Source organism: Ruegeria sp. BHSB064, from assembly GCF_059613205.1.
Genome location: NZ_JBXWSB010000002.1, coordinates 1 through 91,968, shown reverse-complemented (window position 1 = coordinate 91,968; position 91,968 = coordinate 1). Strand labels below are relative to the sequence as shown.

The window sequence follows — 91,968 nt, the reverse complement described above, 5'->3', positions numbered from 1 at the left end:
AAACCCTGATCGAAGCAGCCCTGAGCGCGCCGTTTGATCACGTTCTGGACTTGGGGGTCGGGTCGGGTTGCATCCTGATTACGTTGCTGGCCGAACGTTCCAGCGCGTCAGGCGTCGGGGCCGATCTGAGTGAAGCAGCCTGTCTTCAAGCCAGCGCCAACGCGGTCGAACATCACGTTCAGGGGCGGGTTGATATTGTGCGCTCGGATTGGTTTGAAAACATTGATGGTCAATTTGACCTTATTGTTTCAAATCCGCCCTATATCTCGCTGGACGAGATGGTCGAATTGTCGCCTGAGGTCAAAGAGCACGAGCCTCGTATGGCCCTGACCGACGAAGGGGACGGGTTGGGAGCATATCGTCGGATCGCCGCGTCAGCCCCGGATTTTCTGTTGCCGGGGGGGCGGATCCTTGTGGAAATAGGCCCAACGCAAGCAAAAAAAGTTGCTGCTTTGTTTGATGCGGCAGGGCTTGTAGATGTTTGTGTGATCCCTGATCTGGATGGGCGCGACCGTGTGGTTGGCGCAAAAATGCCGGGTTGATCGGCGGGATTGCGACCAAAAAGCGCTGCCCGAACCAAAAAAGCTGGTGAAAACCCGAGATTCCTCTTGTCTGCGCGGTCAGGACATGTTTACTCAGGATTAGTCGGCGAGGTTGACGCTGTTGCAGCGCGCCCCTGACGCCAAGCCCAAAAAAGTCGAGATCCCGTCACGGCAAACGCCTTAGAGCAGTGCAAAACACGGGTGGTTCGGCAGCGAATTGATAAGGCTGACGTAGAGAAAGATGAGATCTTCCAAATCCCGCTCGCGGGCCAAGAATAACCGCAATCGTCCCTCCGGCGGCAACGTCGTAAACCGTGTTTTTGACAGCTCGGGCCCCGAGGGCAAGGTGCGTGGCACGCCGCAGCAGATCATTGACAAATACAACCAACTGGCACGTGACGCGCAACTGTCAAACGACCGTATAGCGGCCGAAAACTTTCAGCAGCATGCCGAGCATTACTTGCGAATGCTGAGCGAGGCGCAGCGCGAAATGGAAGCCCGCCGGGAAGAGCAGGAGCGCCAGAACCGCGAACGTCAGGCCGAACGGGATCGCGAACGCGCCGAACGTCAGGAACGTGAAGCCGCCCGTCAGGCCGACCCGGCCGAAGCGCCGCAGCCGGATGTGATGGATTTCGCAGCCCCCGAGGCCGCACCGGAAAGCGGGCTGGTTGAAACTCCGGAAAGCAAAGAGGCTGAAGGCTCGGCGCCGGAGAAAAAGGAAAAACCTGCACGCAAGCCGCGGGCCCGTAAGCCCAAAGCTGCACCGGTGAGCGAAGAGGCCCCCAAAACCGATGGGGACGCACCGGAAGCGGCTGAATAAGCCAAAAAACAAATCGAACAAAAGCCCCGGTACATCCGGGGTTTTTTATTTTCAGGTCTTTTGAACTTCGCGGGCAAGTGCGCAGAACGCTTCCAGCGGGACTTGTTCCGCGCGTTCCGTGGGCTGAATACCTGCGGCCAGCAAACGATCTTCGATATCGGGGGCCACGCCCTTCAATGAAGCCCGCAGCATTTTACGGCGTTGATTGAAGGCCGCAGCCACAACACGGGACAGGGTGGCAGCATCGGCGGGATAGCGCGGTTCGGGCAGGGCGGTCAGGTGAACCACGGCGCTGGACACCTTGGGCGGTGGGGTGAACGCGCCCGGGGGCAGCGACATGGCGATGCGCGCCTCAGCCCGCCACTGGGCGAGGATTGCGAGACGTCCGTACGCCTTGCTGCCGGGTTGCGCGACGATACGTTCGGCCACTTCCCGTTGGAACATCAGTGTCAGGCTTTGCCAGAAGGGTGGCCATTGTGGTGGTGTCAGCCAACGAACCAGCAATTCGGTGCCCACGTTATAGGGCAGGTTGGCCGCAACGCGGATCGGCGGCGTCAGGTGTTCCAGCGGGTTGATTTCCAGCGCGTCTCCGTTGATGACCTGAAGCCGTCCGGGATACGCGGCAGCGATGTCGTTCAGGGCAGCGATACAGCGCGTGTCTTTTTCCAGCGCCACGACCTTGCGCGCGCCTTCGGATAAAAGCCCGCGGGTCAGGCCGCCAGGACCCGGGCCGATTTCCAGCACATCACATTCTGTCAGGTCCCCGGCCTGACGGGCGATCTTGGCGGTCAGGTTGAGGTCCAGCAGGAAGTTCTGACCCAGCGATTTGCGCGCCGAAAGTTGATGAGTTGCGATGACCTCGCGCAGCGGAGGGAGATTGTCGATAGCGCTCATGATCCGATTACCGTGACGCAAAGGGGCGCAGATGCGCCAGAAGAATTTTGCCTCCGGCGGAGGTATTTTCAGCCAGGTGAAGGATCAAGAGCTTTTTGCCATGCGTTGAGCAAGCTTCAGGGCCTCGATCAGGCTGGTGGGCGTGGCGACGCCTTTCCCGGCGATGTCCAGCGCGGTGCCGTGATCCGGCGACGTACGGATGAAGGGCAGGCCCAGTGTCACGTTCACGCCCCGATCGAAATCCAGGGTCTTGATCGGGATCAGGGCCTGATCGTGATACATCGCGATGGCGGCGTCATATCGGGCGCGGGCCGCGGCGTGAAATAGGGTATCTGCCGGATGGGGGCCGGTAAGGGTCGCACCATCCGGGCTCAGTTCAGCGATAAGCGAGGCAATCCAATCGCCTTCCTCGGTTCCCATTTTGCCGCCTTCGCCCGCATGAGGGTTGAGACCGGCGACGGCGATGCGCGGGTGAGGGATGCCGAACTGTTTGCGCAGGCCAGCCGCGGTGATGTGAATCGTGTCGCGCAAAAGGTCCGGTGTCAGGGCCGCGGGTACCTGAGACAGTGGGATATGGATTGTGGCAGGCACGACACGCAGTTGATCGCTGGCCAACATCATCACGACCCGTTGCGTCCCAGAGAGAGCGGCGAGAAATTCGGTATGACCAGGGTAACTAAACCCGGCCCCATCGATCAGAGCTTTTTTGTGGATGGGCGCTGTGCAAAGTGCCGCGGCGTGTCCTGCTTTCACCAATTCGACACCGGTTTCGATGGCATCGATCACAGAAGGTGCGTTGGTGGGGTCGGGCTGGCCCGGCACATTGGGGGCCGGGAAATCCAGTTGCAGGATGGGCAGCGCTTGATCGCAGACCGTCAGGGCTTGCGCTGGATCTTCGATTTCCGCGACCGGAGTGTCAGCAGGCAGGTGGCTTGCATCGCCAATATAGAAGAACGGGCAGGTGCCGCGCAGTTCGCGCCAGGCTTTGGCCGCTATTTCGGGGCCGATCCCTGTCGGTTCACCGCAGCTGAGCGCGATTGGGAGTGTCATTCCTGAATGATAACGGCGTCAGCCCGCAGCTGTTCCACCAGGCTTTCGGCAAAGGCCTGAAGGCGCTGCTGTGCCAGGGCATTGGCCACGTCCGCGCGAGAGGTGTTCTCTCCCAGATCGCGTGTGCGGTTGCACAGCATCAGGAACATCAGCGTCTGACCATTGTTGCGTGTCAGGTTAATAGACACCTCGTTGCGGTCAAGTTTAGCCAACTCTACAGCGACATCTCGGGGCACTTCGGAAGGGGCGGCGTCGATGCGTTCCAAGACCTCTGGGGGCTGATCTTTAGCGATGCCATACAGGTCATCGCAGGTATCGATCTCTTCCTTCAGGCGAGTGGCTTGCGACAGCGCGTCGGTACTGCGACCACCTGGAATATAGTAGATTGCATAATCCAGTTTTGAGATCGGGGCGGCTGAAGTTGCAACCTCACGCAAGCCGCGCATCTGGAACAAGGCGACAGCATTCGGCAGCGAAATGGGGTCTGTAACCTCACCGTTTTGAAGTCCCAGAAGAACAGGCTGCAGAGCTGGGGGAAGGTCGGTGATGTTCAGCCAGTCCAGCCGACCGCCCTGATCGCGGGTGGCGGCTGCGGAATATTGTGCCGCCGCCGCTGAAAACGCATCAACACCTTCCAGTCGCGAGATTTCCTGAGCCAGCAGTTCGGTCTGCGCAACGGTTTGCTGGTTCACCGGGATGATAATTTCTGACAAAAGGACCTGAAGACCACCGCCACCGGTCTGCCCCAGGGCCCGGTCGATCTCATCTTCGGTGGGACGCGCCTGCGACAGGTAGCGTGAGCTGATGTAGTCACGCCAGGCCAACTGATCCGCGACGTAATCCCGAACGGTTTCCGGGTCGACGCCTGAATCCCCTAGCAACTGCAGGAACTGTTCCGAGGATAGCTGGCCGCGCGACGCAAATTCGTCGATGCCAAGTTGGACGGCCTCGGGGGCAGCTTGCACGCCAGCTTCGCGCATGACCTGCTGGCGCAGTTTTGCATCGATCAGGGCATCTCGTACGTCTGCTTCGCTGCTGCCGGGCAGGCCCAGTACGTTCAGAAATTGCAGGCGCTGTTCGAGTTCGTACCAGGTCACAATGTCCTGGTTGACCCGGATCGCAGGAGAAAACAGGCTTTGCGCCATGGCCTGCGACCCTGCAACTGCAAAAACTGCGGCGGCCAACGCCGGCGCGACCGGTTTAAGCCAACCGGAACGTAGAAACCTGGAGAAACCTGATATCAACTGCATGTTCTCTTGTATGTCTTACCACCGCCTTCGACAGAGTAACCTGTCAATGACAGGGTAAAGCCGAATTCTGTCGAAGGCTCAATAGTGGATGTTGAAGTAAAGCGCCGGCTTACGGACATGTTAACCTGCACGCATTCGTTGCGGTAGGTCACGCCTAGACCCAGACGGATCGGTTCGGATTGGCCCAGATCATAACGCGCCTCGGCATTGGTCAGCCAGTTCTGGTCGACCTGATACCGGCCCAGAAGCCAGATTTCCGATATTTCGTTGACGATATTTTCCGCCGGATCCGGTTCCTGCCAGATATAGCTGCCAGAAACCCCCGCAAACTCGTTTGCCCAGGCACCACGAAGTTCCGCTTTGACAAAGCTGAAATCGTTGTCGATCAATCCGCGCCCGCCAAGTGACCAACCATTGTTGGTTCTGATCTGTCCTGCGATCAGCAGATCGGATGAGGTGCCCTGCAACCCCGATGACAGGGTGAAATTCGGATCGGCATCCGCCCGAAACACCTGACCCACGGTGGCCAGCGCCTGCCAGCCACCTGCGCCATAACGGGCCCAGTTCAGACCAACGACACCGGTGGCACCGTCTTCGCGTTGGTCTTCTGCCGGGAAGCGCGAGAGCGCCAGCAGGTTACCCTGATCGAATTCCTGAAAGGTACTCTCGTCATTTGGCACGTCTGTGTCCGACACATGCGTCCATCCGATCTGGGCGATGGGTTCAAGGAATTGAACTGCGCCCGATTGCTCGCGCCGCGTCATCGGATAGCGCAGCGTCAGAGCAGCCCTTGGAGTCGAGCGGGTGACTTGCGAGGGGAAGTTACTGTCATGGCGAATGTTGAACGTATCGACAGACGCCCCCAGCGTTGCATCGGCGCGCAGACCCGAAGCGAAGGTCCAGCTGCGCAGCCATTCTGCGTCAAACGTGGCACGCGCGATATCTCGGCCAACAACGTCCGCGTCGCTTGTGCGTTCATGAGCGTGGCTGATAAAGGCCAGTCGCACTTCGCCGCCCAATGCGGCGGGAAAAAAGCGTTTTTCGTAATTCAGATCGAAAACGCGAGACGGAATTTCGTCCTGATTTTCGCTTTCGCGCAGCGTTTTGTAATGGATCAGGCTTGTCTTGAATGCGGTATCCCGCTTGATCCGCTCCAGCGAAAGCTCACTGCGCAAACGATCCAGATCAGGCAGGCCGTAATCCACAAGATAGGCATCGTCCGAAGCTGTTTGCACGTTGAATGTCAGTCGGAAGTCATTCTTGAGGTTGAACCAGCCATTTGCGAACAGGTAGCCCCGATCCTGATCAGGCTGAATGTCATCGCGCGTATAGGCTCCTTCTAACTGAATACGTCCGTTCACAAAGGCCTGACGGTATCTATACCCCAGCGTCGTTGTTTTGGATGACACGTAAGGTGTCAGCGTCAGGTCCTTGTGGTCCCCCAGCTTAATGAAATACGGGACTTGCACACCGGTTCCCAATTGCGATGTGCTGCGGATCGACGGGACCAGAAAACCCGTCGCGCGGTCCAGCGTGGGATCGGGCAGGCGCAGATAGGGGAAATAGAACACCGGGTAGTCGAGCACCCGAAGCTGTGCGCCTTCGAAATACAGTTGTTGCTCTAACTGGTCATGTGTGACGCGGCGGGCCCGGATCTGCCAGAGCGGCGGCTTGCCGTTGGCGCAGACATGGCAGGACGTGGCCGAGACTTTGCTGAACTGAGTATAGCGGCCCGCTGCCCGCTTTGCCTGAACCGACGCAATCTGAACCTGCTGCTCAAAGACCATCCGTGCGCCGACCAGCAAACCGTTCTGAATGCCACTGTCAAGTTGCCCGGAATCGGCCAGCAGCGTTGTCTGGCCGCCCTGATCGATACGGATGGGGCCTTCCAATGTCAGCTCACCGGTTTCACGGTCATAGGTGATGCGCTGAGCGGACAGCTTGATGTCGCCTTGAAAAGCCTCGACATTGCCTTCTGCCACCAGTCTGCGTTCGGGCGTAATGAAAACCTTGTCGGCGACCAACAGGGCCGGCTCTTCCTGTGTCTCTGCGCCCTGAGGCTGCACTTGCGTCGACTGGGCCACAAGGGTTGCCGGGGTGGACAAGGCCAGCGCGCTGGTCAGCAACAGGGGAACGATGCGGCGCATCAGCCGTCCTCCGCATGAAGCAGCAGGCCAAGAGACAGCAAAATGGCAGCAAAGGGCGGTGCCCAGGCAGCGATGTAAGTGGGCAATTGTCCGTTTTCCCCGAGGATTTGCGCAAAGTTGCGGACGAAGTAGATGGCAAAGCCAAGCAGAACCGCTGTCAGTACTGCGATACCCGTTCCGCCAAAGCGGACGTGACGCATAGTGAAGGCTGCCCCGATCAGGACCATCGAGACCAGAAAGAAGGGGCGTGCCAGCTGCACTTGCAGCCAGACCTCATACTGTTTGGTCGAAAAGCCTGCTTCGCGCAGATCCGCGATCAGTTGCGGCAGGTCATAAACCGAAACGGAATCCTGTTGCCCCAGCGTGTCGAGAATGCGTTGGCGGGTCAGCGAGGTTGGCAAGTCCAGGCGGTCATGAACAACGGCGTTGGTTTCTGGGTTCTCACCGTCTTGCATGGACCAGATCTTGGCGTTGGTAAGAACCCACCGACCGTCCTCAAGATCGGCCCGGTCGGCAATGATCTGTTGGGTTGGCTTTCCATCGCGAGCGAAGGTGATCACAGTCACGTCGTCCAGCCCCAGGGTATCGCCGTTTGAGGTGCCGCGCGCGTGGATCACCGCTTGTCCGTTTTCCGCCGATTGACGCAGCCACAACCCTTCACTGCTGATCGACAGGGCGGAACTGCCGTTGTTGCGGTAGGAATCGGAAAGGCGCTGGAACTCTTCCGAGGTGGCGGCGGCAATCGGGTTCAGCAATGCCACGGCCAGCACTCCGATGGTCAGCGCCAGAAGAACAGGGGCCACCAAAGCGCGGATGCCCGAGCGGCCGGTGGCACGTGTCACCACCAGCTCTGAGGTGCGCGCCAGCCCAACGAACAGGGCGATGGTCGACAGAATGACCAGCAGCGGAAGCATTTCGCTGATCGCGGCCGGTGTGTTGAGCAGTGTAAGTTGCAACAACTGTCCGAAAGACAGGTCGTAATCGTCAAATCGGCGAATCTGTTCGATCAGATCTATAAGAATCATCAGGGTCAGGAAGATGCCGCCAATGACCAGAAAACTCTGCATGAACCGGCGGGCGAAATAGCGGTCGAGGATCACGGGCGTGCCCCCGCAAAGCTTGCAACACGGGCGTTCGGGCCGATTGCGCGCGCGCAGAATATTCTGCGCAACGGCTTATGCCTGCCCTCTCGTGCCACGTCTTTCTCCCCCGAGCCTGCCGGTTATTTTTCGGAGACCTTAATGCAATTGAAGGCCGGGGAAAACTGCTATCTGGTCAAGCGGTGCCGCGCGGGCTAGGTCTTGGGGAACAGATTTTGAGGAGTTTGCAATGAGCAGTCTGGTACCGATCCGCTTTCAGGAGTTCGACATGGATGCGATGGCGCTGGCAGAAGGCCGGGTGGTCATCATCATCCCGTCCGACGGCAAGATGAATCCTGCCGCCCGCAGGGCCAACCGTCTGACGAAGGGGGCTGTTGCGCGGCTGGTCGAAAGCGGGTCTTTCGAAAAATCCAAGACTGCGGACGTGATCTCGTTGGCGTGGCCTGCCGGGATGGCGGCCGAAGCCCTGGACGTTCTGGTACTGCCACGCCGCCCCGAGGCGGACGAGGCGCGCAAGGCGGGCGCTGCATTGGCCAAACTGGCAGGTGGCAAGGACGTACTTGTAATGGTCGGCAATCAGGCGCGCACGGAAGATCTGGCTTTGGGTATCGCGCTGCGCAGCTATGACTTTGACGCGCATAAGACCAAAGAAAGCGAAGACGCAGGCACGGTCACAATCAGCCATTCGAAACCTGATGAGGCCGAGGCGGAATTTGCGCCGCTTTATGCAATTGCAGATGGCGTGCGGATGACCCGCGATCTGACCAACGAGCCTGCAAACGTTCTGACAACCACCGAATTTGCAGATCGATTGGTCGAGATGAAGGAATTGGGGCTGGAAGTTGAAGTTCTGGACGAAGACAAGCTGGCCGAACTGGGAATGCGCACATTGCTGAGCGTAGGGCAGGGCTCGGACAGCCCGTCCAAAGTGGTTGTCATGAACTGGAAGGGCGGTGACAAGGGCGATGCGCCGCTGGCACTGGTCGGCAAGGGTGTGGTGTTTGACACCGGTGGTATCTCGCTCAAGCCTGCCGGTGGAATGGAAGAAATGACCATGGATATGGGCGGCGCTGGTGTTGTTGCGGGGACCATGCGCGCGCTGGCCAAGCGCAAGGCCAAGGCCAATGTCGTTGGTCTGGTTGGACTGGTTGAAAACATGCCATCCGGCAACGCAACGCGCCCTGGCGATGTGGTCAAATCGATGAAGGGCGACACGGTCGAGATCATCAACACCGATGCCGAAGGCCGTTTGGTTTTGTGTGACGTGATGTGGTACGCGCAGGAACGGTTCAAACCGGTGGGCATGATCGATCTGGCCACGCTGACGGGTGCGATCATCATCGGGCTGGGGCATGAGAATGCCGGTGTGTTCTCGAACAACGACACGTTCTGCGACGCCTTTCTGAAATCCGCCAAGGCCGAGGACGAAGGCGCGTGGCGGATGCCGTTGGGCGATGCCTATGACAAGATGTTGAAATCGCGCATCGCCGACATGAAAAACATAGGCGGTCGGCCCGCGGGTTCGATCACTGCCGCACAATTCCTTCAGCGTTTTGTGAAAGAAGAGACGCCTTGGATCCATCTGGATATCGCGGGTGTGGCCTCGGTATCGTCCGAAACATCTTACGCGCCCAAAGGCGCCACCGGTTGGGGTGTTCGCGCGCTCAGCCGGTTTGTGCAGGACAATTTCGAGTAAGCAGATGGGCGCTGTCTATTTCTACCACCTGACCCGTCAGCCGCTGGAGCGCAACTTGCCGGTGTTGCTGGACAAGGCGCGGCAGGCCGGGTGGAAGATTGCCGTGCGGGGCACTGACCCTGCGCGGATGGACTGGCTGGATGAAAAGCTGTGGCTGGGGCCCGAGGACGGGTTTCTGCCACATGGCCGCGAAGGTGGCCCGTATGATGCCGAACAGCCGATTTTGCTGACCACGGGTTCGGAAGCTGCCAATGGCGCGTCCTGTGTCATGGCCGTGGACGGCGCGGCGGTTGAGGCGGAAGAAGTCGCCGCGCTGGAGCGGGTGTGCATTCTGTTCGATGGTAATGACGACATGGCCGTTCAACACGCGCGCGGGCAGTGGAAAGCGCTGACCGCGGCGGGATGTTCGGCGCAATACTGGTCGGAAGAATCCGGACGGTGGGAAAAGAAGGCCGAAGCCTGACGGGCGACGCCGTTTTCAGGAGATTGAAAGATGCAAATGAAGCCCTTGGGCCGTACGGGAATTATGGTGAGCGACCTGTGTCTTGGAACCATGACGTTTGGCACACAGACCTCCGAAGCCGATGCGCACAGGCAGATGGACATGGCACTGGGTGCCGGCATCAACTTTGTGGATGCAGCCGAGATGTATCCGGTGAACCCGGTTTCAAAAGAAACGATCGGGCGCACCGAAGAGATTCTGGGCAATTGGAATGCGGCCAATGCGGCGCGGCGTGGGGAATACATTCTGGCGACCAAGCATTCCGGCGAGGGGTTGTCCTTTGTACGCGACGGCGCGCCGATCACAGGCAAGACGATCCCCGAAGCGATTGAAGGGTCACTGAAGCGGTTGCAGACAGAGTGCATCGATCTCTACCAGTTTCACTGGCCGAACCGCGGCAGCTACATGTTCCGTCAGAACTGGGATTTTGCACCAACCGGGCACAACACCGATGACGTTTTGGAGAACATGCAGGAGTGTCTGGAGGCATTGCAGGCTCAGGTTAACAAGGGCAACATCCGCGCCTTTGGTCTGTCCAACGAAAGCGCATGGGGCACGGCGCAGTGGGTGCGTCTGGCCGAAAAGATGGGCGCGCCGCGCGTGGCGTCGGTTCAGAACGAATATTCTCTGCTCTGCCGTCTGTTCGACACGGATATGGCCGAGCTGTGCGTGCATGAAGATGTCGGGCTGATGGCGTTCTCGCCTTTGGGCACCGGGTTGCTGACGGGTAAGTATCAGGGTGGTGCAGTCCCGGACGGCTCGCGCATGTCACTTTCGCCTGAACTTGGCGGGCGCAAATCGGATCGGGTGTTTGATGCGGTCGCGGCTTATCTGGACGTTGCTGCGCGTCACAGCTTGGATCCGACGCATATGGCGTTGGCCTGGTGCCGTACACGGCCATTCATGATGTCGGCTATTTTTGGCGCGACCACGGTTGAGCAGCTTGAACACGTATTGGCTGGCGCGGATCTGACCTTGTCAGATGAGGTGCTGGCAGAGTTGGATGCAGCCCATAAGGCGCACCCGATGCCGTACTGAGGGCAGGGGGCGCTGCCCCCGTCGCCTTCGGCGACTCCCCCGAGGTATTTTGGGCCAGATGAAGTAGGATCCGGTCAGTGATGGGTGGGGTGCGCGCGCTCTTGCCTGAGATCGCGGGCTGACAGGCCGTGTGCCGTGCGAAACGCGCGGGCGAAGCTGGATTGAGAAGCAAAGCCTGTGGCCAGCGCCACATCCATCAGCGGCATGTCGGTATCGGTCACAAGACGGCGAGCCTCGGCCAAGCGCAGTTGCAGGTAGTGATCCTGAGGAGTGGTGTTCAGGCGCAGGCGGAACTGCTGCTGCAAAGTGCGCGGACTGGTGCCCAGTCGGTCTGCGATGTAAGCCAGCGGCAAGGGTTCATCCAGGGATGCCTGCATCAGAGAGTTGGCCTTGGCGGTCAAAGCTGTGTGACGGTGTGGTGCGCCGGTTCTGCTTTGCGGTTTGGCAGGGTCTGGAGCACCTTCGTAAAGAAACAGGCCCGAAACACGTGCGGCGAAGCCTGCACCGTGGCGGGCAGCGATGATGTGCAGCATCATCTCGACCGCCGGGATCGCCCCCCCCGACGTCAGGCGGGTGTCCGAGACGGTGAAGCGGTCTGGGCGTACATCGACCTCGGGGAAGCGGGTGGCAAAGTTTTCCAAGTCTTCCCAATGGGTGGTCGCGGCGTGACCGTCGAGCAGCCCGGCCTCGGCCAGCAGCCATGGGCCGCCGTCGATGCCTGCCATCGTTGCGCCAGTACCTGCAATCCGGCGCAGACCCGCGAGCAGGCTGGGCGTGGCGTGGCGGGCCAGTTGGAACCCGGCCACCACGATCATCAGGTCACAGCCTTGCAAACGGGCCAGCGGGATGCCGGGCACTTTCAGGGCGCTGGTCAGCATTGCCGGTTCGGATGTGGCTGTCACATAGTCCCAGTCAAAAGCCGGTCGGTCGGCCAGACGGTTGGCCGCGCGCATCGGGTCGACGGCCGAGGCGAAGCTGAGCGTGTTGCAGTCATCAAGCACCAGCACCGCCGTTTTCAGGGCGCGATGTTCGGGTTGCAGTATGTTTTTTGCGGATTGCATCAAGTTCGATTCGCATTTTGGCAAGTTGTTTCCCCAAGGCTGCGCCAGAGTCGGGTCAGAACGCAAATCGGAATCCGGGGAGAAGCCTGGGGAAAACTCAGGTCAAAACCGGGTATAACTTGGGGAAAACGCCATGCCTCTGGAAATGAACCGTGATGTCTTTATCACCTGCGCCGTGACTGGCTCGGGTGGAACGCAGGATCGCAGCCCTCATGTGCCGCGCTCGCCACAGCAGATTGCCGACAGCGCGATTGCTGCCGCCAAGGCTGGGGCCGCGGTCGTGCATTGCCATGTACGCGACCCCGAGACCGGTGTGCCAAGCCGTCGGCTGGACCTGTATCGTGAGGTGACAGACCGGATTCGCGACGCCGATGTGGATGTTGTTCTGAACCTGACTGCGGGTATGGGTGGGGACATCGTGTTTGGAGGCGTTGAAAGCCCGTTTCCGGTGAATGAGGCCGGTACTGACATGATTGGTGCGTCGGAGCGCGTGGCGCATATTGCCGAGTGTCTGCCCGAAATCTGCACTTTGGACTGCGGCACGATGAACTTTGCCGAGGCCGATTACGTGATGACCAACACGCCCGGTGCGCTGCGCGCTATGGGGCAGATGATGACGGATATGGGTGTGAAGCCAGAGATCGAAGCCTTCGACACCGGCCACCTATGGTTTGCCAAGCAGTTGGTGAAAGAGGGGATTCTGGAGCCCAACGCGCTGGTTCAGCTGTGCATGGGTGTGCCGTGGGGGGCGCCGGACGATCTGAACACCTTTATGGCGATGGTGAACAACGTTCCCGACGATTGGACGTTCAGCGCATTCTCTTTGGGGCGGAACCAGATGGCTTATGTCGCGGCGACGGTGCTGGCGGGCGGTAATGTGCGCGTCGGGTTAGAAGACAACCTGTGGCTGGACAAGGGCGTGCTGGCCGAAAACTGGCAACTGGTCGAACGCGCCGGGACCATCATTGAGAATATGGGCGCGCGTGTCATCGGGCCGCAAGAGGTGCGGGAGAAGCTTGGGCTGGTGAAACGCGCGCCGAAAAGCTGATCTGTTCGCGTTCTGTGGCGCAATCCGAAAGCTCAGGGTGTCAGCAGAAGGATGATAACCATGCGAGCGGCTCTGGTGATATGCGCGGCGCTTCTGATGCTAAGCCTTCCCCGGGCGGGGGCAGCGCAAGCCACAAAAGACGACTTGGCCCGCCAGGAGTGCGAAGCCAAGGGTGGACGCTATGAGGTGGGCGGACGAATCCAACAGTTCATTTGCTTTGAACCTTTGCCAGATGCTGGAGCGTCCTGTGAAAAAGCCTCCGATTGTGCAGGGTTCTGCCTGTCGGACACCAAACAATGCAGTGCCGTCACGCCAAAATTCGGATGCATTTCGCATCTGGATGAGACGGGGCAGGTGCAAGTGATCTGTATCGATTAGAGGACGATATGACAAAAACGGCAGCAATCATCGGGGGTGGGGTCATTGGCGGCGGATGGGCCGCGCGGTTCCTGCTGAATGGCTGGAACGTGCAAGTGTATGACCCGGACCCGGAAGCGGAACGCAAGATTGGTGAGGTTCTGGACAATGCGCGGCGATCACTGCCGGGCCTGAGCGATGTGCCATTGCCGGCCGAAGGGACGCTGAGCTTTCACGATGACATGGCCGACGCCGTAGAAGGCGCGACTTGGATTCAGGAAAGCGTACCGGAGCGTTTGGACCTGAAACTGAAAGTCTACAAAGGTCTGCAAGAGGCCTGCGATCCGGGCGCAATCATCGGGTCCTCGACCAGCGGCTTTAAACCCTCGGAACTGCAAGACGGCGCGCTGCGCCCCGAGCAGATCGTCGTCACACATCCGTTCAACCCGGTCTACCTGCTGCCGCTGATCGAGCTGGTGCCCACCGACAAGAACCCGCCCGAGACGGTCGCGCGGGCGCAGGATTTGCTGAAATCAGTCGGGTTTTTCCCATTGCACATCAAGAAGGAAATCGATGCGCATATCGCGGACCGGTTCCTTGAAGCGGTGTGGCGCGAGGCTCTGTGGCTGGTCAAGGACGGTATCGCCACGACCGAGGAAGTCGATGAGGCGATCCGCATGGGGTTTGGCATTCGCTGGGCCCAGATGGGTCTGTTCGAAACCTATCGCGTTGCGGGTGGTGAAGCCGGAATGCGGCATTTCATGGCGCAGTTTGGCCCGGCCCTGAAATGGCCCTGGACCAAGCTGATGGATGTGCCCGAGTTTACCGATGAATTGGTCGACATGATTGCCGATCAGTCCGATGCGCAATCGGGCATGCATTCGATCCGCGAGTTAGAGCGCATTCGCGACAACAACCTTGTGGGGATGATGCGCGCGCTCAAGGCGCAGAATTACGGGGCAGGCGCCGTGCTGAACCAGCATGATGCGGCTTTGAAACCGGGCGCCTTGCCGACGTTGGATCAGGCGGATCTGAGCCAGCCGATCCTGACCGTTGCACGTGCGGTTCCGTTGGACTGGACCGACTACAACGGTCATATGAACGAGGCGAAATATCTGGACGCCTTCTCTGCCGCCACCGACCGGTTCATGGAGATTATCGGATGCGATGCCGAGTATATCTCGTCCGGTGGTAGCTATTTCACGACCGAAAACCATGTTCGGTATATCGACGAGGTACATGCGGGCACCAAGATTGAGGTGCGCACGCAGATGTTGCTGGGGCAGGGCAAGAAGTTGCATCTGTTCCATAGCATGTATGAAGGTGAAAAGTTGCTGGCCACAGGCGAAAGCTTCATGCTGCATGTCAGCCTCGAGACCCGCCGACCGAGCGCACCTTCTGCCGAGATTGAGGCTGCGATGGTACGGATTGCCGAAGCTCAGTCTGCCCTGCCTTACCCCGAAGGTGCGGGGGCCGCTATTCGGAAGCCCTCATGAACCGGAGGGTGCTGGTGACGGCTGGCGCGTCAGGTGTCGGTCGCGCCATGGCCGAAGCGTTTGATGCGGCTGGATATGATGTCTGGGTCACGGATATTGATCCGGCGGCATTAAGCACTGTTCCGGATCATTGGACGACACATCGCGCTGATGTTGTGGATGAGGCCGACATGCGCAGCGTTTTTGACGCTGTATCGCAAGCGGGTGGTTTGGATGCGTTATGTGCCAATGCCGGAATAGCAGGGCCAACGGATGCCATTGAAGATATCGATCTGAACGCCTGGCGGGCCTGCGTCGCGGTTAATCTGGATGGGGCATTTCTGGCCGCCAAATATGCAGCACCTCTGATGAAATCGGTAGGTACAGGCAGCATTATCCTGACTTCGTCGACGGCAGGTCAGTACGGCTATCCGTATCGCGCGCCGTATGCTTCGGCAAAATGGGCGGTCATTGGCTTGATGAAAACACTTGCGATGGAGCTGGGCCCGCATGGCATACGCGCAAACGCCATCTGTCCGGGCGCGGTGGAAGGCCCGCGCATGGAGGGTGTTCTGGCCCGTGAGGCAGAAGCCAAAGGCATGAGCCGCGACGCAGTCTACCAAGGCTATGCTTCGGGCACGTCCATGGGGCGCTTTGTCGAAGCGCAGGACATAGCCAATATGGCCGTCTTCCTTGCGTCAGATGCTGCGCGGCTGGTGTCGGGTCAGGTCATCGCGGTGGATGGTCACACGGTCAATCCTGACCCGAAACTGTGATCTAGCCCTGATTTGGCCCACGAATCTGGCGGATGGTCTGTCGGACCGCCTGCCAGTCCTGTGCTTCCTGCTGGTTTCCGGCAGCCTCGCATTCGCGCATTTTCTGCGCAGCTTCGGCCTCGGCCCGGTCCCCGTGAGCGGCATAAAGGGCACGTGCGTATTGAGCGGTTTGTAGTGCGTCCATTCCTGTGGTCCTCCGTCTGTGGTCGGAATGCCCGAAGGTTCGCGCCAACGGACCATAGCACAGGATTGGTCTGCCCGCATCATGTGGTTTCAGAAATCCTGGATCTGAGTTGCCGCAGGTGGTTGGGAAAGTTGCGGGCGGTCACATCAGCTTCGCGCACCAGCGTGTCGAAGTGGCGGGTAAAGGTTTCGATTCGGTCCCGGTCGCGGAACGCCATATAGTGACTGCCTGCGTAGAACACGCACAGTAGGGGGCCGAAAATCGTTACAGGGGCGGAATAAAGCCGTTTCGCATCAAACAGATAGATCCGCATTCTGGGGTAAAGTTGATCGCAAAGTGTCAGCAGGTGGTCGATCTGTTCCAGCCGCACCTGCGCGCTGAGCCCGCTGTAATACCCGGTGGCGCTTGCAAAGCTTTCGATTTCGAACAGGGGCATGGCGATTTCATAATCCGACTGGGCACTGCGCATCCAGGCCAACCTGTCCTCGGACGCACCTATGGCCTGATCTGCCGTTCGCCCCAGATGCGGGGCATATTCCCATTCCAGCACAGCACGGGTCTTGAGCATGTCGGGCAGGGTCGCCGGGACATAGCGAACCTTGTAGCCAGCGGCCTCTTTGTGCCACTCGAAGATTCGTTCATCGACCAGCGCGCGGGGGGCTTCGGTGAAACTCAGAGAACTGGCCAGAAGCTCGGCTGCGCTTTCGGGCCTGTCGGAGAGGCTCAGCAACCAATCGGCTGAAACGCCAAGTGCCGCCGCGCATCCTCCGACCACATGCGCATTGGGCAGACGCGCACCATGCCCGGTCAAAAGCTGCGATACGGTCGAACGATCAACGCTTATGTGCCGTGCCAGCGCGCTTTGACTGATGCTTCGCTGCTCCATCGCCTGAGCCAGACGTTGACGGAACTGAGCGGCGCGATCTCTTTTGTCGATTTTTTCCTGCATATTGTGATAAATATCATAGATGTTGAATTTTGTTAATCATATTCAGAATTCCCACCATGACTATCGGCCTGTAACCCTTTGAAAAAAGCAAAAAGACTGAGGGTCGGAATGGAAACGCGGCGAAGATCTGTCGTGAAAGCAATCGTTTGGAATGTCATGGGGCTTATCACCATGACTGTTGTGGGGCTGATTGCCACGGGCTCGGCCACTGTGGGCGGAGTTGTGGCGCTGGTGAACACCGCCATTGGCCTGACCATGTACGTGATTTACGAGCGGGTTTGGGCAGGTATCTCGTGGGGGCGCAATGGCTGAGCGACCCACATCCCAATCGCCTGAATGGGGCACATTTTTCCTGATCCTTGCTTGCTATGGTGCGTGGCTTGCCGGGCTGTTTTGGTTGGCAAGCGTGTCAGTTTGGTTAGCCGTGCCAGCCTTGGCTGTTGTCGCAGCACTTCATTCGTCGCTGACACATGAGGCCCTGCACGGGCATCCTTTCCGCACAAAATCGGTGAACGAAGCGCTGATGGCGCTGCCGCTTACTCTGTTCATCCCGTACAACCGCTTTCGGGATCTGCATCTGGCGCACCACCAAGATGCCACGCTGACGGACCCTTATGACGACCCGGAGTCAAATTATCTGGACCCCAAGGTTTGGTCATCGCTGCCCGAGTGGAAAAAGCGGCTTTTTGCGGTGAATAACACTTTGTTGGGCCGTATCATTCTGGGTCCGCTCATTTCGCAGGCAGCCTTTATGCGTGAAGAGCTCCAGGGTGCCTTGCGCGGGGATCGCGCCGTTTCGCTGGCTTGGGCCTTGCATGTGCCGGGCGTGGTGGTGGTCTTGTCGGTGGTTGCATTCTCTCCGATGCCGGTCTGGGCTTTCGTTCTTTCGGCCTATTTCGGGCTTGGATTGTTGAAGATACGAACCTTCCTCGAGCACCGTGCGCACGAGAAATCAAGGGCGCGCACGGTCATCATCGAAGATCGTGGGCCGCTGGCTTTTCTGTTTCTGAACAACAACCTGCACGTGGTTCATCACATGAACCCCAACGCCCCCTGGTACGAGTTGCCGCAACTGTATGAAGACGGCAAAGACAGGTATCTGGCTTGTAATGAGTCTTACGTGTACCGGTCTTACGCGCAGATTTTCAGGCAGTATCTGCTACGTGCGAAGGATCCCGTTCCGCATCCGCTCTGGCCAAAGTTCTGATTTGACGACACAACGGGTGGCATGAGTCTCTGGATCCCTGTCACCATCGCCGCCGCCAGTTTTCAGACGGTGCGTTTCATGCTGCAAAAGTCGCTGAGCAGCGTGAAACTGTCTGCGGCTGGCGCAACATTCGCGCGCTTTGCCTATTCCATGCCGTTGGCCGTTGCGGGGTTGCTGGTCGCTTTGCAGGTGACGGGGGCAAGTTTGCCGTCCCTCAGCCCGTTGTTCTGGATATATGCGGTGATCGGCGGGACAGCCCAGATACTGGCGACCATTTGTGTCGTGGCTCTGTTTAAACAGCGCAACTTTGCGGTTGGGATCACCTTCAAGAAAACCGAGGTGATTCAAACCGCGATTGTCGGCTTTCTTGTGCTAGGGGATCGCGTGTCAGCGGGTGCGCTAATGGCTATTCTGTTGGGGCTTGCCGCAGTATTGCTGCTGTCGAAAACACCCGGAGGTGATGGGGCTTGGTGGCGGCATTTGACCAACCGTGCCTCGCAGTTGGGGCTGGGTTCGGGAGTTCTGTTTGCGTTTTCCGCCGTCAGCTATCGCGGCGCCTCGTTGCAACTGGGTGAGGTCGATGCGTGGTTCAGGGCCTTGGTCACTCTGGCCGCCGTTGTGACGTTTCAGTTCCTCAGCATGGGACTATGGCTGTTGTGGCGGGACCGGTCCGAGTTGAGTGCGGTCTGGCAAACGCGGTCCACCGGTGTCTTTGTCGGATTGACCAGCCTCGGTGGGTCGTTCTGCTGGTTCTGGGCGTTCACTTTGCAAAACGCAGCGTATGTCAAAGCGCTGGGGCAGGTGGAACTGCTCCTCAGCTTGATGGCCTCGACATTGTTCTTCCGTGAAACGATCACCCGGCGAGAGATCGCCGGAATGACCTTATTGGGGCTTTCGATACTGGCGTTGGTGCTGGCAATTTAGCCAGCACGACGCTCATCAAAGCTGAGGGCGATGAAGCTGGGCAGGTGGTCACCCATCCCCACAACAACCGGACCGTTATCTGCCTTGCGGCCCCGACCACGTCCTTTGGGTTCGCGCTCTTTCCGGGTGTCCTTCGAGCCTTCCTGCTCCTTGGCCCTTTTTTCAGGCTTCGGCTTCTCAGATTTGGCCTTTTCGGGCTTGGGCTCTTCCTTGACCGGGTTGTCGATGCGCGGGATGTCTTTCTGGATCAGCTTTTCGATTGCATCCAGCGCCTTCTCATCACGACCCGAGCAGATGGTTATGGCCTTGCCTTCGCGCCCGGCACGACCGGTGCGGCCGATGCGGTGGACGTAATCCTCGGCATGACCGGGCACGTCGAAATTGAACACGTGACTGACCGAAGGAATATCCAGGCCGCGTGCAGCAACATCTGATGCCACCAGCAGGCGTAGCGATCCATCGCGGAACCCGTCCAGCGTCTTCATGCGCTGCGACTGGTCCAGATCGCCATGGATTGCGGCAGCGTTATAGCCGTATTTCTTGAGCGACTTCGCGCAGATATCCACATCCGTCTTGCGGTTGCAGAAGATGATCGCGTTGGTGCATTTCTCGCCTTCGGCATCGATCAGCGCACGCAGAACTTTGCGTTTGTTGCTGGCCTCACGATCCCGGCGACCGCCTTTGAACATGACGACGCCCTGTTCGATGGTCTCGGATGCGGTGGCCTGACGTGCAACTTCGATCCGGGCAGGGGCGGACAGGAATGTGTCGGTGATACGCTCGATCTCAGACGCCATGGTGGCCGAGAAGAACAGGGTCTGGCGCGTGAACGGCGTCAGCGAGAAGATGCGCTCGATATCGGGGATGAAACCCATATCCAGCATCCGGTCAGCTTCGTCCACCACCATAATCTGAACGCCGGTCAGCAACAGTTTGCCGCGTTCGAAATGGTCCAGCAGGCGACCCGGCGTGGCGATCAGAACGTCAACGCCTCGGTCGATCAGTGCCTCTTGCTCTTTGAAGCTGACGCCGCCGATCAACAGCGCTTTGGTCAGTTTCAGGTGCTTGGTGTAGGTGTCGAAATTCTCAGCCACCTGCGCGGCCAGTTCCCGTGTCGGGCACAACACCAGCGAACGCGGCATGCGCGCACGCGCGCGGCCACGGGCCAACAGTGTGATCATCGGCAGGGTGAAGCTGGCGGTTTTGCCGGTGCCGGTCTGCGCAATCCCCAGAACATCGCGCCCTTCCAGAGCGGGCGGAATCGCACCTTCCTGGATCGGAGTGGGGGTTTCGTATCCGGCTTCCTCAATGGCTTTGAGGACCTTTGGGTTCAGGTTCAGTTCGTTAAACTTTGTCATGTAAGTCCGGTTTTTGCGGACACTTGACCTGGCCCGCGCGTCAAAGATGTGCCGGGCCCGGATGGCCATGCGCGCAATGCGCCTGTTCGGCTTGGGGGCGGACATAACAAAAACGTGGATCAGGGTCAAATGAAGACCGCTTAATCCGTCTCGCGCTATGGTGATACAGGATTTTCCGCAACAATTCAGCAGCTTCCGGGGAAGTGTTTCGCCAGCTTTGCATCCAGATCCAAGGGGCGGTGACGTAACATGCCGTGTTGTTCCAATCGGGCACGAACCTCGGGGTCAGCGCCGCTCATTTCATTATAAAACGCGCGCAGCCCTTCCATGCCCTGTTCGTCCTCAATCCAGTTTAGAAGTTCGTTTTTGTTCAGCCCGCCTTGCTCGCGCGGCACGTTTGGTGCCATGCCTGCCTGATACGAGCCGCGATCCATGCGAAATTGGTAATGCCCGATCCAGTGATCCCAATCAGGGGCGTGACGGTGGCACAGCTCGACCTCGGGCAGCTCGTATTTGCAAGGCAGCAGCTTTTTGTTCTGAAACAGGTTGTGGATGCGGAAGTTCAGGTATTTCAGCCCAGTCCGTACGAACAGCTTGCCTTGCACATGGCTTAGAAAACCGCCCAGAACAAAGGCTCCGTAAGTCGGATAGATGGTTTCGACCAGAGCTTCGCGGTTGGGCCCCTGGGGGATGTGTGCCTTGTACAGATCGTCGCCAGCTGCCAGCGCCTCCATCGGGCGGACACGGGCGGCGTTGATGTTGGGCGGCACATTGCCCAGCACTTCGGCGATGGGGGTCGGGGAGCAAAGAAACTCGTCCACGTCAATATGCGCAAGCCAGTCCAGTGGCGTGTTGCGATAGGCAAAGGTTGCATGAACCGTTTGACGAACCTGATGCTTTTCCGGTCGAGCGCGACCTCGCTTTTCCCAGAAGGCATCATCGCAGACCCGCACGCGTACCTTTGGGTGCATCCGAAGAGTTCGAAAAGTGCGCCGGTTGGGTTCGTCCATGTAAATGTACATAAAGTCCGCGCCCAGATCGAGGTGATGGGCCACAAAACGTAGCACGTTCTCGGTCGGGCCGCGAACCATCGAGACGATGCCCCAAGTGGTCATGCGCGCGGTGCGCGGGCGTCGCGCATGTGCTTCAAGCGGCGAAAGACACCGCCGGGATCTTTGTTGAGTTCCGTCATCAAATGATCGACCAACGGCGCGATGGTTGGATCGTGCATCGCAAGGGTCCAGATTGGGGCGATAAGGTTGACGTCTAACCCACCTTTTTCAAAGGAAAACCCCTTCATCTGAAAGGGCAAATCCACATGGTTTTTGTCTTCGAAACGAAAGGGCGTGCCCGGGGCCAGTCCCGAGAACAGGCGTTCGAATTCATAAAGCTTCATCAGGCCAAACAGCATCCGCAACGCGTGACCCACCTCGCGTTGTGTCGCCGTCTGGCCGTGGTCAGCAAACGTCTGAACCGAAGACACCAGCCAGCGCAGGTCGAGCGCGGCCAGCAGGTGGTCGGACTGTTCTTCCCACAACCGGCAGAACAGGGCTGGCGCGTGGCGGGGAAAGGACCGTTTTCTAAGGTTCGAAATCAATTGCGCGTTCAGGAAGGCCAATTCCGACTGACCAACAAACTCGCGCGCGATTTGGGCGCGTTTGCGATCCCATGTGGTGCTGCGTCCGGGCGGCACTTCGGTGGCGCTGTCTGGAACCGTGCGTCTGGCCAGATCATCCAGATCGACGTCGGGATCGGGCAGGGTAAGGGTGCCGAACTGAAACGGGCTGCGCCGGTTTTCATAGCTGTCCAGCATGTCGGGCAGGCCACCGGGATAGGTCAGTTCGTCGTCACTCATGCGCGCAGGATTGCACAGCCGGGTTCGGCTGCGCAATCAGCCAGTTGGATCACACCATCATCTCTTTTGTCGCGGTCAGGTTCAGTGCGGGATAGTCGCGCACCACCCGGTCGATGTCCCATTGCAGGCGGGTCAAATAGACAATGTCACCGTCATGATCATGGGCGATGTGCTGCTTGTTGGCGTTGACGAACTTCTCGACTTCGGCCTTCTCGCCGCTGACCCATCGTGCCGAGGTGAATTGCGACGCCTCGAACCGAACGGGCAGGCCGTATTCCATCTCGATCCGGCTGGCGAGCACTTCGAATTGCAGCGCGCCGACAACGCCGACGATAAAGCCCGACCCGATCGAGGGTTTGAATACTTTGGCCGCGCCTTCTTCGGCAAACTGCATCAGGGCTTTTTCCAGATGCTTGGCTTTCATCGGATCGCCCGCACGAACACCTTGCAGAAGTTCCGGCGCAAACGAAGGAATGCCCGTCACGCGCAGCGCCTCGCCCTCGGTCAGCGTATCGCCGATGCGCAGTTGGCCGTGGTTCGGGATGCCGATGATGTCCCCGGCCCAGGCCTCTTCGGCCAGTTCCCGGTCAGAGGCCAAGAACAGCACGGGGTTCGAAATGGCCATCGGTTTTTTCGACCGCACATGTGTCAGCTTCATACCGCGTTTGAAGTGACCTGATGCCATGCGCACAAAGGCCACCCGGTCGCGGTGCTTGGGGTCCATATTGGCCTGAACCTTAAAAACAAACCCTGCGACTTTTTTCTCGTCTGGTGATATCTGACGCGGTTCCGCCGATTGAACCTGCGGCTGTGGGCCATAAGCACCGATACCTTCCATCAGCTCTTTGACGCCAAACGAGTTGATCGCCGAGCCGAACCAGATCGGGGTCATGTGGCCTTCCAAAACCGCCTGTGGGTCAAGCGCTGGCAACAGCTCGCGCGCCATCTCGACCTCCTCCAACAGCTTTTCCAGCAGATGCTCGGGCACGTGCTCGGCCAATTTGGGATCGTTCAAGCCGTTGATCTCAATGCTCTCGGCTACTTTGTTGCGGTCGGCGCGGTCCATCAGTTCCAGCCGGTCACGCAGCATGTCATAACAGCCGATAAAATCACGGCCCACGCCAATCGGCCACGCAGCGGGCGTGACGTCGATGGCCAGCATTTCCTGAATTTCGTCGATGATTTCGAACGTATCGCGGCTTTCACGGTCCATCTTGTTACAGAAGGTCAGGATCGGCAGATCGCGCAGGCGGCAGACTTCGAACAGTTTTTGCGTCTGGCTTTCCACACCTTTCGCACCGTCGATCACCATGACGGCCGCGTCCACGGCAGTCAGCGTGCGATAGGTATCCTCGGAAAAGTCCGAGTGACCGGGCGTGTCCACCAGATTGAAGCGGAAATTGTCATAGTCGAACGACATCGCCGATGCGGAAACCGAGATGCCCCGATCCTTCTCCATCTGCATAAAGTCCGACCGCGTCCGCCGTGCCTCGCCCTTGGCACGCACCTGACCGGCCATCTGGATCGCGCCCCCGTACAGCAGGAACTTTTCCGTCAACGTGGTCTTGCCGGCATCCGGGTGCGAGATGATGGCGAATGTCCGGCGACGGGCGATCTCGGGCGGCAGGGTGGGTTGGTTCGAGGTATCAAGCATGAGCGCGCGTATATGCGGGGAAACCCGCCGAAGCAAGACAAAGGGGGTGGTTCGAATCGTGCGCCTGTGGCAATAAGAACATATAGTGAACAAATAATGGAGAGGATCAATGAATTTGAAAGAGATTGCCGAGGAACTGGTCGCCGGATGCCGTGAGGATCGCGCCAAAGAAAACCTTGAAAAACTTTATGCCCCGGATGCCGTTTCAGTCGAAGGTCAGGACTTTCAGGGCATGGGGCGCGAAACCCACGGTGTGGACGCCATACGTGGCAAGCATGAGTGGTGGGAAAGCGCCCATGAAGTGTCGGGGGCTTCTGTCAGTGATCCATTTCCCCATGGTGACGATCGTTTTGCCGTGATTTTCGAAGTGCAGGGCACAGTGAAAGAAACCGGCGAAGCCTTTGATATGCGCGAAGTGGGTGTGTACCACGTGGCCGATGGCAAAATCGTGCGGGAAGAGTTCTTTTATTGATGAACGAACCGTTTCTGGTCTTCTTTGTCTGGCCAGTGCTAGACATGCGGACAAAGACAGGCAAAGGGGATCAGAATGGATTTGGGCATTCAGGGGAAACGTGCGCTGGTGTGTGCCAGTAGCAAAGGATTGGGATTGGGCTGTGCCGAGGCGTTGGCCGAAGCAGGCGTTGATCTGGTGATGAACGCGCGGGGTTCTGACGCTTTGGAGGCTGAGGCCGCGCGCCTGAGAAATGAGTATGGTGTCAAGGTGCACGCCGTTGCCTGTGATGTCACCACAGCCGAAGGGCAAGAGGCGGTGATTGATGCAGCGCAGGGCGTTGATATCCTTGTGACAAATGCAGGTGGCCCCCCTCCGGGCTTGTGGTCGGATTGGGATCGTGACGATTTCATTAATGCGTTGGATGCCAACATGCTGACGCCAATTGCGTTTATGAAAGCACTCTTGCCCGGAATGATCGACAAAGGATGGGGGCGCGTCGTCAACATCACTTCGCAATCGGTGCGTGCTCCGATCCCGGCCTTGGGGTTGTCGAATGCGGCGCGCACGGGCCTGACTGGTTATGTGGCCGGCACGTCGCGTCAGGTTGCGCCCTTTGGGGTCAATATCAACAACCTGTTGCCGGGAATTCATGCCACCGATCGGGCGGATTCACTGGACAGCGGTGTCGCATCGCAACAAGGCATTTCGATGGATGAGGCGCGCGCAAACCGAGCTGCCACGATCCCTGCACGCCGCTATGGCACGCGGCAGGAGTTCGGTGCCGCTTGTGCGTTTCTTTGTTCGCAACAGGCGGGTTTCATCGTCGGGCAGAACATTCTGCTGGACGGTGGCGCCGGAAACATGACGATGTAAACATGGCTCAGAATTTCTCTTTGAAAGACCAGTTGTTCAATGCGGAAAAAACTCGTTATCTCGCGGGTTTGTTTGACGCAGCTGATGCATCTTTTGATGCCGATGCGTTTCATGCCCAGGTCATGTCACGCCTGCTTGAACTGGAACTGAAAGAGAGAATGGCGTGGATTTCAGACTGTCTTCAACAGGCAGTGCCGGGCGATCTGCCAACGGTTGCCCCCGTCATCCTGCGCGCTTTGCCGCCGCCGTTGGACCCCACGAAGACAGATGACGATTTCGGGGATTTCATCTTTGCCCCCTTGGGTGAGTGGGTGGCGGCGATCGGGCAGGATCACGTGGAACTGGCGCTGGATGTGCTGGAAGAAATAACACAGCGGTTTTCTATGGAATGGGCCATTCGCCCGTTTCTGAATCAAGACCCAGATTCTGTGTTAAAGCGGATGCACCAGTGGTGCAGTCATGACAGTTATCACGTGCGCCGATTGGTGAGCGAGGGCACACGCCCTAGGTTGCCCTGGGGACAGGGCATTGATCTGGAATTGACCGATCCGCTATCGCTATTGGACCAGCTGCACGGTGACGGAACGCGGTATGTCACGCGATCCGTGGCCAATCATCTGAATGACATCACCAAGAAACATCCTGAATTGGTGCTGGATCGTCTGGAAAAGTGGCGCGTTGCTGGGCGTCAAAATGCGGCTGAGTTGGATTGGATGACGTCCCACACATTGCGCGGGCTGGTGAAAGCGGGACACCCTGAGGCAATGAAGGTTTTGGGGTACGACCCGGATGCTGAAATAGCTGCGTCAGTTGACGTGATTTCTGAAGCTCGGATTGGTGATGCGCTGGAATTTTCAGTGACACTGACCGGGGCAAAGGAACAACCGGTTCTGGTCGATTATATCGTTCACTTTCAACGTCCTGGTGGGAAAACCTCGGCCAAGGTTCACAAGCTTAAACAGGCGGCACTTAAGGGTGGACGCTTGCAACTGACCAAACGACACAAGCTTAAGGGCGACGCCACAACGTTCAAGCTGGTGCCCGGCGCGCATCGTCTTGAGGTTCAGGTGAACGGAAAGGTTCGCGCAGGTGTCGATTTCGAGCTGCTGGGCTAGGACCACGTAGAAAGTTAACGCTTTTGTAAAAAACGCGGGCTTTGGATTGCTTGACGCAGCGCGCTGCATTACCTGCGAAACAACCATATATGAAGGGAAGACTGCGATGAAGCATGAGTCGGTGCAGAATTACTATGGTGAAGTCCTGCAAAGCAGCGCGGATTTGCAGACAAATGCGTGCTGTACGCCCGATGACATGCCGGATCACGTCAAAAAAATCCTGTCGAGAATCCATGACGACGTGCTGACACGGTACTACGGCTGCGGTCTGATCGCGCCTCTGGATCTTGAGGGCATGTCGATCCTCGATCTGGGCTGCGGTGCGGGGCGTGACGTCTACGCCCTGTCAGCAATGGTTGGTGAAACGGGCCGGGTAGTTGGTGTCGACATGACGCCGGAACAGTTGGACGTTGCCCGTGCGCATCAGGACTATCACGCCCAAGCCTTTGGGCACGCCAAAAGCAACGTAGAATTCCATCACGGGTTTATCGAAAAGCTGGATGAGCTGGATTTGGAGCCCGGATCCTTCGATATCATCGTGTCGAACTGTGTGATCAACCTGGCCACTGACAAAGATGCAGTTCTGCGCGGCGCGCATCGGCTGCTAAAGGAAGGCGGCGAGATGTATTTCTCGGACGTCTACGCAGACCGCCGTATCCCACAGGCGATGGCCGAGGATGAAGTGCTGTATGGAGAATGTCTGTCGGGTGCCTTGTACTGGAATGACTTCCTGTCGATGGCCCGCAAGGCCGGTTTCGGTGATCCACGCCGCGAGACGCATCGTCCGCTGACCATCGAAAACCCCGTGCTTGAAGCACGCGTGGCACCGCTCAAGTTCCTGTCGGCCACCTATCGCCTGTTCAAACTGCCCGCGCTGGAACCGGCTTGCGAGGATTACGGTCAGGCGGTGGTCTACAAGGGCACTGTGCCCAACGCACCGCATGAGTTTGTATTGGACGATCATCACATCATCGAAACCGGCAAGGTCTTTCCGGTCTGTGGCAACACATGGATGATGCTGAAGGATACGCGGTTCGCGCGTCACTTTGACTTTATCGGCGACTTCTCAACCCATTACGGCATCTTCGAGGGCTGTGGTGGCGAAAGCCCGTTCGAGGCTGTGGGTGAAACCGCATCTTCGGGCGGTGGCTGTTGCTGATCCCTTGCACCTGAGGGGCGGGGTTGCTATCCCCGCCCAAGCCCGATGGATTTGATCGGGAAAGGCAATTGGGGTCCATCGGTGACAGGTAACGCAACTCCTCCACGTCTGGAAATTCGCAACATTATCCGCCGGTTCGAAGGGCGGGTTGTGGTGGATGACGTGTCACTGACCGTTCAGGCGGGCAAAGTGACATGTTTGCTGGGGCCTTCGGGCTGCGGTAAATCCACAACGCTGCGCATGATCGCCGGGGTCGAGATGCAGGACTCGGGCGAGATATACGTCGATGGCAAGCTGATCTGTGACACTGTCTTCCGGGTTCCCCCGGAACGGCGAGAGATTGGCCTGATGTTTCAGGATTTCGCGCTGTTTCCACATCTGAGCGTGGCCAATAACGTGGCGTTTGGCCTGAAGGGCAGCAAGGATGAGAAACGCACCCGGGTTGAGGAGCTGCTGCGCAAAGTAGACCTGATGCGCTTCATCGACGGATTTCCGCATCAGCTGTCGGGGGGTGAGCAGCAGCGTGTGGCGCTGGCCCGCGCCTTGGCACCGCGACCCCGGATCATGTTGATGGACGAGCCGTTTTCTGGTCTCGACAACCGTCTGCGTGACGGCATTCGGGACGAAACCCTGTCCATCCTCAAGGAAGAAGACGCCGCCGTTCTGCTGGTCACGCATGAACCGGAAGAGGCGATGCGCATGGCGGATGAGATCGCCCTGATGCGGCGCGGTAAGGTGGTGCAACAAGGCGCGCCCTATAACGTTTACACCCGGCCTGCGGACAAAGCAGCGGTGGCCTTTTTCAGTGATGTCAATGTGTTGCGGGCGCAAGTGAATGGGGCTTTGGCGGATACGCCATTTGGTCAGTTTCTTGCGCCGGGCATCCCGGATGGAACGGATGTCGAGATTGTGTTCCGACCACAGCACGTCAAGCTGGATTTCGACCGCAACGGTAAGGGACCTTCGCCCACACCTACGGATGGTGTCGCCGCGCGGGGCGTGGTGGAGCGTGCGCGCTTTCTTGGTAACGAAAGCCTTGTCGAGTTTCGGATGGATTATGACGGCTCGATCCTCAAGGCAACGGTTCCAAATGTCTTTGTGCCGGGGCCGGGTCGCGTCATGTGGCTGACCATTCGCCGTGACAAGTGTTTCGTTTTCCCTGACAGCAAAAGCTGATCTGACGATTTCCCCCTAAGTGGTGCGCGAAAGCCTCAGATTGCAGTCCTGCGTCGCTTGCCGCAACGCAGGCCGGGGTCTATCAAGGGCCAAACGCGGGGGTAAAACGGGCATATGCGTATTCTTCTGACCAATGATGACGGGATCAACGCTCCGGGCTTGATCACGCTTGAGGCGATTGCGGCCGAACTGGCTGGGCCGGATGGCGAAGTTTGGGTGGTTGCGCCTGCCTTTGAGCAATCCGGCGTCGGGCATTGCATCAGCTACACCCATCCCACAATGATCGCCAAGCTGAGCGAGCGGCGTTATGCAGCCGAAGGGTCGCCTGCGGATTGTGTATTGGCGGGGTTGCATGACGTGATGGCAGATTGCCCGCCGGATTTGGTCTTGTCCGGCGTAAACCGGGGCAACAACTCAGCTGAGAATACGCTTTATTCAGGAACAATTGGTGGTGCGATGGAAGCGGCGCTGCAAGGCGTACCGGCAATTGCACTGTCTCAGTATTTCGGCCCTCGTAACCTGGGGCTGGATGATCCGTTTGAGGCCGCTGCGCGCTTTGGGGCCGATCTGGTCCGACGTATTCTGGATGCCAATCCGGCAGAGCAGGGCGATTACCGTCTGTTCTACAACGTGAACTTCCCACCTGTTCCGGCAGATGAGGTATTGGGCACACGCGTCGCTGCGCAAGGCTTCCGCCGCGACACGCATTTTTCGGTCGAACCGCACAGCTCGCCCTCTGGGCGGCGATTCCTGTGGATCAAAGGCGGTTATCAGCACAACCCAACCGCCCCGGGCACCGATGCGGCGGTCAATCTGGAAGGCTATATCTCGGTCACGCCGATGCGTGCTGACCTGACCGCCTATGACATGCTGGAGGCATTGAAGGCAGTCGAATGAGCGGACTGGACCCTGAAACTGTAATGCAGTTCCTGTTTGCCTTGCGCAAGCGGGGCGTGACCGATGCGCGCGTGCTGGCAGCGATGGAGCAGGTGGACCGCGGGCGGTTTGTCACCGGCCTGTTTGCAGACCGGGCGTATGAGGATATGCCGCTGCCGATTGCCTGCGGCCAGACGATCAGCCAGCCCTCGGTTGTTGGGCTGATGACGCAAGCGCTGGATGTGCGGGCACGGGACACTGTGCTCGAGATTGGTACCGGTTCGGGCTATCAGGCGGCGATCCTGTCCAAGCTGGCGCGCCGGGTTTACACGGTCGAACGCCACAGGCGGCTGGTCAACGAAACGGGCAAGCTGTTTGCCGACCTGGGGCTGACCAATATCACTGCCATGTTGTCGGATGGATCCTTTGGTTTGCCGGAACAGGCCCCGTTTGATCGGATCATTGTGACCGCTGCGGCCGAAGACCCTCCGGGCCCGCTCTTGGCGCAGCTGAAAATCGGGGGTATTATGGTTTTACCCGTGGGTCAGTCGGACGCCGTGCAGCAGTTGATTAAAGTAACGCGCACCGAAACCGGTCTGGACTATGATGAATTGACGTCGGTTCGTTTTGTCCCTCTGCTAGAGGGGCTTGGGAAGGACGAGACGTAACAGGCTTTGTGAATTGGTCGCCGGAACCCCGGAAAACAGGGGCAGGCTTTGAGGACAGAATTATGACAGCAGTATCCAAATCAGCTATGCGCCGTTGCGCGACCGGACTGGTCGCTGTGGCCGTTCTGGCCGGATGTGAAGGGCCATTGGACTATGATCTGCGTGGGCAGGTCGGCGGGTTCTCGACCACCGATGCGGCACAATCCGCCACCACATCGCGGCCAACGCCGGACAGTCGGGGTGTGATCACTTATCCCAACTATCAGGTTGTCGTGGCCCGTCGGGGCGACACGGTGCGCGACGTTGCCGCGCGGGTTGGCTTGCCGGAAGGTGAGTTGTCGCGCTTCAACGGATTGCAGACCACCGACACTTTGCGAGAAGGCGAAGTCCTGGCCCTGCCGCGCTCGGTCGGCGCAGGTAGCGGCGTGGACATCGCTTCGGTGGCTGGCAGCGCTATCGATCAGGCCCCGGATACGGGCGCGGTCCAGACAACGACATTGGAACCAGCGAAACCCGCGCCTACTGCGGCCCCTGTGCCTGCGGGGCCGGAACCGGTTCGGCACAAGGTTAAACGGGGCGAGACGGCCTACACCATCTCGCGGCTTTATCAGGTGCCGGTTGACGCGCTTGCGGAATGGAACGGACTTGGGCCCGATTTTACTGTGCGTGAAGGTCAGTTCCTGTTGATTCCAGTCAAGAACCAGGCTGCGCCACGGCAAAGCGCTGCGGCGGCAGCGGCACCTGTTGCGGCCACCGAAGTGACCGAGCCGGGGCAGGGGTCGCCGACACCGACCCCACCCAGCGCCACACAGCCGTTGCCAGACGAAGAAGTCGCGCCATTGGCCGAGGCACCGGATGTCACCGCCGAAGCCCCGACCAACACGCGATCTTCGGCCCTCTCACTGCCAGTAAGCGGCACCATCATCCGCGGCTACAACAAGGGTAAGAATGAAGGCATTGATATTGCTGCAGCGCCTGGTACGGCTGTCACAGCAGCCGAGGCGGGTACTGTTGCGGCGATTACGGCGGATGCGGATCAGGTTCCGATCATTGTGGTCAAACACAAAAACGATCTGCTGACAGTTTATGCCAATGTAGAAGATATCACCGTCAAGAAGGGTGATCGCGTGCGCCGTGGTCAAAAGCTGGCGCAGCTGCGCGGCGGCGACAACGCCTATGTGCATTTTGAAGTGCGCAAAGGCTTTGAATCCGTCGATCCGGAGCCCTACCTGAAGTGAGGGTGAATGGCCCGTTCCGGGCCATGCCTCCGGCGGGAGTATTTTTGAAAAGATGAATTAGGTCAAACGTTTGGGTCATAGTCGATTAGGCGTTTGCCGGGTTCGTCCGTGAAGAGTTCCGGCAACGGCGAGACGGCTTCGATCAGATCGATGCGGAAGACGCGGAAACCCTGGCGAAGTTCGCACCATGCGGTGAGGGTCCAGACGCGGCCCCAGTATTCCATGTGAAGTGGGCGGACGGTGCGTTCGGTCAGAACGCCGTCGATCCTGCGATAGTTCAAGAGCAGTTTCTGACGCGTTTTGATAGCCGCGCGGATCGGGGCCATATGTGCCAGGCCACGGGCGGCGTCGGCAAACGGGTAGACTGCGAACTTCCAGGCGTCCGCCTCGGCCACGACCTGTGTTGGCAATACGGCGTCGATCTTGTCGGCCAGCGTGTTCGCGGCGGCCTTCAGGTCCGGATCTGCGGCCTCTGCTACGATGGCCATGCCCAGGTTCAGCGCCTCAAGCTCGGCCGGGGTCAGGTTCAGCGGAGGCAGGGTGATTTGTTCGCGCACCATGTATCCAACGCCGCGTTCGCCTTCGACCGGAACACCCGAAGTGGCCAGCGTATCCATGTCGCGATAGATGGTGCGGACCGATACTTCGAGCCGGTCCGCAATGTCCTGCGCGCGATGCAGTTTTCCGTCGCGCAGGATCTGGATGATGTCGAACAGGCGATCCGTGCGGCGCATATTACGCCGACCGGTCCGCGCTTAGGCAGTCATATTCCATAACACGTTCTCGTGGCGCATCTGGATGCTTTCTGGGTTGATGGCGGCCATCAGCCCGGCGCAGAAGTCCTGCTGCGGGAATTGTGCGGCCGCGTCCTTGGCCGCCTTCATGTCTGTCCATACAACATAGTCTGTCCAACGCCCGTCTTCTCCCTGGCTCAACTGGCGATGGGCAAAGCCCGGTGCGCTGCGCACAAAGGCCTCTGAGGCTTGGCTGAGTTTCACAAACTCTTCCGGCGTAGTGCCATTGGAAAGGGTGAAGGTGACGATTTCAGCAACATGGGTCATTTGGGTCTCCGTTGACCGGGTTTCGATATCGTCTTCTTATCCATACCCAACTGACATAAACCTGTCAGTAGGAAAAGGCGAGCCCTTAGATTCTGCCGGATCACATCATTTTTTACCTTCAAACTGCGCTTGATCCCTTTTGAGGCAACGCATCCGGGCGTAAACACGAACCCAGTTCATATTCCCGGTGCGAAAGGGCGCCGATGAAAGAGGAGAAGTGACATGCTCAACAATATCGGCCTTCCCGGTCTTCTGCTGATCGCCGTTGTAGTTCTGGTTCTGTTTGGCCGCGGCAAGATCAGCTCGCTGATGGGCGAAGTTGGCAAAGGTATCACCGCGTTCAAAAAGGGCGTGAAGGATGGCACAGAAGAGCTGGAGCAGGACGCGTCCGAGCTGGCCAAAGACGTCACTCCTGAAACCGAGAAAGACAAGGCGTAAGCGCAGATGTTTGATCTGGGCTGGACCGAGCTTCTGGTCATCGGCATCGTTGCCCTGATCGTCGTGGGGCCAAAGGACTTGCCGGTGTTGTTCCGAAATGTCGGGCGTTTTGTCGGAAAGGCTCGCGGCATGGCCCGCGAGTTCAGCAGTGCCATGAACGAAGCTGCGGATCAGGCTGGCGTGAACGAGATCAAAAAGGGTCTCAACGCGGCGGCGAATCCGGTCGGTTCCGCAATGGACGGCGTAAAACAAGCCGCGCAGGATATGGCGAAAAGCATCGATCCCACCAAGTTCGATCCTGACAGCGAAACGGGTAAACTGGCCGCTGAGCGCGCTGAGCAGGCCAAGAAAATTCAGGCCACCACAGCACGCGCCGCTGCCGAACGCAAAGCCAAGGAAGCCGCCGACGCACTGGCCAAGGCGGAAGAGGCCGAAGCCGCGCTGAACACTGAAAGCAAAACATGAGCAAGACCGACGAGATCGAAGATACCTCGGCCCCGCTGATCGAACATCTGGCCGAGTTGCGCACGCGGTTGATTCACTGCGTGGTGGCCTTTCTGGTCGGGATGATCATCTGCTTTACCGTGGCCACGCCGCTTTTTAACTTTCTGACCAATCCCCTTTGCGAGGTGTTGACCGAGCGTGGACAGGATTGCGGCCTTATTTTCATCTCGCCACAAGAAGGTTTCTTTGTGGCCATCAAGGTCTCGTTGCTGGGCGGGTTCATTCTGGCGTTTCCCTATATCGGGATGCAGATGTGGCGCTTTGTGGCACCGGGTCTCTATAAGTCGGAAAAGAACGCGTTTTTGCCCTTCATGCTGGCCTCGCCCTTCATGTTCCTGTTGGGGGCAAGCTTTGCGTTCTATGTCGTCACACCATTGGCCTATGACTTCTTCCTGGGGTTCCAGCAATTCGGTGCGGAAGGTGAAGCCGTGGCAGATGGTGCAACCGCGGCACCTCTGAGCGTGGTGTTTCAGGGTTCGGCGCAAGAGTATCTGAATCTGACGATCAAGTTCATCGTGGCTTTCGGACTTTGCTTTCAATTGCCCGTTCTCCTAACCCTAATGGGAAAAGCGGGGCTGGTCAGTGCCGAAGGATTGGGCGCTGTGCGCAAGTATGCGGTTGTAGGCATTCTGGTGCTGGCGGCTATCGTCACGCCCCCCGACGTGATCACGCAGATCATTCTCTTTGTTGTGGTCTACGGGCTATACGAGATTTCGATCTTCCTGGTCGCTCGGGTCGAACGGAAGCGCGAAGAACAACTGCGTGCTGACGGGTATTACGATGATGAAGAGGCCGAAGCGGATGCCGAACATATGCAGGACTACGAAGAAAAACCGTAATCTATAGAAAACACTGAACAAGGCGCGCCAATCTCTGGCGCGCCTTTTTCGTTTCCACCTCTTGTTGCGCCGGATGGAACATGGTTTGAACACCAAAACGCCCGGAGGCCCCTATGGATGATCAAGCCCTGAACCGTATCGCTGATGCGCTGGACCGCATGGCACCGGCCCCGTTGGCCGCTCCGGATTTCGACGAAGCCCCTGCATTTGTCTGGCATGTGGAACCCGACCGGTTAGAGCCGGTGACGCAGGTCAACCGCGTCGATTTGGATTTGTTGGTCGGGATCAACCGGTCGCGCGACACTTTGCTTGATAACACGCGCCGCTTTGCTGCCGGATACAAAGCGAACAACGCATTGTTGTGGGGCGCGCGGGGGATGGGCAAGTCCAGCCTTGTCAAGGCAGTGCACGGAACCCTGCAATCGGACCATCCGGATTTGAAGCTGGTGGAATTGCAACGCGAGGATATGTCGTCGGTTGCTCGCCTTCTGAACCATCTTCGGGCCTCGCCGCACCGGTTCATCCTGTTCTGTGATGATCTGTCGTTCAGCCACGATGATCAGCATTATAAATCGCTCAAGGCCGTTCTGGACGGTGGCATCGAAGGTCGCCCGGAAAATGTCGTGTTCTACGCCACCTCGAATCGTCGTCACCTGATGCCTAGGGACATGATCGAAAACGAACGCTCCAGCGCCATTAACCCGTCCGAGGCGGTTGAGGAAAAGGTTTCACTGTCCGACCGTTTCGGGCTTTGGCTGGGTTTCCACCCCTGCGATCAGGACGAATACCTGGCCATGATTGACCGCTATTGCGCGGCCTATAGCGTATCAGTCGATGCAGATACCCTGAGGGCCGAAGCCATTGAATGGCAGGCCACGCGCGGCTCGCGCTCAGGCCGTGTTGCCTGGCAATTCTTCGTCGATTTGGCCGGGCGCAACGGTGTTCACATCGCCTGATCCCAGCTTCATCTGGCTAAAAATACCTCCGCCGGAGGCACGGCCCGTAAGGGCCATTTTCTATAGCAGCGCAAGAATGCGCGCTGCTTCACTTGCCGTGCTGTTTAACGCATCCCGGTCTTCTCCGGGATGAAACCTTGCACGTACAGCGGTGGGCATCGGTGCAGGTTCGACAATTGAAACGCGTGGACCGGTGCGTTCGGTTTCGGCTGCCCAGCTGCGGGCCAGAGCCATCTGAGCCGCCTTGGTGGCCCCATAGATGCCATAGAATTTTTCACCGGCTTTCGGGTCGTCAAAGAAGACCGCGTGGCCGTTTTCACCCAGCAGGGGCGTGACGTAGGAGATCAGAACCGAGGTCGCATTGGCGTTGGTGTTGACGGCCTTTGCCCACTCTTTCGGATCGATGAAATGAGCCGGTGTCAGGGCCGAGGTATGGATCGCCGTGTGCAACCACAGATCCACCTTGCCCCAACGGTCATGTATGCCCCTGCACAAGGTCGCCATGGCATTTGGATCGGTGATGTCCATGGGGGCCAGCGTCGCCGAACCACCCTTGGCTTTGATCCGGTCGTCCAACTCTTCCAGGCCGCCAGTGGTGCGGGCGACTGCAACAATGTGATACTCGGGCGTCAACGCTTCGGCGAGGGCAGCGCCCAACCCGCGAGAGGCCCCGGTGATAAGGGCGATTTTTGTCTGATCGGTCATGGCTGCGGTTTGAACCCCTGCGGGCGGGGCGTCAAGTCGCGATTAGCTGCCGGGAATGGTGATCCGCTTGGTCTGGCCGCTTTGTCGCAGCATGATGCCGTGTTCATCAATCGCAACCACCGTGCCCGAGGCAACACGGCTTCCGGTTTTCACCTCTTTCAAGCGGCCCGACGAAAGCCGCATAAGGGCCCGCAGGTCGGCCTTCGGTCCAAAGATCCCAAGAACCGACACGGAATTCTTCTTCATCGCGCCCCGCTGTGTGGCCGCGCTTTTGACTTTTGCGTTCGACATGATCTGCGGCTTGGACCGTAGCCCAAACCCCTTTTTAAGTGAGTGGTGCGGGCCTCGTATCAAAACCGGAAGGCAAGCAAAAGCGCATGACACACAGATGTCATCGAGACAAGGTCGCCCCGCGATAAAGCCCTTGAGATCACGCGGCATTCACCGTTGAGTTGTGGCAAAATCCCACTCATCACAACGGCCCGAACCGAACGCAGCCGTCACGTTCCGATAGCGAATCGTTCGCCCTTACCGGCGTGTGGTAAAGGTGAGCCCGTTCAGCCAGACGCCAGCTTAGCTGCGTTCCACGACCCGCCCGGAACCTGCATATCTGCACGTTTCTGGCTGACGCGGGTGCTGTTTTCCAGACTGTCCAGATAATCTTCGCTGACGCTGCCGGTGATGTAGTTTCCGTCAAAGCACGAACAGTCAAACGCTTCGATCTCGGGGTTGCCTTCTTTGGCAGCCCAGATCAGGTCATCCAGATGCTGATAGAACAGTGCGTCTGCGCCCAGTTCTTCGCGGATCTCCTCAATCTCTTTGCCGTTTGCGACCAGTTCGGCTTTGGTCGGCATGTCGATGCCATAGACATTGGGGTACTTCACCGGGGGCGAGGCGCTGGCGACATAGACTTTTTTGGCGCCAGCGTCGCGGCACATCTGAACGATCTTTTTGATGGTGTTGCCACGCACGATGGAATCGTCGATCAGCAAAACGCTGTGGCCGTCAAATTCCAGCGGAACGGCGTTCAATTTGCGGCGGACGGATTTCTGTCGCTCTGCCTGACCAGGCATGATGAAGGTGCGCCCGACATAGCGGTTTTTAACCAGACCTTCGCGATAGGGGATGCCTGTGATCTTTGCAGCTTCCAGCGCCACGGGGCGGGCACTGTCCGGCACCGGGATGATCCGGTCGATTTCCAGACCCGAGTCCTGAATCTGTTTGGCCAGTGTCTGACCCATGCGCATCTGGGTCTTGTAGACCGAGACCCCGTCCAGCAATGAATCCGGACGGGCAAGGTAGACATACTCAAAGATACAGGGCGTCAGTTTACCTTCGACGGCCTGAAACTCGTGCATGTTGCCGTCCAGATCGATTAGGATCGCTTCGCCCGGGCGCAGATCGCGCAGCTTCTCAAAGCCATTGATGCCAAAAGCCACATCTTCCGAGGCAAACGCATAGTCATCGCCTGCGCCGTCCACCGCGCGTTTCGCAACCGACAAGGGGCGAATGCCAAACGGATCGCGGAAGGCCAGCATCCCAACGCCTGCGACCAGACAGATCACAGAGTAAGCGCCCTGAACCCGTTCCATCGTCATCTTCACACCAGCAAACAGGTTGCGGATGGGTTCCGCATTGCCGTTTACCTTGATCGCGTCGGCCACTTTGTCGGCCAGAACGTTCAGCAGGATTTCAGAATCTGACGTCGTGCGCAGGTGACGGCTGTATTTGCCTGTAACTTTCTCGCGTTGCTCAGCGGTGTTGGTGATGTTGCCGTTGTGAACCAGATAGATGCCATAAGGCGCGTTCACAAAGAACGGCTGCGCCTCGGCCGCGCTGAGCGACCCTGCGGTGGGATAACGGACATGACCCATGCCGACATGGCCCAGAAGGGTTTCGGCGTCTTGTGCATTGAACACATCCTTGACCAGACCGTTGGCCTTCTTTTCCCGGAAAAACTCGCCATTGAAAGTCACGATCCCCGAGGCATCCTGACCCCGGTGCTGCAACATCAGCAGCCCGTCATAGATCTCGGCAAACACATCATGTGTCCGGCTTGCGATTCCCAAAATCCCACACATTTACGGGGCTCCAACTTCTATGACGATTTGACCAGAGGATTGACCGCTTTACGGCTTCGGACAATCTGTGACGCGTGCGCGGGTGTATTTGAGGCAGAAAAAAATGACGCCAATAGGGCGATCATCATCACGACCAGCGCGCATTCATACAGAAAGAACAAGATCGGTGGCTCCGATTCCGTGGCGGGTTGGCCTCCACATAAAGCCTAATGGCGTGGCTGTCATCAAAGGATCACATTCACCTATTGCCGCAGGCTGAAATTGTGCACAACGCCACATGTTCGGGAAACGGATGACATGTGCAGTCATATATGCTGTCATGCCTATGAATATGTGAAGTTCTGGATCGGAGAAACACCCAGAGGACCCGAATGTGGCAACATAAGTCTCAGCAAAAGAAACCGGAACGGGTGAAGCAACGGTGCCATCGATGCCGCGGCATGGGGCGCGCGCCCTGTCAGATCTGCAACGGCGCGGGCGAAGTTGTCAAAAGCCGCGATATTCTGGGCAAGCCCATCTCCAGCCGGTGCGATGGGTGTTTCGGATTAAAAACGATCAAATGCACTGTTTGCGGTGGCGAAGGTTTCACCTGATCCACAAGAAAAAAGCCCGGTCAGAGCCGGGCTTTCGATGAATTATGGATTGCGAGGCGTTTAGCCGTCCGCCGGTGCAGTGGTCGCAGGTTGGGCGTTATCTGCGGTGCAGCTGGCCACCAGCTCTTCATATTGTGCTGTAACCCAGCCCAAAGCTGCCTCGGGGTTTTGCTCTTCGATCTGACCGCTGAATTGTTCAAACACCTTGGCCGAGCGGCTTTCGTCGACGATCGTGTAAGACTGACCCGTCATCACGGTGTCGTAGACAAAGAAGGCAATCGCAACCAGCAGAATGCCACGCGCGATGCCGAAGAACAGACCAAGCGCCTGATCCAGACCGCCCAGGGCCGAGCGTTGCACCAGTGATGAAAACAACGGTGTAAAGATGCTGACCACGATCAGAGCGATTGCGAATACGGCAGCAAAGCCGGTGATGACCGAAAGCTCGCAACTGTCGCGCAGGAAGTCGCCGACAACGGGGATTTCCTTGACCAGTGGGACGGCCTGCGGAGCAAAGATAAACGCCAGAACAGCCGCTGCGACCCAGCCTGCGATCGCCAGAACTTCGCGCATGAAACCACGTGAGTAGGCCAACAAGCCCGACACCACGATGACGAGGGCAACGACCCCGTCAATTATTGTAAAACCTTCCATGGCCCTCGCCTGTTCGTTTTCTGCCCCTCAAGGCGCGACTTTAACCTGCTCCGAAGGTTTCGCCAACAAACCCAACCAAATCAGAGGGTCGGGTGAGTGACAGACCTGCCACAGTGCCGGTTTTGCCACCTGCCGGAGCAATTGCCGCTGTGAAACCAAGTTTTTGAGCTTCTTTCAACCTGTTTTCTGTCTGTGGGGCAGGTCTAAGTGCCCCGGATAGCGAGATTTCTCCGAAAACAACGGTGTCGGCGGGCAGGGCGGTGTCTTCGCGCGCGCTGAGTAACGCAGCGGCAACCGCGAGGTCTGCGGCGGGTTCGCTGACCTTCAGCCCTCCGGCAACGTTCAGATAGACATCGAGCCCGGCAAAGGGGATTCCGCAGCGCGCCTCAAGCACGGCAAGGATCATGGCCAGCCGCCCGCTGTCCCATCCAACGACCGTGCGGCGGGGCTGGGAATGGGGCGACGGGGCAACCAGCGCCTGCAATTCGACCAGAACAGGGCGGGTGCCTTCAATGCCTGCAAAGACGGCCGAACCGGGGCTGGGCGTGCCGCGTTCCGACAGGAACAGGGCCGAAGGGTTCGTGACCTGCGCCAGCCCTTTACCCGTCATCTCGAACACACCGATCTCATCAGCTGGGCCAAAGCGGTTCTTGACCGCGCGCAGGATGCGGAACTGGTGGCCGCGCTCGCCTTCGAAATAGAGCACGGTATCGACCATATGTTCGACCACGCGGGGACCGGCAATCTGACCTTCCTTGGTGACATGGCCGACCATGACAATCGAAACGCCATGTCGTTTCGCAAATGTGGTCAATTCATGGGCTGCGGCCCGGACTTGTGACACCGATCCGGGCGCGCTGTCCACATTGTCGGCCCACATGGTCTGGATCGAGTCGATGATCGCCAGACCGGGCTTTTCAGCCTCAAGCGTTGTGAGGATGTCGCGCAGGTTGGTCTCTGCGGCCAGTTGGACAGGCGCGTCCTCAAGCCCCAGACGGCGTGCACGCATCCGGACCTGAGCGCTGGCTTCCTCGCCCGAGACATAGATGGTTTTGACACCAGCACGCGCGAACCGAGCAGCAGCCTGCAACAGCAGCGTGGATTTACCGATACCCGGATCCCCGCCCACCAGAAGGGCAGAGGCCGGGACCAGACCACCGCCCAACACCCGGTCAAGTTCTTCAACGCCGCAAAGGGTGCGGGGCGGCGGGGTTTCCTCGGTCGACAAATCCGTGAGTGCAATGGACTGGCCGCGTTTGCCGCCGAGGGATTTTTTGGTCGGGCCAGCCGAAAGGGGCACGTCCTGAACGATAGTGTTCCATTCGCCGCAGGCATCGCAGCGTCCGGACCACCGCGTATGTGTTGCTCCGCAGGCCGAGCAGGAGAAAGAAGTCGTTTTTGCCATGCGGCCTTTGGTGCCCGAGCTTGGGCGGTTCTTCAAGCCCTTGCGGGCTTTCCTCACCGCCGGTGGCGCGCTGCGGCCTCAGGCCCGGATGGGCCATCGCCCACAGCGGGCGCTGACGCGCCTATTCCGCCGCCCGAGGGGGGGACATCGCAACCACGCTGGACGCCTTTGAGGTGCTGTCTTTGCGCGGTGTCTGCAACTGAGTCGACAGTTCGGGCAGAAGCTCGAATAGTTCATCGCGCAGGCGTGCCAGTTGCGACTTGGCGATGGTCTCTTCCATTTCCACATCGCGCGTCCATTGGCGCAATTCGTTCTGGATGACCTGAGCCTCTTCCAAACGCTGCTGGAACAGCTCAATTTCCTCCTGCCGTTGTTGCAGGAACATCTGCGCCCGTTCGACCCGTGCGTCTCCATAGGTTTCGGCCAATTCCTGGCTGATCTGGCTCATCTGCGCGGCCAGTTCCAAAATCTCAGGTTCCAGCGATTGCAGGTCAGGGTGCTGGCGTAGAAACGCCATACGCTCTTTGACCGCGTCGAACTCTGAGGACATCATGAACAGCCCGCCTCGGTCGGCGGCGTGGGCCATCTGATACGCGTTCGCGATGTCATACATGTTGAGGGCAAATTTGCGATGGTTGTTTTCCAACGCCATCATTCGCGCATTTGCTGGCAGATAAAACGCCAACATGAGAATCAGTGCGGTCAGCCCGATCTGGATGAACATCCCGGCATCTGTCGCCGGTCTGTTGCCGAATCCGGCCTGCATCGAAAGCCAGGGCAACACGCCCAAAGCGGATAAAATCGTGGTTGCAACGGCCAGCAGGGCCGCCATGCAGATCAGTAAAAAAGTCAATCTTAAAAAGGCATTCTGACATTGCAATGTGATGTTTTGGAGGGCGGCCATGATCGTCGAACTCCTTTTTCAAACCGGAACACACCGGGCCGAAGCGGAGGAAGATCAAACAACTTAGGGCGATCCGCTGCGGACCCGAAAACTACAAATCTTAACTGCTCGAAATATAAAGATGATACTTAGATATGTGTTTTCAATCAATTAGGTCTGAGCTTTTCGTGAACCAGATGTCATCTCTGTAATATGACCCAGTGCGATCGAAGCCAGAATGCAGGCCGTGAACAGATAAAGGCCCCATGCGGTTTCGATGGTGGCGTAAGAGACGCCCTTGGCCAAAGTGATGTAAAGCGCGATCAGGAAAATGTCGGCCATGGCCAGTTTGCCAAGGATGTTGAGCGCAGGCTGGACGCGCGCGTCCAGCAGGTTCCATTGGATCAGTGCGGTGCCGATGGTTTTGATGTAGGGGGCAAAGAGCGCGAAGATGGTGACAATCAGCGCAAGGAAGATGTCGGATTTCCACAAGGACTGGAGCCCGGTGATGACGCTGATTTCGCTGAGGCCAAAGATCGGCAGGAACCCCGCGCGCATCAGCGGGGCGAACCACGCGATGGGGTAGAGGATCAGGAGCGAGAGGGTGGCGAGGCGGAGCATTAGCATACAATTCTGAAAGTAGACTAGGAAGCGTGAACCAACCAAACCGACAACAACCAAAGAAGAATGGCGGAAAGGCTCTTTCCTGGGTTTACTCCTAGCAAAAAGCAGCGACATAGCAGGAATAAAACTGCTGCTGAAAGAGAATATGTGGTAGCCCTGAAGAGTTCCAACCATTTAATGTCAAATGGTGGGGTGATACGAGCGAGCCAAGTATTTCCGGGCAATGAAATTGCGAACGCGAACCAAAGCACGCACCAAAAGAATGCCAACATGCACAAACGAAACAACCATCGGCCAAGGTCTTTTTGGTCTGTTTCGTTAACGATTTGTGCTGCTGTTGCGATTGAAAAACCTATTGCTAAAAGCGGCAACACAAAAAGGACTACAGCGGCCATAGCCATCACCGAACCGCCTCAATCGGCCCTTCCGCGCTTCCGCTGATGAACTGCTCCACATAAGGATCACCCGAGGCATCCATCTGCCCGACGGGACCGGTCCACTGGATGACACCTCCGTGCAGCATGGCGACGTTGTCGGCAATCGCGCGGACCGAGCTCATGTCGTGGGTGATGGTCATCGCGGTGGCGCCCATCTCGGTCACGATTTCGCGGATCAGGTCATTGATGACGCCGGACATGATCGGGTCAAGGCCGGTGGTGGGTTCGTCGAAAAAGATGATCTCGGGCTCGGCGGCGATGGCGCGGGCAAGACCCACACGTTTTTGCATCCCGCCCGACAGCTCGGCCGGAAAGCGGTCGGCCACGTCGGATTTCAGGCCCACGCGGCGCAGTTTTTCGATGGCGATTTCGCGCGCTTCTTCGGTCGGACGTTTCAGAGACCCACGCAGCAGGCGGAAGGCGACGTTTTGCCAGACGGTCAGTGAATCAAACAGCGCCGCGCCCTGAAACAGCATCCCGAAGCGGGCCAGAAACGCATCCCGGTCGCCCTTGCTGGCGTCTTTGCCGTCCACATAGATCATGCCGCTGTCGGGGTGGATCAGGCCAAGGATACATTTCAGCGCCACCGACTTCCCGGTCCCCGACCCACCGATGATGACCATCGAAGTGCCCTTGGGGATCTCAAGGTTAAGACCTTGCAATACGTGGTTGTCGCCAAAGGCTTTATGTACGTTCTCCATCCGGATCATAGCGAGAAGAATACCCCTGTGAGAACGAAGTTTGCGGCCAGGATCAGGACGGCTGCGGCCTCGACCGAGCCTTTTGTGGCGCGGCCCACGCCCTGTGCACCGCGACCAGAGTTCATGCCATAGTAACAGCCCATGATCGCCGCGATCAGGCCAAAGGCCGCGCCTTTGACCAGCGATGAGACGATGTCGCGGGTTTCAAGGAAATCCACGGTGTTCTTCAGATAAGCCGCCGGGTTGAAGCCCAGGTTTTGAGTGGCAACCGTGTAGCCTCCGGCAATGCCGATGATGTCACCCACCGCGACCAGGGCAGGCACGGTGATCAGCGCAGCCAAGACACGCGGGGCGGTCAGGTATTTCATCGGGTGGGTCGACAGCGTGACCAATGCGTCGATCTGCTCGGTCACTTTCATCGTGGCAATCTCGGCCGCGATGGACGAGGTCACGCGGGCGGCAATCATCAGGCCGACCAGCACCGGGCCCAGCTCCCGCACCATGCCAATGGCGACGATTTGGGGCACCACCGCTTCGGCGTTGAAACGCGCACCGCCGGCGTAGATCTGCAGCGCCAATGCACCACCGGTGAAGATCGCGGTCAGGCCAACCACGGGCAGGGACAACCAGCCGATGTTCAGCAGCGCCATGCCAAATTCGCGCGGATAAAAAGGTGGGCGCAGAATGTGCGAGATGGCATCAAGCGCAAACAATGCGACACGGCCAAAGGCCGCCATCAGGCTCAGCACAGCACGGCCCAGCCCCCCAAGCGCGGCGATCGGGTTCATTCCACATAGCCTCGCGAATAGCGATTGCCCAAGGATGTCAGGATCTCATACCCAATCGTTCCGGCAGCTTCTGCCAGATCGTCGACGGTCTGATGGCCGTTGAGAATACGCAGGCGTTCCGGGTCATGGGGCAGATCGGTGACGTCCACAGTGATCAGGTCCATCGAAATCCGACCAACCACCGGGCAGGGCTGGTTTCCGGCAAACGTGTCAATCCCACCACCGATGGCGCGATGCAGGCCATCCGCATACCCAGCCGCAACGGTGGCGATACGCGACGGGCGACGCGCCACCCAGCTGTTGCCGTAACCAACCGTTTCACCGACCTCCAGTTTACGCACCTGGATGACGGGCAGATCGACGGTGACAACCGGTTTGGCACCGGCAAAGGGCAGGCCACCATAGAGACCGATGCCCGGACGGCAGAAATCGAAATGGAATTCCGGCCCCAGAAAGGTGCCCCCGGTTGCGGCCAGCGAACGCGGTGCGGTGACGCCTTCGGTCATCTCGCGAAAGGTCTTGAGCTGCTGCTGGTTCATCGGGTGATCCGGCTCGTCGGAACAGGCCAGATGAGACATGACCACCGCCGGATTCATGGCCTCGGCCTTTGGACGCAGTTCCGCCCAGTCGGCGGGCTCCAGCCCCAGACGGTTCATGCCGCTGTCCAGCTGAATGCCAAATGCGTGATCGGGCAGGGCTTGTTCGTGGCGCTTAAACTGCTCAGCCGAGTTGATCAGCGGTGTCAGGTCATGCGCGCGCAGCAGATCTGTGTCACCTTCCATATGCCCGGAAAAGACACCGATCATAGGGCCAGGTCCCACGGCCTCTCGCACGGCGGCACCTTCTTCGGCGGCAGCGACAAAGAACTTGCGAACGCCTTCTTCTGCCAGCATATCGCTGACCGGCCCGGCCCCCAGTCCATAAGCATCGGCCTTGACCACGGCCCCGGTCTCAACCCCGGTCTTCGCATCAAGCGCCCGCCAGTTGCTGGCCAGCGCCTGAAGATTGATCGTCAAACGTGCAGTACTCATGGCACTGTTCATGACATTGCGCCGTCCAAGGTCAAGAGGGAATGGTGCATTTCCGTAGCGTATTGCGTTGCCACGTTGCCGCAATCGACGAAAAGCGCCGAAAACCAAGACATTTTGGCGGTTTGTCGCTGTGCAGGATCTGTTTTGTGATTGTCCTCACATTGGTGTTAAAACGATTTTGTGGGTGTGATCGTTCCATCGCAACTCATTCGAGACAGTGGCAATAGGAGTGCGGAAATCATGGAGTTTTCGACGGGGCTAACACTGGATACTTCTTCTGTGGTCCAGCTGTTTGCTGATGTTTTTTCAGCATCTGAAGGAGAGGGCGAAGGCGCGGTGATCGGTGCCTTTGTGCAAGACCTGATCGAAACCACCCCACCTGAGGATCTGGTGGTGTGCACAGCACATCGCGATAACATGCTGCTGGGGTGCGCTATCTTTTCTCGGGTCGTGTATCCACAGGATACGCGTTCTGTGTTCATTCTGTCGCCGATGGCCGTCAGGACCGACAGCCAGAAAACCGGTGTTGGCCAAGCGTTGATTTCCTACGGTCTGGACCAACTGCGGGCCTTGGATGTGGATGTGGCTCTGACCTACGGTGATCCGGGGTACTATTGTAAAACGGGGTTCAAGCAGATTGCTGAGGACACTGCTCAGCCGCCGCTTTCTCTGAGCCATCCGCACGGATGGTTGGGGCAGGCGTTGAATGCCCAGGAGCTGACCTCACTGACAGGCCCGTCGCGTTGCGTGGCTGCATTGAATAATCCAACACTTTGGTGACTTGCCATATGAAGAAGCGGCCCTTTGGGATTTCCCGTTAGATCAGAGGGTGATCGATCATCGCCTTGCTGTTGCGCAAGTGGCGGGCAACCAGTGTCTTTTGCCGCCGTCCGCTGGGGATGTGGCAGGCAGGCGTCATTTCTTGATTGCAGATCAGAGACGGGAATAGTTTGAGCAGCTCTTGTAGCGCATCTGGTGCAAGCAATTTCAACGTCTCAGGTCCGGTAAACAGGCTTTCACTTGGCGCGCCTTCGGCAAACAGAACAACGTGACGGTCAAAAACGAGGTGATGATAGGTCACTTTGGTCGCCAAAGCGTCGATGTAAATGCCGGGCAACTCCGTCAATCGGATGGCCGAGATCAAAACGTCCCGCGTTGCAAACATCCGCTGCGCAATGGCCGAGCGGACCAACATCCGATGTTGGCGCGATACAATTAGGTCACGGCGCGGTAAACCATGACCCAATGAACCAGCCATGATGCAGACCGGATAGAGATCTGATTTCTTCAAAAGATCCGCGTGTCGCAGGGTCCGTGACAGGCGCATTCGTACCGTTTCCAGGGTGCCATCGGTTGTCATGACGCGCATTCCGGGTTCGATATCCTGAACGTGGACCTCGCCGTGATCGGTCAGAATCAGCGTGCCCGAGGTGAAACAAGGGGCGCCGGGACTTGGATTTGGATCCTGAACAAAATTCACCCCATCGGTTGAGGACAGCGAAGACGTGTCATCTGTGCCATTACTGCCAATCTGGGTTGAGGTTTGACCGTTTGCCGGACCCTGGGTGGCCGTCACCTGCGCATCGAAAGACACGAAGCTCAGAACCGACCCGTTGTCGGACAATGAGACAGCGCCCAATCGGTTGATACGGGCGGTGACCACGTAGTAGTCGAAGCCGCCCACCGTCGTCATTGTCGCGGTGTCGACATCTGTGGAACTGCGCACCGTGCCATTTGGGTTATAGACATCAACCTGAAGCCCGGTGACATCCGTTCCGGTCGGCACACGGACTTCGATGAAATCCCCGTCAGGCGCAAAATTCGGACCGTTCCGATATCTGATTTCCGAGATGATCGCGGGCAAAACTCGGGGCCTCCGACCGCTATGAGCATGCTGTGCAAGGTACCTTTACTTACACTAACACAACCTAAAGGATAGACCATCAGTTCGACCAGCGGCGTTCCCATTGTCAGAAGCAGTGTGATCAGTATCCCTCGATCTCGCCGCCCTGCTGCCAGGGTTTGACCAGATTGCCAAAGCGGGTGAACTGGGCTTCGAACGAAAGCTCGACAGTTCCGATGGGGCCGTGGCGCTGCTTGCCGACGATGACCTCGGCCTTGCCATGCAGGCGTTCCATGGCCTGCTTCCACTCTTCCATCTTTTCCAGCTCGTGATCGCCGGGCTTTTCGCGCTCTTTGTAATATTCCTCGCGGAACACAAACATCACCACGTCGGCATCCTGTTCGATCGAGCCCGATTCACGCAGGTCAGACAGCTGAGGGCGCTTATCGTCACGATTTTCCACCTGACGGCTCAGCTGTGACAGCGCAATGACGGGAATGTTCAGCTCTTTGGCGATGGCTTTCATGCCCATCGAAATTTCGGCAATCTCGTTTACCCGGTTGTCGGACATGCCACGGCAGAGCTGCAGGTAGTCGATCACCAGCAGGTCCAGCCCGTGTGTTCGCTTCAACCGCCGTGCGCGGGCGGCAAGTTGTGAAATCGGCAGGGCGGGCGTGTCGTCGATGAACAGGGGGCAGGCTTCCAGTTCTTTGGCCGCGTCCACGAAGCGTCGGAACTCGGCCTCGGTCATGTCGCCCTGACGGATCTTGTGGCTGGAAATCTCGGACGCTTCGGCCAGAACACGACCCGCCAATTGCTCGGCGCTCATCTCGAGCGAGAAGAATCCGACCACACCGCCGTCAATCGCGCCCTCGCTGCCATCCGGCTTCTGTCCGCGTTTGTAGGCTTTGGCCACGTTAAACGCCACGTTGGTCGCCAGCGAGGTTTTCCCCATCGACGGACGCCCGGCCAGAATGATCAGGTCGGACGGGTGCAGGCCACCCAATTGCTTGTCCAAGTCGGCCAGACCGGTGGAAATCCCCGCCATGCCGCCACCACGCTGGTAGGCTTCGTTGGTGACATTGACGGCTTCTGTGACCGCCTTGAGGAAGGATTGAAACCCTTGTTCGGTCTGGCCCTGCTCGGAAAGCTGGTAAAGCTGCTGCTCGGCCTCGACGATTTGTTCCTTGGGCTCGCTGGACACATCAACCCGCGCGGCCTTGTCCGAGATGTCGCGGCCCAGACGGATCAACTCGCGCCGAATGGCGAGGTCATAGATCATCTGGGCATAATCATGCACTGCAAAGGCGCTGATCGAGGCCCCGGCCAGCTTGACCAGATAGGCCGGGCCGCCCAGTTCCTTCAGACCCTCATCTTCGCCCATGAACGACTTCAGTGTGACGGGTGAGGCCAGCGCGTTCTTGGCGATACGGGCGGCAGCGACTTCATAAATCCGGGCATGGACCGGATCATAGAAATGCTCGGCCCCGATGATCGAGGCGACCCGGTCATACAGATCGTTATTGGTCAGAATCGCGCCAAGCAGTTGCTGCTCGGCCTCGATAGAATGCGGCATGGTTTCCGCGTTTTGAATCTGTGCTGCTGCCTGCTCGATACTGCTGATCTCGTTCATCTTGTCCCCGCTGCCCGTTAGGGGGTTTTACACGCGAAACGCCACTGCAAGCTATCTGGAAATACCTGTGGCTAAGTTGGGGTAAAGCCTAGGGATAACTTTCCTGATCGTTTGGATGCCTGCGTATGCGTAGCTTATTATGTATGAACTGAGGGAAAAGTCACCAGATATCGTGGCCCATGCCCCGATTCTTATGCACTTATCCCCATTTTGCCCACAAGAGGATTACGTGGATTTATTGGCCTCTTGCCAGCCACGTGGGTCATTCAGGAACGCCTCGACACCGTCAAGTGTCTCTTGGTCAAAGGCTTTCTGCGCCTTGGCCTCGGCAAGAACGTCCCACCATGTGCACAGCGAATGCAGCTTTACGCCGTGGTCGCCCAGCGTCTTTTCGGTTTCGGGGAAAATGCCATAGTAGAAAATCACCGCTGTATGCCCGCAAGTGGCCCCGGTTTCGCGGATCGCGTCGACAAATGACAGCTTGCTGCCACCATCGGTGGTCAGGTCCTCGACAAGCAGCACGCGCTCGCCTTCGCTCATCGCGCCTTCGATGCGGGCGTTGCGGCCATAGCCCTTGGGTTTCTTGCGCACATAGGTCATCGGCAGCGCCATACGCTCGGCCACCATGGCGGCAAATGGGATGCCTGCCGTCTCACCACCGGCGATGTTGTCGAACGCCTCGAACCCGGCGTCACGCATCACGGTGACGGTCAGGAAGTCCATCAAGGTCGATCGGATACGCGGGTAAGAGATCAGCTTGCGGCAGTCGATATAGGTCGGACTGGGCAGGCCAGAGGCAAGCGTGAAGGGTTCACGCGCATTGAAATGAACAGCCTTGATCTCCAGCAGCATCCGCGCAGTCAGGCGGGCGATTTCGGTGCTGTCGGGAAAGGAACTGGGGATCATGGCGCAAACCTCGGGGCTGAAAACACGTTGCGGGCTGATAGCCCGAGCGCTGGCCCGGAGTCGAGAGGGTCGCAAAAGAAAAGCGGACCCCCAAGAGGTCCGCTTTTCGCCCTTTCGGGCAGAGCGCCAAGGTGGGCTTAGCTGCTCATATCGTAGGCGCGTTCCCCGTGTACCGACAGGTCCAGCCCGTTTGTTTCGGTCTCGGCGTCTACGCGAAGCGGGGTGATGAGTGCAACCACCTTCACCAACACAATGGTAACAACTGCCGTAAAGGCACCCACGATCACCAGCCCGCCCAATTGCGCGGTCCATGTCCCAAGGCCAAATGCAGCTATCATGATGGTACCGAAAATGCCGCCGACGCCATGCACCGCAAAGACATCCAGCGTATCGTCGATGTTCAGCTTGTTGCGGATGACATTGACGGCCTCCTGACACAGGACACCGGCGACCGCACCGATGATCAGCGCCTGTACCGGACCCACAAAGCCCGATGCCGGGGTGATCGAGGCCAGACCGGCAATCGTGCCCGTGACCAGACCAACCATCGAAGCCTTGCCAAAGCGGATACGTTCCCACAGGGCCCATGTCAGCGACGCGGTTGCGGCGGACAGATGCGTGACGGTCATGGCCATTGCGGCGCCACCATCTGCTGCAAGTTGCGAACCACCATTGAAACCGAACCAACCGACCCACAGCATTGCCGCTCCAACCATGACATAACCGGGGTTGTGCGGCGGTGTGGTGCGGTTGCGGCGCGGGCCGAGAATGACGGCGATGATCAAAGCAGCCAGACCGGCAGTTTCATGGACAACGATGCCGCCTGCAAAGTCGCGCACACCAATCTCACCCAGAATACCGCCATCAGCCAGCATTCCGCCGCCCCAGATCCAGTGGACCACCGGCGCGTAGCAGAGCAGCATCCACAGGGCCGAAAAGGTCAGGACGAACCCAAAGCCAACACGTTCGACATAAGCCCCCACAATCAGCGCCGGTGTGATGATCGCAAAGGTCATCTGAAAGGCGAAGAACAGGATCTCGGGCAGGGTGCCTGCAAGGCTGTCGGCATCCACACCGTTCAGAAACGCTTTGCCCAGACCACCCCAAATCCCGCTTTCGCCGGGGCCGAAGGCGATCGAGTAGCCCGCAACGAGCCACAGAATGCTCATCAAACAGGCGATTGAGAAGCAGTGCATGAACACGCTGAGCACATTTCGGGCACGTACAAGCCCACCATAGAACAGGGCAAGGCCCGGCAATGTCATGAAAAGGACCAGTGCGGTTGCAACGATGATCCAGGCTGTATCGGCTCCATTCATGGGCCGTTCTCCTTTCCCCTGCGTTTGGTCACGAGAGCTGATCGGCAGCTCTCCGGACCCGTGTGAGTGTGTGCGCAGCCTTGAAAGGGAGGAAAGGTGGGGAAAAAAGAGGCAGACTTATAAAAGGCGCTTAAATTGTCGCCTTTTGCACAAGTGATGACAGTTTTTGCAGCTTTTGGTGCGGTGCGCCTAAAGAATAGGCGTTTATGAAAGCCCGTCTTTGAGCAAATCCAACGCGTGATCCCGCGCAGCCAGACGCACAGCATTCCGCCCCAACGCGCCAAATTCGATGGTTTCGGTCTGCGTATTCCGGCCATCGCGGGCCAGTCCGAAACACACGCGCCCTTCCGGCTTGAACTCGGATCCGCCCGGTCCGGCAATGCCGGTGATCGACACGGCAAGCTGCGCCTGTGAGTGTCGAAGCGCCCCGTCGGCCATCTCGCGGGCAACTTCTTCGGATACAGCGCCATGCGTGGTCAGGGTCGCGGCCAGAACGCCCAGCATGTCTTGTTTGGCTTCGTTTGTGTAGGTGACAAAGCCCCGATCCACCACCGCAGAGCTGCCGGGAATATCCGTCAGGGCCGCAGCCACCATTCCGCCGGTACAGCTTTCAGCCGTGGCAATCATCACACCCTGCGCCTTGGCAAGATCCAGCAGTTCGGTAACGTTCATAGCCCCAGAACTCCGTGAGCAATTCCTGCAAGAACCATCACGCCGATGGCTGCAAAAACGCCAGCGATGACGTCGTCCAGCATAACGCCCATGGGATCGCCCCGTCTGTCGGCCCAGCCAACGGGGCCCGGCTTGGTGATGTCGAACAGGCGGAACAGGATGAGCCCAGCCACCCAACCGGGCCAAAGGGCGGTAATGTCGATCCCATGGGCCCAAGACGGGTAAGAAATCGCCCAAAGCGCGATGAATTGGCCTGCGACCTCATCAACGACGATTTCTGACGGGTCGTGATCATCCTGACCCTCGGTCATCACGCGGGTTGCCCAAAGGCCGCCAACAAAAACGGCCAGCGTTGCAAGTACCAGCAGGGGAAACCCACCCAGCGCATGCAACACCCAGGCCATCGGCAGCGCCGCCAGGGATCCCCAGGTGCCTGGGGCAGGGCGCAAATAGCCGACGCCGCCGACTGTGCCGATCACCTGTGCCGCAGTCATGCCTTCACCAGGCAGGCCGTGGCGAGCGAGGCAATCCCTTCGCTGCGACCAGTAAAGCCCAAACGTTCGGATGTGGTGGCCTTGACCGAGACTTGATCTGCGCTTAACCCCATGATTTCAGCCATTTCGGCGCGCATGGCAGCGGCATGAGGGCCGATCTTTGGATACTCGCAGACCAAAGTGCAATCGACATTCGAAATGCGGTATCCCATCTGCCCCGCCAGCTCGACGGCATGGCGCAGGAAAATCTCGCTGGCAGCCCCCTTCCATTGCGGATCTGAGGGCGGGAAGTGTTGACCAATGTCACCCTGCGCCAAAGCGCCATAGATCGCATCGGTCACGGCGTGCATCCCAACATCTGCGTCCGAGTGCCCTTGCAATCCGCGCCCATGTGGCACCTTCACGCCACACAGGATAACGTGATCCCCGTCGCCAAAACGGTGCACGTCGTACCCGTTGCCAAGTCTTACATCCATATCCGTTCCCATTATCCGTTCCGCCCGGGCAAAATCCTCGGGTCGGGTGATTTTCAGATTGTCTGCGTCGCCGGGGACAATGCAAACATCAAAGCCTGCCGCGCGGGCGACCTCCACATCATCCGCAGCGCCGCCCGAATGGGCCGCGTGGGCGGCAGTGATGGCATCATAGTGAAACCCCTGCGGTGTTTGCGCAGCGTAAAGGCCATTGCGGTCCTGCGTGCCTGTTACGGCGCCATCCCGCCCAACCCACAACGCATCCGTGACAGCAAGCCCCGGCGCAGCCGCCTGATGCGTTTCCAGCGCGGTCAACACGTCCTGTATGATGCGCGATGAGACACAAGGGCGGGCCACGTCGTGGATCAGAACGTGTTGCACACCCAGACCTTCCAAAGCCCTTAATCCGCTGCGGACCGAGCCTGAGCGATCTGATCCGCCCGAGGCGAGGATCAGGTCGGTGTTACGAAACTCTTCCCATGCTGGCGTGTCGTCATCCGAAAGTACCAGAACGGTGTGATCCACCTGTCCTCGAAACTGTTCGATCGTCCAGTCGGCCACGCGACGTCCCGCAAGGCTGCGCCATTGCTTGGGCACGCCGCCTCCGGCGCGCAATCCGCGCCCTGCGGCGACTATGATGGCGGCTGTCGTCATGTCTCGGACGCTCCTTTGTCTTGGCTGTGTTTAGGCGGCGGTGAAAGCAGAGGCAATCACCCAAGGTAAAACGATTAAAAAATAGGCAAGTGATGATTTTGCGGGCTTGTTCAGCGCCGTTTTGTTGTTCATATGCGTGGAATTCGATATCAAATCAGCAACTGCCCAAGGATTAAGCACGTTGACCCTTCACCTCGCTGACAAGGAAGTAAACCCACCAGTGTTGCTGGCCCCGATGGCCGGAATCACGGATCGCCCGTTTCGCGATCTGGTGATGCGGTTTGGTGCCGGTATGGTGGTGAGCGAAATGGTTGCCAGTCAAGAGATGGTGCAAGCCAAGCCCGGTGTGCGCGAACGTGCGGAACTGTCCGCGGATGTGGAAAACACCGCCGTGCAATTGGCCGGGCGCGAGGCACACTGGATGGCTGAAGCCGCCCGTCAGGTGGCGGACAGGGGCGCGCGTGTGATCGACATCAACATGGGCTGTCCCGCCAAGAAAGTGACCAATGGCTATTCTGGCTCGGCGCTGCTGAAAACGCCGGATCATGCGCTGACCCTGATCGAAGCTGTGGTCGATGCAGTTGATGTACCTGTGACCTTGAAAACCCGGTTGGGCTGGGACGATTCTCTGCTGAACGCACCTGACGTGGCGCGACGGGCGCAGGACGCCGGTATTCAGATGGTCACGATCCACGGGCGCACGCGGTGTCAGTTTTACAAAGGTCATGCCGATTGGCGGGCGATCCGGGCCGTGAAAGAATCTGTGTCAATTCCTGTGGTTGCAAATGGCGATATCGTGGATACCGCTGCCGCCAACACCGCATTGCAGCAGTCGGGCGCGGATGGGGTGATGGTTGGACGCGGCGCGCAGGGCAAACCCTGGCTATTGGCGCAGATCTGTCACGACATTTACGGGGCCGACGCCCCCGAAATCCCGGACGGAGCGGACCTGATCGACATGGTGCAGGCACATTATCAGGCGATGCTGTCCTTCTATGGGACGGATCTGGGCCTGCGCGTCGCCCGCAAACATCTTGGCTGGTACATGGATGAGGCCGCGACACCGGCGCCTTTGCGGCGGGCTGTTCTGACTTCGCGCGATCCAAAGGAAGTGCTTCGCCTGTTGGCCGACGCATTGAGTGAAACAGGCGAGGTGGCGGCATGAACTCGAACGCCAGCATCTGGAACTCATTGCCCGTTCCGGCCTTCATCATCGATGCGGACGATCGCATTTCTGATGTGAATGCGGCAGGTGAGGGGTTTCTGAACGCGTCCCGCAAGGCTGTGATCGGCCATCCTGTATGGGATCAGATCGCCGTCGATGCGCCGCTGGAAGAGGCTTTTGAACGTGCCCGGACCTATGGCACGCCTCTGTTTGTGAACGATGTAGACGCCGGATCGGGAAATCGTGCGCCATTGCAATGCGCGTTGCAGATTGCACCCTTGGTTGGGTACCCGGGATCGATGATCATGATCATCTCGCCGCGTGAATTATCGGGGCGGATGACACGGGGCAACACCGTCAAATCGGCGGCCCAATCGGCCATCGGAATGGCCGAGATGCTGGCCCACGAGATCAAGAACCCTTTGGCCGGGATCACGGGTGCCGCGCAGTTGCTGAGCATGAATATCCCGGCGCAAGATCTTGAACTTACGGACCTTATCGTGGCTGAAAGCCGCCGGATCGTGAAACTGCTGGAGCAGGTTGAACAATTTGGAAACTTGCAGAAACCCGACTTCAAGCCAGTCAATATCCACGACGTTCTGGATCGTGCACGGCGTTCCGCCCTTTTGGGGTTTGGCGCGGATATGACGATCATCGAAGACTACGACCCATCCTTGCCGCTGGCGTTCGGAGACCCGGATCAATTGTTGCAGGTGGTGCTGAACCTGCTCAAAAACGCGTCAGAGGCTGCCGAACCTCAGGGCGGCACTATTCGACTGCGGACCTATTTCGAGCATTCTTTCCGGTTGCGCCGCAGCGACGGGTCCGGCCATTCGCTGCCTTTACAGATCGAGATCATAGATGACGGCCCGGGCCTGCCCGAAGACATTCGTGGTGATATCTTTGATCCGTTTGTTTCGGGCAAAGAGAACGGCACCGGCCTTGGGCTGGCGCTGGTCAGCAAGATCATATCGGACCATGACGGCTGGATTTCGGCCGATTCCGTCCCTGGTCGAACCGTATTCAAACTGTCGCTGCGCCGCGCGCCGCGCGAAGACGCCGAGCACAAGAAGGAGACCACCTAATGGATGGCACAGTACTGGTTGCGGATGATGACCGCACGATCCGTACCGTTTTGACACAGGCCCTGACGCGCGCTGGGTGCAAGGTACATGCAACGTCGTCTCTGACCACGTTGATGCGCTGGGTCGGCGAGGGCAAGGGCGATGTGGTGATCTCGGACGTGGTCATGCCCGATGGCAACGGGTTGGAAATGCTGCCAAAGATTGCCCAGGATCGCCCGGGTCTGCCAGTCATTGTGATTTCAGCGCAGAACACGATCATGACCGCGATTCAGGCCGCAGAGGCAGATGCCTATGATTACCTGCCCAAACCGTTCGATTTGCCAGACCTGATGAAGCGAACCGCGCGTGCGCTGGATCAGAAACAACGTGCGCAGCCGGAGAGCACCGAAGCAGATAGCGAACGCCCGGACGAGTTGCCGTTGGTCGGGCGTACCCCGGTGATGCAAGCTTTGTACAGGCTGGTTGCTCGGGTCATGAATACCGATCTTTCAGTGATGATTTCTGGTGAAAGTGGTACGGGTAAGTCTTTGATTGCGCGCGCTATTCACGACTTTTCCGACCGTCGCACCTTGCCTTTTGTCACTGTTACCGCGGCAGAGTTGCGGGATCTGGAAGGCCCCGCGCGGGTATTGGCGCGGGTACGCGGCGGTACGCTTTTGATTGATGAGATTGCCGATATCGATGATGAGGTTCAGGCCCGGATCGTGCGCATGATGGACACGCCCGGCGATCACGTTCCGCGTTTCATGGCCACCAGCCAGTCGGATCTGACAGAAGGCATGGAAACCGGACGCATCCGTCAGGATCTGTATTACCGGTTGTGCGGTGCCACCATTCATGTGCCGTCTCTGCGCGAAAGAGTGGACGACATTCCGCTTCTGGCCGAGCATTTCTTGGCTCGCGAGGAACGTGAAAGCGGAGCGAAACGTTGGCTCAGTCCCGAAGCGGTGGAACTGGTTCGCCGCTATTCCTGGCCCGGTAACGTAAGGCAGTTGGAAAACGCGGTGCGCAGGTTGGGTTTGACCAGCCGCGCCGACGAAATCTCGAAAGCCGAGGTGGAAATGGTACTGGGCAGCCAGCCCGAGGCGGAACCGGTTCTCAGCGGGGGCGAGCGTGAAAAACTGTCGACCTCGGTCGAGCGCCATCTGCGTCGGTACTTTGATCTTCACGGCAATATTCTGCCGCCGCCGGGCCTGTATCAGCGCATTTTGCGCGAAGTTGAGGCCCCGTTGATCGAAATTGCGCTGGATGCAACCGGCGGAAATCAGGCGAAATGTGCCGATTTGCTGGGAATCAACCGAAATACGCTGCGAAAAAAAATCACTGACCTCGATATTCAGGTGACACGCCGCCGCAAACTGATGTAATATCGCCACACAAACCGTGGCATCCCGGCATCTGTTGGGAAAAGATCACGATATATGGCGGTAAGCCGCAAACGCGGCACATCAGGATGAGGGCAGACGGTGGCAACCCGAGCACAGAGCGGGATGATCCCATCGATAAGTCGATGGCGTAAATCACGAAAACTGCGCAATTTCGGCACCTTTGGGCTGGTCCTTTTAGGGCCAATTCTTGCGCTGGCCACTTATCTGGTCATCGGCCCTTTTGATCTCGGATCGACGGCACCGACCCTGCGACTCATTCTGCTGGCTGACCTTGTTTACGTTTTGGTTGTTGCAGCACTGGTGCTGGGGCAGGTGGGCAGCCTGATCGCGGCGCGGCGTGCCAAGTCGGCCGGCTCACGCTTGCACCTTAGGCTGATCGGCGCGTTTACGCTGCTGGCACTGGTGCCCACCGTTACCGTGGCGATTTTTGCAGGGCTCACTGTGAATATCGGCCTTGAAGGCTGGTTCTCGGATCGGGTTCGGCAAGTGGTGGGATCGTCGCTGACTGCAGCGGAGGCCTATGAGCAGGAACACCGCCGCGGTCTGGTTCAGGATGCGTCTGTTCTTGCGCGGTATCTGGACAACGCGCGCTCGCTGGACTTTTACATCTCGGACGCTGAATTGCGCGAGGTGCTGGCGCAGGGGCAGGGGCAGATCCAACGCGGATTGCGGGAAGCTTATGTCATCGACGGTAGCGGTGAAATCAAATCGCGCGGTGATCGGTCATACCTGTTCAACTACGAAGCGCCCTCGTCGGAACAAATGGCCGAGGCCACCGACACCGGGCTGTTGATCATAGCTGACTGGCCGAACAACGAATTCCGCGCGCTGGTGCCCCTGACGGCTTATCTGGACCGGTATCTTTATGTCAGCCGCGAAGTGGACGGGCAGTTGCTGACACTGCTGGATGACACCAAAGAAACGGCGCAGTTTTACCAACAATTGGAAAGCGAACGGGGCCGGGTGCTGTTCGAATTTGGCCTTTTGTATCTGGGCTTTGCGCTGATTCTGATCCTTGCTGCGATGTCATTGGGTATGTGGTTCGCCGAACGTTTGTCACGTCCGGTGGGGCGTTTGACAACAGCGGCACAGCGGGTTGGGGCCGGAGACCTCAGCGTTCAGGTCATCGAAGAGCGAAGCGATGACGAGATCGCCATGCTGGGTCGGTACTTCAACCAGATGACCCGACAGTTGAAAGGACAGCGGGACACCCTGCTCGAAAACACGCGGCAGATTGAAAGCCGCCGCCGCCTTTTCGACTCGGTTCTCAGTTCGGTGACATCAGGTGTTGTCGGCGTTGACCCCGAAGGCTGCGTGACCTTCGTGAACCGCTCGGCTGAACGTTTGCTGGACTGGTCGCGGGGCGAAGAACATTTGGCTATCGGCATTGCAGTACCCGAGTTTCTGCCTTTGTTCGAAAGCCTGAAAGACAGCGGGCAGGAGGCTGTTCAAGGGGAGGTCAAAGTCACCCGCAAAGGTCGGTTGGAAAACCTGCTGGTACGCATGGCCATCCGCCGTGGCGAAGACGGAGGGCTGGAAGGCTATGTGGTCGCCTTTGATGACGTGACCGATCTGGTCAGTGCTCAGCGGATGGCGGCGTGGGGCGACGTTGCCCGCCGGATCGCCCATGAAATCAAGAACCCGCTGACCCCGATTCAGTTGAGCGCAGAGCGCATCAAACGCAAGTTCGCGCGCAAGCTGGACGAGGAGGATTGCGATAGCCTCGAGTCGATGACGGGTGTCATTGTGCGCCAGACCAACGACCTGCGACGTATCGTGGACGAGTTCTCGAAATTCGCCCGAATGCCCGAGCCTGAGCGCCGCGAAGAAAACGTGGTCGAACTCGTGCGTGAAGCGGTTGTATTGCAACAGGCGGGGCAACCGGACGTGCAGATAGACGCGGATTTGCCACAGCAACCCATCATGGCTGACTTGGATGCGACGATGTTGCATCAGGCTCTGACGAACTTGATTAAAAACGCCGGAGAAGCGATTGGTACCCTTAAGGAAAAAGGGGCACCAGAAAATCTCAAACCACAGATAATAGTGGCAGTTTCCAGTGATGATGCAGGTACGGTCATCACCATTGCAGATAACGGGATCGGTCTGCCCGAGGATCGGGCGCGACTGTTTGAACCCTATGTAACGACACGCGACGAAGGGACGGGGCTGGGCCTGCCCATCGTCAAGAAAATCATCGAAGAACACGGCGGAGCGCTGACGCTTGAGGATGCGCCCGTCTTTGACGGACAGGACCATTTTGGCGCGATGGCCGTAATCCGTTTGCCGGGGGCCAATATGTCCTCGACCGTTGCGCCACAGAAGCAGGCAATTAGAACCAACAAACTGAAAGCAGGCCAAAGATGAGTGACATTCTGATCGTAGATGACGAGCGCGATATTCGCGAGCTGGTGTCCGACATTCTGGAGGACGAAGGCTATTCAACCCGGCTGGCAGCCAACTCGGATGAGTGTATGGCGTCAATCAATTCCGAACCGCCGGGGCTGTTGATCCTTGATATCTGGCTGAAAGACAGCCGCATGGATGGGATCGATATTCTGAAAGCGGTGAAACGCGACAACCCGGATGTTCCTGTGGTGATCATTTCCGGACACGGCAACATTGAAATCGCTGTCGCCGCCATCAAGCAGGGCGCGTATGATTTTATCGAAAAGCCCTTTAACATTGACCAGTTGATGGTGGTGATCCGCCGCGCGATGGAGACCTCTCGCCTGCGCCGCGAGAATGCGTCGCTGAAGCGCAAAGAGGTGAACAACTCGGACATGATCGGCAAATCCGCATCGTTCCGGGCCATGCAGGGTCAGTTGGACAAAGTGACCAAATCGAACGGCCGCGTGATGCTGAGCGGGCCGGCCGGGTCGGGCAAGGAAATTGCCGCGCGCTATATCCATGCGCATTCCAACCGCGCAAACGCGCCCTTTGTGACCGTGAACTGTGCGGGGATCGAGCCTGAGCGCGTGGAAGAGGTCTTGTTTGGCCGCGAATCCGCCGAGCGTGGCGTTGAACCCGGATTACTGGAAGAAGCCCACGGTGGTGTGGTTTACTTTGACGAAGTGGCGGACATGCCTTTGGGCACGCAATCCAAGATCCTGCGGGTGCTGGTGGATCAACAGTTCCAGCGCGTAGGTGGATCTGACAAAGTGCGCGTGGATCTGCGGGTCATTTCCTCCACCAACAAGGATCTTGACGAAGAAATCGCAGCCGAGCGGTTCCGCGAAGAACTGTATCACCGTCTGAATGTTGTGCCGGTTGCTGTTCCTTCGCTGGAAGATCGCCGCGAGGATATTCCGGTTCTGGCCCAGCATTTCATCGAAATGTGTAACGAAACCCAAGGTCTGCCGATCCGCGAACTCTCGGAAGAGGCGGTTGCCCTGTTGCAGACAATGACCTGGCCGGGGAATGTGCGTCAGCTCAAGAACCTGATCGAACGGGTTTTGATTCTGGGCGACGGAACCGGCCCGATCGAAGCGCGCGAGTTGCCAAGTGAAGAAGACAAGACCGAAGATTCGGGGCGTGTCGTTCTGTCGGGCGCGCTGGCGACATTGCCGCTGCGCGAGGCGCGTGAAGCGTTCGAGCGGGAGTACCTGCTGACACAGATCAATCGCTTTGGCGGCAATATCAGCCGGACGGCCAGCTTTGTGGGAATGGAGCGCAGCGCGTTGCACCGAAAGCTGAAGTCGCTGGGCGTGGTGACGTCGAACAAGTCCGGTGCACGTGTCGCGCAAATCGATGAGCCGGAACCGGCGGAGTAATCCGCCGGAGCGGCTGGGCTGGCAATGAGTGTTTTGAGAACAGCGAACCGGCTTGAAACCCGCGGCTATCCGGGTTTCGGAAAGCGCCTGAAACGGCTGCGCCGGTCCGTCGGGTTCAAGCAGGCTCATCTGGCTGAGCTGTTGCAGGTGGATCAGGCAACCGTCTCGCGGTGGGAAAGAGGCGGTCAGACACCGCCACCCGAGACCCAACAGGCCGTCTTTGCGGCCCTTGGTCCGACCCGCGCTGACGACAGCGCATTGCGGCGGTTGGTCATGAGCTCGTCAGACTGTGTGCATTTGGTCGAAGAGGCGAGCCACAGGTGTCTTGCGTATTCAGCGAGCCGGGCGCGCGATTGGAAAACCAGCCAGAACGCCTTGCTGGGCGTGTCGCTTTGGCAGTTTGCAACGGAAGAAATACAGGCAGCCGAAGCCGAACTTGACGCCGACGGATGGTGGGACATGCATACGCCCGCACCAAAGGCGTTCCTGACGTCCGAAGCTGTCCATGACCGTATTCGCATCAGCGCTGGCGAAATCATCTGGGAACGTTTGTATCTGTCTGACGGAACGCCTGTTCGTCTGGTCAGCGGATCCAGACACTGAGGCCGCATAATTTATGCGTTCCTCGATCCGGTTGGGCGCTGTAGAAGCGGCTTATGGTGCAGATATTTCAGGTTCTTCTTCTCTGGCTTGCTGGTCTGGGCGCGGCGACGCAATTTGCTAAAATTGCAGTTCCGTTTCCCGAGCTTGTCTTACTGTATCCTGATCACACCGAAACCATGGGATGGTTGCTGTCGATCATCAGCCTAATCGGAGCCTTGCTTGGGGCCTTGTCCGGGGCCATCGTAGGGCGGGTCGGGCCCATGAAGCTTTTGATCTTCGGCTTGTGCCTCGGTGGCGCGATTTCGATGTTTCAAGCGACATGGCCTGGGTTTTACGTCATGCTGGCCAGCCGCTTTGTCGAAGGGCTTTCGCATCTGGCCATTGTCGTCGCTGCGCCCACACTGATCGCGCAAATCACAACCGGCAAGGCGCGCAACATCGCGATGGTCCTATGGAGCACATTCTTCGGTGTCGCTTTTGCGCTGAATGCGTGGATCGGATTACCGCTGATTGCCTCTTTCGGCCTGACCACGTTCTTCCTGCTGCATGGTTTCTTGATGATTAGCGTTGCCGGTGTGATCCTGATCTGCCAGATGCGCGTGCAACTTGCCTCTGACATCAAGCCCTGGCAGTGGACAGACGTGCTGAACGTTCATCTTCGCACCTATCGTTCTCCCTTCGTGTCGGCCCCGGCGGTGGGGTGGTTTTTTTATACGCTGACCTTTGTGTCTTTGCTGGCCATCCTGCCTGGTCGTTTGCCGGAAGACCTCAGCGCGCATGTCGCCGGGTTGATGCCGCTGGCGGGAATTGTCCTGAGTTGGGTGGCAGTACCCGTCCTGTTGAACGTGATGCCCTGCGTTGCGGTGGTCAATCTGGGATTCGGGTTGGGCATTTTGTCCGTTGCCGGGGCCTTCCTAGGCCTGCCGCTGGAGATCGTGTGCGTTCTGCTGTTTGCCGTTTTGGGCCTTGTACAAGGGGGCAGCTTTGCCGCCGTACCGATCCTGAACCAAACGGCCGAGGCGCAGGCGCTCAGCTATGGGGCGATGGCGCAAATGGGCAACGCGGGAAACTTGCTGGGTACACCGGTTCTGCTGGCGGTTTTGTGGCGTGTGGATGAGGCCGGGATGCTGCTGAGTGTGATCGGAATTTATGCAATCGCGATCCTTGCGCATATCGCGCTGGCTCGCCAGCGTGCGGCGCAAATCGCTTCAGCCTGACTGACCCGGCGAAATGATCTGAAAAGATCCGTCATCGAATTTGACAAAACACGATTGCGTTGTAAGTGGCGGCAGGGTCGTTGTGCGCGTTGCTGGCACGCTTGACTTCACGCCGGATTTGCAGGGCGGCAGGCTGACGGGACGGAACCCTTTCTGCGCCATGCACTGCGCCTCGACCGTGTTGCGCAGGCCCTGGTTTACGTCCACGGTGTACACCCGGCCTGGCTGCCACCATCCCGGGGACTGGTAACACCGCCCCCGACCGTCGCAATAGGTGCGCCCCGGCCAATATGTTGGCGGGCTTTGACGGATCTGATTTGCAACGGGCACCTCTTTGACCGCCTTGAGCTGGCACTGGGTCGTTTCTTGCTGCAGGCGGGAAACAGTTGCCCCTTCGCGGTAATAGAGCGAAAGCGGCCCGCTGCATGCGGACAGCACCATTAGGGTCACAAGCATAGGAAACAGCGTTTTCATATGCTTATCTTGCCGCAGCCGCGCAGGGATGACAATTCAATTGACCGCTTTGGGGGCATCTGTCATTCAATCCTTTCAGGCAGAAGGGCCAGAAACATGAAGGTCATCATTTGCGGCGCAGGTCAGGTTGGCTGGCAGATAGCGCGGCACCTTTCGGGCGAACTGAATGACGTGACGGTCGTGGACAACAATCCCGACCTCGTGCGACGGGCAACGGAAACACTGGATGTGCAGGGCATTGCCGGGTTTGCAAGCTACCCGGATGTGCTGGAGCGGGCAGGGGCCCGCGACGCCGACATGATTATCGCCGCGACCCATTCTGACGAAGTGAACATGGTCACCTGTCAGATGGCGCATTCGGTGTTCTCGATCCAGCGCAAGATCGCGCGCCTTCGGTCGAAATCATATCTGGAAGCCATTCATTCGGACCTCTACCGCCGCGATCACTTGCCCATCGATGTGGTGATCAGCCCGGAACGCGAAGTTGCAGCTGCCGCCATGCGCCGCCTGTCTGCCCCATCGGCCTTTGACACCGAGATTTTCATGGGTGGCAAGGCGCAGCTTTTAGGTATCAGAGTGGAAGAGGACTGCCCAATCGTGAATACGCCGCTACGGCAACTGACGGATTTGTTTTCCACGCTCAGCTCGATCGTGGTGGGGGTTCGGCGCGACGGCACATTGTTTGCGCCTGAGTCCGAAGACCAGCTGTTCGTCGGTGATGAATGCTACGTTTTCACCAATGTAAACGACGTGAACCGCACGATGGAGGTGTTCGGCAAAGCCCAGAAGCGTCAGGATCGGGTTGTGATCGTGGGCGGTGGCAATGTCGGATTGGAAGTCGCCAGCACGCTGGAAGAACGCGAAAGCCGGGTGCGCGCCAAGATCATTGAACGGGATCGGAAATGCGCCGAGATCGCGGCCGAAGCGTTGGAGCGGACGATTGTTCTGCACGGGGACGGCTTGGATTCCGGGCTGCTGAAAGAGGCCGGGATTGACCGCGCCGATGCGATGTTGGCCGTTACAGATGACGACCGGACCAACATGTTGGCTGCCGTGCGTGCGAAAGCCGAAGGCTGTGCGCTGGCGATTGCGCTGATCAACGATCCCAGCATGGTTGCCCTTATGGGTCCGTTGGGCATTGACGCCTATATCAACCCGCGTGCCACCACCGTCAGCTCGATCCTGCGTCACATCCGGCATGGGCGCGTGCGACAGGTTTACTCTATCGGCGACGCCGAGGCCGAGGTGATCGAAGCCGAGGTGCTGTCCACATCTCCGATGGCGGGGCAAAGGTTGCGCGATATCGATTTTCCCGAAGGTGTGCTGGTTGGCGCGGTGCGCAAAGGAGACGAGGTTCTGCGCCCTACGGGCAGCCTGCGGATCGATGAAAAAGATGTCGTCGCAATTTTTGCCATGTCCAAGGACGTGCCCGAGGTCGAGCGCCTGATGCAGGTATCAATCGATTTCTTCTGATGGCGCGAGCGGGAACACAACAAGTTGGGTTAATTCAGCGGCTACCGCTGTTCCTGCTGATCTGGGCAATCGTATCTCTGGCCATGTGGATTCCGGCGCTCTATGCGTTGGTGCTGGACGATCACGACACCTCGCGGTCTTTTCTGTACTCCGGCATTCTTGGTCTGTTTCTGGTCTCGATCGTTGCAATAGCCTCATCTAACCGAATTCCACGGCGGGGTACTTTGGGGCAGTTGGCTGTGATGCTGGGCTGTTTCACAATTCTGCCGATCTTTTTGGCGATCCCGTTTCATGATGCACTTGGCACGACGACGTTTCTGAACGCCTATTTCGATATGGTCAGCGCCCTGACAACCACCGGGGCCGATCTGTTCCCGGATCACAACCGGCTGAGCGCACCGCTGCATTTGTGGCGTGCGCTTGTCGGATGGATGGGCGGTTTGCTGATGTGGATCGCCGCGGCCGCGATTTTGGCCCCGCTGTCTCTTGGCGGGTTCGAGGTGACCGCGAAAGGGCAACCTGGGCGTCCGGTATCGGGCGTCGCACAAAGCGAACGCGTGGACCCGCGCGGCCGTTTGCTGCGTGTGGCGCGGGCGCTGACACCGGTATATGCCGGGCTGACTGCGGTGATCTGGGTGCTTCTGCTGATCGCGGGTGAGGCCGGGCTAACGGCTGTCTGTCACGCGATGTCAGTGATGGCGACTTCGGGTATCTCTCCGGTTGGCGGTATGGAAGGCGCACAGGCCGGATTTACCGGTGAAGCAATCCTTTTCCTTTTCCTGTTCTTTGCCCTTTCGCGCCTGACCTTTTCGACGGACACTGCCACCACCGGATATTCACGTTTGGACAGAGACCCCGAATTTCGCATCGGTCTGATGATCGTTCTGGCCGTTGCACTTCTGTTGTTTTTCCGGGTGGTGGCTGGCGTGACCGAGATCGGTGGGCAGATAGCGCCGCTTCAGGCATTGCAGGTGATCTGGGGCATGCTGTTCACTGTGCTGGCCTTCCTGACCACCGCCGGATTTGAAAGTGCGAACTGGAACGATGCCCAGCAATTATCGGGCCTGGGGACACCCGGACTGCTGCTGATGGGATTGGCGCTGATCGGCGGCGGGGTCGCCACCACGGCCGGAGGCGTCAAACTGCTGCGGGTTTTTGCGTTGTATCTGAACGGCGCGCGCGAGATTGATCGCCTGATTTACCCGTCATCCGTCAGCGGTGTCGGCGGCGGCAACCGGCGCATTCAAAGCGACGGGGCCTTTATCGCCTGGATATTTTTGATGCTTTTCGCCCTGACGCTGGCGGTGTTTAACCTTTTGCTGGCGGCGATGGGGTCCGGTTTTGAACAGGCTATGGTGCTGAGTGTTGCCACTTTGACGACAACGGGTCCGCTGATCGAACTGGCCACGGATGTCCCGATCCGGATAATTGATCTGTCTTCCGGGGCAAAACTGACGCTGTGTGCCGCGATGGTGATCGGTCGGCTCGAGACGCTGGCGATCATCGCCCTGATCACACCGTCGCTGTGGCGCGATTGAGCCGAACACGCCCTTCGGACGTTATCGCCTTATTTTTCATCTGGAATATCTCTTCGCGGCACTCCATACTCGCCCGGAGGGAGCGCGTTGGTCCGCAGCGCGTAGCAAGAACAATGGCGAGATTATAAAAATATGGCTTCGGACAGACAGAATCTTCAGGATGCCTTCCTGAACAATGTACGGAAAGCTAAGGTTCCGGTAACGATCTTCCTGATCAATGGCGTGAAGTTGCAGGGTGTGATCACCTGGTTCGACAATTTCTGCGTATTGTTGCGCCGCGACGGACAGTCGCAGCTGGTCTACAAGCACGCGATTTCAACCATCATGCCATCGCAGCCGATCAACCTGTATGAGGGCGAAGACGCCTCTTGATGGAACATGACCGGAGGCGCACCCGAGCCTGGGTGCTGCATCCCGAAATCAAATCAGATGAACAGCGCCGTGTCCCTGAACCGGCGCTGGCCGAGGCGGTTGCATTGGCCGCTGCATTGCCCGACCTGGATGTGATCGGGTCCGAGATCGTACGCCTGCAACGCGCACAGCCGGGGCTTTTGTTCGGTAGTGGCAAGATCGAAGAACTGGCCGAACGTCTGCATGACAGCGAAATCGAGCTGGTTTTGATCGACGGGCCGGTCACACCGGTACAGCAACGAAATCTGGAAAAGGCGTGGAAGGTCAAGATCCTCGACCGAACCGGGCTGATCCTTGAGATATTCAGCGACCGCGCCCGCACCCGTGAAGGGGTGTTGCAGGTCGAAATGGCGGCTCTCAGCTATCAGCGCACGCGATTGGTACGCGCCTGGACCCACCTTGAACGGCAACGTGGCGGATTGGGATTCGTTGGCGGACCGGGTGAAACCCAGATCGAAGCCGACCGCCGCGCCATTGATGAGCAACTGGTCAGGCTGCGGCGTCAGTTGCAGAAAGTCGTCAAGACCCGCACTCTGCACAGGGCCGCGCGCGCCAAGGTGCCGTATCCCATCGTTGCCCTTGTGGGGTATACAAACGCGGGTAAGTCGACCCTGTTCAACCGTCTGACCGGGGCCGAAGTCATGGCCAAGGACATGCTGTTTGCCACGCTGGATCCGACCATGCGGCGCGTACAGCTTCCTGATGGCCCCGAGGTGATCCTGTCGGACACTGTGGGCTTTATCTCGAACTTGCCAACCGAGCTTGTGGCAGCCTTCCGGGCAACCCTCGAAGAAGTGCTGGGCGCAGACCTGATCGTGCATGTGCGCGATATCAGCCACGAGGAAACGGATGCGCAGGCGCAGGATGTTGAGTCCATCCTGACCTCTTTAGGTGTCGATGAGGAACGACCACGGCTTGAGGTTTGGAACAAGATCGACCTGCTGAACCCCGAAGACAAAGACGCCGCTTTGGCGCGGGCCGAACGGGACCCTGCGATATTCTCAATCTCGGCTGTAACGGGCGAAGGCGTTGACCCGCTGTTGGCCGAGATCGCCACACTGCTTCAGGGGGCACGGCACGAGGTTGTTCTGAACCTCTCTTTCGCCGAAGGTGACAAGCGGGCGTGGTTGTTCCGTCAGGATGTTGTCCAGAGCGAGGATCAAACCGAAGACGGGTTCCGCCTGACCGTTTTGTGGACGGACAAACAGGCCGCGCAGTTTGCGTCGCTTTGAACAGGACAAGGGGCGGGCATGTCGGATGTATCGGATCAAAGGGTTTTCCTGAAAGGCCATATCGACGTGCCACCCGACCGGCTTGAAGCTGTGCGGGCAGCATTACCGCTCCACATCTCTCTCACACGGGCGGAAGAGGGCTGTATATCTTTCGAAGTTGTGGAAGATCAGACGACGACCGGGCGGTTCATGGTGTCGGAAGTGTTTGCAAATCAAGCAGCGTTTGACGCCCATCAGGCGCGGGCCAAGGCGTCAGACTGGTTTCAGGTCACACAGGGAATACCCAGGAACTACACGATAGAAACGGCTGAGGATCGAGCGCGTTAAGCTATTTGCCGTCAATCTGCCGTTGGTAGTCATCTGCGTCGAACCAGCCCAGCGATGACTTTACAAGATAGTCTGACGTCAATTCCCACTCTTCCCAACCGCGCGCGACAACGTGGTTGCCTGTCTCGGCGTGGTTCCCTTCAAGGGTCCAAACAAAAATGGCGTGAGATCCGGCCCATCGCATCATATCGCAACGGACCTCTAAATCCGGGAAGTCGGCGTAGAAGCCGCGAGCCATATCGGCAATCGCCGCGCGCCCTTCTATGGGGTCGCCTCGGTTGATCGTGATTTGTCCATCAGGTGCAAAGAAGCCGGCAACTGCATCAGGGTCGCCGGAACTCCATGCAATCGCGTAGTCCCGCGCAAGATTATTCAGGACATCCCGAATGCTGGCCATATCCGCCCCCCTTTGGTCCCACATAATCGGTGGAGCGATCATAGGCGAAAAAGGTTCACGGTGCCACGACGCCTCGGAAGTTGGGGCGAGGAGTTGCCGAATAGGCGGATTATCGCGGGATCAGATTGGTCACGCCAACGGCAGCAGCACGCGCCAGATCAAGGTCCAATGACATTGGGATATACTCGCCGCGCCGCCACAGCTGCGCCTGATCATCGTAGTAGCGCGACAGGAAATGACCCGACTGACCGGTCGCGGTGATAAAGACCGAGCTGTTGGGATCAGCAAAGTCATACACGCCGCGATACCCGGCCCCGTGCACGTTTTGAAACGGGTCGGGGCCTTCGCCCGAGGTACGTCCGCGCAGCAGCGTGTTGTCGCCGCCACTGGTCGATTGGCGGATGTTCACGAAATAGCGCAGGACAGGCACGTCGCCCAGAACCGGGTGATCATGCGTGGCCTGATGCGCATCGCCCCAGCGAAGGGATTCAAGCGCACTGCCATAGCGTTCAGAGATCCAGATCAGGGCGTCATCCAGCGCAAGTCGGGCCATTTCGGTGCAGGTCTCAACAGGGGCGCTTTGCCGTACATCACACCAGACGCTTGCTCCGTCGATGTCGCGATAAACGCGCTCGATGAACAGCGGTTCCACGTGTTTGTATTCGCTGGCCAGTGGCCCAAGCTCATCCGCGATCAACCGGATCTGTAGCGCCCGCAGCCATGCCGCATAGATCAACGGCTCGGGCAGGTGTTCATTCATCTCACCGTTCCAGTCCGCCAGCAGCGACAAGGCGATCTGACGCTGTCGTTCCGGCGTGCCCTCGGGCGCAGACGCACCGGTGAACCACAAATCCGCTCCGATCAACGGCAGCAAGGACCGGGCCGTAAAACTAACTGTATCCAACTGCGCTTCGATAAAGCTGTCGCGGGTATGGACCTCGCGCGATTGCATCAGGCGATCCCACCGATGCACCCGCTGTGTATCCCCCCATTCAAACGAGACATGGTTGGGGAAGGGGCGGTCGATAATCTTGTTGTTCGTATTGCCCAGAATACCGCCAACCGGGGCGACAAATTCGGGATTGTCCGCATAGGGCAAACGGCCTTGCCAGCGGTTTGCTTCAATCCATCCGGGGCTAGGAATGCGCCCGCGGCTTTGGTTTTGCAAATCGCGCTGTGGCATGGCACCGATCAGTTTCATACCGATGGTGGTCCGGTCAACCAGCGACAGGTTCTGCGACGGAGCGATGAACTGCTCGCCCACCTGAATGGCTTGATTCACGTTATCCGCGTTCATCAGGGCCATAGACGCGGTCATGGAGGTGTCGCGCGGGCTCAGCGCCGTCCAGGACAGAGACACCACATGGCCGGGCGGTGTGATTGTGTCCAGTTTGTAGTCCGTACCGGGCAGCACCGGGCCGTTCTCTGTCCAGCGCAGGGTTAACGTGACCGGGGCCTCATCCTTGATGGCGATGATTGATGGGCGGGTCTGGAATTCTTTGTAGCCTTCGGGGGTCAGATACTCTTCGGGGTTGTCCGGGTTCAGCTGTTCAATGTGCAGGTCCTGATCATCCAGATAAGATGAGGTCAGCCCCCATCCCAATCGTTCACTGCGTCCGGTCATAATGGCAGGAACACCGGGTATCGAAGCCCCGATCACACCGCCTTTTTCCAGATCAAGATGCGCCAGATACCAAATGCCAGGCGCCGTGAAACCCAGATGTGGATCGTTTGCAAGGAGTGTGCCGCCACTTGCCGACCGAGATGGGGCGGCTGTCCAGGCGTTCGAAGCTCCGGCCAGACCGCGTTTTGGAAGCGGCGAGAGAGGTGTCTCGGGGGCCTCGGTTCCGGCGGCATAGCGTGGAAGATTGGGCAACAGGGATGCATATTCCGGCAAAGCCGCGATGCCGGGGCCTGGTACATCAGGCAGGATATCGGCAAGACGTTCGGGATTGTTCAGCATCAAAGACGTGCGAGCGCGCAGAACTTCGTCGGTCAAGTGCCCGGACAATTGCAACGCCATCAACTTTATGATCGCAAGGCTATCGCCCGGTTGCCAGGGCGATACGGGGGCGTTGAACAGGAACATTTCCGGCGCACCGCGACCCAGCGCCTCGTCGTTGATTTCGGTAAGCCTTGCATTGACCCCGGCCGCATAAGCCCGCAGAGCGGCTTTGGTATAGTCGTCCTGAACCTCGACTGACCGATGGGCAAGACCATAGAGATCCAGCCGACGCAGCAACTTGTCAATGCGCAAAGTGCGTGTGCCAAAAATTTCGGACAGTCGGCCTTGAGCCGTGCGGCGCATTACCGTCATCTGCCACAGTCGATCCTGTGCGTGGGCATATCCCAGGCCAAAAAACACATCGGGATCGGTCTGGCCCAGTATGTGCGGTACATTGGCCGTGTCGCGTACGATCTCGACCGGGGCGGTCAGGCCATCAACTTCAAGGGTCTGATCGTAATCCGGCAGGGATTGGCTGGCCAGGAAGTAGACAAGGCCCACAGCGGCAAGGATCAGAAAAATCAGACCCGACGCGATGCGCACCAGCCAGCGGAAAACAAGACCCATTACTGCCCCATATTATCGTTCGAATTCAGATTGCGCCGAGACTAGTGGATGGAGGGTCTGACCGAAAGAGGAACGCCGCAAGAACCTGCGTAGAAAGGCTTGAAAACAACTGCCCCGCCGCAGTGTTGTGCTGCGACGGGGGCCATGTGTGGGGGAAGTGGTAATCCGGATTATGGAATGATGCGCGTGTACTTCGTGCCTTCGACGGTCGCGCCGAATTTCAGACCAGCCTGACCAAAGACCGCTGCTAGAACTGGCGAGCGCAGTGTTGTTGTGTCCGTGGACAAGGAACTCCCGGTTGCGTCAACCACATATCCAATATCGGCGCCGGCTGTCCATCCGCTGGAACGGCGGAAATCGTTCAGCGCATCTTCGGTCATGAAGAACAGAACATGCGCATATTGCTGTGCACCAATTTGCAGGCCCGCAGTTCCGGAAATTGCGGAATAATAATCGACCGTCGCTCCGTTGATACGCAGTGCGCCCTGGCCGTAGGCACCTCCAAAGAAGATCAATCCGGCGTCGGTGATCAGGGGCATAACCAACATCCCGTTGGCTTTGTTCACGATCTCAACCGTGTTGGGATATTTCGCGTACATCTCTGTAAGCGTCGCGTCGACGCGGGCGTCAATCGTGGCCGCGTTAGAATTGCCGACGCCGTTGCCGCAGGCGGCGGTCAGTGTCAAACCTGCCATGCCAAAGGCAAATCCGCGACGGTTCAGTCGGGGGGAAGGGGAACTGCTCATGGTTTTTATGTCTCTGTAACTGTGCCTGAAATGTCGGGTGATCCCGATCTTGGTGGCAAGGATACGCCGATTAGGGCGATGTGTCACGGGAAAGCTGCCTTAAGCAGCGTGTTTGTCGGCGAAAAATTGCGACCCATTGGGGTTTTAGCCCTGAAGGATGCGTGCGACCTGCGGAGAGAAATAGGTCAGAATACCGTCACATCCCGCGCGCTTGAAGGCCAGCAGACTTTCAAGCATCACCTTTTCAGCGTCGATCCAGCCGTTCTGCGCAGCGGCCTGGATCATCGCATATTCGCCTGAAACCTGATAGGCGTAGGTCGGCGCGCCAAAACTGTCCTTTACCCGGCGGCAGATATCCAGGTAGGGCATGCCCGGTTTGATCATCACCATATCCGCCCCCTCAGACAGGTCACGCTCGATCAGGCGCAGCGCTTCGTCCGAGTTGGCCGGGTCCATCTGATAGGTTTTCTTGTCACCGGTCAGCGCGCCAGACGCCCCGACGGCGTCACGGAAGGGGCCATAGAAAGCGCTTGCGTATTTCGCGGCATAGCTGAGGATCATGACGTTGTGGTGGCCAGCGCCCTCTAATGCGCGCCGCATTTCGCCGATCCGACCGTCCATCATGTCTGATGGGCCGATAATGTCTGCGCCAGCCTCTGCCTGAGCAAGGGTCATTTTGACCAAAGCCTCGACGGTCCGATCATTCACGATCTCACCATCAACGACGTAACCGTCATGTCCGTTGATATTGTAGGGGTCCAGCGCCACGTCGGTCATCACGGCAATATCGGGCGCGGCAGCTTTGATCGCCCGAATAGCACGATTCGACAGATTGTCTGGGTTCCATGCTTCTGCACAATCTTCGGTTTTCAGTGATGAGTCCGTGTAGGGAAAGATGCAAATCGCAGGAATTCCAAGTGCTTGTGCCTCGGTCGCGGCTTTGGCAATCAAATCCACCGACCTCCGCACAACACCCGGCATCGAAGGCACAGGTTCTTCGATCCCTTCGCCATCTCGCACGAATACCGGCCAGATCAGGTCTTGCGTGGTCAGCGTGTTTTCACGTACCAGCCCCCGAATTGCCTCGGACTGACGGGCCCGTCGAAAACGGGTCATGGGGTAGGGGGCAATGGTCGGTTTCATGGCGCGTTCTCCTTGAACATTCCAGCATTGGGTGGCATGAATTCACAAAGGTCTCAAGGGTATCAATGGACGCGCCGCCGCGATAAACCCCCCTGAGTTGTTTGAATAAAGGGTTGGGTTTGGACTGGTACTCTTCGATTTTTGAACTCATCGACATGCGCAGTTTTTCGAATCTGTGGTATTGGATTGTGCTTGCGGTGGTCTGGTCGTCGGCAAGCCATTGGGTGATGGGCATCCCCTATGATCTGGTTGTACGCGCGCGTCGGATCGGCGGGCAGGTCGAGATCGATCTTTTGGACATCGTGCGCATCAACACGAACCGAATTTTGCTGATCGTTGACATGTCGGGCACCATCCTTTTTGCTTTTGCAAGTTTTATACTGACCGGTCTGGCGACACTTGGTTTCTTTTACGACGTTGAATTTGCACAGGCGGTGTTTTTGTTGATGTTCCCGATGACGCTGGTTCTTTTGGTGAACATCTCGCAAGCCCGGCGCCTGCGACGGCAGGAACTGACGCTTGAAACCGTCACCAAGACCATTTCCCGGTGCCGTCTTTATACTCAGATCATCGGTATGATCTCGATACTGGTCACTTCGTTCTGGGGCATGTATCAGAACATTTCGATTGGTGTTCTGGGTTAGACATATCTGAAAGGCGAGGCGATGAAGGCTCCGAACCACGTGACAGTTGGCGGCGCCCCTGAAGGGTTTGACGCACAACTTGTGCTGAACGAAATCGCCCGCAGCAACGGGCCGGTGACCCATGTCGCTCGTGATGACAAGCGAATGGAAGCAATGCGCGCTGCGCTGGCCTTCTTTGCCCCAGATATGCCGGTCTTTGTGTTCCCTGGCTGGGATTGTCTGCCTTATGATCGCGTGTCGCCGAACGCGGATATATCGGCGGCACGGGTGGCCACCTTGGCGGCGCTGGTTCACCAGATGCCGCAGAAATTCGTGCTGCTGACAACACTGAATGCCGCCACCCAGCGTGTGCCTGCGCGTGAGGTTCTGCGCGAGGCTGCATTTACCGCGCGTGTTGATCAGCGCATCGACGAAACCGCTCTGCGAAACTTTCTGGTGCGCATGGGGTTCACCCAAAGCCCAACGGTGATGGAGCCCGGCGATTATGCCATTCGTGGCGGCATCATAGACATCTTCCCTCCGGGCGAATCCGGCCCCGTTCGTCTGGATCTTTTCGGTGACGTTCTGGACGGCGCGCGCCGCTTTGATCCGGTGTCGCAGCGCACCACCGAAAAGCTGGATGTGGTGGAACTCGCACCTGTGTCCGAGGTCATTTTGGACGAGGCCGCGATCACCCGGTTCCGTCAGAACTATCGCATTGAATTTGGCGCAGCGGGCACCGATGATCCGCTTTACGAGGCGGTCAGCGCCGGTCGAAAGCATCAGGGCATCGAACACTGGCTGCCTTTTTTTCACGACAAGCTTGAGACGCTGTTTGACTATCTGCCGGACGCCACGATCACCTTAGATGATCAGGTCACACCTGCACGTCTGGCGCGGTGGGATACGATTGCCGATCAATATGAAACCCGGCGTCTTGCTTTGGAAAACCGATCTCGCATGGACACGGTTTACAAACCCACCCCACCGGGTCTGCTGTACCTTGACGATGCCGCGTGGGAGGCGGCGGTCGCAGATCGCAGAGTGATGCAGTTCAGCCCCTTGCCGCAGGCTTCTGGTCCTGGTGTCATCGATGCAGGCGGGCGGATCGGGCGCAACTTTGCCCCGGAACGCCAGCAGGAGAGCATCAGCCTGTTCGGCGCTTTGGCCGGTCATATCACAGCCAAGCTCGACAAAGGCCCGGTGCTGATCGCCTCGTATTCAGAAGGTGCGCGCGAACGTCTGACAGGATTGATCGAAGACGAAGGTTTGGCCGAAGCGATCCCGGTGGGTGATGGCACCCGCATCGGTAAGCGCGGCTTGCATTTGGCCGTCTGGGCGCTGGAGCACGGGTTCGAAACCCCCGGCCTGACCGTGATCGCCGAACAGGACGTTTTGGGCGACCGCCTGATCCGCCAGCCCAAGAAGCGCCGCAAGGCCGAGAACTTCCTGACCGAGACCCAATCGCTTAGCCCCGGTGATCTGGTGGTGCATGTGGACCACGGGATCGGTCGTTACATGGGCATGGAAGTAGTCACAGCCGCCGGTGCCGCGCACGAATGCCTGCTGCTGGAATACGCCGAGCAAGCCAAACTGTACCTGCCGGTTGAAAATATCGAACTTCTTTCGAAATACGGCCATGACGAAGGTTTGCTGGATCGTCTGGGCGGGGGCGCGTGGCAGGCGAAGAAAGCCAAGCTGAAAGAGCGCATTCGCGAGATGGCGGACAAGCTGATCCGCATCGCCGCCGAACGCGCCCTGCGCAAGGCTCCGGTGATGGACCCGCCGCCCCATGCGTGGGAGGAGTTCAGCGCGCGCTTCCCGTATCAGGAAACCGATGACCAGCTGCGGGCCATCTCGGACGTGATGGAAGACATGCATTCCGGCGCCCCGATGGATCGCCTGATCTGCGGCGACGTTGGTTTTGGTAAGACCGAGGTCGCCATGCGCGCCGCCTTTGTCGCCGCCATGTCAGGCGTACAGGTGGCCGTAGTGGCCCCCACCACCCTTCTGGCGCGTCAACACGCGGCAAGCTTCAAAGAACGGTTCCGCGGCTTCCCGTTGGAGGTGCGGCAACTGTCGCGTTTCGTGTCCGCGAAAGAGGCGCAGCAAACCCGTGATGGTCTTGCGCGCGGTACAGTGGACATCGTGATCGGCACCCACGCGCTGCTGGCCAAGAACATCCGGTTCAACAATCTGGGCTTGCTGATTATCGACGAGGAACAGCATTTCGGCGTGGGACACAAAGAACGTCTGAAGCAACTGCGCAGCGACATTCACGTGCTGACCCTGACCGCAACTCCAATCCCGCGGACCTTGCAATTGTCGCTGACCGGCGTGCGCGATCTGTCGATCATCGGAACGCCTCCTATCGACCGGCTTGCGATCCGAACCTATGTCAGCGAATTCGATGCCGTTACGATCCGAGAGGCACTGCTGCGTGAACACTATCGCGGCGGGCAGAGTTTCTATGTCGTCCCGCGCATCTCGGATCTGCGCGAGATCGAAGAGTTCCTGAAGGACCAACTGCCCGAACTGACTTATGTGGTGGCGCATGGTCAGATGGCAGCGGGCGAACTCGACGATCGGATGAATGCGTTTTACGACGGTAAGTATGACGTCCTGCTGGCCACGACCATTGTCGAAAGCGGGCTGGATATTCCGACAGCGAACACAATGGTTGTTCACCGCGCGGATATGTTTGGTCTTGCGCAGCTCTATCAGATACGCGGCCGGGTGGGGCGGTCTAAGACACGCGCTTACGCCTATCTGACCACCAAGCCGCGTCAAAGATTGACCACCACGGCCGAAAAACGCCTGCGCGTACTTGGCTCGCTTGATACACTCGGGGCCGGGTTCACATTGGCATCGCAGGATCTCGACATTCGCGGCGCGGGTAATTTGCTGGGCGAGGAACAGTCCGGCCAGATGCGCGACGTCGGTTATGAACTCTACCAATCGATGCTGGAAGAGGCGATTGCCAAGATCAAAGCAGGTGAAATGGAGGGGCTGTCGGATGCCGACGATCAATGGGCTCCGCAAATCAATCTGGGCGTGCCGGTTCTTATCCCGGACGACTACGTGCCCGATCTGGACGTGCGTCTGGGTCTCTATCGCCGCCTGTCGTCGCTGTCGACAAAGGTTGAGCTTGAAGGATTTGCCGCCGAACTGATCGACCGGTTCGGCAAATTGCCGAAAGAGGTCAACACTCTGATGCTGGTCGTACGCATCAAAGCGATGTGCAAACGGGCAGGGATCGCCAAACTGGATGGCGGTCCAAAGGGCGCTACCATTCAGTTTCACAACGACAAGTTTGCCTCTCCTCAGGGGCTGGTCGAATTCATTCAGAACCAGCGCGGAATGGCCAAGGTCAAGGACAACAAGATCGTTGTACGGCGCGACTGGAAGAAAGACAGCGACAAGATCAAAGGGGCTTTTGCCATTGCCCGCGATCTGGCTGAAAAAGTGGTCGCAGTACAGAAAAAGGCCAAGGCAGGTTGACATGGGGGAAGGGGGCGCTGCCCCCGCTGCGCGTTCCGCGCATCTCCCCCGAGGTATTTGCGGCCAGATGAAGACGCGGATCCCAGCTTCATCTGGCTAAAAATACCTCCGCCGGAGGCATCGCGCGGCAGCGCGATCTATCCCATTAGTCACGCATCGCAGCCTGCGCACAGAAGCAAGAGGCCGCCACCATTTGGTCGGCTCGGGCCAAGGCCAGGTCGAGCCGCTTTTTGATTTGACGGATTTCTATCGTTTCCTTCCTCGCAGCGAGGCAATCGTGCAACCCCTTCAGGCTCCACACATTGTCGGGGTGGATCGAGGCGCGGCTGAGGCTTCCGCCCAAGCCCAGATCTTCGCGATAAACCTCTTCGGCCTCGGCGACGTGGCCTTGTTCGAAAAGCAAAGCGCCAAGCGCGTGGCGGGTAGGCTGCATCCAACCCCAGGGTTCGTCATAGGGCAGCGTATCGTCCAATTCGACTGATCGGCGCAAATGAGCAAAAGCAATCTCAAAGTTGCATTTGCGATATTCGATCTCGCCGCGCAGCATTTCCCGGGCAATCTCCAGCAGGTCGATCACCCGGTTGTTGTGCAGCCTGCGGGTTTCGGGGACGCATTCCTTGGCTGCGAGAAACAGGTTCTCTTCAGCTTCGGCGTGGATGATGTCTCCGGTAGCGGCATGTGCGATGGCACGGGCGTAATGGGTTGTGGCCGTTAAGGTTCGATACAGGTCCGGATCAGAGGGCAGATCCAGCGCTTTCGCCTCTTCCCAGCGGCCAAACCTGATCAGGATGTGTGGCCCCATGGACATGTAGCTTTCGAAGAAATCCGCCATCGGCGGGCTTTCGATGCGCAGCATTTCTTCCGGCGTCGTATCCCAAATTCCTTGATTGGCGCGTAGGGCAGGTTCGATTTGCCCCAGGAACAACGCGCCGTAGATTGCAAAATGGTAGTTGTGCTGGCGATAGCCGGTGTAGATGTTGAACGCGCCTTCACGTTCGTAATACTTCAGGTCAGCTTCCGAGGCTTTTTCGTTCCAGTGCACCACATTTTGGTAGTGGCCGCACAGCACATCTATGTGCGTTGGCATATGCACCAGGTGTCCCGCATCCGGCACCAATGTGCGTAGAACGTCCCCGGCTTTCAGCGCCTTCTCGGGGGTGGGAGACATTTCCATCAGATGGACATACAAATGCAGCAGCCCGGGATGTGACATGGCAGCCGGATCATTGGCCATGGCCCATTCCAGCACCTCTTGCGCTTCACGCGTTGCCGCGCCTTCTGCGGGTTCGCCGGTTTTCAGATCCCACATCTGCCAAGGGGTCAGGTTCAGCAACGCTTCGACATAAACTGTCCGCAGGTCGAGGTGATCTTGGTGCGTTGCAAACGCCGCCCGCATCGCGTCGGCAAAGTCATGGTCCCACTGGTGCATGTCTTCGATTGGATCGTGTTGCGGGTAGCGTGCGGGCAGCGCTCGGATCAGAGCCTGCTCAACAGGCGTGCAGGTGTCTGCATACTCCAATGCTTTCTGCATTGCATCATAGGCGAGTGCCAGCGCTTTGCTACGCCCTCGATCATCCTGCAATTCCCAAGGCAGGTTGTAATTCGGCCCTGCGGCATAGGACACGCCCCAATGGGCCATGGCACATTGGGGGTCATGCTCGACCGCGCGTTGAAAACACACGACGGCTTCTTCGTGGTTGTACCCGTAGGTCCAGTTCAGGCCTCGGTCGAACCATAGTTGTGCTTCGGGGCTCGAAGTGGAAATCGGGCAGGTGTACGCGCCCAGATCGTAATAATCGCTCATCGAAAGACCTCCCCTCAGGTTGTCGCCGAGGGTAGCGCGTTTCCAACAGCTTGCACAGGTCAGGCTGGCAGTCGCTCTTCCACCCGGCCCATGTGCAGCATCAGGCCGAAAGCCAAAACGCACATGGTCAGGATGCCAAAGGTCAAAGGCGTGATGGATCCGTCGAACAGCAATCCGATCGGGGCTGCGATGACTGCCGCCAGCACTGTCGAAATTGACCCGATCACCGAAGCCGCCATGCCAGCAATGTGCCCCATCGGTTCCATCGCGATGGCGTTCAGGTTGCCGATCGTGATACCCGCCATAAAGAAGACCATGGTTTGCCAAAAGACAAACAGCGCAAATGACGTTGTTGGAGACAGGTTGGTCATGTTCAGAAGAATGACCATTGATGTAATTGCGATCTGAGCGCCAAAGGCAAAGGTCACCATCCGCCGCATTCCGACGCGCACCACCAACGCGGCGTTCAGCAAACTGGCCGAGCCAGACATCAGAGCGACAAAGCCGAACCAAAAGGGAAAGCTGTCCGCCCGGTCATGGATCACATCATAGACCGGCTGCACCATGGTCAGCATGGTGAACAGCATTCCCATGCACAGGGTTTGTACAAGGATCGACAGGCGCACTGTTGGATGGGCAAACATCTCTTGCACAGCGGCGATCATAAGGGGCAGGCGGAAGGGACGGCGGTTTTCCATGGCGAGGGATTCCGGCAGACGAACGCTCATCCAGCTTACGACGATCAGCGCAAACAAGATGAACGAAACAAAGATACCACGCCAGCCAAACAAAGCGATGACACCTGCGCCCAGCATCGGTGCGATGGCAGGAACCAGTGTGAAAATCATCATTGCAATCGAGATGATGCGGGCCATCTCACGCCCGGAATAGAGATCCCGGATGATGGCCATGGCCACGATGCGCGGACCAGCGGCGCCCAGACCCTGAACAACGCGCGCAATCAGCACCAGTTCCAGCGATGAGCTGGCCCACGCAACCGCAGATGCCGCGATGTACAAAAGTGCACCGCCGAAAATAACGGGTTTGCGTCCCACCGCGTCCGAAATTGGGCCGGTAAAGAACGTGCCGATCCCCATGCCCAACACAAAAGACGTCAGGATTAACTGCGCCCGGTTGATATCATCGGGGCTGAGCTGCGCGCCGATTTCTGGCAGGGCAGGCAGCATTGAATCGATCGAAAACGCGATTGTGGCGAACATCATTGCGATCAGAGCAATGAATTCCGCCTTCGACATGCGGTTGGCCATGAAGCACTCCTAACCCGTTCGCGCTATCATGGCGGGTCAGGTTAGACCAGACTGGAAATTCGCACAGACCTCTGTGCTATTCTGCAGGGGAAGCCTCAAGTTGAGACATAATCTCGGCGATCACTTTCTCCCACATTTCAGGTGGTTGAGCACCCGGAACTGCATGTTGGTTGGCGACAATGTAGGTTGGGACCGAGCTGACGCCCATTTCACGCGAATGACTGTCACGTTTGCGAATGTCGTCGCGGTCGGCGTCAGATTTCAGCAATTTCATGACCACGGCGGCGTCCATACCGGCGCTGTCGGCAATGTCGGCTAAAACCTCAGGGTCGCCGATGTCACGGGCCTGCACGAAATAGGCGTCGAACAAGGCATCGACGACAGCATTCTGTTTGCCTTCGATTCCGGCCCAGTGGATCAGTCGGTGGGCATCCAGCGTGTTGGGCGTGCGCTTCATGCCTTCAAAATCGATCTCGAGGCCCGCATTTTCAGCATGTTCCACCACAGGCGCATAAGCCCGCACAGCGCCGTCTTTGCCTCCGAACTTACGCTCAAGGTATTCGCGCCGGTCCATGCCAGCATCCGGCATGTCTGGGTTCAGCTGAAAGGGATGCCATTCGATGACAAAGGGATGATCGGGGATATTGGCCAGTGCCTTGTCCAGATGCGTCTTGCCGATATAGCACCAGGGGCAGATCGGGTCGGACAGGATGTCGAGCTTGACGGTCTGGGTCATGTGGTTGGTGCCTCGAAATAGGCCGGCAACGCGCGGCGCAGGAGTTTGCCATTGCCGCCAGTTGGCAGGGCAGGCAGGTGGATGAAGGCGCGCGGTTGCTTGTAGCGGGCCAGATTGGCTTCGACATAGGCGCGCAGGGCCGCATCGTCCAGCTTTTCCGGGCCGGTATAGAAGGCTGCTATCACAAATGTGTCCGGTTTGACCTCAACTGCCGCAGCGCCAACCTGAGTGATGCCGGGAAAACGGGACAGCGCGGCTTCGACCTCAACCGGGGACACGCGATAGCCACCCGCGTTCATCATGTCATCATCGCGGCCCAGATAGCTGATCTGGCCATCCACTGCCATCGCCCCCTGATCTCCGGTCAGAAACCAATCCCCTTGCATCCGCGCCTCGGCTTCGTCGGGTGCGTTGAGATAGGTCAGCATCAAACCGGGGTCCGAGCGGTGAATGGCGATGGTGCCTTCCTGTCCTTGCGGTACTGGACCGTCAGAACCCAGAATGGCCACACGACGCCCCGGTTGCGGTTGACCTAGCGCGTCGCTACGCGCGGGGTGGGCCGGGCTGGAAGAGATGAACGTCGAGCATTCCGACATGCCGTAGGCTTCGAACAGGTCGGTGCCGGTGCTGGCAACCCATTTCTCGTGCAAAGCGCGCGACAATTTCTCACCCGCGCACAAGCCATGGCGCAGGTCGGGCAGGTTCATCTGCTCGGACGTTTGCAGCATCTTCCGAAAGACACCGGGGGCCGCAGCAAAGATCGTAGCGCGGTGCTGGCGCAACAAGGCGGGCAGGGCGTCGATATCGGTGCCGGGTTCGGGGATCAGGGCCGTTGCGCCAATGGTCCACGGGTCCATCAGCCCTGTGCCCAGCGTGTAGGTCCAGTTGAACGCGCCCGCGTGGCACAATCGGTCGGTTTCGCGCAGACCATACCAGCCATCGACCATCATCTGCCGCGCCCAGATTGCCCGATGGGCATGGGCCACTGCGCGTGGCTTGCCTGATGTTCCAGAGGTGTAGACGACATAGGCCATCCGCTCGGGGTCGCCAATATCAAACGCGGCTTGTGGCAGCGTGCGCATGGCTTTCAACGCACCCAGTTCGATTTGTTTGGGATGCGAGATACAGGCGACGTTAGGGTCGCGCAGTATCGCTGCCGGAGAAAGATCTTCGACCATTTTGGCGGTTTCAGGTTCCGTCAGCTGCGATGATGTCGGCACCGGTACAATACCCACAGCGATTGCGCCCAGATAGGCTATCGGAAAATCAACCGTGTTCCCCAGCCGCATCAAAACAATGTCGCCCGGTTTCAGACCGGCCTTAAGCAATCCTGCGCCAGTGCCCAATACAGCGGATTTCAGATCCGAATAGCGCCAATTCTGAACCCCGTCTGCATGTAACACAGACAGCGCCACTTTGTCGGGGATGCGATCTGCGTGACCCAGAACATGAGCTGCCAGGTTAAAGGGTTGGGGGCAGGGCGCGGGCGCCCCTTTATCAAAGATGGACAACATGGCCATTGGCTATCGCGGAGCCTGCCGCGTTGCAAGCGCGGCGGACCAAGCCTATAGAGAGGGCATGAGCACTCAAGATCCAAAATCCCTGATCCGAATTGCCCGCGATTCCGGCGACCATACCGAAGTCGAACCACTGGACCTAGGCGCGCGGGTGCGCGAGCTGCGCAAGGCACGCGAATGGACTTTGGAACAGGCTGCCACACAGGCGGGGTTGGCACGCTCGACGCTGAGCAAGATCGAAAACGGGCAGATGTCGCCCACGTACGACGCGCTTAAGAAGCTGGCGATTGGCCTTGAGATTTCAGTGCCGCAACTGTTCACCCCGCCGCAGCGTGATCAGGTGATCGGTCGCATGGCCGTAACGCGTACCGGCGAAGGGGCGGCCCATGCCACGGCCACGTACGAGCATGAGTTGCTGGCCGAGACGCTCACCAAGAAACATATGCTGCCGTATCGCGCGCGGGTGCGGGCGCGGTCGATGGATGAGTTTGAGGGTTGGGTGCGCCACGATGGTGAGGAGTTCATGTATGTCCTCACGGGCGTTGTGCGGCTGTTTACTGAGTTTTATGAGCCTGTCGAAATGCGCCGTGGCGACAGCGCATATTATGACGGCAGCATGGGGCACAACGTCATCTCCGTCAGTGACGAAGATGCGACGATCCTTTGGGTCACATCACTTGCTTAGTGATGCGTGCGTGAATTCGCGGTTCAGGCCTTCGGTAAACAGGAAATCTTCAACTTCTTCGTGCGCTTCGTTCATGGTTAGCTGGTGACGCTCTGCCAGATAAGCTTCGAACCCTTTCCGGTCCTTTGACACGCGCATCATGTCCTGATCCCGCAAGTTCGGAAAGCGCCGTTTAGCACGTGCGTAGGCCGCGTTCCAGTCTTGTTTAAGATCCGTCCAGTTCATCATCTTTGAGCTTTCCTTTTGTAGCCATTAGGACTGCTCTCCCCCACAACAGCGTAAGGAATGGCTGCCGTAAGGTAAGACATGACAAAATGTCGCACCTGTCTTTCACAATTTATTTAGGGGTGGTGCCCGCTGCGAAAGCTCCGCAACGGGCGGGCGGGCCTGCTATCGGTGTGAGTGGTGGCGGGCCCGGTTATGCGTTTTCCGGCTCTGCCGGAATGATCAAACGCAGCGCAGAAGTGCAAATGCCCCAGTCCACACCTGATCAAATTCATGAGCGGTGTATACATCTTTCGCCCGTAAAATAAAGGTTTTTACGGGGTGTCACGCGTAACTCACCGAGTGTTGATGTGTTTCTTGCACCAATCCAGCCATCATGAAAGCCGTATTGTGATGGCACGCCGTTTGTGCCTTTTGCAGGCGCTCTGCGACTGGTTTTCGTTCCTGGCGTCTTGCTGAAAATAATCAGCAGGAACTTGCTCAACTATCGATGCGGATGAGATTTCAGGCGGTCCAACTCGGGGTTGGTTGCCCCGGGTCAGCCGTCATTGGCCTAGTTCGCCTCGTACCACCAGACATCGGGCATGTATTGCGGGCCGTCCCCATAGATAGGCAATGTGTCGGGGAACTTGAGCTCACGGATATGCGCAATGCGCCCGACATCAAAGCTCCAGATCGGGATCACATAGCGGCCTGCGGTCAGGACACGGTCCAGAGCGCGGGTGGCCGTGGTGAAATCTTCGCGCGTCTCCGAGGCCAGCATGGCATCGATCATCGCGTCAACGGCGGGCGAGGAAACACCCATCAAATTTCGCGTACCCGGCGTGTCTACAAATTCGCTGCCCCAGTAGAACCTTTGTTCATTGCCCGGCGACAGGGACAGGGCGCGGCGGAATGGCGTCATGTCGAAATCAAGGTCGTTCATACGCGAGGTGTATTGTGCATCGTCAACCTTTTCGACCACCAACTCTATACCCAGACGTTCCAGGGCGCGCGCGTATATCTCGGCAATTGTACCAACATCCTGCACGACATTCAGACTGCCCTGGCTGATCACCATTTCAATCTTCAGCGGACGACCTTCCGCGTTTTTGAGCACGCCATCCTGAACAGTCCATCCCGCGTCTTCCAGCAGTTTGACTGCCTGGCGAATGTTGCGCCGGTTGCGTTCTGAGCCGTCGCCTTGCGGCAACTCATACCCTTCCAATGTGCCAGGCGTCAGCTCGGCTTCAAAGGGCTCCAGCAAAGCGCGGACCGGTTCGGCTGCTGGCCCTGGCTGCATCGCCAGATCAGAGCCGGAGAAGTAAGACGTAATACGCGGCTGTGCGCCACCTGTGACCGTGTCGTTGATAAACTCAAAATTGAAGGCAAGCGTCAGCGCTTCGCGCACGCGCCAGTCATCCAACGGGGCTTTGCGGGTATTCATCACAAAGCCCGTCATCCCCGACGGTTTTCCATGGGGGATTTCGGTCTTGATCACATCCCCGCGCTGAACGGCCGGAAAGTTATATTGTTTGTTCCATTTGTCTGCGTTGAACTCGCGCACAGCCGAAAGCTCTCCGGCTTTGAAAGCTTCAAACGCGACCGAGCCGTCTCCGTAGAATTCAATCCGTAGTTCATCGAGGTTCATGGTGCCGCGACGAAACGGAATGTCAGCGCCCCAATAGTCCGGGTTACGCCGCAGGTTCACATAGCGACCGGCCTCATAGCTGTCGATGACGTATGGGCCGGTTCCGATTGGAACGTCCTGCAACGTGGCATTCGCGAAATCCTTCCCGTCCCACTGCGCCTTTTGCAGGATCGGACGCATCCCGGCCAGCAAGGCCAATTCCCGGTCAGGGTCGTTGAACGTGATCCGGACCGAGCGTGGACCGGTCTGTTCAATGCTGTCGATCTTGCCCCAAAGCCCTCGGTACCGTAGATGCCCTTCCGTTCCGAGGGTCTCATAGGACCAGATCACATCCTCGACCGTGACGGGGCTGCCATCGGAAAATCGGGCCTCTTCGCGCAGAGTGAATTCGACCCAAGACCTGTCCGGCGCCGCTTCAACTGATTCGGCTAACAGCCCGTAAAGTGTGAAAGGTTCGTCCCAAGACCGACCCATCAGGCTTTCGTGGGTCCAAAACGGCAATTGCCATGGAGAGGTGCCTTTTTGCAAAAACGGGTTCAGACTGTTATAGCCGCCGGTGTTTCCGAACACCGCTTTACCGCCTTTGGGCGCATTTGGGTTGGCGTAGGGGAGGGACACAAAATCCGGTGGTAGGGCCGGGTCCCCATACATAGCTATGCCATGAGACGATTCTGCATGGGCGGCAGACAAAAGAAAAATGGCGGCGATTCCCGCCGCAAGTGGTCGAAACGGTCGGAGAAAATCCGGGCTCATTTTGGAAACAATCCTGCTCTGGCCTTATTTTGTTGGGATTCATCGTAGTGATGATTTTTCTTATTATCAAACTTTTAGCTTGGACGAAGGCGCAGAATTGCTTATAAAGGTTCCACTGCTCGATAGGTTTCTTGCCTGTATGAAACCTGCCTCAATAACTTAACGCCCGCTTCGTGCGGGCGTTTTTTTTGGGCGGTTCGGGATGCCCAGGCCCGGGATTTCAATTCCATATGTTTCCCCGTTTTCTTTGCAGGTGCAGCATGGCATGGTGCGCGAGGATATCGCATCAGGGAGATCGGTCATGAGCCTTTCCGGCAAAACGGCAATCATTACAGGATCAAATTCAGGCATCGGTCTGGGGGTCGCACGCGAGCTGGCCAAGGCAGGGGCCAACGTGGTTCTGAATTCTTTTACTGATCGGGACGAAGATCATGCGCTGGCCGCAGAGATTGCAAATGAGACCGGAACCACCGCGCGTTACATCAAAGCGGACATGTCCAAAGGGGATGAGTGCCGCGCGCTGATCGAGCAGGCAGGTGCCTGTGATATTCTGGTGAACAATGCGGGTATTCAGCATGTCTCTCCGATCGATCAGTTCCCGACCGAGAAATGGGATGCGATTATCGCAATCAATATGAACTCGGCGTTTCACACCACAGCTGCGGCGCTGCCGATGATGCGCAAGGCGGGATGGGGCCGGATCGTCAATATCGCCTCGGCGCACGGCCTCACGGCCTCGCCTTACAAGGCGGCCTATGTCGCTGCAAAGCATGGTGTGGTCGGGATGACCAAGACCGTCGCGCTTGAAACCGCGCAGGAGCCGATCACCTGTAACGCGATTTGTCCGGGTTACGTTCTGACGCCTTTGGTCGAGGCGCAGATCCCCGATACGATGAAGGAATACAACATGAGCCGTGAGGATGTTGTGAAGAACATCCTGCTAGAGCGGCAGCCTTCGAAGGAGTTTGCCACTGTCGAGCAACTGGGTGGTACGGCCATTTTTTTGTGCTCGGACGCGGCGGCACAGATTACCGGGACAACGATTTCGGTCGATGGTGGCTGGACCGCGCTTTGAGGATTCATGGGGGCGCTGCCCCCATACCCCCGGAGTATTTCTGAAAAGATGAAGGGGCTGAGGCATGAAACGGATCAATCTGGCATTGCAGGGCGGCGGGGCGCATGGGGCGTTCACCTGGGGAGTCCTTGACAGGTTTCTGGATGAAGAGGACGTCGAGGTTGCGGCCATTACCGGGACGTCAGCGGGGGCGCTGAACGGGGCCGCATTCAAGTCGGGCATGGTGCATGCCGGGCGCGACGGCGCACGCGCAAGTCTGGATGCGGTGTGGGCGCGTATGGGTGCGATTGGCGATATGCGCATGGCTCATTGGCTCCGAGGAGTAGAGCCTGCAGCGATTTCCAGAGCTATGGAGTATTCGGTCCCTTATTCCATTGGCGAGGCGTGGTCCCGAATGGTGTCGCCTTATGCATATGGCCCATTTTATAGCAACCCGTTGGAGTCAGTGGTTGATCGGTTCAACTTTGCCGAAGTGTGCGCAGATGACGGCCCTCGCCTGTTTGTCTGTGCTACCTGTGTGCGAAGCGGAAAGATCCGTGTCTTTACCGGAGATGAGATTTCGACAGACGCCATTCTGGCCTCGGCCTGTTTGCCGACTCTGTTCAAGGCTGTCGAAATCTATGACCCTGAAACCGAGCGGACCGAGGCATATTGGGACGGGGGCTATACGGGGAACCCGGCGCTTTACCCTTTGTTTGATGACGATCTGCCGGACGACGTGGTGATCGTAAATATCAACCCGCTTGAGCGTGATGAAGTGCCGGTCACGCCGCAGCAGATCCAGAACCGGATCAACGAGATTAGCTTTAACTCATCCCTTTTTCGCGAACTCAGGGCGATCAGTTTTGTGCAGCGGCTGCTGAAAGAGGGCAAACTGAAGGCCGGTGAAATGAGCCGTGTTCTGGTGCACATGATCGCGGATAACGAGCTGATGAACAGCTTGTCCGTTGCAACCAAAACCGTTCCCAATCCGGTTATCCTGCACAAGCTCAAGCAGGCAGGGCGCGACGCGGCAGATGGGTTTCTTGCGAAACACAAAGATGATCTGGGCCAGAACAGCACAGTGGATCTGCCTGCGATGTTTGGCTGATTACTCGGGCGGCTGAGTCGGGTCTTTTTCGTTGGGGTAAACCAGGCCAGCCGAAATCACCAGTTTCGCCGCGTCCTCGATGCTCATGTCCAGCAGGATTACGTCTTCGGCGGGAAAGAACAGAAGGAAGCCCGAGGTCGGGTTGGGCGTGGTTGGCACAAAGACGCTGAGCAATTCGCCCCCGGTTTCGGCCCTTTGGCTGACCTCACCACGCGCGCTTGTCGAAACAAATCCGATGGCCCAGATGCCCCGGCGCGGGTACTGGATCAGGCAGGCTTTCTCAAAGGACCGTTCGGTCTGTGCAAATACCGTTTCCGAGATCTGCTTGATTCCGGAATAAACGGAACGCACGACGGGCATCCGGTCGACCAGGCTTTCGGCGAAATGGATCAGAGAGCGGCCCAGAATGCCTTTGGCGATCCATCCAACGAGCACTGTGAAGATCAGGAAGATCACCACACCCACGCCGCGCAGGTTGATGCCCACATATTGTTCCGGCTGGAACTGTTGCGGAACCAGCGGCAGCACGGCGCTGTCGATCCAGCCGACTACGGACCAGATGAGCCAGACGGTCAACCAGACAGGTGCAATAACGACGATGCCGGTCAGAAAGGACGCGCGCAGCCGTGAAAGCAGGCCGGGGCGGCGATGGGGCTCTTCGTCGAAAGGTGTATTCATTGCAGGTCCGAGTGGGCAGTTCCGAATGGTTTCTGGGGTTTAGGTAGTCAATCCGTCGCTTTGGTACAATAGGGCTGCGTCAACCCTGCTGCACCAGTGACTGCGCGATTTTGGCAGCTAGGCGTGCATTGTTGCGGACCAGTGCGATGTTGGCGGTCAGCGAACGGCCTTCGGTTTTTTCAAAGATGCGTTGCAGCAGATAGGGGGTCACGGCTTTGCCGGTGATGCGGTGGGCATCCGCGTCGGCCTGAGCCTCGGCGATGATCGGAGCCAGTTCCGCGGCCGGTATCTGATCGGCGGCGGGGATCGGGTTGGCAACCAGTTGTCCGCCGGGCAGACCCAGCGCGCGGCGCGTGGCGTGTGCTTTGGCAATGGCCCCGGCACTGTCCATACGCAGAGGCGCCGTAAAAGGTGATTTGGCCGACCAGAATGCAGGGAACTCATCCTGCCCATACGCGATGACAGGTACGCCCAGCGTTTCGAGAACCTCAAGCGTCTTTGCCAAGTCGAGAATGGCTTTGGCCCCGGCAGCAACCACCGTGACCGGTGTATGGCCAAGCTCGTGCAGGTCGGCAGAAATGTCGAACGTTGTCTCTGCGCCCTGATGCACACCGCCGATGCCGCCTGTGGCAAAAACCTCGATCCCGGCGTACTGGGCGGCGATCATTGTGGCGGCGACGGTGGTGGCCCCGGTACCGCCGGTCGAGATGCAGGCGGCCATGTCCGCGCGCGAGATCTTGGCAACGCCCTGCGCCTGACCCAACCATTGCAGTTGCTCGGGTTCGAGCCCCACGTGCAGTTTGCCTTCAATCACAGCCATGGTGGCCGGAACAGCGCCCGTATCGCGGATATCCTGTTCAACCTGCGCGGCCACTTCGACGTTTTGCGGGTAGGGCATTCCATGGGTGATGATGGTGCTTTCCAGCGCAACGATGGGTTGGCCTGCGTCTTTGGCAGCGCGGACCTCGGCTGAGTATTGAATGTCGATCACAGTGGGGTTTCTCCGGAAACATAGGTTGCGGCAGCGTGCAGAGCGCGGGTCAGGGCCTCATCACTCGATGCGCCGCCGGATTCTGAGGCGATATGGGCCGCCATGAAGGTATCCCCGGCACCGGTCACGCGGGTGACCAGGACGGACGGGGGTGTTTGGGTCAGGATTTCGCCAGAACTGCCGACGGTGGCCGAGTTGCCGCCATCGGTGACCAGCACGCGAAGCGCGCCACGATCCAACAAGCCCTTGGCTGCGCTCTCAGAGTCGGTGAATTCGCGTTGGCAGAGGATGCCGGCCTCTTCGAGGTTCACGTAAAGCGTGGCGCGAGCGTGCTTGAGGAAAGGCAGCAGCCGTTCCGCTTTGCCGGGAGAAGCCGGAGCCACGCGCAGGTCGGCGCGGGCAAAAGCTGGGCTTTGGGCAATTTCTTCCAACAGGTCTAATGTCAGGTTGCCGTCCAGCGCGATCGGTCCTTCAAAGGGCGTGTTCTCATAGCCCAGTGGCCCATGCATCAAAGGACGCAGGATTTTTGCACCCGCCGCTTCCAGCGAGTGCGCGTCAGCAATGGCTGCGATCAGCCCGTTTGCACCTTCGACGGCCATATAGCGGTCGGTCGGCAAATCCTGCGAGCGATAGATGTGATCCGTCACCATGCCCAGCCGCGAACAGGCGTGGACAAGCTCATCACCCTCTGGGTCGCGTCCGATTGCGGTGAGAAGCGTAGGGGTCATGCCAAAGCGCACTAGCGTCATGGCGATGTTCATCGCAACGCCGCCGGGCAGACGGGTGATCCGCCCCGGCACGTCCGAGCCTTGCCGCATGGCGCTTGCCGATCGTCCGATCACGTCCCACAGGACCGAGCCAATGCACAGGATATTGCTGTTCTGAGTCATGGGGATGTCATGCCGTAGCGGTGATGCCCGTGCAAGTCAGAACGTTCCTGCCGACGGATATTCCCGGATCATCGGGCATTTGCACCTTTTGATCTTGCGATCTAAGGCCCGCGCGGGAACAATTGCCCGCAATGATTGGTGATTTGTTTCTTTTACCGGAGCGTTTCGTATGAATGGCCATGGTTCCCGTGCCATCCTTCGTGCCCTTACTGTCTTCTTTTTGAGTGTTTTCGTCCTGCTGTTTTTCCTTATGGGTCAAGGACGGGCACAAACCACGCCGCCGACCGTGATTGATTTTTGGATCTCTGAAGAACAGCTGTTTCTTGAGGTCAGTTTGAATGCCGAGGCTCTTCTGGTCGGACTTTACCCAACGCAGCACCAAGCCCTTTTGGATGACCCGCAGTATCAATCCTTACGGAAAATGGCGTCATCAGATTTTGAGCCACTGATAAAAGGTTTTGTTGAGAGTTGGGTGCAGGATGTTGAGGTCGAGGTGCCAGAACGACTTACGCTTTCATACGCAGGTGCGCGCGTTCCTGATCCGGGTGACGTAGAAACTGCGCGTGTTTCAATTGTGTACCTGACCGCACCTCTGTCAGAGCATGCTTCGAACCTCAGACTGCGCTGGCCAACAGAAGGCGGACCGATCGTGCTGCGCCAACAGGGTGTTGCAGCCCCCTATACAGGTTATCTGACAGCTGGTGAGGCCAGCCCGCTGATCCCGTTGCGCGGTGGGGCGTCTTTGACACCACAACAGACATTGCAGACGTATTTTGCACTGGGGCTCAATCATTTCACGCAAGCGCCTTTTTTGTCTTGCCTGCTTGCTTTGTGCCTTGTGTTTTTGTCGCTGACTTTACGCTCCGTTGCAGTGCAGGTGGCGTTTCTGTCAACTGGTGTGTTCCTCGGGCTTGGGTTGGCCGTTTACGGTGTACTGAATCCGATCACTTATGTGCCAGTCCAGCCGGCACCAGTGTTCATCGTTGTTCTCGCATTGTGGAATCTGGTAGCCCGCCGGTTGCAGGTCGCGCGGCTCCTGACTGTGTTTGCAGCAGGAACAGTCTTTGGGTTGGGCTTGGCTACGGCCTTAAAAACCATTGGCGTGCCGCCAGACCATCAGCTTTCGGCTGCACTGGGGTTTGGGGCGGGGGTTGTTTTCCCACTCATTTTCACGGCATCAGCTGCGTTTGGTCTGGCACTTTTGCTTGCGGGTGGGTCGCACAGAAAGCGAGGCCGAATTTCCGCTCTGGCCTCGATCCTGATTGCGGGGCTCGGGGTCTATTGGCTGGCCGAGCCTTGGATGATGGGGTGATGCCGGATTACGACATCGCCGCCAACAGAGTGTTAAGAGCGGCGAGTGGATCGTCGCTGTTCCAGATCTCGTCCCCAATGCCGAAGAAATCGGTGCAGGGGGCAAGGGCGCGGATCAGGTCGGGCGTTAAACCGCCCTCGGCCACAACTGGTACTTCGATCATCTCGGACCACCACTGGAACAGATCCTTTTCGGCACGCGTACCGTCGCCCAAAGCGGCGGTGCCAACTGGCCCGAAGGCCACATAATCGGCACCGTTTTCACCCGCCGTCATACCGTCATGGCTGGAGGCTCCGCAAAAACTGCCGACAATCGCATCTGCGCCCAGCTCCTTGCGCGCCGCCCTGACGGACCGAGCCGCGTCGTCCAGATGCACCCCGTCCAGACCCAGGCGCTGCGCCAGCAGAACATGGTTCGAAATGACGATGGCCACATCGCGCGCATGGGCAACTTCGCGGCAGGCATCTGCCGCACGGGAAAGGGTGTCTTCGTCGCTTCCGGCCAGC

Annotated in this window: 91 protein-coding genes; 43 read left to right on the top strand and 48 right to left on the bottom strand. The window is 58.4% G+C overall.

What is annotated here, in order from left to right; all coding sequences use genetic code 11:
- Together AC2FNU_RS01065 and AC2FNU_RS01060 are read left to right on the top strand one after the other, a co-directional pair.
- Positions 1-542, top strand: a 542-nt coding sequence (locus AC2FNU_RS01065) for a N5-glutamine methyltransferase family protein (protein ID WP_496784313.1), incomplete at its 5' end; no start/stop codon positions are given.
- A gap of 241 nt (positions 543-783) precedes the next feature.
- The gene (locus AC2FNU_RS01060) at positions 784-1,362 is read left to right on the top strand and encodes a DUF4167 domain-containing protein (protein ID WP_496784312.1); all 579 of its coding nucleotides are present in this window, start codon (positions 784-786) and stop codon (positions 1,360-1,362) included.
- A 51-nt stretch (positions 1,363-1,413) separates the two neighbouring features.
- Here the strand turns inward: AC2FNU_RS01060 and rsmA are convergent, their stop codons facing one another.
- The 5 genes from rsmA to lptG form a co-directional block, all read right to left on the bottom strand.
- Positions 1,414-2,256, bottom strand: coding sequence for a 16S rRNA (adenine(1518)-N(6)/adenine(1519)-N(6))-dimethyltransferase RsmA (rsmA, locus tag AC2FNU_RS01055; protein WP_496784310.1), 843 nt, complete (start codon positions 2,254-2,256; stop codon positions 1,414-1,416).
- Between the two features lie 84 nt (positions 2,257-2,340).
- The gene (pdxA, locus tag AC2FNU_RS01050; protein ID WP_496784307.1) at positions 2,341-3,306 is read right to left on the bottom strand and encodes a 4-hydroxythreonine-4-phosphate dehydrogenase PdxA; all 966 of its coding nucleotides are present in this window, start codon (positions 3,304-3,306) and stop codon (positions 2,341-2,343) included.
- Positions 3,303-4,556 carry a peptidylprolyl isomerase gene (locus AC2FNU_RS01045; RefSeq protein WP_496784305.1) on the bottom strand — a complete coding sequence of 418 codons (1,254 nt, stop codon included), beginning with the start codon at positions 4,554-4,556 and terminating at the stop codon, positions 3,303-3,305. Before AC2FNU_RS01045 ends, pdxA begins: the two co-directional genes overlap by 4 nt.
- Complete coding sequence (locus tag AC2FNU_RS01040) at positions 4,547-6,703, bottom strand: LPS-assembly protein LptD (protein WP_496784303.1); 2,157 nt, start codon at positions 6,701-6,703, stop codon at positions 4,547-4,549. The genes AC2FNU_RS01045 and AC2FNU_RS01040 overlap by 10 nt, the downstream gene beginning before the upstream one ends.
- Positions 6,703-7,803, bottom strand: coding sequence for an LPS export ABC transporter permease LptG (lptG, locus tag AC2FNU_RS01035; protein ID WP_480799775.1), 1,101 nt, complete (start codon positions 7,801-7,803; stop codon positions 6,703-6,705). Before lptG ends, AC2FNU_RS01040 begins: the two co-directional genes overlap by 1 nt.
- 229 nt (positions 7,804-8,032) lie before the next feature.
- On the opposite strand from lptG, the gene AC2FNU_RS01030 reads away from it, so the two are divergent.
- From AC2FNU_RS01030 to AC2FNU_RS01020, 3 genes are read left to right on the top strand one after another with little or no spacing between them, the layout of a single operon-like run.
- The gene (locus AC2FNU_RS01030; RefSeq protein ID WP_496784300.1) at positions 8,033-9,499 is read left to right on the top strand and encodes a leucyl aminopeptidase; all 1,467 of its coding nucleotides are present in this window, start codon (positions 8,033-8,035) and stop codon (positions 9,497-9,499) included.
- A 4-nt stretch (positions 9,500-9,503) separates the two neighbouring features.
- Positions 9,504-9,962: a DNA polymerase III subunit chi gene (locus tag AC2FNU_RS01025; RefSeq protein ID WP_496784298.1), complete on the top strand. Its 459-nt coding sequence runs from the start codon at positions 9,504-9,506 to the stop codon at positions 9,960-9,962.
- Positions 9,963-9,992: 30 nt separating this feature from the next.
- Entirely contained in the window at positions 9,993-11,039 is a 1,047-nt protein-coding gene (locus AC2FNU_RS01020; protein ID WP_496784296.1) for an aldo/keto reductase, read from the top strand.
- A gap of 74 nt (positions 11,040-11,113) precedes the next feature.
- On the opposite strand, the gene AC2FNU_RS01015 is transcribed toward AC2FNU_RS01020, so the two are convergent.
- Positions 11,114-12,100: a GlxA family transcriptional regulator gene (locus AC2FNU_RS01015; RefSeq protein ID WP_496784294.1), complete on the bottom strand. Its 987-nt coding sequence runs from the start codon at positions 12,098-12,100 to the stop codon at positions 11,114-11,116.
- A 133-nt stretch (positions 12,101-12,233) separates the two neighbouring features.
- Between AC2FNU_RS01015 and bcoG the strand changes: the two genes are divergently transcribed.
- From bcoG to AC2FNU_RS00995, 4 genes are read left to right on the top strand one after another with little or no spacing between them, the layout of a single operon-like run.
- A complete protein-coding gene (gene bcoG / locus AC2FNU_RS01010) occupies positions 12,234-13,148 on the top strand; it encodes a 3-dehydrocarnitine:acetyl-CoA trimethylamine transferase BcoG (protein WP_496784293.1) in 915 nt (304 codons plus the stop codon).
- Positions 13,149-13,208: 60 nt separating this feature from the next.
- A complete protein-coding gene (locus tag AC2FNU_RS01005) occupies positions 13,209-13,526 on the top strand; it encodes a hypothetical protein (protein WP_496784292.1) in 318 nt (105 codons plus the stop codon).
- An 8-nt stretch (positions 13,527-13,534) separates the two neighbouring features.
- Positions 13,535-15,001 carry a carnitine 3-dehydrogenase gene (locus AC2FNU_RS01000; RefSeq protein ID WP_496784289.1) on the top strand — a complete coding sequence of 489 codons (1,467 nt, stop codon included), beginning with the start codon at positions 13,535-13,537 and terminating at the stop codon, positions 14,999-15,001.
- Positions 14,998-15,756: an SDR family oxidoreductase gene (locus tag AC2FNU_RS00995; protein ID WP_496784288.1), complete on the top strand. Its 759-nt coding sequence runs from the start codon at positions 14,998-15,000 to the stop codon at positions 15,754-15,756. Before AC2FNU_RS01000 ends, AC2FNU_RS00995 begins: the two co-directional genes overlap by 4 nt.
- A 1-nt stretch (position 15,757) precedes the next feature.
- On the opposite strand, the gene AC2FNU_RS00990 is transcribed toward AC2FNU_RS00995, so the two are convergent.
- Both AC2FNU_RS00990 and AC2FNU_RS00985 read right to left on the bottom strand, forming a co-directional pair.
- Complete coding sequence (locus tag AC2FNU_RS00990) at positions 15,758-15,940, bottom strand: hypothetical protein (RefSeq protein WP_171090450.1); 183 nt, start codon at positions 15,938-15,940, stop codon at positions 15,758-15,760.
- Positions 15,941-16,019: 79 nt separating this feature from the next.
- On the bottom strand, positions 16,020-16,889 hold the full coding sequence (locus AC2FNU_RS00985) for a helix-turn-helix domain-containing protein (protein ID WP_496784286.1): 870 nt from the start codon (positions 16,887-16,889) through the stop codon (positions 16,020-16,022).
- A 108-nt stretch (positions 16,890-16,997) separates the two neighbouring features.
- Here AC2FNU_RS00985 and AC2FNU_RS00980 point away from each other — a divergent pair, with 108 nt between their 5' ends.
- Genes AC2FNU_RS00980 through AC2FNU_RS00970 form a run of 3 tightly spaced genes read left to right on the top strand, consistent with a single transcriptional unit; the run spans position 16,998 to position 19,020 of the window.
- Positions 16,998-17,201, top strand: a complete 204-nt coding sequence (locus tag AC2FNU_RS00980; protein WP_496784285.1) for a DUF2061 domain-containing protein — start codon at positions 16,998-17,000, stop codon at positions 17,199-17,201.
- Positions 17,194-18,096: a fatty acid desaturase gene (locus AC2FNU_RS00975; RefSeq protein ID WP_496784284.1), complete on the top strand. Its 903-nt coding sequence runs from the start codon at positions 17,194-17,196 to the stop codon at positions 18,094-18,096. The genes AC2FNU_RS00980 and AC2FNU_RS00975 overlap by 8 nt, the downstream gene beginning before the upstream one ends.
- Positions 18,097-18,117: 21 nt before the next feature.
- Positions 18,118-19,020 (top strand): EamA family transporter, encoded by a 903-nt coding sequence (locus AC2FNU_RS00970; RefSeq protein WP_496784283.1) that lies wholly within the window; start codon positions 18,118-18,120, stop codon positions 19,018-19,020.
- On the opposite strand, the gene AC2FNU_RS00965 is transcribed toward AC2FNU_RS00970, so the two are convergent.
- The 4 genes from AC2FNU_RS00965 to AC2FNU_RS00950 all read right to left on the bottom strand — a co-directional run bounded on the left by AC2FNU_RS00965 (position 19,017) and on the right by AC2FNU_RS00950 (position 23,887).
- A complete protein-coding gene (locus AC2FNU_RS00965) occupies positions 19,017-20,378 on the bottom strand; it encodes a DEAD/DEAH box helicase (protein ID WP_496784282.1) in 1,362 nt (453 codons plus the stop codon). The two genes, AC2FNU_RS00970 and AC2FNU_RS00965, sit on opposite strands and share 4 nt — an antisense overlap.
- A gap of 185 nt (positions 20,379-20,563) precedes the next feature.
- Positions 20,564-21,493, bottom strand: coding sequence for a glycosyltransferase family 2 protein (locus AC2FNU_RS00960; RefSeq protein ID WP_496784281.1), 930 nt, complete (start codon positions 21,491-21,493; stop codon positions 20,564-20,566).
- On the bottom strand, positions 21,490-22,233 hold the full coding sequence (locus tag AC2FNU_RS00955; RefSeq protein WP_496784280.1) for a hypothetical protein: 744 nt from the start codon (positions 22,231-22,233) through the stop codon (positions 21,490-21,492). Before AC2FNU_RS00955 ends, AC2FNU_RS00960 begins: the two co-directional genes overlap by 4 nt.
- Positions 22,234-22,282: 49 nt before the next feature.
- On the bottom strand, positions 22,283-23,887 hold the full coding sequence (locus AC2FNU_RS00950; RefSeq protein WP_496784279.1) for a peptide chain release factor 3: 1,605 nt from the start codon (positions 23,885-23,887) through the stop codon (positions 22,283-22,285).
- A gap of 109 nt (positions 23,888-23,996) precedes the next feature.
- Between AC2FNU_RS00950 and AC2FNU_RS00945 the strand changes: the two genes are divergently transcribed.
- From AC2FNU_RS00945 to AC2FNU_RS00910, 8 genes are all read left to right on the top strand, one after another.
- A complete protein-coding gene (locus AC2FNU_RS00945) occupies positions 23,997-24,359 on the top strand; it encodes a SnoaL-like domain-containing protein (protein WP_496784278.1) in 363 nt (120 codons plus the stop codon).
- 75 nt (positions 24,360-24,434) lie between these two features.
- Entirely contained in the window at positions 24,435-25,214 is a 780-nt protein-coding gene (locus tag AC2FNU_RS00940; protein WP_496784277.1) for an SDR family oxidoreductase, read from the top strand.
- Between the two features lie 2 nt (positions 25,215-25,216).
- The gene (locus AC2FNU_RS00935; RefSeq protein ID WP_496784275.1) at positions 25,217-26,329 is read left to right on the top strand and encodes a YhaZ family DNA alkylation repair protein; all 1,113 of its coding nucleotides are present in this window, start codon (positions 25,217-25,219) and stop codon (positions 26,327-26,329) included.
- 106 nt (positions 26,330-26,435) lie between these two features.
- On the top strand, positions 26,436-27,488 hold the full coding sequence (locus tag AC2FNU_RS00930; protein WP_496784274.1) for a methyltransferase domain-containing protein: 1,053 nt from the start codon (positions 26,436-26,438) through the stop codon (positions 27,486-27,488).
- Between the two features lie 45 nt (positions 27,489-27,533).
- Positions 27,534-28,664 carry an ABC transporter ATP-binding protein gene (locus AC2FNU_RS00925; RefSeq protein ID WP_496784273.1) on the top strand — a complete coding sequence of 377 codons (1,131 nt, stop codon included), beginning with the start codon at positions 27,534-27,536 and terminating at the stop codon, positions 28,662-28,664.
- Between the two features lie 114 nt (positions 28,665-28,778).
- Positions 28,779-29,561, top strand: a complete 783-nt coding sequence (gene surE / locus AC2FNU_RS00920) for a 5'/3'-nucleotidase SurE (RefSeq protein WP_496784272.1) — start codon at positions 28,779-28,781, stop codon at positions 29,559-29,561.
- Positions 29,558-30,208: a protein-L-isoaspartate(D-aspartate) O-methyltransferase gene (locus AC2FNU_RS00915; RefSeq protein WP_171090421.1), complete on the top strand. Its 651-nt coding sequence runs from the start codon at positions 29,558-29,560 to the stop codon at positions 30,206-30,208. Before surE ends, AC2FNU_RS00915 begins: the two co-directional genes overlap by 4 nt.
- A 62-nt stretch (positions 30,209-30,270) precedes the next feature.
- Entirely contained in the window at positions 30,271-31,446 is a 1,176-nt protein-coding gene (locus AC2FNU_RS00910) for a peptidoglycan DD-metalloendopeptidase family protein (RefSeq protein WP_496784270.1), read from the top strand.
- Between the two features lie 62 nt (positions 31,447-31,508).
- On the opposite strand, the gene AC2FNU_RS00905 is transcribed toward AC2FNU_RS00910, so the two are convergent.
- Positions 31,509-32,180, bottom strand: a complete 672-nt coding sequence (locus AC2FNU_RS00905) for a helix-turn-helix transcriptional regulator (RefSeq protein WP_496784269.1) — start codon at positions 32,178-32,180, stop codon at positions 31,509-31,511.
- A gap of 21 nt (positions 32,181-32,201) precedes the next feature.
- The gene (locus AC2FNU_RS00900) at positions 32,202-32,507 is read right to left on the bottom strand and encodes a hypothetical protein (RefSeq protein ID WP_496784268.1); all 306 of its coding nucleotides are present in this window, start codon (positions 32,505-32,507) and stop codon (positions 32,202-32,204) included.
- Between the two features lie 222 nt (positions 32,508-32,729).
- Here AC2FNU_RS00900 and AC2FNU_RS00895 point away from each other — a divergent pair, with 222 nt between their 5' ends.
- The 4 genes from AC2FNU_RS00895 to AC2FNU_RS00880 all read left to right on the top strand — a co-directional run bounded on the left by AC2FNU_RS00895 (position 32,730) and on the right by AC2FNU_RS00880 (position 35,244).
- On the top strand, positions 32,730-32,945 hold the full coding sequence (locus AC2FNU_RS00895) for a twin-arginine translocase TatA/TatE family subunit (protein WP_496784267.1): 216 nt from the start codon (positions 32,730-32,732) through the stop codon (positions 32,943-32,945).
- 6 nt (positions 32,946-32,951) lie between these two features.
- Positions 32,952-33,410 carry a Sec-independent protein translocase protein TatB gene (gene tatB, locus AC2FNU_RS00890; RefSeq protein ID WP_496784266.1) on the top strand — a complete coding sequence of 153 codons (459 nt, stop codon included), beginning with the start codon at positions 32,952-32,954 and terminating at the stop codon, positions 33,408-33,410.
- On the top strand, positions 33,407-34,288 hold the full coding sequence (tatC, locus tag AC2FNU_RS00885) for a twin-arginine translocase subunit TatC (protein ID WP_496784265.1): 882 nt from the start codon (positions 33,407-33,409) through the stop codon (positions 34,286-34,288). Before tatB ends, tatC begins: the two co-directional genes overlap by 4 nt.
- A gap of 113 nt (positions 34,289-34,401) precedes the next feature.
- Positions 34,402-35,244: an ATP-binding protein gene (locus tag AC2FNU_RS00880; RefSeq protein ID WP_496784264.1), complete on the top strand. Its 843-nt coding sequence runs from the start codon at positions 34,402-34,404 to the stop codon at positions 35,242-35,244.
- Between the two features lie 60 nt (positions 35,245-35,304).
- On the opposite strand, the gene AC2FNU_RS00875 is transcribed toward AC2FNU_RS00880, so the two are convergent.
- From AC2FNU_RS00875 to alr, 11 genes are all read right to left on the bottom strand, one after another.
- A complete protein-coding gene (locus AC2FNU_RS00875) occupies positions 35,305-35,949 on the bottom strand; it encodes an SDR family NAD(P)-dependent oxidoreductase (protein WP_496784263.1) in 645 nt (214 codons plus the stop codon).
- A 42-nt stretch (positions 35,950-35,991) separates the two neighbouring features.
- Positions 35,992-36,240 carry a hypothetical protein gene (locus tag AC2FNU_RS00870; protein ID WP_496784262.1) on the bottom strand — a complete coding sequence of 83 codons (249 nt, stop codon included), beginning with the start codon at positions 36,238-36,240 and terminating at the stop codon, positions 35,992-35,994.
- A gap of 266 nt (positions 36,241-36,506) precedes the next feature.
- Positions 36,507-38,030 carry an amidophosphoribosyltransferase gene (purF, locus tag AC2FNU_RS00865; protein WP_496784261.1) on the bottom strand — a complete coding sequence of 508 codons (1,524 nt, stop codon included), beginning with the start codon at positions 38,028-38,030 and terminating at the stop codon, positions 36,507-36,509.
- A gap of 653 nt (positions 38,031-38,683) precedes the next feature.
- Positions 38,684-39,277 carry a CvpA family protein gene (locus AC2FNU_RS00860; protein ID WP_480799744.1) on the bottom strand — a complete coding sequence of 198 codons (594 nt, stop codon included), beginning with the start codon at positions 39,275-39,277 and terminating at the stop codon, positions 38,684-38,686.
- 40 nt (positions 39,278-39,317) lie between these two features.
- Entirely contained in the window at positions 39,318-40,682 is a 1,365-nt protein-coding gene (gene radA / locus AC2FNU_RS00855; RefSeq protein ID WP_496784259.1) for a DNA repair protein RadA, read from the bottom strand.
- Between the two features lie 121 nt (positions 40,683-40,803).
- Positions 40,804-41,586 (bottom strand): DNA repair protein, encoded by a 783-nt coding sequence (locus tag AC2FNU_RS00850; RefSeq protein WP_496784258.1) that lies wholly within the window; start codon positions 41,584-41,586, stop codon positions 40,804-40,806.
- Positions 41,587-41,736: 150 nt separating this feature from the next.
- Positions 41,737-42,192 (bottom strand): paraquat-inducible protein A, encoded by a 456-nt coding sequence (locus AC2FNU_RS00845; protein WP_496784257.1) that lies wholly within the window; start codon positions 42,190-42,192, stop codon positions 41,737-41,739.
- A gap of 17 nt (positions 42,193-42,209) precedes the next feature.
- Positions 42,210-42,590, bottom strand: a complete 381-nt coding sequence (locus tag AC2FNU_RS00840) for a hypothetical protein (protein ID WP_496784256.1) — start codon at positions 42,588-42,590, stop codon at positions 42,210-42,212.
- On the bottom strand, positions 42,590-43,336 hold the full coding sequence (locus AC2FNU_RS00835) for an ABC transporter ATP-binding protein (protein WP_171237694.1): 747 nt from the start codon (positions 43,334-43,336) through the stop codon (positions 42,590-42,592). Before AC2FNU_RS00835 ends, AC2FNU_RS00840 begins: the two co-directional genes overlap by 1 nt.
- Positions 43,333-44,115, bottom strand: coding sequence for an MlaE family ABC transporter permease (locus tag AC2FNU_RS00830; protein ID WP_480799739.1), 783 nt, complete (start codon positions 44,113-44,115; stop codon positions 43,333-43,335). The genes AC2FNU_RS00835 and AC2FNU_RS00830 overlap by 4 nt, the downstream gene beginning before the upstream one ends.
- Positions 44,112-45,146 carry an alanine racemase gene (alr, locus tag AC2FNU_RS00825; RefSeq protein ID WP_496784254.1) on the bottom strand — a complete coding sequence of 345 codons (1,035 nt, stop codon included), beginning with the start codon at positions 45,144-45,146 and terminating at the stop codon, positions 44,112-44,114. The genes AC2FNU_RS00830 and alr overlap by 4 nt, the downstream gene beginning before the upstream one ends.
- Before the next feature lie 240 nt (positions 45,147-45,386).
- On the opposite strand from alr, the gene AC2FNU_RS00820 reads away from it, so the two are divergent.
- On the top strand, positions 45,387-45,926 hold the full coding sequence (locus AC2FNU_RS00820) for a GNAT family N-acetyltransferase (protein ID WP_496784253.1): 540 nt from the start codon (positions 45,387-45,389) through the stop codon (positions 45,924-45,926).
- 37 nt (positions 45,927-45,963) lie between these two features.
- Here AC2FNU_RS00820 and AC2FNU_RS00815 read toward each other — a convergent pair whose 3' ends face one another.
- The 7 genes from AC2FNU_RS00815 to AC2FNU_RS00785 all read right to left on the bottom strand — a co-directional run bounded on the left by AC2FNU_RS00815 (position 45,964) and on the right by AC2FNU_RS00785 (position 53,140).
- Positions 45,964-47,010, bottom strand: a complete 1,047-nt coding sequence (locus AC2FNU_RS00815; protein ID WP_496784252.1) for a Hint domain-containing protein — start codon at positions 47,008-47,010, stop codon at positions 45,964-45,966.
- Between the two features lie 121 nt (positions 47,011-47,131).
- Positions 47,132-48,622 (bottom strand): replicative DNA helicase, encoded by a 1,491-nt coding sequence (locus AC2FNU_RS00810; protein ID WP_496784251.1) that lies wholly within the window; start codon positions 48,620-48,622, stop codon positions 47,132-47,134.
- A gap of 225 nt (positions 48,623-48,847) precedes the next feature.
- Positions 48,848-49,528, bottom strand: coding sequence for an orotate phosphoribosyltransferase (locus AC2FNU_RS00805; RefSeq protein WP_171183461.1), 681 nt, complete (start codon positions 49,526-49,528; stop codon positions 48,848-48,850).
- Between the two features lie 137 nt (positions 49,529-49,665).
- Positions 49,666-50,847, bottom strand: a complete 1,182-nt coding sequence (locus tag AC2FNU_RS00800) for an ammonium transporter (RefSeq protein WP_496784250.1) — start codon at positions 50,845-50,847, stop codon at positions 49,666-49,668.
- A 204-nt stretch (positions 50,848-51,051) separates the two neighbouring features.
- Positions 51,052-51,519: a CinA family protein gene (locus AC2FNU_RS00795; RefSeq protein WP_496784249.1), complete on the bottom strand. Its 468-nt coding sequence runs from the start codon at positions 51,517-51,519 to the stop codon at positions 51,052-51,054.
- Positions 51,516-52,013 carry a phosphatidylglycerophosphatase A family protein gene (locus AC2FNU_RS00790; protein ID WP_496784248.1) on the bottom strand — a complete coding sequence of 166 codons (498 nt, stop codon included), beginning with the start codon at positions 52,011-52,013 and terminating at the stop codon, positions 51,516-51,518. The genes AC2FNU_RS00795 and AC2FNU_RS00790 overlap by 4 nt, the downstream gene beginning before the upstream one ends.
- Positions 52,010-53,140: a bifunctional 2-C-methyl-D-erythritol 4-phosphate cytidylyltransferase/2-C-methyl-D-erythritol 2,4-cyclodiphosphate synthase gene (locus tag AC2FNU_RS00785; protein ID WP_496784247.1), complete on the bottom strand. Its 1,131-nt coding sequence runs from the start codon at positions 53,138-53,140 to the stop codon at positions 52,010-52,012. Before AC2FNU_RS00785 ends, AC2FNU_RS00790 begins: the two co-directional genes overlap by 4 nt.
- A gap of 181 nt (positions 53,141-53,321) precedes the next feature.
- Here AC2FNU_RS00785 and dusB point away from each other — a divergent pair, with 181 nt between their 5' ends.
- The 7 genes from dusB (at position 53,322) to AC2FNU_RS00750 (ending at position 62,371) form a co-directional block, all read left to right on the top strand.
- Complete coding sequence (gene dusB / locus AC2FNU_RS00780; RefSeq protein WP_496784246.1) at positions 53,322-54,305, top strand: tRNA dihydrouridine synthase DusB; 984 nt, start codon at positions 53,322-53,324, stop codon at positions 54,303-54,305.
- Positions 54,302-55,390 (top strand): two-component system sensor histidine kinase NtrB, encoded by a 1,089-nt coding sequence (locus tag AC2FNU_RS00775; RefSeq protein WP_496784245.1) that lies wholly within the window; start codon positions 54,302-54,304, stop codon positions 55,388-55,390. Before dusB ends, AC2FNU_RS00775 begins: the two co-directional genes overlap by 4 nt.
- Positions 55,390-56,757, top strand: coding sequence for a response regulator (locus AC2FNU_RS00770; protein ID WP_496784244.1), 1,368 nt, complete (start codon positions 55,390-55,392; stop codon positions 56,755-56,757). The genes AC2FNU_RS00775 and AC2FNU_RS00770 overlap by 1 nt, the downstream gene beginning before the upstream one ends.
- Before the next feature lie 123 nt (positions 56,758-56,880).
- Positions 56,881-59,145: a sensor histidine kinase NtrY-like gene (locus AC2FNU_RS00765; protein WP_496784314.1), complete on the top strand. Its 2,265-nt coding sequence runs from the start codon at positions 56,881-56,883 to the stop codon at positions 59,143-59,145.
- Positions 59,142-60,551 carry a nitrogen assimilation response regulator NtrX gene (gene ntrX, locus AC2FNU_RS00760; protein WP_171179966.1) on the top strand — a complete coding sequence of 470 codons (1,410 nt, stop codon included), beginning with the start codon at positions 59,142-59,144 and terminating at the stop codon, positions 60,549-60,551. Before AC2FNU_RS00765 ends, ntrX begins: the two co-directional genes overlap by 4 nt.
- 24 nt (positions 60,552-60,575) lie before the next feature.
- Positions 60,576-61,154, top strand: coding sequence for a helix-turn-helix domain-containing protein (locus tag AC2FNU_RS00755; protein ID WP_496784242.1), 579 nt, complete (start codon positions 60,576-60,578; stop codon positions 61,152-61,154).
- Positions 61,155-61,207: 53 nt separating this feature from the next.
- Entirely contained in the window at positions 61,208-62,371 is a 1,164-nt protein-coding gene (locus AC2FNU_RS00750) for an MFS transporter (protein WP_496784241.1), read from the top strand.
- Here the strand turns inward: AC2FNU_RS00750 and AC2FNU_RS00745 are convergent.
- The gene (locus AC2FNU_RS00745; protein ID WP_480799725.1) at positions 62,363-62,845 is read right to left on the bottom strand and encodes a hypothetical protein; all 483 of its coding nucleotides are present in this window, start codon (positions 62,843-62,845) and stop codon (positions 62,363-62,365) included. The genes AC2FNU_RS00750 and AC2FNU_RS00745 overlap by 9 nt on opposite strands.
- A gap of 96 nt (positions 62,846-62,941) precedes the next feature.
- On the opposite strand from AC2FNU_RS00745, the gene trkA reads away from it, so the two are divergent.
- From trkA to AC2FNU_RS00720, 5 genes are all read left to right on the top strand, one after another.
- Positions 62,942-64,318, top strand: a complete 1,377-nt coding sequence (gene trkA, locus AC2FNU_RS00740; protein ID WP_496784240.1) for a Trk system potassium transporter TrkA — start codon at positions 62,942-62,944, stop codon at positions 64,316-64,318.
- Positions 64,318-65,856: a TrkH family potassium uptake protein gene (locus AC2FNU_RS00735; protein ID WP_496784239.1), complete on the top strand. Its 1,539-nt coding sequence runs from the start codon at positions 64,318-64,320 to the stop codon at positions 65,854-65,856. Before trkA ends, AC2FNU_RS00735 begins: the two co-directional genes overlap by 1 nt.
- A 132-nt stretch (positions 65,857-65,988) precedes the next feature.
- On the top strand, positions 65,989-66,228 hold the full coding sequence (gene hfq / locus AC2FNU_RS00730; protein WP_005982826.1) for an RNA chaperone Hfq: 240 nt from the start codon (positions 65,989-65,991) through the stop codon (positions 66,226-66,228).
- Entirely contained in the window at positions 66,228-67,499 is a 1,272-nt protein-coding gene (hflX, locus tag AC2FNU_RS00725) for a GTPase HflX (RefSeq protein WP_496784238.1), read from the top strand. Before hfq ends, hflX begins: the two co-directional genes overlap by 1 nt.
- A gap of 18 nt (positions 67,500-67,517) precedes the next feature.
- A complete protein-coding gene (locus AC2FNU_RS00720; protein WP_496784237.1) occupies positions 67,518-67,826 on the top strand; it encodes a putative quinol monooxygenase in 309 nt (102 codons plus the stop codon).
- Between the two features lies 1 nt (position 67,827).
- On the opposite strand, the gene AC2FNU_RS00715 is transcribed toward AC2FNU_RS00720, so the two are convergent.
- The 4 genes from AC2FNU_RS00715 to hemB form a co-directional block, all read right to left on the bottom strand.
- Entirely contained in the window at positions 67,828-68,223 is a 396-nt protein-coding gene (locus AC2FNU_RS00715; protein ID WP_496784236.1) for a nuclear transport factor 2 family protein, read from the bottom strand.
- 109 nt (positions 68,224-68,332) lie between these two features.
- On the bottom strand, positions 68,333-70,795 hold the full coding sequence (locus tag AC2FNU_RS00710) for a penicillin acylase family protein (protein ID WP_496784235.1): 2,463 nt from the start codon (positions 70,793-70,795) through the stop codon (positions 68,333-68,335).
- Positions 70,796-70,965: 170 nt separating this feature from the next.
- Entirely contained in the window at positions 70,966-71,541 is a 576-nt protein-coding gene (locus AC2FNU_RS00705; RefSeq protein WP_496784234.1) for a lipid-binding SYLF domain-containing protein, read from the bottom strand.
- Positions 71,542-71,685: 144 nt separating this feature from the next.
- Entirely contained in the window at positions 71,686-72,684 is a 999-nt protein-coding gene (gene hemB / locus AC2FNU_RS00700) for a porphobilinogen synthase (protein WP_496784233.1), read from the bottom strand.
- Between the two features lie 119 nt (positions 72,685-72,803).
- Here hemB and AC2FNU_RS00695 point away from each other — a divergent pair, with 119 nt between their 5' ends.
- Together AC2FNU_RS00695 and mfd are read left to right on the top strand one after the other, a co-directional pair.
- On the top strand, positions 72,804-73,328 hold the full coding sequence (locus AC2FNU_RS00695; protein ID WP_496784231.1) for a component of SufBCD complex: 525 nt from the start codon (positions 72,804-72,806) through the stop codon (positions 73,326-73,328).
- A gap of 21 nt (positions 73,329-73,349) precedes the next feature.
- Positions 73,350-76,808, top strand: a complete 3,459-nt coding sequence (gene mfd / locus AC2FNU_RS00690; RefSeq protein ID WP_496784229.1) for a transcription-repair coupling factor — start codon at positions 73,350-73,352, stop codon at positions 76,806-76,808.
- A 145-nt stretch (positions 76,809-76,953) separates the two neighbouring features.
- Here mfd and AC2FNU_RS00685 read toward each other — a convergent pair whose 3' ends face one another.
- The 4 genes from AC2FNU_RS00685 to AC2FNU_RS00670 all read right to left on the bottom strand — a co-directional run bounded on the left by AC2FNU_RS00685 (position 76,954) and on the right by AC2FNU_RS00670 (position 82,130).
- A complete protein-coding gene (locus AC2FNU_RS00685) occupies positions 76,954-78,612 on the bottom strand; it encodes a tetratricopeptide repeat protein (RefSeq protein WP_496784228.1) in 1,659 nt (552 codons plus the stop codon).
- Positions 78,613-78,671: 59 nt separating this feature from the next.
- Entirely contained in the window at positions 78,672-79,880 is a 1,209-nt protein-coding gene (locus tag AC2FNU_RS00680) for a multidrug effflux MFS transporter (RefSeq protein WP_496784227.1), read from the bottom strand.
- A 76-nt stretch (positions 79,881-79,956) separates the two neighbouring features.
- Entirely contained in the window at positions 79,957-80,616 is a 660-nt protein-coding gene (locus AC2FNU_RS00675) for a DsbA family oxidoreductase (RefSeq protein WP_496784226.1), read from the bottom strand.
- The gene (locus tag AC2FNU_RS00670) at positions 80,613-82,130 is read right to left on the bottom strand and encodes a class I adenylate-forming enzyme family protein (RefSeq protein WP_496784225.1); all 1,518 of its coding nucleotides are present in this window, start codon (positions 82,128-82,130) and stop codon (positions 80,613-80,615) included. Before AC2FNU_RS00670 ends, AC2FNU_RS00675 begins: the two co-directional genes overlap by 4 nt.
- A 64-nt stretch (positions 82,131-82,194) precedes the next feature.
- Here AC2FNU_RS00670 and AC2FNU_RS00665 point away from each other — a divergent pair, with 64 nt between their 5' ends.
- Positions 82,195-82,818 (top strand): helix-turn-helix domain-containing protein, encoded by a 624-nt coding sequence (locus tag AC2FNU_RS00665; protein WP_496784224.1) that lies wholly within the window; start codon positions 82,195-82,197, stop codon positions 82,816-82,818.
- Here AC2FNU_RS00665 and AC2FNU_RS00660 read toward each other — a convergent pair.
- A complete protein-coding gene (locus AC2FNU_RS00660) occupies positions 82,807-83,046 on the bottom strand; it encodes a hypothetical protein (protein ID WP_480799710.1) in 240 nt (79 codons plus the stop codon). The genes AC2FNU_RS00665 and AC2FNU_RS00660 overlap by 12 nt on opposite strands.
- Before the next feature lie 550 nt (positions 83,047-83,596).
- Positions 83,597-85,426 carry an extracellular solute-binding protein gene (locus tag AC2FNU_RS00655; RefSeq protein WP_496784223.1) on the bottom strand — a complete coding sequence of 610 codons (1,830 nt, stop codon included), beginning with the start codon at positions 85,424-85,426 and terminating at the stop codon, positions 83,597-83,599.
- Positions 85,427-85,727: 301 nt separating this feature from the next.
- Here AC2FNU_RS00655 and AC2FNU_RS00650 point away from each other — a divergent pair, with 301 nt between their 5' ends.
- A complete protein-coding gene (locus AC2FNU_RS00650; protein WP_496784222.1) occupies positions 85,728-86,501 on the top strand; it encodes a 3-hydroxybutyrate dehydrogenase in 774 nt (257 codons plus the stop codon).
- A gap of 64 nt (positions 86,502-86,565) precedes the next feature.
- Positions 86,566-87,591: a patatin-like phospholipase family protein gene (locus tag AC2FNU_RS00645; protein ID WP_496784221.1), complete on the top strand. Its 1,026-nt coding sequence runs from the start codon at positions 86,566-86,568 to the stop codon at positions 87,589-87,591.
- Here the strand turns inward: AC2FNU_RS00645 and AC2FNU_RS00640 are convergent, their stop codons facing one another.
- The 4 genes from AC2FNU_RS00640 to AC2FNU_RS00625 all read right to left on the bottom strand — a co-directional run bounded on the left by AC2FNU_RS00640 (position 87,592) and on the right by AC2FNU_RS00625 (position 90,529).
- Positions 87,592-88,269 (bottom strand): DUF502 domain-containing protein, encoded by a 678-nt coding sequence (locus AC2FNU_RS00640; protein ID WP_496784219.1) that lies wholly within the window; start codon positions 88,267-88,269, stop codon positions 87,592-87,594. It abuts the gene before it with no gap.
- Positions 88,270-88,348: 79 nt separating this feature from the next.
- Positions 88,349-89,260 (bottom strand): pseudouridine-5'-phosphate glycosidase, encoded by a 912-nt coding sequence (locus AC2FNU_RS00635; RefSeq protein WP_496784218.1) that lies wholly within the window; start codon positions 89,258-89,260, stop codon positions 88,349-88,351.
- On the bottom strand, positions 89,257-90,150 hold the full coding sequence (locus tag AC2FNU_RS00630) for a PfkB family carbohydrate kinase (RefSeq protein WP_496784217.1): 894 nt from the start codon (positions 90,148-90,150) through the stop codon (positions 89,257-89,259). The genes AC2FNU_RS00635 and AC2FNU_RS00630 overlap by 4 nt, the downstream gene beginning before the upstream one ends.
- Before the next feature lie 7 nt (positions 90,151-90,157).
- Positions 90,158-90,529 (bottom strand): hypothetical protein, encoded by a 372-nt coding sequence (locus AC2FNU_RS00625; RefSeq protein ID WP_496784216.1) that lies wholly within the window; start codon positions 90,527-90,529, stop codon positions 90,158-90,160.
- Between the two features lie 42 nt (positions 90,530-90,571).
- On the opposite strand from AC2FNU_RS00625, the gene AC2FNU_RS00620 reads away from it, so the two are divergent.
- Complete coding sequence (locus AC2FNU_RS00620; protein ID WP_496784215.1) at positions 90,572-91,462, top strand: HupE/UreJ family protein; 891 nt, start codon at positions 90,572-90,574, stop codon at positions 91,460-91,462.
- A gap of 7 nt (positions 91,463-91,469) precedes the next feature.
- On the opposite strand, the gene AC2FNU_RS00615 is transcribed toward AC2FNU_RS00620, so the two are convergent.
- On the bottom strand, positions 91,470-91,968 hold a 499-nt coding region (locus tag AC2FNU_RS00615; RefSeq protein ID WP_496784214.1), incomplete at its 5' end, for a thiamine phosphate synthase.

What these genes read in the sequence shown, in the direction of transcription:
- AC2FNU_RS00660 (WP_480799710.1), bottom strand. Translation starts at nt 83,046, where the DNA reads ATGATGAACTGGACGGATCTTAAACAAGACTGGAACGCGGCCTACGCA.
- AC2FNU_RS00995 (WP_496784288.1), top strand. Translation starts at nt 14,998, where the DNA reads ATGAACCGGAGGGTGCTGGTGACGGCTGGCGCGTCAGGTGTCGGTCGC.
- AC2FNU_RS00905 (WP_496784269.1), bottom strand. Translation starts at nt 32,180, where the DNA reads ATGCGCCGCACGGATCGCCTGTTCGACATCATCCAGATCCTGCGCGAC.
- AC2FNU_RS00955 (WP_496784280.1), bottom strand. Translation starts at nt 22,233, where the DNA reads ATGAGTGACGACGAACTGACCTATCCCGGTGGCCTGCCCGACATGCTG.
- AC2FNU_RS00645 (WP_496784221.1), top strand. Translation starts at nt 86,566, where the DNA reads ATGAAACGGATCAATCTGGCATTGCAGGGCGGCGGGGCGCATGGGGCG.
- AC2FNU_RS00755 (WP_496784242.1), top strand. Translation starts at nt 60,576, where the DNA reads ATGAGTGTTTTGAGAACAGCGAACCGGCTTGAAACCCGCGGCTATCCG.
- AC2FNU_RS00880 (WP_496784264.1), top strand. Translation starts at nt 34,402, where the DNA reads ATGGATGATCAAGCCCTGAACCGTATCGCTGATGCGCTGGACCGCATG.
- AC2FNU_RS00930 (WP_496784274.1), top strand. Translation starts at nt 26,436, where the DNA reads ATGAAGCATGAGTCGGTGCAGAATTACTATGGTGAAGTCCTGCAAAGC.
- AC2FNU_RS00630 (WP_496784217.1), bottom strand. Translation starts at nt 90,150, where the DNA reads ATGACTCAGAACAGCAATATCCTGTGCATTGGCTCGGTCCTGTGGGAC.
- AC2FNU_RS00665 (WP_496784224.1), top strand. Translation starts at nt 82,195, where the DNA reads ATGAGCACTCAAGATCCAAAATCCCTGATCCGAATTGCCCGCGATTCC.
- AC2FNU_RS00710 (WP_496784235.1), bottom strand. Translation starts at nt 70,795, where the DNA reads ATGGGTCTTGTTTTCCGCTGGCTGGTGCGCATCGCGTCGGGTCTGATT.
- AC2FNU_RS00680 (WP_496784227.1), bottom strand. Translation starts at nt 79,880, where the DNA reads ATGGCCAACCGCATGTCGAAGGCGGAATTCATTGCTCTGATCGCAATG.
- radA (WP_496784259.1), bottom strand. Translation starts at nt 40,682, where the DNA reads ATGGCAAAAACGACTTCTTTCTCCTGCTCGGCCTGCGGAGCAACACAT.
- tatC (WP_496784265.1), top strand. Translation starts at nt 33,407, where the DNA reads ATGAGCAAGACCGACGAGATCGAAGATACCTCGGCCCCGCTGATCGAA.
- AC2FNU_RS00895 (WP_496784267.1), top strand. Translation starts at nt 32,730, where the DNA reads ATGCTCAACAATATCGGCCTTCCCGGTCTTCTGCTGATCGCCGTTGTA.
- AC2FNU_RS01025 (WP_496784298.1), top strand. Translation starts at nt 9,504, where the DNA reads ATGGGCGCTGTCTATTTCTACCACCTGACCCGTCAGCCGCTGGAGCGC.
- AC2FNU_RS00860 (WP_480799744.1), bottom strand. Translation starts at nt 39,277, where the DNA reads ATGGAAGGTTTTACAATAATTGACGGGGTCGTTGCCCTCGTCATCGTG.
- AC2FNU_RS00810 (WP_496784251.1), bottom strand. Translation starts at nt 48,622, where the DNA reads ATGAACGAGATCAGCAGTATCGAGCAGGCAGCAGCACAGATTCAAAAC.
- AC2FNU_RS00790 (WP_496784248.1), bottom strand. Translation starts at nt 52,013, where the DNA reads ATGACTGCGGCACAGGTGATCGGCACAGTCGGCGGCGTCGGCTATTTG.
- AC2FNU_RS01015 (WP_496784294.1), bottom strand. Translation starts at nt 12,100, where the DNA reads ATGCAATCCGCAAAAAACATACTGCAACCCGAACATCGCGCCCTGAAA.
- AC2FNU_RS01000 (WP_496784289.1), top strand. Translation starts at nt 13,535, where the DNA reads ATGACAAAAACGGCAGCAATCATCGGGGGTGGGGTCATTGGCGGCGGA.
- AC2FNU_RS01030 (WP_496784300.1), top strand. Translation starts at nt 8,033, where the DNA reads ATGAGCAGTCTGGTACCGATCCGCTTTCAGGAGTTCGACATGGATGCG.
- AC2FNU_RS00820 (WP_496784253.1), top strand. Translation starts at nt 45,387, where the DNA reads ATGGAGTTTTCGACGGGGCTAACACTGGATACTTCTTCTGTGGTCCAG.
- AC2FNU_RS00835 (WP_171237694.1), bottom strand. Translation starts at nt 43,336, where the DNA reads ATGATCCGGATGGAGAACGTACATAAAGCCTTTGGCGACAACCACGTA.
- AC2FNU_RS00850 (WP_496784258.1), bottom strand. Translation starts at nt 41,586, where the DNA reads ATGGCCGCCCTCCAAAACATCACATTGCAATGTCAGAATGCCTTTTTA.
- AC2FNU_RS00640 (WP_496784219.1), bottom strand. Translation starts at nt 88,269, where the DNA reads ATGAATACACCTTTCGACGAAGAGCCCCATCGCCGCCCCGGCCTGCTT.
- AC2FNU_RS00990 (WP_171090450.1), bottom strand. Translation starts at nt 15,940, where the DNA reads ATGGACGCACTACAAACCGCTCAATACGCACGTGCCCTTTATGCCGCT.
- AC2FNU_RS01045 (WP_496784305.1), bottom strand. Translation starts at nt 4,556, where the DNA reads ATGCAGTTGATATCAGGTTTCTCCAGGTTTCTACGTTCCGGTTGGCTT.
- AC2FNU_RS00720 (WP_496784237.1), top strand. Translation starts at nt 67,518, where the DNA reads ATGTCGGATGTATCGGATCAAAGGGTTTTCCTGAAAGGCCATATCGAC.
- AC2FNU_RS00910 (WP_496784270.1), top strand. Translation starts at nt 30,271, where the DNA reads ATGACAGCAGTATCCAAATCAGCTATGCGCCGTTGCGCGACCGGACTG.
- AC2FNU_RS00870 (WP_496784262.1), bottom strand. Translation starts at nt 36,240, where the DNA reads ATGTCGAACGCAAAAGTCAAAAGCGCGGCCACACAGCGGGGCGCGATG.
- alr (WP_496784254.1), bottom strand. Translation starts at nt 45,146, where the DNA reads ATGAGTACTGCACGTTTGACGATCAATCTTCAGGCGCTGGCCAGCAAC.
- mfd (WP_496784229.1), top strand. Translation starts at nt 73,350, where the DNA reads ATGAAGGCTCCGAACCACGTGACAGTTGGCGGCGCCCCTGAAGGGTTT.
- AC2FNU_RS00830 (WP_480799739.1), bottom strand. Translation starts at nt 44,115, where the DNA reads ATGAACCCGATCGCCGCGCTTGGGGGGCTGGGCCGTGCTGTGCTGAGC.
- AC2FNU_RS00715 (WP_496784236.1), bottom strand. Translation starts at nt 68,223, where the DNA reads ATGGCCAGCATTCGGGATGTCCTGAATAATCTTGCGCGGGACTACGCG.
- AC2FNU_RS00980 (WP_496784285.1), top strand. Translation starts at nt 16,998, where the DNA reads ATGGAAACGCGGCGAAGATCTGTCGTGAAAGCAATCGTTTGGAATGTC.
- hfq (WP_005982826.1), top strand. Translation starts at nt 65,989, where the DNA reads ATGGCTTCGGACAGACAGAATCTTCAGGATGCCTTCCTGAACAATGTA.
- AC2FNU_RS00765 (WP_496784314.1), top strand. Translation starts at nt 56,881, where the DNA reads ATGATCCCATCGATAAGTCGATGGCGTAAATCACGAAAACTGCGCAAT.
- AC2FNU_RS00655 (WP_496784223.1), bottom strand. Translation starts at nt 85,426, where the DNA reads ATGAGCCCGGATTTTCTCCGACCGTTTCGACCACTTGCGGCGGGAATC.
- AC2FNU_RS00900 (WP_496784268.1), bottom strand. Translation starts at nt 32,507, where the DNA reads ATGACCCATGTTGCTGAAATCGTCACCTTCACCCTTTCCAATGGCACT.
- AC2FNU_RS01060 (WP_496784312.1), top strand. Translation starts at nt 784, where the DNA reads ATGAGATCTTCCAAATCCCGCTCGCGGGCCAAGAATAACCGCAATCGT.
- tatB (WP_496784266.1), top strand. Translation starts at nt 32,952, where the DNA reads ATGTTTGATCTGGGCTGGACCGAGCTTCTGGTCATCGGCATCGTTGCC.
- AC2FNU_RS00960 (WP_496784281.1), bottom strand. Translation starts at nt 21,493, where the DNA reads ATGACCACTTGGGGCATCGTCTCGATGGTTCGCGGCCCGACCGAGAAC.
- AC2FNU_RS00950 (WP_496784279.1), bottom strand. Translation starts at nt 23,887, where the DNA reads ATGCTTGATACCTCGAACCAACCCACCCTGCCGCCCGAGATCGCCCGT.
- AC2FNU_RS00785 (WP_496784247.1), bottom strand. Translation starts at nt 53,140, where the DNA reads ATGACGACAGCCGCCATCATAGTCGCCGCAGGGCGCGGATTGCGCGCC.
- AC2FNU_RS00925 (WP_496784273.1), top strand. Translation starts at nt 27,534, where the DNA reads ATGGATTTGATCGGGAAAGGCAATTGGGGTCCATCGGTGACAGGTAAC.
- AC2FNU_RS00800 (WP_496784250.1), bottom strand. Translation starts at nt 50,847, where the DNA reads ATGAATGGAGCCGATACAGCCTGGATCATCGTTGCAACCGCACTGGTC.
- AC2FNU_RS01020 (WP_496784296.1), top strand. Translation starts at nt 9,993, where the DNA reads ATGCAAATGAAGCCCTTGGGCCGTACGGGAATTATGGTGAGCGACCTG.
- AC2FNU_RS00670 (WP_496784225.1), bottom strand. Translation starts at nt 82,130, where the DNA reads ATGTTGTCCATCTTTGATAAAGGGGCGCCCGCGCCCTGCCCCCAACCC.
- AC2FNU_RS01040 (WP_496784303.1), bottom strand. Translation starts at nt 6,703, where the DNA reads ATGCGCCGCATCGTTCCCCTGTTGCTGACCAGCGCGCTGGCCTTGTCC.
- hemB (WP_496784233.1), bottom strand. Translation starts at nt 72,684, where the DNA reads ATGAAACCGACCATTGCCCCCTACCCCATGACCCGTTTTCGACGGGCC.
- AC2FNU_RS00940 (WP_496784277.1), top strand. Translation starts at nt 24,435, where the DNA reads ATGGATTTGGGCATTCAGGGGAAACGTGCGCTGGTGTGTGCCAGTAGC.
- AC2FNU_RS00620 (WP_496784215.1), top strand. Translation starts at nt 90,572, where the DNA reads ATGGCGTCATCAGATTTTGAGCCACTGATAAAAGGTTTTGTTGAGAGT.
- hflX (WP_496784238.1), top strand. Translation starts at nt 66,228, where the DNA reads ATGGAACATGACCGGAGGCGCACCCGAGCCTGGGTGCTGCATCCCGAA.
- rsmA (WP_496784310.1), bottom strand. Translation starts at nt 2,256, where the DNA reads ATGAGCGCTATCGACAATCTCCCTCCGCTGCGCGAGGTCATCGCAACT.
- ntrX (WP_171179966.1), top strand. Translation starts at nt 59,142, where the DNA reads ATGAGTGACATTCTGATCGTAGATGACGAGCGCGATATTCGCGAGCTG.
- AC2FNU_RS00970 (WP_496784283.1), top strand. Translation starts at nt 18,118, where the DNA reads ATGAGTCTCTGGATCCCTGTCACCATCGCCGCCGCCAGTTTTCAGACG.
- AC2FNU_RS00775 (WP_496784245.1), top strand. Translation starts at nt 54,302, where the DNA reads ATGAACTCGAACGCCAGCATCTGGAACTCATTGCCCGTTCCGGCCTTC.
- AC2FNU_RS00650 (WP_496784222.1), top strand. Translation starts at nt 85,728, where the DNA reads ATGAGCCTTTCCGGCAAAACGGCAATCATTACAGGATCAAATTCAGGC.
- AC2FNU_RS00965 (WP_496784282.1), bottom strand. Translation starts at nt 20,378, where the DNA reads ATGACAAAGTTTAACGAACTGAACCTGAACCCAAAGGTCCTCAAAGCC.
- bcoG (WP_496784293.1), top strand. Translation starts at nt 12,234, where the DNA reads ATGCCTCTGGAAATGAACCGTGATGTCTTTATCACCTGCGCCGTGACT.
- trkA (WP_496784240.1), top strand. Translation starts at nt 62,942, where the DNA reads ATGAAGGTCATCATTTGCGGCGCAGGTCAGGTTGGCTGGCAGATAGCG.
- AC2FNU_RS00675 (WP_496784226.1), bottom strand. Translation starts at nt 80,616, where the DNA reads ATGACCCAGACCGTCAAGCTCGACATCCTGTCCGACCCGATCTGCCCC.
- AC2FNU_RS00735 (WP_496784239.1), top strand. Translation starts at nt 64,318, where the DNA reads ATGGCGCGAGCGGGAACACAACAAGTTGGGTTAATTCAGCGGCTACCG.
- AC2FNU_RS00745 (WP_480799725.1), bottom strand. Translation starts at nt 62,845, where the DNA reads ATGAAAACGCTGTTTCCTATGCTTGTGACCCTAATGGTGCTGTCCGCA.
- surE (WP_496784272.1), top strand. Translation starts at nt 28,779, where the DNA reads ATGCGTATTCTTCTGACCAATGATGACGGGATCAACGCTCCGGGCTTG.
- AC2FNU_RS00915 (WP_171090421.1), top strand. Translation starts at nt 29,558, where the DNA reads ATGAGCGGACTGGACCCTGAAACTGTAATGCAGTTCCTGTTTGCCTTG.
- AC2FNU_RS00845 (WP_496784257.1), bottom strand. Translation starts at nt 42,192, where the DNA reads ATGCTAATGCTCCGCCTCGCCACCCTCTCGCTCCTGATCCTCTACCCC.
- AC2FNU_RS00935 (WP_496784275.1), top strand. Translation starts at nt 25,217, where the DNA reads ATGGCTCAGAATTTCTCTTTGAAAGACCAGTTGTTCAATGCGGAAAAA.
- AC2FNU_RS00750 (WP_496784241.1), top strand. Translation starts at nt 61,208, where the DNA reads ATGGTGCAGATATTTCAGGTTCTTCTTCTCTGGCTTGCTGGTCTGGGC.
- AC2FNU_RS00945 (WP_496784278.1), top strand. Translation starts at nt 23,997, where the DNA reads ATGAATTTGAAAGAGATTGCCGAGGAACTGGTCGCCGGATGCCGTGAG.
- AC2FNU_RS00685 (WP_496784228.1), bottom strand. Translation starts at nt 78,612, where the DNA reads ATGAGCGATTATTACGATCTGGGCGCGTACACCTGCCCGATTTCCACT.
- AC2FNU_RS00840 (WP_496784256.1), bottom strand. Translation starts at nt 42,590, where the DNA reads ATGGCTATGGCCGCTGTAGTCCTTTTTGTGTTGCCGCTTTTAGCAATA.
- AC2FNU_RS00770 (WP_496784244.1), top strand. Translation starts at nt 55,390, where the DNA reads ATGGATGGCACAGTACTGGTTGCGGATGATGACCGCACGATCCGTACC.
- AC2FNU_RS00985 (WP_496784286.1), bottom strand. Translation starts at nt 16,889, where the DNA reads ATGCAGGAAAAAATCGACAAAAGAGATCGCGCCGCTCAGTTCCGTCAA.
- AC2FNU_RS00795 (WP_496784249.1), bottom strand. Translation starts at nt 51,519, where the DNA reads ATGAACGTTACCGAACTGCTGGATCTTGCCAAGGCGCAGGGTGTGATG.
- AC2FNU_RS00705 (WP_496784234.1), bottom strand. Translation starts at nt 71,541, where the DNA reads ATGAGCAGTTCCCCTTCCCCCCGACTGAACCGTCGCGGATTTGCCTTT.
- AC2FNU_RS00805 (WP_171183461.1), bottom strand. Translation starts at nt 49,528, where the DNA reads ATGATCCCCAGTTCCTTTCCCGACAGCACCGAAATCGCCCGCCTGACT.
- pdxA (WP_496784307.1), bottom strand. Translation starts at nt 3,306, where the DNA reads ATGACACTCCCAATCGCGCTCAGCTGCGGTGAACCGACAGGGATCGGC.
- AC2FNU_RS00875 (WP_496784263.1), bottom strand. Translation starts at nt 35,949, where the DNA reads ATGACCGATCAGACAAAAATCGCCCTTATCACCGGGGCCTCTCGCGGG.
- purF (WP_496784261.1), bottom strand. Translation starts at nt 38,030, where the DNA reads ATGTGTGGGATTTTGGGAATCGCAAGCCGGACACATGATGTGTTTGCC.
- AC2FNU_RS00975 (WP_496784284.1), top strand. Translation starts at nt 17,194, where the DNA reads ATGGCTGAGCGACCCACATCCCAATCGCCTGAATGGGGCACATTTTTC.
- AC2FNU_RS01005 (WP_496784292.1), top strand. Translation starts at nt 13,209, where the DNA reads ATGCGAGCGGCTCTGGTGATATGCGCGGCGCTTCTGATGCTAAGCCTT.